At 71.4% G+C, this 115343-nt stretch carries 87 protein-coding genes and 3 pseudogenes (1 of these 90 running past the window's edge); 54 read left to right on the top strand and 36 right to left on the bottom strand.

Annotated elements, in window-relative coordinates; genetic code table 11:
* Both ACLJQE_RS23795 and ACLJQE_RS23800 read left to right on the top strand, forming a co-directional pair.
* The coding region (locus tag ACLJQE_RS23795) for a cellulose binding domain-containing protein (RefSeq protein ID WP_410641764.1) at positions 1–137 on the top strand (137 nt) is incomplete at its 5' end.
* Positions 138–277: 140 nt separating this feature from the next.
* Positions 278–1846, top strand: coding sequence for a flavin-containing monooxygenase (locus ACLJQE_RS23800; protein WP_410641538.1), 1569 nt, complete (start codon positions 278–280; stop codon positions 1844–1846).
* Between the two features lie 241 nt (positions 1847–2087).
* On the opposite strand, the gene ACLJQE_RS23805 is transcribed toward ACLJQE_RS23800, so the two are convergent.
* From ACLJQE_RS23805 to ACLJQE_RS23830, 6 genes are all read right to left on the bottom strand, one after another.
* Complete coding sequence (locus ACLJQE_RS23805) at positions 2088–2939, bottom strand: dimethylarginine dimethylaminohydrolase family protein (RefSeq protein WP_410641539.1); 852 nt, start codon at positions 2937–2939, stop codon at positions 2088–2090.
* Positions 2940–3087: 148 nt separating this feature from the next.
* A complete protein-coding gene (locus tag ACLJQE_RS23810) occupies positions 3088–3234 on the bottom strand; it encodes a hypothetical protein (RefSeq protein WP_410641540.1) in 147 nt (48 codons plus the stop codon).
* Between the two features lie 147 nt (positions 3235–3381).
* A complete protein-coding gene (locus tag ACLJQE_RS23815) occupies positions 3382–4029 on the bottom strand; it encodes a hypothetical protein (RefSeq protein ID WP_410641541.1) in 648 nt (215 codons plus the stop codon).
* 424 nt (positions 4030–4453) lie between these two features.
* Positions 4454–5782: a helix-turn-helix domain-containing protein gene (locus ACLJQE_RS23820; RefSeq protein ID WP_410641542.1), complete on the bottom strand. Its 1329-nt coding sequence runs from the start codon at positions 5780–5782 to the stop codon at positions 4454–4456.
* 361 nt (positions 5783–6143) lie between these two features.
* Positions 6144–7373, bottom strand: coding sequence for an MFS transporter (locus ACLJQE_RS23825; protein WP_410641543.1), 1230 nt, complete (start codon positions 7371–7373; stop codon positions 6144–6146).
* 234 nt (positions 7374–7607) lie between these two features.
* Complete coding sequence (locus ACLJQE_RS23830) at positions 7608–7904, bottom strand: putative quinol monooxygenase (RefSeq protein WP_410641544.1); 297 nt, start codon at positions 7902–7904, stop codon at positions 7608–7610.
* A gap of 181 nt (positions 7905–8085) precedes the next feature.
* Between ACLJQE_RS23830 and ACLJQE_RS23835 the strand changes: the two genes are divergently transcribed.
* From ACLJQE_RS23835 to ACLJQE_RS23895, 13 genes are all read left to right on the top strand, one after another.
* Positions 8086–9471, top strand: coding sequence for an AlkA N-terminal domain-containing protein (locus ACLJQE_RS23835; RefSeq protein WP_410641545.1), 1386 nt, complete (start codon positions 8086–8088; stop codon positions 9469–9471).
* Between the two features lie 32 nt (positions 9472–9503).
* The gene (locus ACLJQE_RS23840) at positions 9504–10334 is read left to right on the top strand and encodes an isocitrate lyase/phosphoenolpyruvate mutase family protein (RefSeq protein ID WP_410641546.1); all 831 of its coding nucleotides are present in this window, start codon (positions 9504–9506) and stop codon (positions 10332–10334) included.
* Between the two features lie 331 nt (positions 10335–10665).
* A complete protein-coding gene (locus ACLJQE_RS23845; protein ID WP_410641547.1) occupies positions 10666–11862 on the top strand; it encodes an acyl-CoA dehydrogenase family protein in 1197 nt (398 codons plus the stop codon).
* A 39-nt stretch (positions 11863–11901) separates the two neighbouring features.
* Positions 11902–13566, top strand: coding sequence for an ABC transporter substrate-binding protein (locus ACLJQE_RS23850; RefSeq protein ID WP_410641548.1), 1665 nt, complete (start codon positions 11902–11904; stop codon positions 13564–13566).
* Positions 13567–13629: 63 nt separating this feature from the next.
* Positions 13630–14952 carry a SidA/IucD/PvdA family monooxygenase gene (locus tag ACLJQE_RS23855; protein ID WP_410641549.1) on the top strand — a complete coding sequence of 441 codons (1323 nt, stop codon included), beginning with the start codon at positions 13630–13632 and terminating at the stop codon, positions 14950–14952.
* The gene (locus ACLJQE_RS23860; RefSeq protein ID WP_410641550.1) at positions 14949–15320 is read left to right on the top strand and encodes a cupin domain-containing protein; all 372 of its coding nucleotides are present in this window, start codon (positions 14949–14951) and stop codon (positions 15318–15320) included. Before ACLJQE_RS23855 ends, ACLJQE_RS23860 begins: the two co-directional genes overlap by 4 nt.
* On the top strand, positions 15317–16855 hold the full coding sequence (locus ACLJQE_RS23865) for a class I tRNA ligase family protein (protein ID WP_410641551.1): 1539 nt from the start codon (positions 15317–15319) through the stop codon (positions 16853–16855). The genes ACLJQE_RS23860 and ACLJQE_RS23865 overlap by 4 nt, the downstream gene beginning before the upstream one ends.
* A gap of 122 nt (positions 16856–16977) precedes the next feature.
* Entirely contained in the window at positions 16978–18255 is a 1278-nt protein-coding gene (locus ACLJQE_RS23870) for an NAD(P)/FAD-dependent oxidoreductase (protein WP_410641552.1), read from the top strand.
* 40 nt (positions 18256–18295) lie between these two features.
* A complete protein-coding gene (locus ACLJQE_RS23875) occupies positions 18296–19597 on the top strand; it encodes an ATP-grasp domain-containing protein (RefSeq protein WP_410641553.1) in 1302 nt (433 codons plus the stop codon).
* Complete coding sequence (locus tag ACLJQE_RS23880; protein WP_410641554.1) at positions 19594–19932, top strand: hypothetical protein; 339 nt, start codon at positions 19594–19596, stop codon at positions 19930–19932. The genes ACLJQE_RS23875 and ACLJQE_RS23880 overlap by 4 nt, the downstream gene beginning before the upstream one ends.
* Positions 19929–21284 (top strand): FAD-binding oxidoreductase, encoded by a 1356-nt coding sequence (locus ACLJQE_RS23885; RefSeq protein ID WP_410641555.1) that lies wholly within the window; start codon positions 19929–19931, stop codon positions 21282–21284. The genes ACLJQE_RS23880 and ACLJQE_RS23885 overlap by 4 nt, the downstream gene beginning before the upstream one ends.
* 18 nt (positions 21285–21302) lie before the next feature.
* A complete protein-coding gene (locus ACLJQE_RS23890; protein WP_410641556.1) occupies positions 21303–21833 on the top strand; it encodes a flavin reductase family protein in 531 nt (176 codons plus the stop codon).
* A 32-nt stretch (positions 21834–21865) separates the two neighbouring features.
* Positions 21866–22918: a radical SAM protein gene (locus ACLJQE_RS23895; RefSeq protein ID WP_410641557.1), complete on the top strand. Its 1053-nt coding sequence runs from the start codon at positions 21866–21868 to the stop codon at positions 22916–22918.
* A 114-nt stretch (positions 22919–23032) separates the two neighbouring features.
* Here the strand turns inward: ACLJQE_RS23895 and ACLJQE_RS23900 are convergent, their stop codons facing one another.
* The 3 genes from ACLJQE_RS23900 to ACLJQE_RS23910 all read right to left on the bottom strand — a co-directional run bounded on the left by ACLJQE_RS23900 (position 23033) and on the right by ACLJQE_RS23910 (position 26228).
* Positions 23033–24193 carry a trypsin-like serine peptidase gene (locus tag ACLJQE_RS23900; RefSeq protein ID WP_410641558.1) on the bottom strand — a complete coding sequence of 387 codons (1161 nt, stop codon included), beginning with the start codon at positions 24191–24193 and terminating at the stop codon, positions 23033–23035.
* A gap of 289 nt (positions 24194–24482) precedes the next feature.
* Positions 24483–25079, bottom strand: a complete 597-nt coding sequence (locus ACLJQE_RS23905; RefSeq protein WP_410641559.1) for a hypothetical protein — start codon at positions 25077–25079, stop codon at positions 24483–24485.
* A gap of 144 nt (positions 25080–25223) precedes the next feature.
* On the bottom strand, positions 25224–26228 hold the full coding sequence (locus ACLJQE_RS23910) for a hypothetical protein (RefSeq protein ID WP_410641560.1): 1005 nt from the start codon (positions 26226–26228) through the stop codon (positions 25224–25226).
* Between the two features lie 413 nt (positions 26229–26641).
* On the opposite strand from ACLJQE_RS23910, the gene ACLJQE_RS23915 reads away from it, so the two are divergent.
* The 15 genes and pseudogenes from ACLJQE_RS23915 to ACLJQE_RS23985 all read left to right on the top strand — a co-directional run bounded on the left by ACLJQE_RS23915 (position 26642) and on the right by ACLJQE_RS23985 (position 50874).
* A complete protein-coding gene (locus ACLJQE_RS23915) occupies positions 26642–27880 on the top strand; it encodes an MFS transporter (protein WP_410641561.1) in 1239 nt (412 codons plus the stop codon).
* Positions 27877–30774 carry a type I polyketide synthase gene (locus ACLJQE_RS23920; RefSeq protein WP_410641562.1) on the top strand — a complete coding sequence of 966 codons (2898 nt, stop codon included), beginning with the start codon at positions 27877–27879 and terminating at the stop codon, positions 30772–30774. Before ACLJQE_RS23915 ends, ACLJQE_RS23920 begins: the two co-directional genes overlap by 4 nt.
* On the top strand, positions 30771–35702 hold the full coding sequence (locus ACLJQE_RS23925; RefSeq protein ID WP_410641563.1) for an amino acid adenylation domain-containing protein: 4932 nt from the start codon (positions 30771–30773) through the stop codon (positions 35700–35702). Before ACLJQE_RS23920 ends, ACLJQE_RS23925 begins: the two co-directional genes overlap by 4 nt.
* Before the next feature lie 13 nt (positions 35703–35715).
* Positions 35716–36738 (top strand): MupA/Atu3671 family FMN-dependent luciferase-like monooxygenase, encoded by a 1023-nt coding sequence (locus tag ACLJQE_RS23930; RefSeq protein ID WP_410641564.1) that lies wholly within the window; start codon positions 35716–35718, stop codon positions 36736–36738.
* A gap of 20 nt (positions 36739–36758) precedes the next feature.
* Positions 36759–36962, top strand: a complete 204-nt coding sequence (locus ACLJQE_RS23935; protein ID WP_410641565.1) for an MbtH family protein — start codon at positions 36759–36761, stop codon at positions 36960–36962.
* Complete coding sequence (locus ACLJQE_RS23940) at positions 36959–40756, top strand: amino acid adenylation domain-containing protein (protein ID WP_410641566.1); 3798 nt, start codon at positions 36959–36961, stop codon at positions 40754–40756. The genes ACLJQE_RS23935 and ACLJQE_RS23940 overlap by 4 nt, the downstream gene beginning before the upstream one ends.
* Before the next feature lie 48 nt (positions 40757–40804).
* Complete coding sequence (locus ACLJQE_RS23945) at positions 40805–41002, top strand: carbonic anhydrase (RefSeq protein ID WP_410641567.1); 198 nt, start codon at positions 40805–40807, stop codon at positions 41000–41002.
* Positions 40999–41046, top strand: a pseudogene (locus ACLJQE_RS23950) (hypothetical protein); the annotation flags it as partial. The gene ACLJQE_RS23945 and the pseudogene ACLJQE_RS23950, both read left to right, overlap by 4 nt.
* A gap of 327 nt (positions 41047–41373) precedes the next feature.
* Positions 41374–42819, top strand: coding sequence for an alpha/beta hydrolase (locus ACLJQE_RS23955; RefSeq protein WP_410641765.1), 1446 nt, complete (start codon positions 41374–41376; stop codon positions 42817–42819).
* 223 nt (positions 42820–43042) lie between these two features.
* The gene (locus ACLJQE_RS23960; RefSeq protein WP_410641568.1) at positions 43043–43855 is read left to right on the top strand and encodes a FadR/GntR family transcriptional regulator; all 813 of its coding nucleotides are present in this window, start codon (positions 43043–43045) and stop codon (positions 43853–43855) included.
* 256 nt (positions 43856–44111) lie between these two features.
* Positions 44112–45200: an enolase C-terminal domain-like protein gene (locus ACLJQE_RS23965; protein ID WP_410641569.1), complete on the top strand. Its 1089-nt coding sequence runs from the start codon at positions 44112–44114 to the stop codon at positions 45198–45200.
* Positions 45201–45306: 106 nt separating this feature from the next.
* The gene (locus ACLJQE_RS23970) at positions 45307–46608 is read left to right on the top strand and encodes an ABC transporter substrate-binding protein (RefSeq protein ID WP_410641570.1); all 1302 of its coding nucleotides are present in this window, start codon (positions 45307–45309) and stop codon (positions 46606–46608) included.
* Between the two features lie 3 nt (positions 46609–46611).
* Complete coding sequence (locus ACLJQE_RS23975; RefSeq protein WP_410641571.1) at positions 46612–47559, top strand: carbohydrate ABC transporter permease; 948 nt, start codon at positions 46612–46614, stop codon at positions 47557–47559.
* Positions 47556–48476, top strand: coding sequence for a carbohydrate ABC transporter permease (locus ACLJQE_RS23980; RefSeq protein WP_410641572.1), 921 nt, complete (start codon positions 47556–47558; stop codon positions 48474–48476). The genes ACLJQE_RS23975 and ACLJQE_RS23980 overlap by 4 nt, the downstream gene beginning before the upstream one ends.
* Positions 48477–48525: 49 nt before the next feature.
* Entirely contained in the window at positions 48526–50874 is a 2349-nt protein-coding gene (locus ACLJQE_RS23985) for a right-handed parallel beta-helix repeat-containing protein (RefSeq protein ID WP_410641573.1), read from the top strand.
* A 135-nt stretch (positions 50875–51009) separates the two neighbouring features.
* On the opposite strand, the gene ACLJQE_RS23990 is transcribed toward ACLJQE_RS23985, so the two are convergent.
* A complete protein-coding gene (locus ACLJQE_RS23990; protein ID WP_410641574.1) occupies positions 51010–51444 on the bottom strand; it encodes a hypothetical protein in 435 nt (144 codons plus the stop codon).
* Positions 51445–51604: 160 nt separating this feature from the next.
* Between ACLJQE_RS23990 and ACLJQE_RS23995 the strand changes: the two are divergent.
* The 3 genes and pseudogenes from ACLJQE_RS23995 to ACLJQE_RS24005 form a co-directional block, all read left to right on the top strand.
* Positions 51605–51874 (top strand): annotated as a pseudogene (locus tag ACLJQE_RS23995) (helix-turn-helix domain-containing protein); the annotation flags it as partial.
* A gap of 118 nt (positions 51875–51992) precedes the next feature.
* Complete coding sequence (locus tag ACLJQE_RS24000; RefSeq protein ID WP_410641575.1) at positions 51993–52979, top strand: hypothetical protein; 987 nt, start codon at positions 51993–51995, stop codon at positions 52977–52979.
* 265 nt (positions 52980–53244) lie between these two features.
* Positions 53245–54813, top strand: a complete 1569-nt coding sequence (locus tag ACLJQE_RS24005) for an alkaline phosphatase D family protein (protein WP_410641576.1) — start codon at positions 53245–53247, stop codon at positions 54811–54813.
* 50 nt (positions 54814–54863) lie between these two features.
* Here ACLJQE_RS24005 and ACLJQE_RS24010 read toward each other — a convergent pair whose 3' ends face one another.
* The 4 genes from ACLJQE_RS24010 to ACLJQE_RS24025 form a co-directional block, all read right to left on the bottom strand.
* Positions 54864–56189: an amidohydrolase family protein gene (locus tag ACLJQE_RS24010; protein ID WP_410641577.1), complete on the bottom strand. Its 1326-nt coding sequence runs from the start codon at positions 56187–56189 to the stop codon at positions 54864–54866.
* Positions 56190–56252: 63 nt separating this feature from the next.
* Complete coding sequence (locus tag ACLJQE_RS24015; protein WP_410641578.1) at positions 56253–59132, bottom strand: glycosyl hydrolase family 95 catalytic domain-containing protein; 2880 nt, start codon at positions 59130–59132, stop codon at positions 56253–56255.
* A gap of 254 nt (positions 59133–59386) precedes the next feature.
* Positions 59387–61789 carry a glycosyl hydrolase family 95 catalytic domain-containing protein gene (locus tag ACLJQE_RS24020; RefSeq protein WP_410641579.1) on the bottom strand — a complete coding sequence of 801 codons (2403 nt, stop codon included), beginning with the start codon at positions 61787–61789 and terminating at the stop codon, positions 59387–59389.
* Positions 61790–62149: 360 nt separating this feature from the next.
* Positions 62150–63172 (bottom strand): alpha/beta fold hydrolase, encoded by a 1023-nt coding sequence (locus ACLJQE_RS24025; RefSeq protein ID WP_410641580.1) that lies wholly within the window; start codon positions 63170–63172, stop codon positions 62150–62152.
* A 339-nt stretch (positions 63173–63511) separates the two neighbouring features.
* Between ACLJQE_RS24025 and ACLJQE_RS24030 the strand changes: the two genes are divergently transcribed.
* The gene (locus ACLJQE_RS24030) at positions 63512–65116 is read left to right on the top strand and encodes a carboxylesterase/lipase family protein (RefSeq protein ID WP_410641581.1); all 1605 of its coding nucleotides are present in this window, start codon (positions 63512–63514) and stop codon (positions 65114–65116) included.
* A 57-nt stretch (positions 65117–65173) separates the two neighbouring features.
* On the opposite strand, the gene ACLJQE_RS24035 is transcribed toward ACLJQE_RS24030, so the two are convergent.
* From ACLJQE_RS24035 to ACLJQE_RS24050, 4 genes are all read right to left on the bottom strand, one after another.
* Positions 65174–68137 carry a glycosyl hydrolase 115 family protein gene (locus ACLJQE_RS24035; RefSeq protein WP_410641582.1) on the bottom strand — a complete coding sequence of 988 codons (2964 nt, stop codon included), beginning with the start codon at positions 68135–68137 and terminating at the stop codon, positions 65174–65176.
* Positions 68138–68214: 77 nt separating this feature from the next.
* Positions 68215–68565 carry a ricin-type beta-trefoil lectin domain protein gene (locus tag ACLJQE_RS24040; protein ID WP_410641583.1) on the bottom strand — a complete coding sequence of 117 codons (351 nt, stop codon included), beginning with the start codon at positions 68563–68565 and terminating at the stop codon, positions 68215–68217.
* 43 nt (positions 68566–68608) lie between these two features.
* Complete coding sequence (locus ACLJQE_RS24045; protein ID WP_410641584.1) at positions 68609–70048, bottom strand: cellulase family glycosylhydrolase; 1440 nt, start codon at positions 70046–70048, stop codon at positions 68609–68611.
* A gap of 77 nt (positions 70049–70125) precedes the next feature.
* Entirely contained in the window at positions 70126–71004 is an 879-nt protein-coding gene (locus tag ACLJQE_RS24050; RefSeq protein ID WP_410641585.1) for an alpha/beta hydrolase family protein, read from the bottom strand.
* 521 nt (positions 71005–71525) lie between these two features.
* On the opposite strand from ACLJQE_RS24050, the gene ACLJQE_RS24055 reads away from it, so the two are divergent.
* A complete protein-coding gene (locus ACLJQE_RS24055; RefSeq protein WP_410641586.1) occupies positions 71526–72590 on the top strand; it encodes a family 43 glycosylhydrolase in 1065 nt (354 codons plus the stop codon).
* 63 nt (positions 72591–72653) lie between these two features.
* Here the strand turns inward: ACLJQE_RS24055 and ACLJQE_RS24060 are convergent, their stop codons facing one another.
* On the bottom strand, positions 72654–73394 hold the full coding sequence (locus ACLJQE_RS24060) for a hypothetical protein (protein ID WP_410641587.1): 741 nt from the start codon (positions 73392–73394) through the stop codon (positions 72654–72656).
* Positions 73395–73628: 234 nt separating this feature from the next.
* Here ACLJQE_RS24060 and ACLJQE_RS24065 point away from each other — a divergent pair, with 234 nt between their 5' ends.
* Positions 73629–76424 carry a beta-galactosidase gene (locus ACLJQE_RS24065; RefSeq protein ID WP_410641588.1) on the top strand — a complete coding sequence of 932 codons (2796 nt, stop codon included), beginning with the start codon at positions 73629–73631 and terminating at the stop codon, positions 76422–76424.
* 88 nt (positions 76425–76512) lie between these two features.
* Here ACLJQE_RS24065 and ACLJQE_RS24070 read toward each other — a convergent pair whose 3' ends face one another.
* Positions 76513–77652, bottom strand: a complete 1140-nt coding sequence (locus tag ACLJQE_RS24070) for an ABC transporter substrate-binding protein (RefSeq protein WP_410641589.1) — start codon at positions 77650–77652, stop codon at positions 76513–76515.
* Positions 77653–77910: 258 nt separating this feature from the next.
* Here ACLJQE_RS24070 and ACLJQE_RS24075 point away from each other — a divergent pair, with 258 nt between their 5' ends.
* Positions 77911–78219 carry a hypothetical protein gene (locus tag ACLJQE_RS24075; RefSeq protein ID WP_410641590.1) on the top strand — a complete coding sequence of 103 codons (309 nt, stop codon included), beginning with the start codon at positions 77911–77913 and terminating at the stop codon, positions 78217–78219.
* Entirely contained in the window at positions 78216–79526 is a 1311-nt protein-coding gene (locus ACLJQE_RS24080; RefSeq protein ID WP_410641591.1) for a DUF4474 domain-containing protein, read from the top strand. Before ACLJQE_RS24075 ends, ACLJQE_RS24080 begins: the two co-directional genes overlap by 4 nt.
* 3 nt (positions 79527–79529) lie before the next feature.
* Here ACLJQE_RS24080 and ACLJQE_RS24085 read toward each other — a convergent pair whose 3' ends face one another.
* Positions 79530–79799 (bottom strand): hypothetical protein, encoded by a 270-nt coding sequence (locus ACLJQE_RS24085; RefSeq protein WP_410641592.1) that lies wholly within the window; start codon positions 79797–79799, stop codon positions 79530–79532.
* 171 nt (positions 79800–79970) lie between these two features.
* Between ACLJQE_RS24085 and ACLJQE_RS24090 the strand changes: the two genes are divergently transcribed.
* Positions 79971–80165, top strand: coding sequence for a hypothetical protein (locus ACLJQE_RS24090; protein WP_410641593.1), 195 nt, complete (start codon positions 79971–79973; stop codon positions 80163–80165).
* 175 nt (positions 80166–80340) lie between these two features.
* Here the strand turns inward: ACLJQE_RS24090 and ACLJQE_RS24095 are convergent, their stop codons facing one another.
* Genes ACLJQE_RS24095 through ACLJQE_RS24110 form a run of 4 tightly spaced genes read right to left on the bottom strand, consistent with a single transcriptional unit; the run spans position 80341 to position 86589 of the window.
* Positions 80341–82122 (bottom strand): ABC transporter ATP-binding protein, encoded by a 1782-nt coding sequence (locus ACLJQE_RS24095; RefSeq protein ID WP_410641594.1) that lies wholly within the window; start codon positions 82120–82122, stop codon positions 80341–80343.
* Entirely contained in the window at positions 82119–83888 is a 1770-nt protein-coding gene (locus tag ACLJQE_RS24100; protein ID WP_410641595.1) for an ABC transporter ATP-binding protein, read from the bottom strand. The genes ACLJQE_RS24095 and ACLJQE_RS24100 overlap by 4 nt, the downstream gene beginning before the upstream one ends.
* Positions 83885–85258: an MFS transporter gene (locus tag ACLJQE_RS24105; RefSeq protein ID WP_410641596.1), complete on the bottom strand. Its 1374-nt coding sequence runs from the start codon at positions 85256–85258 to the stop codon at positions 83885–83887. The genes ACLJQE_RS24100 and ACLJQE_RS24105 overlap by 4 nt, the downstream gene beginning before the upstream one ends.
* A gap of 41 nt (positions 85259–85299) precedes the next feature.
* Positions 85300–86589 (bottom strand): MFS transporter, encoded by a 1290-nt coding sequence (locus ACLJQE_RS24110; protein ID WP_410641597.1) that lies wholly within the window; start codon positions 86587–86589, stop codon positions 85300–85302.
* A gap of 150 nt (positions 86590–86739) precedes the next feature.
* Between ACLJQE_RS24110 and ACLJQE_RS24115 the strand changes: the two genes are divergently transcribed.
* Complete coding sequence (locus tag ACLJQE_RS24115) at positions 86740–87384, top strand: TetR/AcrR family transcriptional regulator (RefSeq protein ID WP_410641598.1); 645 nt, start codon at positions 86740–86742, stop codon at positions 87382–87384.
* Positions 87385–87694: 310 nt separating this feature from the next.
* Here ACLJQE_RS24115 and ACLJQE_RS24120 read toward each other — a convergent pair whose 3' ends face one another.
* From ACLJQE_RS24120 to ACLJQE_RS24130, 3 genes are all read right to left on the bottom strand, one after another.
* A complete protein-coding gene (locus ACLJQE_RS24120; RefSeq protein WP_410641766.1) occupies positions 87695–88879 on the bottom strand; it encodes a YbdK family carboxylate-amine ligase in 1185 nt (394 codons plus the stop codon).
* Positions 88880–89042: 163 nt separating this feature from the next.
* A complete protein-coding gene (locus ACLJQE_RS24125; RefSeq protein ID WP_410641599.1) occupies positions 89043–89303 on the bottom strand; it encodes a hypothetical protein in 261 nt (86 codons plus the stop codon).
* Between the two features lie 39 nt (positions 89304–89342).
* Complete coding sequence (locus ACLJQE_RS24130; RefSeq protein ID WP_410641600.1) at positions 89343–89576, bottom strand: hypothetical protein; 234 nt, start codon at positions 89574–89576, stop codon at positions 89343–89345.
* A gap of 367 nt (positions 89577–89943) precedes the next feature.
* Here ACLJQE_RS24130 and ACLJQE_RS24135 point away from each other — a divergent pair, with 367 nt between their 5' ends.
* From ACLJQE_RS24135 to ACLJQE_RS24145, 3 genes are all read left to right on the top strand, one after another.
* On the top strand, positions 89944–90276 hold the full coding sequence (locus ACLJQE_RS24135) for a hypothetical protein (protein WP_410641601.1): 333 nt from the start codon (positions 89944–89946) through the stop codon (positions 90274–90276).
* Positions 90277–90736: 460 nt separating this feature from the next.
* Positions 90737–91042 carry a hypothetical protein gene (locus ACLJQE_RS24140; RefSeq protein ID WP_410641602.1) on the top strand — a complete coding sequence of 102 codons (306 nt, stop codon included), beginning with the start codon at positions 90737–90739 and terminating at the stop codon, positions 91040–91042.
* A gap of 188 nt (positions 91043–91230) precedes the next feature.
* On the top strand, positions 91231–93852 hold the full coding sequence (locus ACLJQE_RS24145) for a LuxR C-terminal-related transcriptional regulator (RefSeq protein WP_410641603.1): 2622 nt from the start codon (positions 91231–91233) through the stop codon (positions 93850–93852).
* Position 93853: 1 nt separating this feature from the next.
* Here ACLJQE_RS24145 and ACLJQE_RS24150 read toward each other — a convergent pair whose 3' ends face one another.
* Complete coding sequence (locus ACLJQE_RS24150) at positions 93854–96481, bottom strand: helix-turn-helix transcriptional regulator (protein ID WP_410641604.1); 2628 nt, start codon at positions 96479–96481, stop codon at positions 93854–93856.
* Between the two features lie 434 nt (positions 96482–96915).
* On the opposite strand from ACLJQE_RS24150, the gene ACLJQE_RS24155 reads away from it, so the two are divergent.
* Both ACLJQE_RS24155 and ACLJQE_RS24160 read left to right on the top strand, forming a co-directional pair.
* Positions 96916–97551 carry a cation transporter gene (locus ACLJQE_RS24155; protein WP_410641605.1) on the top strand — a complete coding sequence of 212 codons (636 nt, stop codon included), beginning with the start codon at positions 96916–96918 and terminating at the stop codon, positions 97549–97551.
* Between the two features lie 206 nt (positions 97552–97757).
* Positions 97758–98783 carry an ion channel gene (locus ACLJQE_RS24160; RefSeq protein WP_410641606.1) on the top strand — a complete coding sequence of 342 codons (1026 nt, stop codon included), beginning with the start codon at positions 97758–97760 and terminating at the stop codon, positions 98781–98783.
* A 47-nt stretch (positions 98784–98830) separates the two neighbouring features.
* Here ACLJQE_RS24160 and ACLJQE_RS24165 read toward each other — a convergent pair whose 3' ends face one another.
* The 5 genes from ACLJQE_RS24165 to ACLJQE_RS24185 all read right to left on the bottom strand — a co-directional run bounded on the left by ACLJQE_RS24165 (position 98831) and on the right by ACLJQE_RS24185 (position 103799).
* A complete protein-coding gene (locus tag ACLJQE_RS24165) occupies positions 98831–100567 on the bottom strand; it encodes a BCCT family transporter (RefSeq protein WP_410641607.1) in 1737 nt (578 codons plus the stop codon).
* A gap of 201 nt (positions 100568–100768) precedes the next feature.
* Positions 100769–101503, bottom strand: coding sequence for an SDR family NAD(P)-dependent oxidoreductase (locus ACLJQE_RS24170; RefSeq protein WP_410641608.1), 735 nt, complete (start codon positions 101501–101503; stop codon positions 100769–100771).
* A 28-nt stretch (positions 101504–101531) separates the two neighbouring features.
* Positions 101532–102638, bottom strand: a complete 1107-nt coding sequence (locus tag ACLJQE_RS24175; protein ID WP_410641609.1) for an alanine racemase — start codon at positions 102636–102638, stop codon at positions 101532–101534.
* Between the two features lie 19 nt (positions 102639–102657).
* Entirely contained in the window at positions 102658–103122 is a 465-nt protein-coding gene (locus ACLJQE_RS24180) for a RidA family protein (protein ID WP_410641610.1), read from the bottom strand.
* The gene (locus tag ACLJQE_RS24185; protein WP_410641611.1) at positions 103119–103799 is read right to left on the bottom strand and encodes a haloacid dehalogenase type II; all 681 of its coding nucleotides are present in this window, start codon (positions 103797–103799) and stop codon (positions 103119–103121) included. The genes ACLJQE_RS24180 and ACLJQE_RS24185 overlap by 4 nt, the downstream gene beginning before the upstream one ends.
* Positions 103800–103937: 138 nt before the next feature.
* On the opposite strand from ACLJQE_RS24185, the gene ACLJQE_RS24190 reads away from it, so the two are divergent.
* Positions 103938–105101: an ROK family protein gene (locus ACLJQE_RS24190; protein WP_410641612.1), complete on the top strand. Its 1164-nt coding sequence runs from the start codon at positions 103938–103940 to the stop codon at positions 105099–105101.
* Between the two features lie 152 nt (positions 105102–105253).
* Here ACLJQE_RS24190 and ACLJQE_RS24195 read toward each other — a convergent pair whose 3' ends face one another.
* Entirely contained in the window at positions 105254–106144 is an 891-nt protein-coding gene (locus ACLJQE_RS24195; protein WP_410641613.1) for a transposase family protein, read from the bottom strand.
* 267 nt (positions 106145–106411) lie between these two features.
* Between ACLJQE_RS24195 and ACLJQE_RS24200 the strand changes: the two genes are divergently transcribed.
* The 4 genes from ACLJQE_RS24200 to ACLJQE_RS24215 all read left to right on the top strand — a co-directional run bounded on the left by ACLJQE_RS24200 (position 106412) and on the right by ACLJQE_RS24215 (position 111076).
* Positions 106412–107761, top strand: a complete 1350-nt coding sequence (locus ACLJQE_RS24200; RefSeq protein ID WP_410641614.1) for an aspartate aminotransferase family protein — start codon at positions 106412–106414, stop codon at positions 107759–107761.
* Between the two features lie 16 nt (positions 107762–107777).
* Positions 107778–108821: a phosphotransferase gene (locus ACLJQE_RS24205; protein ID WP_410641615.1), complete on the top strand. Its 1044-nt coding sequence runs from the start codon at positions 107778–107780 to the stop codon at positions 108819–108821.
* Positions 108822–108915: 94 nt separating this feature from the next.
* Positions 108916–110361, top strand: coding sequence for an NAD-dependent succinate-semialdehyde dehydrogenase (locus ACLJQE_RS24210; RefSeq protein WP_410641616.1), 1446 nt, complete (start codon positions 108916–108918; stop codon positions 110359–110361).
* Between the two features lie 46 nt (positions 110362–110407).
* Complete coding sequence (locus ACLJQE_RS24215; RefSeq protein ID WP_410641617.1) at positions 110408–111076, top strand: haloacid dehalogenase type II; 669 nt, start codon at positions 110408–110410, stop codon at positions 111074–111076.
* 36 nt (positions 111077–111112) lie between these two features.
* Here ACLJQE_RS24215 and ACLJQE_RS24220 read toward each other — a convergent pair whose 3' ends face one another.
* Positions 111113–111787 (bottom strand): GntR family transcriptional regulator, encoded by a 675-nt coding sequence (locus tag ACLJQE_RS24220; RefSeq protein WP_410641618.1) that lies wholly within the window; start codon positions 111785–111787, stop codon positions 111113–111115.
* A gap of 197 nt (positions 111788–111984) precedes the next feature.
* On the opposite strand from ACLJQE_RS24220, the gene ACLJQE_RS24225 reads away from it, so the two are divergent.
* From ACLJQE_RS24225 to ACLJQE_RS24240, 4 genes and pseudogenes are all read left to right on the top strand, one after another.
* Complete coding sequence (locus ACLJQE_RS24225) at positions 111985–112659, top strand: haloacid dehalogenase type II (protein WP_410641619.1); 675 nt, start codon at positions 111985–111987, stop codon at positions 112657–112659.
* A 5-nt stretch (positions 112660–112664) separates the two neighbouring features.
* On the top strand, positions 112665–113942 hold the full coding sequence (locus ACLJQE_RS24230; protein ID WP_410641620.1) for an NAD(P)/FAD-dependent oxidoreductase: 1278 nt from the start codon (positions 112665–112667) through the stop codon (positions 113940–113942).
* Positions 113939–114607: pseudogene (locus ACLJQE_RS24235) on the top strand (aldehyde dehydrogenase family protein); the annotation flags it as partial. The gene ACLJQE_RS24230 and the pseudogene ACLJQE_RS24235, both read left to right, overlap by 4 nt.
* Before the next feature lie 61 nt (positions 114608–114668).
* Positions 114669–115343: the 5' portion of an aldehyde dehydrogenase family protein gene (locus ACLJQE_RS24240; RefSeq protein WP_410641767.1), read on the top strand. It continues 6 nt past the right edge of the window; 675 of the gene's 681 nt are visible here — the first part of the coding sequence; the start codon lies at positions 114669–114671; its stop codon lies off the right edge, out of view.

Raw genomic sequence — 115343 nt, forward strand, 5'->3', positions numbered from 1 at the left:
TGAAGCAGAACGGCGCCGGCGTGGTCGCCACGGACGCGGGGTGGAACGGCTCGATCGCCGCGGGCGGCAGCACCACCTTCGGCTTCCAGGCCACCGGCGGGACAGCGCCACCGACGCTGACCTGCACGCCCACCTGAGCGCCACCGCCCACCGGATCTCCCCGCGCTACGTCTACGACCCGGCCGACGTGCCGCATCGGCACGATGACCTAGGTCGTCGTGCCGACGGCGCATCCTCATTGCGCGGTGGGTTGGCACAGGTGGCAGCTGCCGGGATGATGGGCGGATTGGATGCGCCGATCATCCCGGGGGAGTGGCAGCCTGTGCGAGCGTGTGTTGTCGGGGCGGGACCTGGGGGGATCGTCACCGCCAAGGTGTTGCTGGAGCACGGCTTCGACGTCACGGTCTTCGACAAGTACCAGCGGGTCGGCGGGATCTGGTCCCCGGGTGGCTGCTACGACGGGCTGGCCAACCAGTCCGCACGCCGCATCTTCGAGTTCGCGGACCTGCCCAACCGCCTGCACTTCGCCGGCGCCGTGGACACCCAGCGCTATCTGGAGGACTACGCCGAGACCTTCGGCGTGCTGGATCGCCTCCGGCCGGGCACCGAGGTGATCTCCATCCGGCCGGTGGACGGGCCCGGACGGGTGGGCGCCTCCGGGTGGTCGGTCGACTCCCGGGCCGCCGGGGACGAGGCGGCGCAGGTTCGTCGCGAAACGTTCGACTACGTCGTGGTCGCCAGCGGGGCCCATCATCACGTCCGGCTGCCCGACCTGCCCGGACGTGAGTTGTTCGGCGGAACCGTGCTGCACTCCAACGAGGTGCGGGCCGGGACGTTCGCCGGCCGGCGGGTGGTCGTCGTGGGCGGCGGCAAGTCCGCACTGGACCTGGTCACCCGCGCCGGGCGCGAGGCAGCCTCGGCCACGATCGTGCAGCGCAAGGTGAACTGGATGGTCCCCGAACGGTTCCTGCTCGGTCTGGTCGGCTACAAGTGGATCCTGTTCACCCGGTTCGGTGAGGCGCTGCTGCCTCGTTACCACGACCCGGCCTGCGTCCGCCCGATCGACCGCGTCAACGACCGGGGCAAGCGAGCCCTGTGGTGGCTCATCACCCGCGACACGCTGATCTCCACGGGGCTGCACCGGCTGCCGAAGGAGCTGCGGCCCGCTCACCCGCTCCCCTTCCACCTGGCACACGCCGGAGTGATGCCACGCGGCTACGCACGGGCCGTCCGTCGCGGCCTGATCGCCGCCAACGTCAGCGCTGTCGAGGCGTATACCGACCAGGGGCTGCGCCTGGCGACCGGCGAGGAAGTGGCGGCGGATGTCATCGTGTTCGCCACCGGGCACCACAAGATCTTCCCGTTCCTGGATCCGGACGTGCAGGTGCACGATCCCGCCGGGCGGATACGCCTCTACCGGGGCATCGTGCCACCCGGCGCCGACCGGCTGGGATTCGTCGGATTCCGGCAGGTCTTCAACAACATCATGGGCGTGGAACTCACCGCGCACTGGCTGGCCCGCCACTTCCGGTCGGCACTGCGCACCGCCCCGAGCGAGCAGGAGATGCAGCAGGGCGTCGACGCTCGCCTGACCTGGCAGGAGCGGGTGCTTCCGGGCTCCGGTGGCTACGACTTCGGCCCCTACGACATCCACTGCGCGGACGAACTCATGCACGACATGGGTCTACCGTCCCGCCGCGCCGGCAACCTGTTGGCCGAATACCTGCTTCCGGCCGGACTCGCACACCGCTACGCGGGCCTGACCGGCTCGAATTCCGCGACTCGACGACGGCGGACCCGCCGTCCGCGTGCCCGGTGGGCTGGTGGCCGGGTTGCGGGCCGGTGACTACCTGTTCATCCAGTTCGGCATCAACGACGGTGACCGGAACTGCCCGCGCCACGTCGGCCCGGCGCGCTACCAAAGCCTGCTCACCACCGTGGTCGACGCCGCCAGGCCACCCACGTTCCCGGCGAGTTGGCTGCTCCGGTCGGTGTGTTGGCCGCCGTGGACGGCAGGGCAGCAGCCCGGCGGCCGGGCCCGGCCGGACGCGCCTGGCGAGGACGGCTTCTCGCCAGGCGCGCGCGGGTCAGGCGGGGTTGTCCAACGTCAAAGCCGTGCAGCGGACGCCGCCGCCGCCCTTGCGGAGTTCCCGGGTTTCCAGCTCCACCACCGTCAAGCCCGTGGCTCGCAGGTCCGCGGCCAGCCGGGGCGCGCCGCTCGTCATCGTGACCGTGCGGCCGTCGCTGATCAGGTTCAGGGCGAAGGCCGCCGCTTCGGCCGGGGACACCTCGATCAGCTCCATGCCCAGCCCGCGCAGTCTGCGCAGGCTCGCGGTGTCGAGCGCCTCCGGGTTGTAGGCCAGCATCCGGCCCGGGTGGATCACCGCCACCGCCAGGTCGAGGTCGTACCAGCGGGGGCTCGTCGTGCGCAGGCCGACGATCTCGCAGCCGAGGTGGCGCGCGAGCGTGCGGAACGCCCGCGCGTCGGTGCGCCGGCCGTGGGCCGCGAGCAGCAGGTCTCCGCAGGCCAGGGCGTCGCCCTGGCCGCTGAACGCGTAGCGCGTCTCGGCGACCTCGAACCCGTGGTTTTCCAGCCAGGCCCGGTAGTGCGGCGTTTCCGCGGCCCGTTCGGGCGGCAGCGTGGCGAGCACGGCGCGGTCGCCGCGGACGACGGCCGCGTTGGCCGTGTACGTCATGTCGGGGCACGACGGGTCCGCGTCGACGAACTCCACCTTGCGCCCGGCCGCGAGGTGCGCCGCGACGATGTCGTCGTGTTCGGCGACGGCGGCCTCGAGGTCGGGCTGGACGCCGACGTGCATGTAGGGGTTGATTTCGTAGTCGATCCGGAAGTACCTCGCGGAACACATCAGCAACCGGCGGTGGGACACGGGGGATTCGCCGGCGGCGTACGGGGCCGCGATGGAGACGGTGCTGGTCATGGTCGCTCGTTTCGTCGGGTGGGCGGTACGGGTGTCGAAGCGGCCGGGGGCGGGGGAGCCCGGCCGGGCTTCGGCTGTACCGCCGGCCCACCGCGCCCGGACGTGCGACAGCGGACGTCCGGGGAGGCGGCGAAACGAGCGAGTTCGGTCAGCCCAGGCCGCGCAGGCGGAACAGCTCGATCGTCATGAGGTAGTCCGGCTGTGAGCGGGCCTCGTCGAGCCGCTGGGCGACGGTCGAGGCCGACGGGACCGGACGCATCGCCGCGGTCACGGCGCGCACCAACTTGGTGATCATTCCTACTCCGTTCCACCATTTCCCCGGCCGGGGCTCCGGTCCGGGAGTCATCAGGGTGCCCGGGAGCGTGGCCACGCGTCTGGCCAGATCCGGACAGCATCGCCGTCGTGGCGGCGGCAACGGGACGGGACACGGGTCGCACCCCGATCAGCGGTTGGCGTTCAGGAACCCGATGACGACGGCGCCCCACCAGCACAGCTGCGAGATCGCGGTCGCGAGGCCGCCGCGGAGGAGCAGCCGGGCCGGCACGGGTTCTTCGACGAAAGCCAGCTGCCTGCCCAGCCGCGCGACGTGCACGCCGTTGACGGTGAGAACGACCACGAGGCCGAGTTTCACCAGCGTGGCGGGGGAGCCGAGGTCCGGTTCGAGCAGCGCGCCGCTGCCGACCAGCCCGGTCAGGCCGGCCCAGACCAGCAGGTGCAGCCGGGAAGTGCTGCGGACGGCCTCGGCGAACGTCGTGCGGCGCAGCGCCCACAGGGCGAAGAAGTAGTCGGCGACGAGGACCGCGCCGAGGCCGAGAACCAGGGACGCGAGGTGCGCGAACAACGCGACGTCGTGCCACGCCGGGCTCAGGTGCACTCGCGCCGACAACCAGATCGCGACGATGAGGAGCATGATCGAAGCAGCCATGACGAGATAGGCCGGGTAGTGTCGGAAACCGTTCGGCTTCGTCACCACGAGCGACGGGTTGCCCCGCCGCGGCCGGACCGGAGTGCCGGACGGCCGGCCGTGCTCCGCGGCCTGGCCGGGCCGTTCGGGGACCGGGAGCCGTACGGGGATGCCGTTGTCGAGCATGTCCTGTCCTTCCAGAGAAAGGCTGCGAAGCGGGTTCGGCCGGAAACGGCACGGGAGGAAGTCCGGCCGGGGTCCGTGGAAAACCCATCCGGGTGCCCTGCTGATTACAGGCCATGGCGGACTTGGCTGGGAGCTTTGTCCGGAAAGGACAATCAATCGGCGGCCGGGACCGCGCGCGAGGAGACGCGGATCCGGTGAAAGGCGAAGCGGGAAAGGCGAAAGGCGGCCGTGTCGAAAGGCCGGCGCGCGACGCGGAAGGGCCGCGTCAAAAGCGGGAATGACGGCCAGGCGAACGCGGCGGAGCGGACGGCCGCGGCAGCGCGGCGGATCCCGGCAAGGCCGGGAGGTACGCCCCGGACGCGGACACGGGGCGGGAAGGCGGAACGGGACGGTGGCGTCGTTGCCGGGCCGTCCCGATGTCACGTCAGGCGGACACGGGCCCGGCCATCGCGGAGAAGTCGTGACCGTGGGGCTCGATGGTGCTGAGGACGAAGTCGCGCACCGGTGGGGGGAGCCCGTGGCCCTCGAGGTACGGGTCGGCGTGCGTGAGCAGACCGGCGTCGGCGATCTCTTCGGCCAGCTCGTCCTGGCCGGCCGGCAGGGCATCCCTCGTGCCCGCCGGTGCCCGGGCGAGTTCCCCCAGCAGGTCCCTGGCCTGCGGGCTGAGCGTGTTGTAGGCAGATTCCAGCGACTGCCGCAGGGACAGGTCGCCGAGGCACAGCCAGTCCACGGTGTTGCCGTTGAGCCGCCACTCTTCGACGACCCGCCGCAGGGTCAGACGTGGCCGCGAGGCGATCTTGCGGAGCGCGAGGTCGAGGGCGAGCGGCAGGTCACCGCACATCTCGGCGAGGCGGGCACAGTCCCGGTCGGCGGCGGCGGCGAGGTGGGGGAGTGCTTCGGTGATCATCGCGATCGAGTCGCCGCGCGAAAGCGGCGCCAGCCGCAGCCTGCTGACGTCCCGCAGCCCCAGCAAACGCTTGCGGCCGACCAGCAGGGTCGTGCTCGTGGTGGTCTCGGCGAGCAGCGGACGCACCTGCTGTTCGTCCTGGACGTTGTCCAGCAGGACCACGAGGCGGCGTTCGGCCAGCAGCGTGCGGTACAGGCCGGCGCGGTGGTCGAACGTGCCGGCCAGCTGGTCGTCGTCGACGCCGAGCGCGCGCAGGAAGCCGTCGAGGATGGCGCCGGCTCCGGGGACGGGCGGCGCCCCGCCGCCGTGGCGGAGGCCGCCGAGGTCGGCGTAGAGCTGCCCGTCCGTCATCTCGGCCGCGATCGAATGGGCGTAGTGCAACGCGAGGTCGCTCTTGCCGACCCCGGCCGGGCCGCTGATCACCCGCGGCATGTCGCCGGGTGACCGCAGCCACGCCAGCTCGGTCGTCCGCCCCGTGAACCCCCTCGGCCTCAGCGGTAGCTGTGCCGGGTACGGCGGCGCGCCCCCGCGCCGCTGGAACAGCGACGGCCGTCTTCTGCGCCCCCCGAACGGGGGCTGCGGATAGCCGCTGGTGGCGGCGTGCCACTGCCGCCGCCACGCCTCGTGGTCGCCGCCGCACGCGGCGACGAACGCGAGGGTCACCTGCAGGGACGGCATCCGGTTGCCGCTCGCCGCGCTGGAGAGCACCGACGAAGAGAACATCGCCGACCGGGCCATTTCCCGGTAGGTCGGGTTACCGGCTCGTGCGCGCAACTCGCGTAATTCGCGAGCGAACTGGGTGGCGGTGCCGCCGGACGAGTTGACCGGCTTTTCTGGTCTGCCCATATGGATCACTTCCCCTCACCTACTCAGCGTCGCTGACGGCGGCTGCGTTCTCTTCCGCTGAACGGCGGTCCTGTTAGCCCATTCGTGCACAGTTCCTGACGCTTTGTTGATCAATTGTGGGCGATTCTCACGTCATTAGGGTGAATTGCGGGAATGCTGGACGGCCGCCCGCGCGAGGCGGGCGGCCGTGGTGGTTCGGGATGCGAGGCCCCGGCAAGGGATCGCGGCGGCTTCCTTCGGCGGAAGTCCGTCTTCGGCGAAAGTCCGTGCTCTGCCGAGGTTTCCGTCGCGAATGACCCACCCGGGACGCCGGAGGTCCCCGATGGGTCGGTCGCGACGGCCGGTTCGCGGCCGGGACGGATCAGACGGCGGCGACGCGGGGCCGGCGAGCCGTCATGCCGAGCAGGGCGCACAACGCCGCCACCAGCCCCAAGCCGCCGCACAGCCACCAGACCCCGTTGCCCAGCGCGATCCACGCGGCGACGCCGAACAGCGGGCCCAGCGCCATCCCCAGGCCGAAAGTCGCCTGGTGGGCACTGATGTAGCGCGCCTTGACGGCCGAGGGGAAGGTCGAGGGGTAGGCGAACATCGTCGGTCCGTTGATCATGATCCCGAAGACGAACACCACGGTGCACGCGACCAGTGCGACGGCCGAGCCGCCGCTGATGCCGAAGCCGGCGACCCCGAGGCCCATCAGGACGGTCCCGGCCGTGGCGGCGACGTGGCCCGGCCAGCGGGTGACGTAGGAGGTGATCTTCAGCTCGCACAGGATGAGCACGGCCGACGCGGTCACGAGCACGACGCTGTAGAGGCCGGTCGGGTGGCCTTCGGCGTTGATCTTGAGCGGCAGCGCGACGGTGTACTGGACGTAGATGATCGACCCGATCAGCACCGAAGCCAGGAAGAACCAGAACCGCCCGTCGCGCAGCAGCGTCGAGTACGCGGCGCGGGTGCCGCTCCGGGACGGCGTCGCCGCCGTCTCGCGCTCGATCCGGCGGTCGGGCAGCAGCCGGATCGCCAGCACCGCGTAGAGCAGGGCGGTGGTCGCGTCGAACCACAGCAGGAGGTTCCAGTCGAGCAGGATCAGCCCCGCGGCGATCAGCGGGCTGAGCGCCGCACCGAGGTTCAGGGCGATCCGCATCATCGAAAAGCCCATGACCCGGTCGTCGTCGGACATCAGCTCGCTCAGCAGGACGGCCGCCGCGGGCCGGTAGCTCTGGGTCGCCAGGCCGGCCAGCAGCAGCGCGATGCTCAGCGGGACGAGCAGCCCGGGGCGGCCGAACAGCGGGACGACGGCCAGGATCGCGGCCGAGCCGAACATCGCGGTGACGATGGTGGCCCGCGGGCCGATGCGGTGGACCAGTTCCCCGCCGGCCAGGCCGCCGAGGATCGAGCCGATGCTGTAGGCGGCGAGGACCACGCCCGCCTGTCCGGCGGAGAAGCCGCGGAAGACCAGGTACAGCACCATGAACGTCTGGACGAACGCGCCGAGCTGGTTGACCAGCACACCACCGAGCAGGTAGCGGACCGGCGTCGGGGTCCGGCGCAGGACGGCCAGCACGCCGGTGGGTTTTTCGGTGATCGGGGTCACGGCCGAGCCTCCAGGTGGCTTGCGAAAGGGGAGCGCCGCACCGTGATCGGGGGTGCCGGCTTCCTCATTGCAGCGGCTTGGCCGGTTGACCGGCAGAGTTGTCTCCGCCGGAAAATCAATTCGGACGTGATTCGGACCGCGCACCATTCGGAGAGTGACGCGGTTGTCGCGGAATTCGGCTTACCCGCGCCCGGCCGGACGCAGTGGTTACTGCATCCGGCCGGTTTCCGCGAATCAGAGGCCGACGACCAGCTCGTGGTCGATTTCGACGAAATCGGTGATCAGGTCGGCGAACTGGCCGGCGATCAGCTTCTGGTAGGCGGCCGAGCCGGTGTGGGCGTCGTAGGCGGCCTGGTCGGCGAAGTGCTCGACGAACAGCAGGTAGTCCTGCTTGGCGGGGTCGCGGTACACGCGGAAGGACACGGTGCCGTCCTCCTGCCCGGGACCGAGCGGCGCGAACTCGTGCACGAGCTGCTCGGCCTCGGCCTGCTTGCCGGGCTTGAGGGGGATCGGGAACACCTTCGCCAGCATGGGAAAGCCTCTCTGTAGTGCGGTGCGCGGGCGGCGCGCCGCCGGTCGGGGATCACTCTGCCGGGGGACGGCGGTGGCGTCTGGTCAGATCCGGACACGATCGGGGGAGCCGCGTACGGCGGCGTGCGGCATGTCCGGATGTGGCTAGCGCCGGCCGCGCCGGATCGCCTACACCTGGACCATGACGACTTTTTCGGCTGTGGTCACGACGGGCATCTACTGCCGTCCCGGGTGCGGGGCGAAGCCGCTGGCCGAGAACGTGCGGACCTTCGAGCTGGCCGCCGAGGCGGAGGCGGCCGGGTTCCGGGCGTGCCTGCGCTGCCGTCCGTACCGGATCGCCGGCCCGGTCGGCGCCGACGCGCCGGAGCTCGTCTGCCGGGCGGTGCAGCTGATCATCGCCGGGGCGCTGGACACCGGAACCGAGGCGGCGCTCGGCGCGCGGCTGGCGGTGTCCCCGCGGCACCTGCGCCGGCTCTTCCACGACCACCTCGGCGTGACGCCGGACCAGCTCGCCCGCTCCCGGCGCGCGCACTTCGCCCGCCGCCTGCTCGACGACTCCGACCTGACCGTCGCCGACGTCGCGTTCGCCTCCGGGTTCGGCAGCCTCCGCCAGTTCAACCGGGACATGAAGCTCGTCTTCCGCGCTTCGCCGGTCGAGCTGCGCAACCGGCGCCGCCGGGCCGACCGGCTCGCCGCGGACGGCGGGCTGATGATGCGGCTGCCGTTCGCGCCGCCCCTGCACTGGGACGCGCTGAGCTCGTACCTGGCCGAGCGCGCGGTGCCGGGCGTGGAATCGGTGCGCGACGGCGCCTACCGGCGCACGATCAGCCTCGACGGCGAGGCCGGCGTCCTGGAGGTGCGGCTCGGTGGCGGCGACCACCTGCTGCTGACCGCGCACATGCCGTTCTGGGAAGGCCTCATCCACGTCGTCGACCGGGTCGGCCGGATGTTCGGCGTCGACGCCGACACCGCGCCCGCCGAGGCCGCGCTCGCCGGTGACCCGGTGCTGGGACCGCTGCTGCGCGCGCGACCCGGGCTGCGGGTGCCCGGTGCCTGGGGCGCCTTCGAGGTCGCGGTCGAAGCCGTGCTGAGCCAGCACAGCGCCCGGGCACGGGTCCGGCGGCAGCTGGCCGCGCTGGTCGCCGCGGCGGGCCGGCCGGTCCCCGGACTCGAGCACGGGCTGACCCACCTCTTCCCGTCGGCCGAAACCCTCGCGGGGACGGACCTGGTGGCCGCCGGGCTGCCGCCGGCCACCGCGGCGACGCTGCGCGGGTTCGCCGCCGCGGTGGCCGAGGACGGGACCCTGCTCGACGCCGGCGTGAACCTGGCCGACTTCACCGCCGCGCTGACCGCGTTGCCCGGCGTCGGGGGGAGCGCCGCCCAGCAGATCGCCCTGCGGCTGGGCCACGCCGACGCCTTCCCCGGCGCCGACCGGACGATCTGCACGACGCTGCTCGCGAACGACATCCTCGACGACAGCGTCCGGCTGGCCGACGGATGGCACCCGTGGCGCGCCTTCGCCGCGTCCCACCTGATCGCCGCCGGCGTACCCGCGCTGGCGGCCTGACCGGATACCCGAGGAGAACGAGGAGAATGTCCATGGACAGCGCCCAGCGAGGGCTCGCCGAACAGCTGCGTGCCCTGCACCACGACCGCACGCTGGTGCTGCCGAATGCCTGGGACGCCGCCAGCGCGGCCCTCATCGCACAGGCCGGCGCCCCGGCGATCGCCACCACCAGCGGCGGGGTCGCCTGGTCGGCGGGGAAGCCCGACGGCCACGGCCTCACGCGCGAAGAGATGGCCGAACTCGTCGCCCGGATCGTGCGCGTCGTCGACGTCCCGGTGACCGCCGACATCGAAGGCGGCTACGGCCCGTCCCCCGAGGACGTCGCGAAGACCGTGCACCTGATCGTCGAGGCCGGTGCCGTCGGGATCAACCTGGAGGACTCGACCGCCCCGGGCGGGCCCCTGTTCGACGTCCCGGCGCAGGCCGGGCGGGTCCGCGCGGCCCGCGAAGCGGCGGCGGCGGCCGGGCTGCCCGAGCTGTGGATCAACATCCGCACCGACGTCCACCTGTTCGGCATCGGCGAAGCCGAGGGCCGGTTCGACGACGTCCTGACCCGGGCCGTCGCCTACGCGGAAGCGGGCGCGGACAGCCTCTTCGTGCCGGGCCTGGTCGACCTGGAGACCCTCGCCACCCTGGTCAAGGAGAGCCCGCTGCCGGTCAACGTGATGGTGTGGCCGGGCGCCCCGACGGTCGCCGAGCTGGTGGCGGTCGGCGTCCGCCGCGTCAGCGTCGGCACGGCGATCGCCCAGTCCGCCTACGCCGTCGCGCGGCGGGCCGCGGTGGAGCTGCTGGAGCACGGCACCTACGGCGCGCTGGCGGACGGGCTCGACTTCGGCACGGTCAACAGCGCCGTCACCGGCTAGTGCCGCACGTCTGAGGTTGCCGAGCGCGGCTCGGCACAGTGCCCGAGGCGGCCTTCGGTGCGTGACACGCACCGAAGGCCGCCTCGGGTTTTTTCGTGGCGGACCGGACGGCTCGCCCGCCCGGCTGGCCGTACCCGGAGCCGCCCTCGCGCCGGTGGTGCGCGGACCCCCCCGGCGCGTTTGCGTTCGCAACGCTGTCTACTTCATTTTCCGTGCCATTGATTTTCCTTCCTGGCCAACGGTTTCCATCAATTAAATCGATGGCTTGAATCACTTCCACGCGGCCGGACCGACTCCGCGATCCGCGTGTAGACCCCGAGGAAGTGATGTGATGACCGTTGTCGAGCCGTTGCCGGTGCGCCCGCCCGGCACCGCCGCGGAGATCCTGGCCAGGGCCCACGCGCTGGCCCCCGTCCTCCGTGACCGCGCCGAAGAGATCGAGCGGGCCCGGCGGCTGCCCGCGGACGTCGTGGACCTCCTGCGTGACACCGGGGTCTTCCGGATGGGGTTCTCCCGCGACCGGGGCGGCCCCGAGCTCACCTCGGCCGAACAGACCGAGGTGATCGAAGCCCTCGCCTACGGTGACGCCGGCGCGGGGTGGTGCGCGATGATCGGGTCGGACACCGGCCTCTACGCGTCGTTCCTGGACCGCGCCGTCGCGGCCGAAATGTTCCCCAGCCTGGACATGGCGACCGCGGGGCTGCTGTTCCCCAATGGCCGCGCGGAGATCGTCCCCGGCGGCTACCGGCTCACCGGCCGCTGGCAGTTCGGCAGCGGCGTCACGCACGCCGACTGGGTGGTCTCCGGAGCCTTCCTCTACCGCGACGGCCGGCCCGAACCCGGCGCCGACGGGTCCCCGCACGAGTCGATCCTGCTCATGGTGCCGAAGGCCGACGTCGAGGTCATCGACACCTGGCACACCACCGGCCTGGCGGGCAGCGGCAGCTGCGACTACGCGATCACCGACGTGTTCGTGCCCGCCGAGCACACGCTGACCTTCGGGCGCGTCCGCGGCGGATCGGGCCCGCTGGCCCAGCCCGAGGTGCACATGCGGAACATGCCGGGCGTCGCGCTCGGCGTCGCCCGCGCGGCCCTCGACCACGCCACGGACGCCGCCGTCGCCGCCGGGCGGGAGGACGACTACCGCACGCAGACCACCCTGGCCGACTGCGAAGGCGACTTCGCCGCCACGCGGCAGGGCGTCTACGGCGCACTGCGCCGCCAGCACGAAGTCCTCGTCGCGGGCGGCACCCTCGACGACCTCACGCCGCGCGAGCGAGCCGCGCTGCCGCTGTCCCGCCGGCACGCGTTCCGCACCGCCCGCTCGATCGTCACCCGCCTCTACGACCTGGTGCAGACCACCGCGATCTACCGGCCGTCGCCGCTGGACCGCTGGCTGCGCGACACCACCACGATGTGCCAGCACATCGTGGCGCAGGACCGGATCCTGCAGACCGCCGGTGCCCACCTCCTCGGTGGCCGGCCCGCGTTCCCGCTGGCCCTCGGCATCACCTCGAGCCGGCGCTGACCCCCTCGGACCCACCCGTCCCACCGAAGGAAGACACCCATGAAAAAGCTCCGGGCCGCCGTGTGCGCGGCCGCCGTGCTGGCCGTGACGCTCAGCGCGTGCAGCACCCCGGGCGGCACCACCGCCCCGCCGTCGCCCGACGGCGCCGCCGCGCCCGCCGCGGCGAACATCGACCGTGACGCGGTGGTCAGCTACAGCGAGACCGAACCGTCGAACCCGCTCGTGCCGGGCAACACCACCGAGGTCGGCGGGATCAGCGTGCTGGGCACGCTGTTCCGCGGGCTGATCGAGTACGACGGCAAGACGGCCGCCCCGCGCAACGCCGTCGCCGACTCGATCGCCACCACCGACTCGAAGGTCTGGACCATCAAGCTCAAGCCGGGCTGGACGTTCCACGACGGCACGCCGGTCACCGCGAAGAGCTTTGTCGACGCGTGGAACTACACCGCCCATTCCCCCAACCTGATGGCCGGCGCCAGCTACTTCTCGCACGTCGAGGGCTTCGCCCAGGTCAACAACGCGACGGCGGACGGCAAGCAGCCGTCGAACCTGCCCGCGGCCAAGGAACTGCCGGGCCTGAAGGTGCTCGACGACCGCACGTTCACCGTGACGCTCGACGCGCCGTTCTCCGAGTTCGGCGTCCAGCTCGGCTACGCGGCCTTCTTCCCGCTGCCGGCGAGCTTCTTCGCCGACCGCAAGGCCTTCGAGGCACACCCCGTCGGCAACGGGCCGTTCGAGTTCGGGTCCTACACCGCGGGCAAGAACCTGCTCGTCAAGCGCTTCGACGGCTTCGCCGGCGCGCAGAAGCCGAACATCGGCGGCATCGAGTTCCGCTTCTACACCGACCTCGACCAGGCCTACGCGGACGTCGTCGCGAACAAGCTCGACTTCCTGTCGTTCACCCCGTGGACCTCGACCCAGGGCGGCAAGATCAAAAAGGACCTGCCCGAGGACCGGCGCAAGGCCTACACCTACCTCGGCTACCAGGCGATCGCGTTCCCGCTGTTCGACAAGCGCTACGCCAGCCCCGAGTTCCGCAAGGCGATCTCCATGGCCATCGACCGGAAGACGCTGATCCAGCAGGTCTTCAACGGCGGCCGCACCCCGGCCGACGGCCTGGTCGCCCCGAACGTCCAGGGCCACCTCGACAACCAGTGCGGCGAGCTGTGCACCTACCAGCCGCAGAAGGCCAAGCAGCTCTTCGACGCCTCCGGGTTCACCGGTGACATCGAGCTGACGTCCAACATCGACTCCGGGAACCAGGAGTGGATGGAGGTCATCTGCCGGCAGATCCAGGAGTCGCTGGGCCGCACCTGCAAGTTCACCCCGCAGACCACCCTCGGCGACTTCCGCAAGCAGCTCAACAACCGGACCGTCACGGGCATCTACCGCTCGGCGTGGGTCGCGGACTACCCGTCGATCGAGAACTTCCTCAACCCGCTGTTCCGCACCGGTGCGGCTTCGAACGTCGGGCAGTACTCGAACCCGAAGGTCGACGAGCTGCTCAAGCAGGCCGACGCCGCGCCGTCCCAGCAGCAGGGCCAGGCGCTTTACCAGCAGGCCGAAAAGCTCGTCCTGCAGGACATGCCGACCATCCCGATCTGGTGGCAGTCCGGCACCGCGGCCTGGGCGACCCGGCTGCACAACGTCCAGCCCACCCAGTTCCGCGAGCTCGACCTGTTCAGCGTGACCGTCAGCAAGTAGCTCCTCGTGCGGCGCGCCGCGATCCGGCGCGCCGCACCCCGAGAAGAGAAAGCGGAGACCGACATGACCGTCCACGAGGTGGATGTCCTGATGATCGGGGCCGGCCCGGCGAACCTCGCACTGGCCGTGGCCCTCGAGGAGTGCGGCAGGTCCGGGGTGGCCCGCGGCGCCATGATCCTGGAGCAGCACGAGGACGTGAAGTGGCAGCGCAACCTGATGCTGCCGTGGGCGCGCAGCCAGGTGTCCTACGTCAAGGACCTGGTGACCCTGCGCAACCCGCGCAGCCGGTTCTCGTTCCTCAACTTCATGCACGAGCGGGGTGAGCTCGACGAGTTCGTCAACCTCGGGACCTTCAACCCGTTCCGCTGGCAGGTCTCGGCCTACCTGCAGTGGGTGGCCGACTCGCTGGAGAACGTCCGGGTGCGCTACAACGCCCGCGCCGAGCGGGTCCTGCCCATCCACTCCGAGTCGGGCGAGGTGCTCGGCTTCACCGTCCCGCTGTCCGACGGCGACACCGTCCTGTGCCGCGACCTGGTCGTCGGCGGTGGCCGGGACGCCCACGTGCCCGAGGTCTTCCGCGGGCTGCCCACCGAGCGGGTGGTGCACAGCACCGAGTACAGCAGCCGCGTCGGCGCCGCCGCCGGGCTGGCCCGCCCGGGCAGGCCGCTGCGGCCGGTCGTGGTCGGCGGCGCGCAGAGCGCGGCGGAGATGTTCATGGCCCTGCACCAGCACGCGCCGGGCTCGTCGCCCACGATGCTGGTCCGCGCGATCGCGCTCAAGGACTACCAGACCAGCAAGTTCGTCAACGAGCTGTTCTACCCGTCGTTCGTGGACGAGTTCTTCACCATGGCCGACGACGTCCGCGAGAAGGTCCTGGCGGAGATGCACCTGACCAACTACGCCGGGCTCGCCGCACCGTTCCTCGAAGAGCTCTACACGATGATCTACCGGCAGAAGATGCTCGGCGAGCCGGTCTCCACGATCCGCGGCCTCACCGAGGTCGTCGGCGCCCGGACGGAGGCGCTGCGCGACGGCGGCGAGGAGGTCGTGCTCGACGTCCGCGACCTCAAGCGCGGCGGGGTCGAGCAGCTGCGCTGCGACGCGGTCTTCCTGGGCACCGGGTTCGACCCACGGATGCCGTCGATGGTCCGTGGCCTGGCCGACGCGATCGGCCTGGCGGGGATCACCGTCAACCGGCAGTACCGCGCCGACCTCGGCAAGGGCGCCCGCGGCGCCCTGTACCTGCAGGGCGTCAACGAGACCACGCACGGCATCTCCGACTCGCTGATCAGCGTGCTGGCCCAGCGGTCGGCCGAGATCGCCGGCGACATCGTCGACCGCCGCAAGTCCGGCAAGTCCGGCAAGTCCGTGGTGGTGGCGGCATGATCGACGTCCACCGCCTCGACCGGGAGCACCTGGAGCGCGCCTACGGGCTCGACTCGCAGCGCCTGCTGCCGTGGCCGGAGCTCAACGCGCCGTTCGAAGGCGCCTGGTGCGTCCTCCGGGCCGGCACCACGTCCACCCCGCACGCCCACCACGAGTACGAGATCTTCATCGCCGTGTCCGGCACCGCCACGCTGATCGTCGACGGCGAGCCGCACCCGTTCGCCGCCGGCGACGTCGTCCGGCTGCCACCCGGCTCGATGCACTGCGTCACCAACGACGGTGACGAGGACTTCGAGTACTACGGCGTCTGGTGGGACCCCGAGATGTCGGCCCAGTTCACGGCCCGGCACGAAGCGAGCACGTCATGAGCAACCGCACCGTGATCATCTCCCCGGCCCCCACGGCGAACGGGGACCTGCACCTCGGGCACATCGCCGGCCCGTTCCTGGCCGCCGACGTGCACACCCGCTACGCCCGGGCGCAAGGCCGGGAAGTGCTGCTGGGGACCGGGTTCCAGGACACCTCGACGTTCGTGGTCACGACCGCGCACCGGCGCGGCGTCACCCCGGAGCACCTGGTCGCCACGTCGGCCGCGCAGATCGAGGCCAGCCTCGCCGCGATGGGCATCGGCATCGACGGCTACACCGGCGACGACGACCGGTTCACCAAGTGGGTCGTCGACTTCATCGGCAGGCTGTACTCCGCGGGCAAGCTGGAACTGCGCACGATGAAGTTCCCGTACTCCGAGCGGACGGGGCAGTTCCTCATGGACGGCTTCGCCTCCGGAGGCTGTCCCGAATGCCTCGCCGAAGGCTGCGCGGGGCTCTGCGAGAGCTGCGGGCAGCTGGTGGCGGCGGGGGACCTGCTCGGCGTCCGGTCCACTTTGAACCCCGAGGATCCCGTGGTGCTGCGCGAAGCCGACGTGCTGGTGCTGCCGGTCGAGCGCTACCGCGACCGGTTGCGCGCGCACTTCGAGGCCCACGCCGGCGGCCTTCGCCCGCACATGGCGCAGGCGATGGCGCAGATGCTGGCGCGGCCGCTGCCGGACTTTCCGGTGACCTACCCGATTTCGTGGGGCATCAAGGTGCCCTTCCCGGAGGTCGCGGGGCAGACGGTCAACCCCAACGCCGAACCGATGGCGTGGAGCATGCACTGCTCGGCGCTGGCGGCCGAGGCGCGGAAGGGCGCGGAAGGGACCGAGGACGCCCTCTGGCTCGCCGGGGCCGGTTCGGAGATCGTGTACTTCCTCGGCTTCGACAACATCTACCCGTTCGCGATCGCCGGCCCGGCGATGCTGCTGGCGTTCGACGGCCACTACGAGCTGCCGACGCGGTACCTCACCAACGAGTTCTACGAGCTGGACAACCGGAAGTTCTCCACCAGCCGCGGCCACGTGGTGTGGAGCCGGGAGCTGGCCGCCCAGGTCCCGCGGGACCTGATCCGGTTCCACCTCGCCGCGACCAGCCCCGAGCACCAGCGGACCAGTTTCAGCCGGGACGCGCTGGCCCGGGTCACTTCCGCGCGGCTCGTCGAGCCGTGGAACCGGGTCGCCGACCAGGTGAACCGGTGGACCGGGCGGGGCCCGCTGCCGGTGTCGGAACGTTCGCGGCGCGGCGCGGCCCGGATGGCCGAGCGGTTCGCGGCGTCGTACGAGCTGCCCGGGTTCAGCCTGAACCGGGCGGCGGAAACGATCACCGACCAGCTGGCCCGGCTCGCCCGCCGGGAAGTGACCGGGGCCGACGCCGGGGACTTCTGCTTCGAGGTCGACCGGCTCCTGCGCGGTGCCGCGCCGATCCTCATCGACCTGGCGGCGCAGGTCCTCGGCGACGACACCGGAGCCGACGCGACGACGTTCACGCCGGCCTCGCTGCCCCGCCTGAGCCCGGCGGAGGCCGGGCGATGAGCGCCGGCACCCGGCCGGACGTGCGGGATGCGGCTGGGTCGTCCGGTGGGGTCGGGACGGTGCGTGCCGGTCTCCTGCCGGAGGGCGGGCGTGGTGCCGCGTTGCCGGAGGGAGGCCGGGCGATGAGCGTCGGCACTCGGCAGGACGTGCGGGATGCGGCTGGGTCGTCCGGTGGGGTCGGGACGGTGCGTGCCGGTCTCCTGCCGGAGGGCGGGCGTGGTGCCGCGTCGCCGGGCGGAGGTCCGGCGACGGGCACCGCCCTCCGGCCGGAGAACGTGCGCGGGCCGGCGTTGCCGGGCGGAGGCCGGGCGACGGGCGCCGGCACCCGGCCGGACGGCCTGCGGGTCGTGGTGGTCGGCGCCGGCATCACCGGCCTGCTCACCGCGATCCGGTGCGTGCAGGCCGGGCACCACGTGGTGCTGCTGGAACGCGGCCCGGTGCCGCACCCGGGCGCCACGTCGTTCGACCAGCACCGGGCCCTGCGGGCCCTCGTCGTCGGCGACCGGGTGGCCACGCGCCGGGCGGCGGAGCTCGACCGCCGCTGGCGGGAACTGGACGCCCTGCTGTGCGACCACCTGCCGGGTGCCGGGCTCTACCGGCGGGTCGGCGTGCTGCAGGCCCTGCCACCCGGGCGGGTGCCCGAGGCGGTGGCCACGGCCTCGGCCGCCGGCGTGCCGCTCCGGATCGTGCACCCGTCCGCCCATCCGCTCATCGGGTTCCCCCGTGGCAGCGGAGCGGTGCTCGAACCGCACGCCGGGACGCTGCTCGCCGACCGGGTGCTGAACGCGGCGGCCCGCTGGCTGCGGCACCACCCCGGCGCCGAGCTGCGGCCCGGCCGGGAGGCCGTCGGCGTCGACCCGGACCACGGCCGGGTCCGGCTGGCCGACGGCACGGCCGAGACCGGCGACGTCGTGCTCGTCGCCGCCGGGCCGTGGACGGGCGCGCTGGTCGACCGGCCGGTGGTGCTGCACCGCCAGACGATGGTGTACCTGCGCCCGCCCGCCTCGCTCGCCCACGCGTGGGCGGCGACGCCCACGGCGGGCGGGCTCGGCGCCGACGGGCGGGCGTGGCTGCTGCCGTCGGTGGCGGGCACCCTGCTCAAGATCAGCACGGACGCCGTGCGGCGTGAAGTGACCACCCTGTCCGGCCCCGACGACGACGCCGGGTGGGCCGCGCGCGTCCTCGACGCCGGCGTCGTGTCCGATGTGGACGGATACGACGTCGTGCGGGTGAAGCACTGCCACTACGCGACCGCGGACGGCGGCGAAACCGGCTTCGTCCGCGTCGGGCCCACCGTGTGGGCCCGGCCGGCCGGTGGCGGCGACGGCTTCCGCACGGCGCCGCTGGTCGCCGACGCGGTCGTCGCCGAACTCGCCGGCCAGGCCTTCGCCGTCGCCTGACCTTCCCGACCCCGACCATCCGACCGGAGGACTTCCCGAAATGACCTCGACCGAACCGGGTGCCCTGCTCGTCATCGGCAGCGGCCTCAAGCTCTACCGCGAATACCTCGTCCGCAGCGTGGCCGAGCGGGCCCGCGAAGCGGGGCTGCGGCTGGTGCTGATCAACAACCTCAAGCCGACCTGGCAGCACGAGTACTTCGACGACATCACCGTGGTCAACGTCTTCGACCACGCCCTGCTCGCCGAGACCGCCCGTGAGCTGGCGGCCCACTACACCGTCGCCGGGGTGCTGTGCTGGGACGAACCGCTGGTCATGCCGGCGGCCGAGCTGGCGGCCGAGTTCGGCGTGCCGGGCCTGAGCATCCCCGGCGTGCACGGCTGCCGCGACAAGCACAGCTGCCGGGTCCGGCTCACCGAAGCCGGTCTGCCGCAGCCCGGCTTCCACCTGGCCGCGGACCTCGGCGACGCCCGCGCGGCCGCGGCCCGCATCGGCTACCCGGTGATCGTCAAGCCCCGCGCGCTCGGCGCCAGCATGGGCGTTTCCCTCGCGCGGGACGAGAAGGAGCTCGAAGCCGCCTACCGCGTCGCCCACGAGGCCAGCCTCGTCGGCGACGAGCCCTACCGCGGCGGCGCGATCATCGAAGGGTTCGCCGACGGCCCCGAAATCAGCATCGACGGCGCCGTCCACAAGGGCGAGTACCTGCCGATGTTCGTCGCCCGCAAGAGCACCGGCCTGCCGCCGTTCTTCGAGGAGACCGGTCACCTCGTCGACTCCGCCGACCCCCTGCTGGCCGACGAAGAGCTGCTGAGCGTGCTGACCCGGGCCCACCGGGTGCTCGGCATCGAGGACGGGATCACCCACACCGAGGTCCGGCTGACCGCGCGCGGCCTGGTGATCATCGAAGTCAACGGCAGGCTCGGCGGGGACCTCATCCCGTTCCTCGGCAAGACCGCGACCGGGATCGACCCCGGCAGCGTGCTGTTCGACGTCGCCGTCGGGCAGCGCCCGGACGTCACCCCGACACGGTCCGGGGTCGCCGGCATCCGGTTCGGCTACCCGGACCACGACTGCGTCGTGCACTCGGTCGACGTGCCGTGGGAAGCTCCGGGCCTGGTCACCGCGTCCCCCATGGTCACGCCGGGGACCACGCTGCGGCTGCCGCCCGGCGGGTACATCGCCCGCCACTCCTTCGTCGTGTGCAAGGCGCCGGACCCGGAGACCTGCCTGGGCCGGCTGGCGCACGCTGCCTCGCTGGTCGAGATCGAGGCCGAGGACATCGAACCGCCGCCCGCCGGCAGCACCCTGTCGATGCCGGCCGGACTCCTGGACGTGGACGAATGAGCCTCTCCTACGACGGCCGCCGGTTCCGCGCGCTGGGCGGCGGCGACGGTGCGTATGCGGAATATCGCCAGCGCGGAAACCTGGTGTGGGCCGAGTTCGAAGGCGGGCACGTCGTCCGCGGCACGGTGACCGGCACCTGTGACGAGGGCGGCGTGCTGCGGCTGGCCTACACGATGGTCCTGGAAGGCGGCGAGGTGATCGCCGGGCACAGCACCAACACCCCGCAGTGGCACGGCGGGACCCTCGTGCTGCGCGAGGTCTGGGAGCGGTACGGCGAGCACGCCGCCACCGGCGTTTCCTACCTCGAAGAGGTGCCCGTGGCGGTGGCGTCATGACCGCGTGGGACGGCCTGCGCGGCCAGGTGGACGGCGAACTCCGGCTCCCCGGCGACCCCGGCTTCACCGAAGCCACGGCGCCGGTGAACCGGCGGTTCGCCGCCACCGGCGCCGCGGCGGTGCTCTCGGCCGCCCACGCCGTCGACGTCGCCCGCGCCGTCGAGTGGGCCCGGGCGGAATCGGTGCCCCTGGTGCCCCGCGGCGGCGGGCACAGCTACGCCGGTCACTCGGCGGGACCCGGCCTGGTGCTCGACTTGCGACGGCTGTCCGGGATCCGCGTCGAGGGCGACAGCGGGCGGGTCACCGTCGGCGGCGGGACGCCGATGAAGGCGCTCTACGCGGCATTGCGGCCGTGGGACCTGACCTTCCCCCTCGGCAACTCGGACACCGTCGGCATCGGCGGCCTGACCCTCGGCGGCGGCGTCACGACGATCTCCCGCGCGCACGGCCTCACGTGCGACGCGCTCGTCTCGACCGACGTCGTGCTCGCCGACGGGAGCGTCGTCACGGCCTCGGCGACGGAACACCCGGACCTGTTCTGGGCCTGTCGCGGCGGCGGAGGCGGCAACTTCGGCGTCAACACGAGCTTCACCTTCCAGGCGCGGCCGGCCCCGGCCGGGTCGACGTGCCTCGTGCTCTGGTCGTGGCCGCACGCGGCCGACGTCCTGGCCGCGATGCAGGAGATCATGCTGACGGCGCCGGAGGCGTTCTCCGCCCGGATCGGCATCGCCCGTTCCGCGGGAGAGGACGGCGTGGTCTCCGTGGTGGGGCACCACCTCGGCCCGGCCGAGGAGCTGCGCGAGCTGCTGGCCCCGGTCTTCGCCGTCGCGGCCCCCGACCGCGCCGACATCGAGGACCGGGACTTCTGGGCGGCGGCCCGGTACCTGCACCACTCCAGTGAGGGCGGGGCGTTCGCCGTCCGCACCCGGTGCACGCCGCACGCGATCGACGGCACCGGGCCGGCGGCGCTCGTCCGGGCCGTCGACAAGTGGCCGGGCAGCGGCAATCCCGACGGCGCCGGGGCCGCGCTGTTCGCCTGGGGCGGGGCGATCGGCCGCGTCCCGGTGGCGGACACCGCGTTCCCGCACCGGGACACCCGGTTCCTGCTCAGCCTCGACACGGCGTGGGCCGAGGACGACCCGCCCGAAGTCGTCCGGGCGAACCTCGAGTGGCTGCACGCCCTGCACGCCGAGACGGGGGAGTTCGCGCCGGACGCCTCCTACGTCAACTTCACCGATCCGGATCTCGACGACTGGCGCGGCGCCTACTACGGCCCGAACGCCGCCCGGCTCGCCGAGGTCAAGCGCCGGTACGACCCCGGCCGGTTCTTCCGTCCCGCCCAATCCGTGTGATCACCCGGGAGCAACCTCATGTCACCCGACCTGCGCGGCGCGATGCGCACCTTCGCGACCGGGGTGTGCGTCGCCACCACGTACCGCGACACCCCTGACGGTCGTTCGCACGACGCCGTGACCGTCAACTCGCTGGGGTCGATCTCCCTCGACCCGCCGCTCGTTTCGCTGGCGTTCCGGAAGGAGTCGGCGTTCCTCGCGGACCTCGTGGCGACCGGCCGCTGGGTGGTGTCGATCCTGCCGGCGGGCGCGCGCGAGCTCGCCCGCCGGCTCGCCGGGCCGCGCGCCTCGCGCGTCTCCGAAATTGCTCTCCTGGAAGCGAAACCGGGGGAGCGGACCGGGGCGCTCGTGCTCGACGGCGCGAGCTGGCTGGAGTGCGCCCTGGCCGACCGGTTCGACCTCGGCGACCACACGCTGGTCGTCGGGGAAGTCCTGGCCACCGGGCACGACCGGCACGCCCCGGCGCTGGTCTTCGTGCACGGCGGCTACCACACGGTCACCGATCCGCGGCACGTTTCCGGGCCGGGCCAGTGGGGAGAAGCGCTCTAGCCCGCCGTGCGCGGGTCGGGCACACTCGGCCGGTGAACGAAGACGCACTGCGCTGGAGCGCCCAGCGCGCGGACCGGGTCGACGCCGGGACGCTGCCGGGCCTGGCCCGGCTGACCGGGTTCGTGCGCAGCGTCCGGACGCCGGAGTTCCAGGGCGTCACCTTCCACGAGGTCCTCGCGAAGAGCGCGTTGAACCACGTGCCGGCGGACGCCCGCATGCTGCCCGGCGAGTACACGATCAACCCGTACCGCGGCTGCACGCACGCGTGCCAGTACTGCTTCGCCCGCAACACCCACACCCGGCTCGGCCTGAACATCGCCGGCGACTTCGACAACGAGATCATCGTCAAGACGAACATCGTCGAGGTGCTGCGCGGCGAGCTCGCCCGCAAGCGGAAACTGCCGCCGCGCGTGGCGTTCGGCACGAACACCGACGTCTACCAGCGCGCGGAGGGCCGGTACGCGCTGATGCCCGGGATCATCGACGCGCTGGCGGGCCACCGCGTCCCGTTCTCGATCCTGACGAAGGGCACGATGATCCGCCGCGACCTGGAGCGCCTGGTGAAGGCGAGCCGGGCGACGACGGTGCACCTGGGCGTTTCCCTGTCGATGCTGGACGAACAGCTCCAGCAGTCGGTGGAATTCGGCACGGCGACCACGACCGCGCGCCTCGCCACGGTCCGCGCGATCCGCGACGCGGGGCTCGGCTGCACCGTGTTCCTGTCCCCGATCCTCCCGCGCCTGACGGATTCGCCCGCCCAGCTGGAAGAACTGGTCGCGGCGGTGGCCTCGGCCGGGGCGACGAGCGTGCTGTACCACCCGCTGTACCTGTCGAGCGGGGTGAAGGACGTCTTCTTCGCCTGGCTGCGCCGGGCGCACCCGGAGCTGGTCGCGGACTACACGACGCTGTACTCGTCGGGCTCGGAGACGCTGCGCCCGTACCGCCACGAGATCGGGGCCCGGCTCCGCCCGCTGATCGCGAAGTACGGGTTCCCGGACCCGGACGAGACGATCGAGGACAAGTTCGCCCTCAACGGCCGGCGGGGCCTGCCACCGGAGGAACCCGCCCAGCCGACGCTCTTCTGAGCGTTCGGCGGCACTTGCCGAAGAACTCGCGGACGTCGCGTCGCGGCCCACTGACCCGGTGCCGGAGCGGGCGGCGCACCCGCTCACCCCGGCGATCGGCCACCCCGGCACGGCTCAGCCCCAGGAGCTGCGGCCCCAGGCGGCGGCCTGCGTGAAGCCCGCGCCCCCCGAGGCGCACGACAGCGTCTCCGTGCCGAAGACCGTCCCGTCGTGCTCGACGCCGTGGTGGACGCCGATCGCGTACGGCCCGTCGTCCCACATGCCCCACAGGGGCGCACCGGACACTCCGGACGCCTCGTCCGCGTCGCTCTCGACCTGGGTCGTGTCGTAGGTCGTGCCGTTGACGTTGATGTCGTCGCCATCGTCGTCGTCGCGTACGGCGATGGCGGACTCGTACGACATCGACGTCAGGCTGATGTCGTACGGGAAGCCCGCCATGGTCCAGTATTCGCCGTCTTCCCACGCGCTGTTGTAGCCCCGGTAGCCGAAGTAACCGACGCGGTCGCCGAGCGGATCCCACAGCTGGCAGACCTTGATGTCACTGCCCGAGTCGGAGTTCCACGAGTGGTAGCCCCGGACGTAGCTGACCACGCCGGCACCGAACACGGACTGGCCGTTCCAGCAGGCCGGGATGACCTTGATCGCCCACGCCGCCCCGTTCGTCGGCGGCCCCACGTGGCCGCTGGTCATCATCGTGCTCCGGCCGATCAGGTACCCGGTCGCCTCGCCGGCGCCCACCCAGCTCGCGCCCGCGGCCGGCTGGTAGCTGCTGTAGAGCTTGCAGACCGCCGTGTACGGGTAGGACGACGGGTACACCAGCGCCCGGGACTCGCCGTCGATGATCGTGCTGTGGGTTTCGGACAGGAGGGTCTTGCCGCCGCGGGAGGTGATACCCCGCCGCGTCGGGCCGAGCGACCTGGTCGTCTTCGGGGTGGTGCCCAAGGGGACGCCCTTCGGCCGGTAGGGCGCGCCCGACGGCGCGGCGCTCGGAGCCCGGCGCGGCGTGCGGTTCGCGCGCAGCTCCGGCGTACGGGTGTGGACCGTCTCCTCGTAGGCTTCGAGCCCGGGCAAGCCGTGCAGGAGAGGGCCGTCCGTGCGCAGCGTGAACGCGCCGCGATGGGCCGTGCTGCGCTCCAGTGCGACGTCGTGCTCCTCGCCGGACCACAACGTGGTGGCCGAATCGGTCACCAAGCCCCAGGGCCGGGTGTCCTCGCCTTCGCTCTCGGGCTCGAATTCGAGCAGCCGCGCCTGGCTCCACGGTGCTTGGTCGGTCATGGTCACTCCTCGTTGGTCCCGAACCGCGGAATGCGGTTCATGAACGGAAGAGTGCAGAATCCGCACCATGAATACCCACCGGCCGCGAATCTGCCCTTTGGGGCGACCGGCCCCGCAGGCGGCCTGACCGCGAACCGCCGCGCGGCCGGGATGGGCCGCATGACTCCGTTGCCGAATACGGCAACTTCGCCGAGGCGTACCCGGCCCGGCCGGCCTGCTGCCCTTTCCCGACCCTGCTCGGCACCTTCCCGAGCTTCCTGTTTTCGTCCTCGAGGCAGGCCGGGCGCCACTACTGCCGATGCGGCCCGTATCCCGGCGGCGGCGGTTGCTGAAACCCTTGCGGCGGAGGGAATCCCTGCTGCTGGAATCCCGGCTGTTGCTGGTACCCCTGCTGCTGCGGGAATCCTGGCTGCTGCTGGTACCCCTGCTGCTGGGGGAATCCCGGCTGCTGCTGGTACCCCTGCTCCTGCGGGAATCCTGGCTGCTGCGGGAAGCCCTGCGGCGGGTGTCCCGGCATCGGAGCGAAGCCGGCCTGCTGCCCTTGCACGGTCCGGGCCGCAGGGCCGGACCCTCGGCCGGCCCTGCGCCGAATCGCGACGACCAGCCGCCAACCGCACGCACCCGCGATCACTGTGCCGATCCCGAACGTGACCCACCGGCCGCCGCCATTGAAGGAGGCTGCGTCGTCGATGGCTTCCTGCCGTTTTTCTTCGTAGGTCTCACTGGACGTCTGGCCGTACCGGGTCTTGTCGCAGGTCTGCCCCGGTCGCATCTCTTCGCTGCCACACAGCACCTTGCTGCCGGGGTCCCCGGAGCCGAACAGGCCGAGCGCCATCAACCCCAGTCCGAACAGCAGACCGACAGACCACCAAACCACGCTTTTCACGAATCCCCCTAGGCCATACGGAGTAGCGAGGATATCAGACCACAAATCGAACTGTGACGCACGTACTTCCGATGTAACGGGTCTGGTCGAAGCCGTCCGGCAGGGCCTGGATCGCCGCGGCCGTGGCCGCCTTCCGGACTCCGGTCAGCGCGGCGGTCCCGCCACGAAGGGGGCCAGGTGGGCGCGGTAGCTGTCGTCGTCGGGCTCGGTGTAGGAGCGGTCCGACTGGATGCTTCCGGATTCCGGGACCAGGATCGACGGCGAGCACGCTGCGGAGGCCTGTTCGGGACCTTTGCCGTCGAGCCGGAACGACCCGACGTGGCGGGCCGTCTGTGCCTCGTAGACCTCCACCAGGTAGCGACCCTGGTAGGTCTCCCGGTGGTAGCCGCCCTCGTAGTCGCAGCTGTCGATCGCTTTCCCCTGCCCGATCAGGACGGCGCAGCCGACGAGCTGGACTGTGGCCGCGTCGGTGTCCGGGACCGGTCGGTAGCTGTCGAAGCCGTTCGTGGTGAACACCACCGCCGGGTGCGGGGCGGGGCCCTCGTAGGCCGCCGTTCGGCCGAAGGAGTGACCGCCCTGGCACATGCGCGCAAGCTGCTCGACGGTCCGCGGCCGCTCGCCCAGCAGGATGTGCGCCCCGATCGGAACCGCGGCGAACCAGGTCGCGACGGCCGTCGCGAGCACCGTGACGGTCAGGCCGGCGATGCGCCGGCCGGTCCAGGCACCGACCGGGGCGCCCCGGCGGATCGAGGTCCGCAGGTCGCCGGCGCAGCACACGCTGTCCGTCCGGAGGTTTCCGGCCTCGGCCCACGTCGCGGTCCGCACCGCTCCGCGCTGCCACCTGACCAAGCCGCCGTGTGCGACGCCGATCCAATGGCGGCCATCGAACACCGGACCGACGTGGACGACGAGGAAGGTGATCCCCGCGAGCGCGGACCACAGCAGCAGCGGCCATGGCCAGGTCGTGGAGTCCTCGTACCGCAGGATGGTCGTCACGATCCCGGCGGGAACGCTGCCGACGACGACCAGGAAGACCAGCACGCTCACCACGATGCCTGCGCGGTGCCCGCGGTGGATCCGGACGAGCGCACCCAGCCCCGCTGACTGCGCCGCTTCAGCGAGCTTCCGGCGTCGCTGTCGTGGTCCCATCCCCAACCCCCTCACTCGGCCCCTCATGATCGTAGGCCCGGCGCCGCGGGTGAACTGGCGGTCTGGTGAAATTCGCCGGCCCGTGGGCCGGCGATTCCGGGGCGATGCCGGTGTTCGACACCGACGAGGATCCCTATTATTCGGCTCCCGGGGTGAGGTCTCCTCGCTGCGAGCGTGGAAACCGATCGGCGGATCCCGAAACCGTGCCCCGTCGGCGGTACCGGACGCCCTTTGTCCCTTGTGGATGGAGGGCGTCCGTCACGCGCGGGCTTCGGTTCCACCGTCCGGCCGTCACCTGGACAGCCGATTCCGGAACAACCTCGATACTGCTTGAATCGTTTTCTGCCCGATTCGATTCGGAAAACGCCTGATCGCACCCGTGCAGGCCGAGGACGAAAAGCCGGGGGGTGAGCGTGGCCGGCATCGAGACGGATTCTTCTCCCGGCCGGTCGGCGTACCGGGATCTGTTCGCCGGGCCGGGGGTACGCGGGCTGTTCGCGCTCGGCGTGCTCGGCCGGGCCCCCACCGGGATGATCGTGCTGCTCGTCGTGCTCGTGCTGCAGGAGACCACCGGTGGCTACACCGTGGCGGGGCAGGTGAGCGGGGCGCTGGCCGCGGGACTGGGCGTGCTCACCCCGTTCCGGGCGCGCCTGGTCGACCGGCGGGGCGCCCGCTCGGTGCTGGTGTCCAGCGGCGTGTCCCACGCGCTGGCGCTGGCGTCGCTGTGGCCGCTCGCGGCCTCGGGGGCGCCGGTTTTCGTCCTGGTGCTGACGGGCTTGGTGATCGGGGCGACGATGCCGCCCACCGGAGTCGTGCTGCGGTCGGCGTGGAGCAGGCTGTTGCCCGACGAGCGCCGCAGGCGGGCGGCCTTCGCCGCGGAGTCGCTCGCGGTGCAGAGCACCCTGCTGGTCGGGCCGTTGCTGGTCTCCGCGCTGACGGTCACCGTCGGCGCGGGCGCGGGGCTGGTGTGCTGCGCCGCGCTGACCCTGATCAGCGCGCTGGCGCTGGGGTTCTCACCCCGGCTGACCGAGGTGATGCGGCCGGCGCCGGGCGCGGGGCCGGCGCACTGGGCCGGAGCGTTGCGCACGCGGGCGGTCTGGTTGTCGTTGCCGGGCGGGTTCGCCTTGTTCGCCGCGATCACCGCGCTGGAGATCGCCGCGACCGGGGAAGCCGTCGCGCACTCGGCCGCGTGGGCGGCCGGCTGGCTGATCGCCGGGTTCGCGGTCGGCGGGATCGGGGGCGGGCTGGCCTGGGGCTGGCGGCCCTGGCCGGGCCGGCTGTCCTGGCAGCTCGTGGTCATGCACGCCGTGTTCGCGGTGGTGGCGGCCGTCCTGGTGACCGATCTGCCGCTGCCGGCCGTGGCGGCGCTGCTGTTCGTGGCCGGCGTGGTGGCGCCGCCGGCGATGACCGCGCAGTTCAGCGTGCTCGACGCGGCCGTGCCCCGGGACGTGCTGACCGAGTCCTTCGGCTGGCTCAGCTCCCTGCGGCAGGCGGGCTCGGCGGTCGCCGCCGCGGTCGCCGGGGTGGCCATCGACGCGCTCGGCCCGCGCGGCGGCTGGCTGGTCGCCCTGGCCGCGGCACTGCTGGCCACGGTGGCCTCGGCCGGCCTGCGCTGGACGGAAACCACCGCTGGGGAAGGAACGCGTGGATGACCGGTCTCGAAGACGCGATCGCCATCGTCGGGTTCGCCGGGCGGTTCCCCGGTGCGGACTCGGTGGCCGAGTTCTGGGAAAACCTGAAGGCGGGCCGCAGCACGCTCACCCGGTTCGGTGACGACGAGCTGCTGGCCGCCGGAGTGCCGCCGGAGACCGTCGGAGACGAGCACTACGTCCCGGTCCGCGGCGTGCTCCGCGACGTCGAGGGCTTCGACGCGGAGCTCTTCGGCATGATGCCCCGCGACGCGGCGCTGACCGATCCGCAGCAGCGCTTGATGCTCGAATGCGCCCGCACCGCCCTGGAATCCGCGGGCTACCCGCCGGAGTCGTGCCCCGCGCGGGTCGGCGTCTACCTCGGGGCCACCACGAGCACGTACCTGCCGAACCACGTGCTGCCGTCCGGCATCGCGGCCCAGGTGGGCGAGGTGGCCGTGCGCCTGGCCACCGACAACGCGTTCCTGGCCACCCGGGTCGCCCACAAGCTCGACCTCCGCGGTCCGGCGATGACCGTGCAGACCGCGTGTTCCACCTCCCTCGTGGCGGTTCACCTGGCCGGGCAGGCGTTGCTGTGCGGCGAGGCCGAGCTCGCGCTCGCCGGCGGGGTGTCGATCACCGTGCCGCAGGTCGCCGGGCAGTGGCACACCCCGAACGGGATCATCTCGGCGAGCGGACGGCTGCGCAGCTTCGACGCCGGGGCCGACGGGACGGTCGGCGGCAACGGCGGCGCGGTCGTCCTGCTCAAGCTGGCCGAGGCGGCGCTGGCCGACGGCGACCCGGTCCACGCGCTGATCCTCGGCTCGGCGGTCAACAACGACGGAGGCGGGAAGCTGGGGTTCACCGCACCCGCCGCCGCCGGCCAGGCGGAGGTGATCACCCTGGCCCACCGGGTCGCCGGCGTGGACCCCGGTGACATCTCCTACGTCGAGGCCCACGCCACCGGCACCGAACTCGGCGACCCGGTGGAAGTGGCCGCGCTGACCGAGGCGTTCCGCCGCGGCACGGACCGGGCCGGTCACTGCGTACTGGGCTCGGTCAAGCCGAACATCGGTCACCTCGACGCCGCGGCCGGCGTGGCGGGCCTGCTCAAGGCCGTGCTCGCGCTGCGGGAGGAAGTCATCCCGCCGACCGCCGGGTTCGAGCGGGCCAACCCGCACATCCCGTTCGACGGCTCGCCGTTCCGCGTCACCGCCGCACCCACGGCGTGGCCCCGGGTGGCGGGCGCACCCCGCCGGTGCGGAGTCAGCTCGTTCGGCATCGGCGGCACCAACGCCCACGTCGTGCTGCAGGAGGCACCGGCGACGACGACCACCGGACAGGGGCAGGATGACCGGCGGCCGGTCGTGCTGCCGCTGTCCGCACGCACCGGCCGGGCGCTCGGCGCGCTCGCCAGGGCGACCACCGCCGCGTTGCCGCCACTGCCCGACGCCGCGTTCACCCTGCAGACCGGGCGCACGGAGTTCGGCCACCGGACGGCGGTGGTCGCCGGTCCCGGCGACACCGCGGCGGAGCTGCACGCCCGGCTGATCGGCGCCGCGCGGGCACCGCGGCGGGTGCGCGAAGTGGTGTTCCTGTTCCCCGGACAGGGCACGTTCCGGCCCGGCCTGCTCTCGGAGCTGGCCACCCACTCGGAGACGGTGCGCGCCCTGACCGAGCGCGGCAGCGCGGTCCTCGGGGAACCCGCCCTGACCGCCCTGCTCCGGGACGAAGCCGCGGCTGCCCCGCCCTGGCTCGGCCAGGTGGCGTTGTTCGTCACCGGGTACGCCCTCGCGCGGGTGCTGGCCGACGGCGGGATCCGGCCGACCGCCGTGCTCGGGCACAGCCTCGGCGAGTACACCGCCGCCTGCGTCGCGGGCGCGGCGTCCTTCGACGAGATGCTCGCGCTGGTCGCCCGGCGAGCCCGCGCGCTGACCGCCACCCCCGCCGGGGCGATGCTCGCGGTCGCCGCGTCCGAACGCCGGGTGCGTGCCCTGCTGGCCGGCCAGGTGTGGATCAGTGGCGTGCACGGCCCGGAGTCCGTGGTCGTGGCCGGGGCACCGGACGCGGTGCGCGCGCTGGCCGGACGGCTCGCCGCCGAAGCCGTTCACACGGTCGGCATCGAGGTCGAGCACGCCTACCACACCCCGCTGATCGCCCCGGCCCTCGCCGAACTGCGCGAAGCGGCCGACGCGGTCCGCTGGCGGCCACTGACCGTGCCCCTGTTCACCACCCTGACCGGGAAACCGCTGCCCGAGGGCACCGTGCCGGCCACCGAGCACTGGACCGGCCAGACCCGCGAGCCCGTCCGGCTCGCCGACGCCGTCGCGGGCGTGCTCGGCCTGCCGGAACCGGTGCTGCTCGAACTCGGCCCCGGCCAGGTGCTGACCGACGTGGCGCGCCGGCTGGGCGGCGCCGAGGAGGCCGCGGTCTTCCCGGTCGGCCGGAAGGCCCGCTCGGGCGTGCTCCGCGAGCGCGACCTGCTGGGCGTGGTCGCGGGGTACTGGACCGCCGGCGGCCGGGTCGACTGGGCGGCGTTCCGCACCGTCCCCGGGCGGCGGGTGCCGATGGCCACCTACCCCTTCCAGCGGGAGCGCCACTGGATCGAGCCGCGGCCCGCCCCGGCACCCGCCGCGCCGGGACCGGTTCCGGTACCGGCGGTCCCCGTGCGTGACCCGGACGAGGTCACGGCCGCCGTCCGGCAGATCTGGGTCGAGCTGATCGGCCACGACCGGTTCTCCCCGGCGGACAGCTTCCTGGACCTGGGCGGGAACTCGCTGACCGCGGTGCAGATGCTGACCCGGCTGCGAGACCGCTTCGGTGTCAAGGTGTCCCTGCACTCGCTGTTCGACCGGCCGACGGTGGCCGGGATCGCCGGGCTGGTGTCGGCGGGCCTCACCGGGGCGGCGGCGGAATGAACACCGCCGTCACCGTCGCCGCGCTCGTCGACGCGCAGGCGGCCCGGCGACCCGGCGAAGTCGCGGTGTCCTGCGGCGGCCGCCGGGTGACCTACGCCGAGCTGGACCGCGCGGCCGCCCGCGTCACGGGTGCGTTGCGCCGGCTCGGGGCCGGCCCGGACCAGTGCGTCGGCGTCTGCCTCGGCCGGTCGGCCGACGTGCCCGCCGTCCTGCTCGGGATCCTCCGCGCCGGAGCCGCGTACCTGCCGCTGGACCCGGCCTACCCGGCGGACCGGCTGCGGCTGATGATCGCGGACGCCCGGCCGCCGGTGGTGCTCACCACGGCGGCGACGCGTCCGGTGGTGCCCGCCCGGCCCGGAACGGCGGTGCTGACGCTGGACGAGCTCGGCACCGAACCCGCCGGTCCCGTCCCGGTGCCCGGCGACGCGCTGGCCTACGTCCTGTACACCTCGGGTTCCACCGGCCGGCCGCACGGCGTCGGCGTGCCCCACCGCGCGATCGTGAACCTCGTGCTCGGGGACTGCGCCCGGTTCGGCGCGGACGAGGTGTTCCTGCACGCCGCCCCGCTCGCCTTCGACGCCTCCACCTTCGAGATCTGGGGCGCGCTGGCCCACGGTGCCCGCCTGGCGATCGTGCCGGAAGGCCGGGCCGGGCCGGGCGAGCTCGCGGAAACCATCCGCGCGGAGGGCGTCACCACGGCGTGGCTGACGGCGAGCCTGTTCCACCTCATGGTGCGGGAACACCCGGCCGGTCTCCGCCCGCTGCGGCAGCTGCTGGCCGGCGGTGACGTGCTCTCGCCGTCCCTGGTGCGGCGAGCCGTCGCCGCGCTGCCGGAGGGGACGCTGGTGAACGCGTACGGGCCCACCGAGGCGACCACGTTCAGCACCTGCGGTCCGGTCGGCCGCGAGCCCGCGCCCGGCCCGGTCCCGATCGGCGGGCCGATCGCCGGGGTGCGGGCCTACGTCCTCGACGAAGCGCTCGGCCCCTGTCCGGCCGGGACCGCCGGCGAGCTGTACCTGTCCGGCGCGGGACTCGCCCGGGGCTACCACGGCGCCCCGGCGCTGACCGCCCGGCGGTTCCTGCCCGACCCGTTCGCCGGCCGGCCCGGAGCCCGCATGTTCCGCACCGGCGACCGGGTGCGGCAGCGCGCGGACGGCGCGTTCGAGTTCCTCGGCCGCCTCGACGACCAGGTGAAGGTCCGCGGCCACCGGGTCGACCCCGGTGCCGTCGCCGCGGCCCTGCGCACCCACCACGACGTCGACGAGGCGGTGGTGACCGCCGGCGCGGATCCGGCGGGGAACCACCGGCTGGCCGGGTACGTCACGCTCCGGCCCGGCGGCCGCGTCACCGGGCGCGCCATCCGGTGGTTCCTCACCCGCCGGCTCCCGGAGTTCGAGGTCCCCGCCACCGTCACGGTGCTCGACCGGCTGCCGATGACCGCGAACGGCAAGGTGGACCGGACCGCGCTGCCCGCGCCGGTGGCCGCGGCCACCGGCCGGGCACCCCGCACCCCCGCCGAAGAACGAGTCGCGGACACGCTCGCCGAGATCACCGGCACGCCGGTGGCCGGCGTGGACGACGGGTTCTTCGACCTCGGCGTCGATTCGGTGCAGCTGATGCGGCTGGCGGCCCGGCTCGGGGTCCCGGTCCGCACCGTGTTCGACGCCGGGACCTCGGCCGAGCTGGCCCGGCGGCTGCCGGACCGGCCCCGCTCCGGGCCGGCGATCCCGGCGGCCGGCCCGGGCCCCGCGCGGCTGTCCCCGGCGCAGGAACGCCTGTGGGTCCTGGACCAGCTGGGCGGCAGTGCCGGTTACGTGGTGCCGATGGTGTACCGGTTGCGCGGCCCGCTCGACACCGCGGCGCTCGCGTGGGCCTGCGCCGAGCTGGTGCGGCGCCACGAAGGGCTGCGCACGGTCTTTCCCGCCGTCGACGGCGTTCCGGAGCAGCGGGTGCTCGAGCCGCCGGACACCGTGCTCCGCACCGAACACCTCGGGGGACTGTCCGAAGCGGACCGGACGCGGCGGTGCGGGGAACTGGTCGACGAGGTGCTCACCACGGCGTTCGACCTGGCCGGAGGGCCGGTCTTCCGCGCGGTGCTGGTGGAACTGGCCCCGGACGAGCACGTCCTGGCCTGGGCGGCGCACCACATCGTGGTCGACGGCTGGTCGATGGGGGTGCTCCGGCGCGAGCTCGGCGAACTCCACCGCGCCCGGACCGAGGGGCGCCCGCCGGACCTGCCGCCGCTTCCGGTGCGGTACCGGGATTTCGCCGCCTGGGACCGGCGGCGCCTCGACCCGGCGCGCGCGGGGGAGCTGGCCGCGTTCTGGCGGGCCGAGCTGCGCGACGTGCCCGTGCTGGAACTGCCCGCGGACCGGGTGCGGCCCGCGGCGCTCAGCCGCCGCGGCGGCGCGGTCGAGGCCGAGCTGACGGCCGGCCGGGCCGCGGCGCTGCGCGGGATCGCCGCGGACCACGGCGTCACGGTGTTCCTGGTCGCGCTGGCCGCGTTCCAGGTGCTGCTGGCGCGGTACAGCGGGCAACGCGACTTCGCGGTCGGGGTCCCGGTCGCCGGCCGGGGCCGCCCGGAGCTCGACGGGCTGGTGGGGTTCTTCGTCAACACCGTGGTGTTCCGCGCGCGGCTCGACGGCGACCCGTCCTTCGGCGAGCTGCTGACGCGGACCGGGGACACCGCCGCGGCCGTGTTCGCCCACCAGGACCTGCCGTTCGAGCGGCTGGTGGACACCCTCGCGGTACCCCGCGGAACCGACCGGCACCCGCTGGTCCAGGTGTTCTTCGCCGGCCAGAACACCCCGGCCGGCGAACTGGACCTGCCGGGCGTCCGGCTCACGCGCCTCCGGCCGCCGGTCACCGGCAGCAAGTTCGACCTCGCCCTGTCCATCGAGGACACCGAAGGCACCAGAGACACCGAGGACACCTCGGGCGGCGGGCTGCGCGTCGAAGCCGAGTACAGCCTCGACCTGTTCACCCCCGAGACCGTCCACGGACTCGTGGAGCGTTACCTGGGACTGCTCGACGCGGTGACGCGGGAGCCGGACACGCCGATCTCGCGGCTCCCGCTGCCGGGGCCGGCGACCGCCGGGCGGGCCGGTCCGGTGGTGTCGCTGCCGGCGCGGGACGTCCCGGCGGCCGTCGCGCGGCAGGCGGCGATCAGGCCGGCGGCGGTTGCACTGTCGTGCCGGGGCGACCGCGTGACCTACCGCGAACTGGAGGAGCGGGCCGGGCACCTGGCCCGGCAGCTCGTCCGGCTCGGTGCCGGCCCGGAACGCCTGGTCGGCGTGTGCGCCGAACGCGGTCCGGAGCTCCCGGTGCTCCTCTTGGCGGTGCTGAAGACCGGCGCCGCGTACCTGCCGCTGGACCCGGGGCTGCCCGCGGCGAGGCTGGCCCGGCTCGTCGGCGACGCCGCTCCGGTGACCGTGGTGAGCACCCGGTCCACGGCGGACCGCCTCCCCGGTGCGGTGCTGTTCGAGGACCTGAGCGCCGCAGCGGCGCCGGACGTCTCCCTGCCCCGTGCCGGCCACCCGGACTCGCTGGCCTACGTCATGTACACGTCCGGCTCGACCGGGCGGCCCAAGGGCGTCGCGGTCACGCACCGGGGCGTGCTCCGCCTCGTCGCGGACCGGTCCTGGGCCACCCCCGGCCCGGCCGAGGTGCTGTTCCAGCTCTCCCCGCCCTCGTTCGACATCGCCACCCTGGAGATCTGGGGCGCGCTGGCGAACGGGGCCCGGCTGGCGGTGTTCCCGCCGGGTGCCGACCCCGTCGCGGACGCGGCCGCGGAGATCGAGCGGGCCGGGGTGACCACCCTGGTCCTGGCCACCCCGCTGTTCCACGAGATCGTCCACTCCGGACTCGAGCGGCTGCGCGGGGTGCGCCGGCTGATGGTGGGCGGCGACGTGCTCGCCGCCGCCGACGCCCGCCACGCCGCGGCCGCCCTGCCGGGCTGCCGGATCTTCAACGGCTACGGCCCGACCGAGGGCACCACACTGTCCACTGTGTACCCGGTCACGGCGGACGCGCCCGCGCCGGTGCCGATCGGGGCGCCGGTGGGCGGCAGCGCGGCGTACGTGCTCGACGACCGCTTCGCCCCGGTGCCGCCGGGGGTGCCCGGCGAGCTGTTCCTGGGCGGCCCCGCGCTCGCCCGGGGGTACCTGGGCGCGCCCGCGGCCACGGCGAAGAGGTTCGTGCCCGACCCGTTCGGCCCGCCGGGAGCGCGGCTGTACCGGACCGGGGACCGGGCGCGGTGGCGGCCCGGCGGCGCGCTGGAGTTCCTCGGCCGGGTCGACCACCAGGTGAAGATCCGGGGGTTCCGGGTGGAGCTCGAGGAGGTCGAAGCCGTGCTGCGCGAGCACGACCAGGTCCGGGACGCGGTGGTGACCCTGCTCGGCGACGACCCGGTCACCCGACGGCTGGTCGCGTCGGTGGTCGCCGACGCCGACGTGGACCTGCGCGGCCTGCTCGCCGCGCGGCTGCCCTCGTACATGGTGCCGTCCCGGATCTCCCGGGTGCCGGAACTGCCTCGCACGCCCGCGGGCAAGCCGGACCGCCGGGCCGTCGCGGCGCGGGAAGCCGCCGTGGCGGCCGGCCCTCCGCGGCCGGCGGGCCGGCCGCCGGACGCCGTCGAGAAGGTGGTGGCCGACGTGTGGGCCGGAGTGCTCGGCGGTGCGGCGCCCGGGACGGACGACAACTTCTTCGAAGCCGGCGGCAACTCGTTGCTGCTGACCAGGGTGCGCGCCCGGTTGCGGGAGGAGTCCGGCCGCGACGTGGCGCTCGTCGACCTCGTCCGCCACCCGACGATCGCCGCCCTGGCGCGCTTCCTGCGCGGCGAAGTGGCCTCGCCACCGGGCGCGCCCGAGCCGCCCGGGGCTCGGGCGCGGATGCGACGGCAGCGCGCGCTGCGCTCGGCCGGGGACTAGGGGGACGGGCACAGTGGACTTCAGCTTGTTCTACTTCGCCGACGACGCGAGCGCCGGCCGCGACCGGTACCGCCTGCTGCTCGAAGGGGCCCGGTTCGCCGACGAGCACGGCCTCGCCGCGGTGTGGACGCCGGAGCGGCATTTCGACTCCTTCGGCGGCGCCTACCCGAACCCGGCGGTGACCGGCGCGGCGCTCGCCGCGGTGACCGAACGCGTGGAGATCAGGGCGGGCAGCGTCGTCGCTCCGCTGCACCCCGCGGTCCGGATCGCCGAAGAGTGGTCGGTGGTGGACAACCTTTCCGGCGGCCGCGCCGGGATCGCGCTCGCGTCGGGCTGGCACGCGGCGGACTTCGCGATCCGGCCGGAGGCGTACGCGGACCGGCGGCAGAGCCTCGCCGAGACCGTCGAAACCGTGCGGCGGCTCTGGCGGCTGGAACACGTCGACCTGGTCGACGGCGCGGACCGGCCCGTCCGCGTCCGCATCTACCCGTCCCCGGTCCGGCCGGAGCTGCCGATGTGGCTGAGCACCGCCGGCAACGTGGCGAGCTTCGAGCTGGCCGGCCGGCTCGGCGTGGGGGTGCTGACCACCCTGATCGGGCACGACGTCCCGGAGCTGCGCGCCAAGATCGCCGCCTACCGGGCGAGTTTCGCGGCCGCGCAGCGGCACCCGGGCGGGCACGTCGTGGTCATGGCGCACACCTGCCTCGGGACCGACCGCACGTCGGTCCGGGAACTGGTGCGCACCCCGTTCACGGCCTACCTGGCGAAGTCGGCTTCCCTGGTGCTGCGCGGGATCGACCTCGAGCAGCTGGACGAAGGCGACCTGGCCTTCCTCGCCGCTCGCGCGTTCGAGCGCTACTTCGACAGCGCCGGCCTCTTCGGCACGGTGACCGACGGCCTGCGCACGGTGGCGGAGCTGGCCGACGCGGGCGTCGACGAGGTGGCGTGCCTGATCGACTTCCTCGGCGACACCGATGCCGCGCTGGCCGGGCTGCCGCACCTCGACCGGCTCCGCCTGGCCTGGCACGAGCGCTGAACCCGCGACGAAGGAGCGTCATGTCCGATCCGGCTGTCACCCACCAGGTGGTCCTCAACGACGAGGAGCAGTATTCGATCTGGCCCGTGCCGGTCCCGTTGCCCGACGGCTGGCGGCCGGAGGGCACTACCGGCTCCGAACAGGCGTGCCTGGACCGGATCGAGCAGGTCTGGACGGACATGCGCCCGCTCGGCCTGCGCCGGTGGATGGACGGCCGGCCGTGACGGGCACGCCGCTGTCGTTCGCCCAGCACCGGCTGTGGCTGCTCGACCGGCTGGACCCGGGCGGGCTGCAGTACCTCGTCCCGTGGGCGTGGCGGCTGACGGGCCCCTTGGACGCCGGCCTGCTGGCCACCGCGCTGCGGTGCGTGGTGGACCGGCACGAGATCCTGCGCACCCGGTTCGCCGACGCCGGGGGCACGCCGCTGCAGGTGGTGGAAGAGCACGTCGAGGTCGCCTTGCCGGTCGTCGAAACGTCGGCGTGGCGCGTCGACGAGCACGCCGCCGACCTGCTGGCGGAGCCGTTCGACCTGACCGCCGCCCCGCTCTGGCGGGCGGCCGTCCTGCGGCTGGCCCCCGACGAGCACGTGTTCGTCACCGTGTGGCACCACGCGGTGATCGACGCGTGGTCGGCGAGGGTCCTGCTGCGGGAGATGAGCGCCGCCTACCGGGCCGCTGCCGCCGGCACCGAGCCGGAGCTGCCGCCACTCGGGTTCCAGTACCGCGACTTCGCCGTGACGCAGCGGGACCGCCTGGCCGGGCCGCGGGCGGCCGGGCAGCTCGCCTACTGGCGGAAGACACTGGCCGGGCTGGCACCGCTCGACCTGCCCACGGACCGCCCGCGCGGGAGCAGGCGGGCCACCGCGGGCGCCGCGGTGCCGTTCGCGGTGCCGCGGCTGGTGGCCGAAGGACTGCTGGAGCTGGCTCGCGACCGGCGGGTGACGTTGTTCATGGTGCTGCTGGCCGCGTCCCAGGTGCTGCTCTCCCGTTACGCGGGCCAGGCCGACGTGGCCGTCGGAACCCCGCTGGCGAACCGGAACCACGCCGAGACCGAGCCGTTGATCGGGTTCTTCCTCAACACCCTCGTGCTGCGGGGCGACCTGTCCGGCGACCCGACGTTCGCCGAGCTGCTGCACCGCGTCCGCGAAACCACGCTCACCGCCTACGACAACGAGGACCTCCCCTTCGAGCAGCTGGTCGAGGACCTGCGCCCGGAGCGCGACCTGGCCAGGACACCGCTGTTCCAGGTGATGTTCCTGGTCAACAACGTGCGGGAGCTGGACTGGGACCTGCCGGGCATCCGGGCCGAGGAGCACCCGCTGCTGGCCGGCCAGGCCAAGTTCGACCTCACCCTGGCCTTCCGGGAGGGGGAGGACCGGCTCGACGGGTTCATCCGCTACAGCACCGCGCTGTTCGACGCCGACCGGATCGAGCGGATGGCGGGACACCTGCGGAACCTGCTGGCCGCGGTGGTGGTCGACGCGGACGTCTCGCTGTCGCGGCTGCCGATGCTCGGCGCCGCCGAACGCGACCGCCTGCTCGAAGAGTTCGCCGGGCCCGCACCGGGCGCACCGCCCGCCGAAGCCGTGCACGAACTGGTCGAGGCGCGCGCCGCGGAGCGGCCGGACACGGTCGCCGTCGCCGGGCCGGACGGGACGGAGGTGACGTACGGGGGCCTCAACGCCTGGGCGAACCGGCTGGCGCGGGGTCTCGTCGAGCGCGGCGCGGGGCCCGAGGTGGTCGTGGGCGTCCAGCTGGCGCCCTCGATCCCGGCCGTCGTGGCGTTGCTCGCGGTCCTCAAGTCCGGCGCGGCCTACGTCGCGCTCGATCCCGGGCTGCCGCCGACCCGGCGCGGGTACCTGCTGGAGGACTCCGGCGCCGCCCTGCTGATCGCCGAGCGGGCCGCGGCCGTGCCGGCGGGCTGGGACGGCCGCCTGGTCGAGTTCGGGACGTACGCCACCCGGCCCGCGGGCAACCCCGGCCGGCCCGTGCACCCCGACGGGCTCGCTTATGTCGCCTACACCTCGGGTTCGTCGGGCCGGCCCAAGGGCGTGCAGGCGACCCACCGCGGGGTCGCGACGCACCTGCGGTTCCTGCGCCGGGAGTACGGGCTGGGCCCGGACGACACCGCGATCACGCTCACCGGCCTGGGTTTCGACGCCTCGGTGCGCGAGATCTTCGGCGCCTTGACCGCCGGGGCCCGCCTGGTGGTGCCGCCGTCCCGGGAACCGGCCGAGGTGGTCCGGCTGCTCGGCACCGCCGGGGTCACCGTGCTGCCGAGTGTGGTGCCCTCACTGCTGTACGAGCTCGCCGCGGTGCCGGTCGCTCCCGGCGCGCTGGAAAACCTCCGGCTCGTCTTGTGCGCGGGCGAACGGCTGAGCGCCGACCGGCTGGCCGGGTGCGCGTGGCTGCGCGGCAAGGTCGTCAACCAGTTCGGGCCGACGGAGACGACGATGACCGCGACGCGGTCGCGGCTGCCCGAAGCCGACGGCCCCGCGTACCGGGTCGGCTCGCCCGCCGACGACGTCCGGGTGTACGTGGTGGACCCGGCGATGAACCCGTGCCCGGCCGGCGTTCCGGGCGAACTGCTGATCGGCGGCGCGGGCGTCACGCGGGGATACCGGGGCCGGCCGGCCGAGACCGCGGCGGCGTTCGTGCCCGACCCGTTCGGCTCGGGCACGCGGCTGTACCGCACCGGGGACCGGTGCCGGTGGTCCGCCGACGGCGTGCTGGAGTTCCTCGGCCGCCTGGACCACCAGGTCAAGATCCGCGGTGTCCGGGTGGAACCGGGTGAGGTCGAGGCGAGGCTGCTCGCGCACGCCGGGGTCGCCGCCGCCGTCGTGACGGCCGGGGAATCGGGGCTCGTCGCCCATGTCGTGCCCGGGGGCGAGCGGCCCGCGGTCGCGGAGCTGCGCGCATGGCTGGGCGAGACGCTGCCCCCGCAGTTCGTTCCCGGCCCGTTCGTGTTCCTGGACCGGCTTCCCCGCACCCCGAACGGCAAGGTGGACCGGGCCGCGTTGCCCGCGCCGGACCGGGCGCGTGCGGCGGACGCGGGTTTCGTCGCGCCGCGGTCGGTCACCGAGCAGCTGGTGGCCGACGTGTGGCGGCGGCTGCTGGCCGTCGACCGGATCGGCGTCTTCGACGACTTCTTCGACCTGGGCGGGCATTCGCTGCTGGCCGGCCGGATCGTGGCCGAGCTGGCCGACGCGGGGGTGCGGGTGCCCTTGCGGGCCTTGTTCGAGACGCCCACGGTCGCCGGCCTGGCGACGTGGGCCCGGCCCGAACCGGCCGCCCCTGGCCTCGTCGCGCTCAACTCCGCGGACTCGCGGACCAGGGTGTACTGCCTCCACGACGGTATCGGCGAGCTCATCGGGTACCGCGAGCTGGCCAAGGAGCTCGAGCCGAGCCACCAGCTGGTCGGCGTCGCGTGGGACCCCGCGGAGCCCGGGGACGCCGATCCGATCGGGTTCCTCGCCGACCGCCACGCCCGGCGGATCCGCGCGCACGGGCCGGGGCCGTACACGGTCTGCGGCTGGTCGCTGGGCGGGTTGCTCGCCTACGAAGTCGCCGCCCGGCTGCACCGGACGGGGAACCCGGTGTCGGCGGTGCTGATCGACACCCCGGTGCCCGTCCCGGCTTCCGCCGCGCAGCGCGAAGTGGACGAGCTGCTCGCCGACCTGCTGGCCTGGCGCGAGCGCGACGGCGAGCTCGACGAAGCGACCCGCGCGAAGCTCCGCGTCCTCGGGGTGGGCGGGCAGGCCGTGGCACCGGAGGTCCGCGCGTTGCTCGACCGGATGTCGCGGCTGCAGCAGGCCAAGCGCGGCTACCGCCCCGGCCCGGCGGGCTTCCGCCTCGTCGTGGTGCGCGCGGAGCGAAGCCCGTGGCCGGCCGAACACTTCGAGCGCTGGCACGATCCGGCCCCGGCGGCGGAGCTGCTCGATGTGCCGGGTGACCACCTTTCGGTGATCGGCGAAGAGGGTGCGCCGGTCATCGCGGCAAGGGTCTTCCGCGACGGCTGACGGGGAGCCCCCGCCGGTCCGGCGCGGGTCACCGGTGATCCACGCCGGGTGCGCGGCGCAAGCCGGGCGGCGCCGCTGCTGCGCGACACGGGCCTGGCCGACGGCCGGCGCCCCCGCACGCTGTTCGTCACCTGCGGCGATTCTCCCATCGTGCGCAATCCCATCACCACCAGCGGGCCCGGAGACCGCTTCGCCATCCGCAACATCGGGAACCTCGTCCACCCGGGCAGGCCGACCCGTCGATGAACGCGTCGATCGAGTTCGCGGTCGGCGTGCTCGGGGTGCCGGAGATCGTCGTCTGCGGTCATTCCTCCGGTGGCGCAATGAAAGCCGTCGCGGACGGAGCGCCGGAGGGCCGCTGGGGGACTGGCTGCGGCACGTCGGGCCGAGCACGCAGCGGCCGCCCTGCGCAACGTTCTGCAACAACTCGAGCACCCGCGGGATGCCGGGGCGGCGAGCGTGCCCCGGCTCGACGGGGAGGCGCACGCGTTCGTCGCCGCCGGGCAGTAGCCCGAACGGCGGTTCCCGGGTCCGGCCCGGCATGGAAACCTCCGGCGTCCACACGGCACACGGGAATGGGGCCCGCGTGCCGTCGCGCCGAAGGGGATGGCCAGTCCATGTCGCTTTCCAGACGCTTCCGGGTGCTCGTCGTGGCCGTGCTGGCCGCGGTCACCGGGTTTCCCGCCGTGCCGGCCGTCGCGTCGACGGCCGACACGGCACTCACGTGGCAGCCCTGCGCCGGGGTGCCCGAACCGGCCCAGGGCCTGCAGTGCACGACCATGAGCGCGCCGCTGGACTACGCGCGGCCGTCGGGGGCGAAGATCACGCTCGCGTTCTCCCGGCTGCCGTCCGCCGATCCGGCCAAGCGCCGCGGCGTGCTCCTGCTGAACCCGGGATCGCAGGGCGACTCCCAGCTCGCCCTGCCGCTGCAGTTGCTGGCCTTGGGCCTGCCGCAGGCCGTACGGGACGCCTACGACCTGATCGCCTTCGACCCGCGCGGGGCCGGGAACAGCACCCGGGTGACGTGCGACCTGCCCGTGACGTTCATGATCCCGCCCGCCTACGCCGTGACGGACGCGGGCGTCGACACCCAGGCCGCGGTGGCCCGCCAGAACGCCCAGGGCTGCGCGGCCGCGCCGTCGGCACCGCTGCTGCCGCACATCACCGTCCGGAACGTCGCGCGTGACCTCGACGGCATCCGGGCGGCCCTCGGCGAGCCGCGGATCTCCTTCCTCGGCTACTCGTTCGGGGCCTTCCTCGGCGCGACCTACGCGACGATGTACCCGAACCGCACCGATCGGGTGGTGCTGGACAGCTCGACCGGGCCGGGCGGCCTCGACTACACCTGGTCGCGCCGGTTCGCTTCGGGCTTCGAGAAGCACTTCCCCGACTTCGCCGCCTGGGTCGCCGCCCAGGACGCGACCTACGGCCTCGGCAGCACGCCGGAAGCCGTGAAGGCCAAGTACTTCGCGCTCGCCGCGAAGCTCGACCAGACGCCGATCGAGACCGTCGACGGCGCCACCTTCCGCTGGATCAACGAGGCCCTCACCCAGTCGGACGCGACCTTCCCGCTGCTCGCCCAGGTCTGGCAGCAGGCCGAGAACGGCACGATCGCGCGGCCGCCGCTGCCGCCCGGGTTCGACTTCTCCGGGCTGCTGGCGATCGTCTGCAACATGGACGGCTGGCCGAAGGACGTCGAGGTCTACCGGCACGCGGTGGCCGAGGACCGGGCCCGCTACCCGATGCTCGGCGCGGCCGCGGCGAACGTCTGGGCCTGCGCGTTCTGGCCGGCGCAGCGGACCGAACCGCAGGTGCGCATCACCGACCGCGGCCCGTCGAACATCCTCATGGTGCAGAACCTGCGCGACAACGGCACCGACTACCCGGGCGGCGTCGAGATGCGCGCGGCGCTGGGGCAGCGGGCCAAGCTGCTGACGATCGACCAGGGCGGGCACCGCGCCTACCTGTTCGGCACCAACGCCTGCGCGAACGCCGCGGTGGCCCGCTACCTCGCCGAAGGGGTGCGCCCGCCCGGGGACGCGTTCTGCGCGGCGAATAGCTGACCGGAGCTGCCTTCTTGCGGTGGCGTGCCGAGGGCGTGACCTCGGCACGCCACCCGGGGGTCCGCGGGACGACCGAGGGTTCGGCTCGGTCGCTCCGGCGGCCCGCAGGGGCAGCGAAGACCGTCGCCGGAGTGACCCGGGCGGGTTCGTCGCCGCGTGCGAGCCTTGTTCGGACAGCAGATCTTTCCGGGCGGCGATGATCCGGTGCTGGTCGGCGCCGACGATGTGGCGCGATGAGGGCGACCGTGTGATGAGTCATACTCGTCCGGTGGGTGCAACGGATCACGTCAAGGTCGAGACGTTCGAGCCGGAGGTGGACAGGGGGGCCGTCTACCGGCCGGGTTACACCCGGGCGGCAGAGCGGATCCTGCAGTTCATCGCCGAGCAGGGCTTCGGGCCGGGTGACCGGTTGCCCACCGAGGCGCGGTTCGCCGAGATCCTCGGCGTCAGCCGGACGATCACCCGGGATGCGCTGAAGACCCTCTCGGCCACCGGCCGGATCAGCACGCAGCGGGGGAGGGGCATCTTCGTCGCCGATCCGGCGGACGCGCCGGTGTCGCCGGTGGCCGCGTTCGTGCCGACTGACATCGCCCAGATCATGGACATGTTCGAGTTCCGAGGGGTGCAGGAGCGGGCTGCGGCCGGCCTGGCCGCGAAGCGGGCCACGCCGGGCGAGCTGGTTGCCATCGACGACGCCCTCGATGCGTATGCCCGGTCGCTGGAGGCCGGGGATCCGAGGGAGATGGCAGCCGCCGACGAGTCCTTCCACTTCGCCGTCGCCAGGGCTGCCCACAACACGTTCTTGCTCGACTCGATCGCGACCGTTCAGGGGCTGCAACGGCGGGTGGTGGCGGCGGCGTTCGGCGGGTTCAGCGGTGGTCCGGTGGCCACCGCTTTGGCGGAACACCGTCAGATCCTCGAGGCCGTCCGGCGCGGAGACGCCGAACAGGCAGGCATGGCGGCCCTGGCGCACGTCGAGCGCACCCGCCTGAGTTACGAGGCGGAGATCGATCGGCGAGTCTTCCGGTCGCACTGACCGCAAGCACGGGGCACGACAGGGAGATGGCTGTCGTTCTCGCCCTCCCGAGGCTGGTTCATCGGCTTCAAATGAAGCAGGTTAATAAGTCGCCCTGATCCCGCATTTGAGTGCGAGCGTCCGTCTTGTCGCTCGCCGAGGCCAAAATGGGGCCTACTCATTTCGATCAAGGGCTGCTATGTTGCACATCTCACAGCAGATGTACCCGCTTCATTGACCGCAGATGCGGTGCCGCCCCGCTCGGACCGGAGTTACCGTGCGCATCACCCACGTGGAAACCTTCTCCGCCGACGTCGCCGCTCCGGAGCCGCCCTTCCGGTGGCGTGACGGGTTGCGCGGCGGGGCCGGCGGACAGGTCGGCATCATCCGCATCGGCACCGACACGGGTGCGACCGGTGTGGCCACCGCGCACAAGCCGGGCTCCGCCGTCGTTCTGCGGGAGCTCGTCGACCGCGTGCTGCGCCCGGAGCTGGTCGGCGCCGACCCGTTGCAGCGCGAGTGGCTGTGGGAGCGCCTCTGGAACGTCGACCGCGGCGAGTACCTGCCTGTTCACCTGCTCGGCGTCGTCGACACGGCGTTGTGGGACCTGGCCGGGCGGGTGCACGGCGCCCCGTGCTGGCAGCTGCTCGGCGGCTACCGCACGCGCATCCCCGCGTACGCGTCGACCGTGACCTTCGATTCCGTCGAGGAGTACCTCGACGTCGCGGACCAGTGTCTGGCGCTCGGCTATTCGGCCATCAAGCTGCACGCCTGGGGCGATCGCGATCGCGATACCCGGCTGATCCAGGCGCTGCGGGCGCACGTCGGTCCGGACGTCCCGCTGATGTACGACGGCTCCGCGGCGTTCGACCTCGCGGACGCCGTGCACGTCGGCAACGCCCTGACCGAGTGTGGCTACCTCTGGTACGAGGAACCGATCCGGGAGTACAGCATCACGGCGTACCGGTGGCTCGCCGAGCGGGTCGGTGTGCCGCTGAACGTGGCCGAGACGATCCCCGGCGCGCACCTGAGCGCGGCCGACTTCCTTGCTGCCGGTTGCGCGACCTACGTCCGGACGAGTGCGGCCCTGCGCGGCGGGATGACCGGTGCGATGCGGATCGCCCACCTGGCGGACGCCTACCGGCTGCGGGCCGAGGTGCACGGCAACACCCAGTCGGCCCGGCACCTGTGCATGGCGATCCCCAACACCACCTACTACGAGTCCCTCGTGACCGCCAACCCCGTGCGCAAGGGATCGGGCGTCGAACCGGACGGCTCGGTCTTGGCGCCCCGCGACCACGGGATCGGCCTCGCACCCGGGCCGGCCTATCCCGCCGCGCTCGGGGAGTACGTATGCGTCCCATGACCGGCTGCCCGCAGCACCACGACGACATGACCATTCCTGGGAGGAATCCATGATCACCCCGTCGACCAGGACAGGCCCGCGTCGAGCCCGTGCGCTGGTGGCCGTGATGACGGCCGCATTGCTGGTCACCGCTTGCGCGAACGCCGACCCCAACCGGGCCGGCGCCCAGCGGGACGCCGCCGGCCCGTTCAGCCCGGGGCCGCAGGATCCGTCGAGCGAGATCACCGTGTGGGTGGACGCGACCCGGACCGCCGCGGTCGAGGCCTACCGCAAGGCTCACCCGGAGGCGAAGATCAAGGCGGTCACCTACAGCGGCGGCGCGAACGGAAGCACCGAGCTGCGGACCAAGGTCGAGCTGTTCGACCGTACCGGTGAAGGGTGGCCCGACGTCGTCTGGCCGAACGTCCAGGACCTCGCCTGGGCGACCACGGGAGCAACCCCGTTCGCCGCTCCCCTCGACACGCTGGTCGACCGGTCCGTGCTCGACGGGTACGTCAAGGGCGCGCTCGACCAGTGCACAGTGGACGGAAAGGTCCACTGCGTGCGCAACGACCTGGCCCAGAATGTGCTCTGGTACAACAAGAAGCTCATGGACCAGTTCGGCTACCAGGTCCCCGCGACCTGGGAGCAGTGGCAGCAGCTGGGCCTGCGGGTGAGCAAGGAGCACCCGGGATACCTGGTCGGCGAGGTGGGCAGCCCGACCACGCCGCACGTCTACTTCTGGGGCAGCCGGTGCCCGGCCGGCGTTCTCACCGGGGACAAGACGGTGACCGTCGACCTCCGGGACCCCACGTGCACGAGAATGGCGCAGCTGCTCGATCCGTTGCTGAGTGCCGGTGCGCTGGGCACCCGTAGCAAGTGGGACACCGGCTTCATCAAGGAGCAGGCCGCCAAGATCCTCATGATGCCGGGGCCCGCTTGGTACGGCCAGGCGTTGTTCAACGCCGGCTACCGCACCCCGCCGGGAGAAATCGCGGCCGCCGCGCCGCTGAAGTTCGCGGCGGACGCCGAGACCTGGACCGGTGCCGTCGGCGGGGGGATGTGGTTCGTCTCCGCACACAGTCGCAACCTCAAGGCCGCCGTCGACTTCGTCACCTGGGTCACCACCGACCCGGGGTACACGGCGACCGCCGCGACCTACCCCGCCTACGGCCCGGCGGCAGCCGGCTGGCTGGCGGCTCAGCGGGCGTCCGGCTACTACGCCAACGACATCGGCCCGGTCCTGCAACAGGCCGCCCCGCGGATCTGGACCAAGTGGGCGGTCAGCACGCTGTACAGCCAGGAGGCGATCTACGCCGCGACCGTGGTGCCGGCGCTCTCCGCCGGCAAGTCCGTCTCGTCGCAGCTGGACCTGTGGCAGCAGGCGATCGCCGACAAGGCCACCGCACTCGGCTACAAGGTCAACTGATCGATGGTGGCGACCGGAACTCCCCAGGCACGGGCCGGCGCGAGCCGGCCCGGTGTCCGGACGGCGAAGCCCCGCGGGCGGCGTGTCGGCAGCGGCGGCCGGGTCGGCTACCTCTTCGTGGCCGGCTACACGATTCTCCTGCTGCTGTTCGGCGTGGCGCCGGCGGCCTACGCCCTGTGGCTGTCGGTGACCAACTCCAGCGGGCAGTTGACGGGCCTGGGCAACTTCACCCGGGTGTTCGCCGACTACCGGTTCGGCTCGGCCTTCGCCCACATCGGGGTCTACCTGACCCTGTGGCTCGGCAGCCTGATGGTGCTGGTGGTGACCCTGGCCCTGCTGCTGCACGGCCGGCTGAAGCGGACGAGCGCGGTGGTCCGGTTCCTCTGCTACCTGCCGGGTGCGTTCGCCGGGGCGTCGAGCGTTCTGATCTGGCTGATCCTGCTCGACCCGGTCGCGAGTCCGGTCGGTCCGGTGCTGCGGGCCGTCGGCTGGAGCAGCGCGGCACAGGTCGTGGCGCCGGAGAACCTGCCGGCGATCTTCACGATCATCGCCTTCTGGACGGGCGCCGGCAGCTGGATCGTCATCATTCACGGCGCGCTCAACGGTATTCCGAACGAGGTCATCGAGGCGGCCCGGATCGACGGAGCCGGCGCGGTGCAGATCGCCCTTCGGATACAGCTCCCGATGTTGCGCAAGTGGATCGCGTACATGTTGATCCTCGCCTTCGCCGGCGGGGCCCAGCTGTTCGTCGAACCGCAGCTGGTGGGGACGGCGAGCTTCGGGCAGGTGCCCGACGACTGGTCGCCCAACCAGCTCAGCTACCAGTTCGCGTTCGTCGCTGCCGACTTCAACGGCGCGGCGGCCATCGCGGTCGTCCTGCTCGTGCTGAGCCTCGGCTGCGCCGCAGCCGCCGTGTTCAAGGCCGGGCTGTTCGAGAGGGACCACTCGTGACCAATCCGTCGTCGACCGCGAACCGGGCCCCCGCCGGCCGGAACCGGGCCGGCGCGGCGTCAGTGGCCGCCCGGGTCACCTGGGTGCTGGTGGTCGGCGTCTTCCTGTGCTTCTTCGTCGTGCCGATCGCCTGGATGCTGCTCGCCCCGACCCGAAGCGACGCGGGAATCGTGCACGGTGCTCCGTTGACCTTCGGCTCGCTGGACGACCTCGCGGCCAGCTGGCAGCACCTGTACGACTTCCAGTCGCACGCGATCGTCACCTGGGTGGGCAATTCGGCGCTGTATTCGTTCTCGGCGCTCGTCATCACGCTGGTCACCGCGGTGCCCGCCGGCTACGCGCTGGCCACAGCGCGCTTCCGGGGGAGGGTCGCGCTGTTGACGGTCACCCTGACGGTGATGCTGATGCCCAACGCCACCCTGGTGCTGCCGCTGTACCTCGAGATGGACGCGCTCGGCCTGACCGGTTCCCGGTTGAGCGTCATCCTGCCGCTCTCGTTCTTCCCGTTCGGGGTGTACCTGACCTACATCTACTACGCCACCACCATTTCCGGAAACCTGCTGGACGCGGCCCGCATGGACGGCGCGAACGAGTGGACGGTCTTCCGGCGGATCGCGCTGCCCCTGGCCCGGCCGGTGGTCGCTCTGGTCGCCTTCTTCAGCTTCGTGCACAGCTGGAACAACTTCTTCCTGCCGTTCGTGATGCTGCCCGACAGCGAGCAGTATCCCGCCCAGGTGGGGCTGAACACCTTGTTGACCGCCTCGCCGATGTTCAACTCCTCGAGCGGCATCTCGGAGATCCTCCGGCCCGAGCTGGCGCTGGCTGCGCTGCTCACCAGCATCCCGGTCCTGATCGTCTTTCTTTTCTCCCAGCGTGCACTGGTCTCCGGCATGACCGCCGGGGCGACGAAGGAGTAGCCGTGCGGATCGGACAAGCGACCGACCACCGAACAAGGAGCGGAACGCTATGAACACAAGCAGGCGAGCAGCCGTGGCGGCCGTCGCCGGAGCCGTGCTGGCTGCGGGCCTGGTGGCCGCCGGGCCGGCGCACGCGGCAGCAGCACCGTGCACCTTGTACGTCTCGGCGTCGGGCAGCGACGGCAATGCCGGAACCTCACCGGATCGCCCCTGGGCGACCCTGGAACGGGCGCGGGACCACATCCGGCTGCACGGGCTCAACAAGGACATGCGGGCCGACCTCGGCGTCTGTCTGCGCGGGGGCCGGTACACCCGGACGGCGACCTTCACCCTGACCGAGGCGGACTCGGGTTCCGGCGGGTTCAAGGTTGTCTACCGGGCGTTTCCGGGCGAGACTCCCGTCATCGACGGTGGTAAGGCCGTCAGGGGCTGGAGCCGGGTAGCCGGCCGGCCTTACTTCGTGGCCGACGTACCGGAGTCGGCGGGCTACGCCGACTACTTCCGGCAGCTCTACGTCGGCGGCCGGCGGGCCCAGCTGGCGATGGGCAAGGGCATCGTGGGCAACGGCTTCTTCGACGAGGCATCGATCCCCAACCCGCCGGCCAACCCGGAGCGGCCGACCCGCTCCTACGACGGCCTGGAGTTCCCGGCGGCCGGCGTCCCGGCGTACACCAACGTCCGCGACATCCGGCTGCTGCACATCGCGATCGGCTTCAAGATCGACTACTTCCCCGTCGTGGACATCAGCGCGAGCGGCGCCGGCAAGCGGGTGCGCCTGGCACAGCCGCACTTCCAGGTGCGGCTGAACCGCGACGACGGCTTCTCGCTGGACTACGACGACACGTTCTACGTGCTCAACGCGTTCGAGGAGCTGGATTCCCCCGGAGAGTGGTACCTGAACCGGGCGACGAACAAGGTGTACTACCACCCGCGGGCGGGAGAGGATGTCAACCAGGCCGGGGCGTACGTGCCGGTGGTGGAGACGCTGGTGAACGTGGCCGGGTCCAGCCCGTCCGCGAAGGCGAGCGCGATCGCGTTCGACGGCATCACGTTCGAGCACGGCAACTGGCTGCTGCCTCGCGACCGGTTCATCGGCGGCTCGCAGGCGGAGGCGCAGTACGCGGACGACCCCTTCAAGGACCCGAACCACGACGGCTACGGCGGCGAGGTGCCCGGTCAGATCAAGCTGGCCAACGCCAAAGGCATCGCCTTCACCAACAACACCGTGGGCAAGATGGGCAGCGGCGGGCTGCAGCTGCTGACCGGAGCCGAGGACGTCACCGTCACCGGCAACCTCTTCTACAACCTGACCGCCGCCGGGATCATCGCGGGCCGGTGGATGGACGTGCACGTCGACGGCGCCCGGCGCACCAGGAACGTGACGATCAGCAACAACGTCGTGACCGACACCGGTGACGACTTCTTCCCGGCGACCGGGATCAGCCTGATGAACACCTACAACGTGGCGGTCACCCACAACCTCGTCTACGACACCTCGTTCATGGGCTTCCACCAGCGCAAGGCGGAGGAGACCAGCCTCCTCGACGGGGTGGACGGGATCGGCAAGACGACGTTCAGCCACAACGAGGTGTACAACACCACGTCCAAGGTGTCCTGGGGGGTGCACGACTCGGGGGCCGTCTACTCGTTCGGGTCGTGGCCGGGCAGCGTGGTCAGCCACAACCACGTGCACCACCCGACGTCGACCGCGAACTACTACAGCGACAACCAGAGTCACCGGACCCGCTGGGACTACAACGTCGGGCTGGGCGGGCGGTTCGACTTCTCCCCGCGTTACCGCCGGCCCCTGTCGGTGTACGCGTCGCACAACTACACCGACTTCGCCGACAACTGGCTCAGCGGGGCCAGCTACGACGGCGACGGCCAACCGCACGTGGTGACCGGTGGTGCGTGGCCGGCCGAGGCGCGGACCATCATGAACCAGGCGGGCCTGGAACCGGAGTACGCCGCGCTGCGGAGGAAGGTGCCCGGGGAGAACCTGGCCGGCTATTCCACCGTGTCGCAGCGCAGTGCCTGGGACAGCGGCCTCGGCAAGCTTTGGGACGGCGTCACCGAGACCGGCGAGGCCGGCTCCAGCGTGAACGAGTCCTGGGTGCAGTTCGATCTCGGTGCCGACTACGAGCGGTTCGCCTTCACCATCCAGCAGGACAACTGCTGCACCTGGATGACCACCCACTGGAAGGTGCAGCGGTGGAGCGCCGGCCAGAACGCCTGGATCGACATCATGCCCTACCAGGCGATCAACACGGTGGCGCCGGTCGTCTACCGGCCGCCGGCCGATGTCGCCACCACCGGCATCCGGCTCTACGCGCGCAACAGCAACCAAAACGGAAGTGTCGGCGTGCAGGAGTTCAGCGCAACCGGCGTGCGGAAGTAGGACCTCGACAGCACGCGGCGGGCATGGCAGACCGGGCGGGTGCACGAGCCGTGTGCCTGCCCGGCCGCCATCGCCTCACCGCCGGCAGGCAGCACGGCCGGTGTCACGAACCACCTTGCCGGGCGCGTCCCCCGGTCAGCAGTTGAGGTTGTAGAACCAGGTCGGGTTGTACAGCCGGATCCACTCACCGGGGTTGTACGATTCGCCGCGGAAGAGAATCTTGCACTTGGTCGACCGGACGCAGTCGGTGTCCTTCCAGTAGGCGGTCGAGTCACCGCCGTCCTTGAGCGTCTTCCGGTGGTCGCCGGACACCTTGCAGCTCCAGTGGGACGAGGAGTCCCGTTCGATCTGCAGGCTCTTCCCGGTGCGGTTGTGCGCCTCCCCGCAGGCCGGCCAGGTGCAGCTGGTGCCCATCGTCTGCACCGGCGCGTTCGCGTCGGCGGGCACCACTTCCTCGACCACGATCACACCCGGCTCCGGCGCGGCCGGAGCCGCCTGTGCCGTTCCGGTGAACCCCAGCAGCACGGCGGCCGCGGCCGTGGCCACCACCGGCCCCACCCGTTTCGTCAACGACTGAAGTCGCATTGTGCTCCCCTCATCATCGCGACGCCCTGATCGGCCGCCGCCCGGAAGTACTGTCGCCGGGGCAGCCCGCCGATATCAAGATCTTCGCGTCCCGTCCGGGGGCGGGACGCCGTTCCGGGCTCTGAACTGCGCGTTCACCTCGTGAATGAGACGGCCTGGGTCATGCATCGGCCGCGGGGCTGTGGCGGGGGCAGGCGTTTCGTTGGCATTCGGCCGGGGAGGGGCGCACGTGGACGAGATCGCCGGGCTGCTGTCGGAGCTGAAGCAACGCAGCGGCCTCAGCTACGCCGAGCTCGGCAAGCGAACGTACGTCAGCAGGTCGAGCCTGCACCGGTACTGCACCGGGCGGAGTGCGCCACCGAACTACCAGTTGCTCGTCGCCATCGCCCAGGAGTGCGGCGCGACCGACGACGAGCTGGGTGAACTGCTGCTCAGGTGGCGCCGTCGCGAGGGCGGCGCCCGGCCGGCCGGGGAACAACCGGCGGCCCCCGCGGTCCGCGCGCGGGAACCCGGTCACGCCCGAACGCGGCTGGGTGGCGGTCGCGGTCGTGCTGCTCATGGTTTTCGTCGCGACCTCCGGCACCCCGGCCGGAACGGATGTCCCGCGGATCACCGCGCCGGCCTGGCAGGCGCAGCCGGTTCCGGTGCCACCGGAGCTGTTCGGCGTGACCATGAACAGCGCCACCGGCACCATGCCGGCGTTCCGGATGGGCAGTGTGCGCTTCTGGGACAGCCAGACCCGCTGGGCGAACCTGCAGCCGGCTCGCGACCGGTTCGACTGGGCCACCTTGGACCGGCTGGTGGACGGCGCGGAGAAAGCCGGGTTGCCCACGCTGTTCGTCCTGGGTGGCACACCGGGGTGGGCGGCACCGGGCTCGCCGAAGGGCGCCTACACCGACGGTTCGCGAACCGGCGCGCCCGAGAACCTCGCCGATTGGGATCGCTTCGTCCAGGCCCTCGCGTCCCGGTACCGGGGCAGGCTCCACGCCTACGAGCTGTGGGTGCAGGCCACGCATCACATGTACTACTCGGGGTCGGTCGAGCGGCTGGTGGAGATGACCGGGCGGGCGGCGAAGATCGTACGGTCGAACGATCCGGACGCCACGCTCGTCTGTCCCTCGATGGGACAGCTCTGGCAACCCCAAGCCCGGGAAATCCTGCGGCGGTTCGCCGAACTCGGCGGTTACCAGCACTGTGACGCCGCAGGCGTGAAGCTGTACCAGCGGGACGCGGCCGACCCGCCGGAAACGCTGGTGCCGCTGCTGCGCGAGATCGACGCGACGATGCACGCGGCCGGCGTTCACCCGCCGCTGTGGAACACGGGCACGGTCTACGACATCCCGCTGAGGGAGCCGTTGTCCCCGGCGCGCTCCACCGACTACGCGATCCGGTTCTACCTCGCCGGCCTCTACGGCAGGGAGTTCAACCTGCGGCGGATGTACTTCTACAACTGGGGTTCCAGCAAGCTTCCCCTGGTGCTGCAGGCCGAAGGAAGCCCGCCCCACGCCGGACAGGGTTGACGCACAGCCCTGCAGCGTGACCAGCGGTCGCACAGGTTCGGGTCGTCGACGACCCGGTGCGGGCTGGTGCTGTTCCACCTGCCGAGGAAGAACGGCTTCGGCACGGGTGCCGGCACCCGTGCCGGACGCAGTTACTCTTTGCTTCGAAGGGGAGTTCGCTACCTCATCTGGGTGTACACCGTCAGGTCATCGAAATGTCGCACTGTAGTCATCCCGCGAACTTAGCGTGTGCGGGCCGCAACGGTCTTTTCGGAAGAGGTGACACATGGCTGGTCCATTCGACGCCGCCGCGGGTCCGGCGCTGTCCCGCCGTCAGGTCCTGCTGGCCGGTACCGCCGTGCTCGGCGCCGCCGCGCTGTCCGGCATCCCCGCCGCGGCCGCCGAAGGCGCGGGGCACGCGCCGGTCCGGGCGCCCTTCACGCTGGGGGTCGCGTCGGGCGACCCGCTGCCCGGCGGCGTGGTGCTGTGGACCCGGCTGGCGCCCGAACCCCTGGCTGCCGACGGTGGCATGCCGGCCCGGCCGGTGCCCGTGAGCTGGCAGGTCGCCGAGGACGAGCGGTTCCACCGCGTGGTGGCGGCCGGTGCCGCGCCGGCACGCCCGGAGCAGGCGCATGCGGTCCACGTCGAGGTGTCCGGGCTGCGGCCGGGAGCCGAGTACTTCTACCGTTTCCGGACCGGCCGCGAGCTGAGCCCGGTGGGCCGGACCAAGACCGCGCCGCGGCCGGGCGCGCGGACCGACCGGTTCGCGTTCGCCTTCGCCAGCTGCCAGAACTACCCGGAGGGCTTCTACACGGCTTACCGGCACCTGGCCGAGGAGGATCTCGACCTCGTCGCGTTCCTCGGCGACTACATCTACGAAGGGGGCGCGCAGGGCACGATCGGCCGTGCGCACGCGCCGGCGGCCGAGGTCTGGACGCTCGCCGACTACCGCACCCGGCTCGCCCAGTACAAGAGCGACCCGGACCTGCAGGCGGCCCACGCGGCCTTCCCGTGGGCGGTCGTGTTCGACGACCACGAAGTGGAGAACAACTGGGCGGGCGACATCTCCCAGCCCGACACCGAACCCGACCAGGACCCGGCGGTGTTCCGGCAGCGCCGTGCGGCCGCGTTCCAGGCGTACTACGAGCACATGCCGTTGCGGCGCGCCCAGCGTCCGTCGGGCCCGGACATCCGGATCCACCGGCGGCTGACCTTCGGCGACCTGGCCGACGTGCACCTGCTCGACACCCGCCAGTTCCGCGACGACCAGGAGGTGACGCCGGAGGAGCGGCTCGACCCGGCCCGCACGATCCTCGGCTCCGCGCAGCGGGAATGGCTGCTGCGGAACCTGGCCGGCCGGACCGCGCGCTGGAACGTCCTGGCCCAGCAGGTGTTCTTCTCCGCCCGCGACTTCACCGCGGGCCCGGCGACGAGCTTCAGCGACGACGCGTGGGACAGCTACCCGGTCGAGCGCGACCTCGTCCGCGACCACCTGGCGAGGGCGAGCAACCCGGTGGTGATCACCGGTGACGTGCACGCGAGCTACGTCGCCGACATCAAGGCCGACTTCACGAACCCGGCTTCGGTGACCGTGGGCACCGAACTGGTGGGCACGTCGATCACCTCGGGTGGCGACGGCGTCGACCAGAACGCGGGCGATGCCGTGCAGTTGCGGGAGAACCCGCACATCAAGTTCGTCAACCGCAAGCGCGGTTACGTCCGCAACGTCGTAACCCGTACCGAGTGGACGGCCGACTACCGCGTCGTCGACTACGTTTCCCGGCCCGGGGCCCCGGTGACCACGCGCGCGAGCTTCGTCATCACCGACGGCGAAGCCGGCGCCACCCCGAGGTAGGGACCCGTGCCGGCCCGGCTCGATCGAGCCGTTCGACGGCGCGAGCGCTTTCAGGAGACCCGGCCGGCAGCCCAGACACGCGTGGCGGCAAGTTCGGCGTCGCGGATGAGTTCGGAGGTGTCGGCATACGCGAGCCGGCGGTCGGCGACCAGGAAAGCACCGTCGACCATGACGTGGGTGACGTCCCGGCCGCTGGCGTTGTAGACGAGGACACCGAATGGGTCGGCCAGCGGTGCCAGGTGCGGCTGGTCGATGTCGACGAGAATCAGGTCGGCCCGCTTGCCCGGCTCGAGTGATCCGACGCGGTCTGCCAGGCCGAGAGCATCGGCGCTTCCCGAGGTGGAAAGCCGCAGCGCTTCGCGGGCACTCAGAGCGAGATGGTCGTTGGTTTGTAGCCGCAGGCCTGAAATCCCGGCGCGCATCGCGTCCCAGGGATCCATGGTGACCCAGTCCGTGCCCCAGCCGACGCGGAGCCCGGCGGCATAAACCTCACTCATGGGACCGAGCATCCCGGACGACTTGATGACGTTTCCCGGGCAATGAGCGGCCGGTGTTTCAGTGCGCCGCAATATCTCGACGTCGCCGGTGTCGGCGTACAGCAGGTGGACGGCAACCGTCGACCGGCCGAGAACGCCGTTGTCTTCAAGGAACCGCACCGAGCTCTGGCCGTAACGGTCGCGTAGGTATTCGTGTTCCGACCGGCCCTGCGCGACGTGTGTGTGGATGCCGGCGCCTCTCTTCCTTGCCTCGGTGACAATTTCTCGATGCAGGCCCGGCGAACAGGTGTCGGCGGCGTGCGCGCCGAACCTGACCTCGATCCGGCCGTCGGCGGCGCCGTTCCACTTCTCGTACAGCTCGACGTTCTGGCCGAGCTTGCGCTCGCCTCTTTCCGGTGAATAATCTCGCCGGCCCTGCCCGATGCCGGGCAGGTCGACGTCGTAGGTCTTGTGGGCGATCTGCGCCCGGATGCCGGCTTCGGCCGCCGCGTGGGCCGTTTCGGCGGCGTGGTGGAACATGTCGTTCATCGTCGTGCAGCCGGACAGCAGCAATTCGGCGATCCCCAGTCGGCTGAGCACGTGGATGGCGTCGGCGTCCAGGTGTTTCTCCATCGGCATCGCGTAACCGTAGAAATTGTCGGGCCGGTCCTCCAGTTGCCCGCGGAAGATCGCGCCGGCGACGTGCGTGTGCGCGTTCACGATCCCGGGAAGCAGAACGTGTCGGGGAAACCGCCGGATCTCGTCCCCGATGACATCGCCCGCCGGACCCACTTCGACGATCTGGTTTCCCTCGATCGCCACCGCGCCGTTCCGGATGACGTCGAGTTTCGCGTCCATCGGCAACACCCAGCCGGCCTCCAGCACGAGTCGCTTCTCCATCGTGAATCCTTTTCGTTGCGGTACGTTGGATACGCCTCGCGTGAACGCCGGCTGCGGTCGGGGTCAGGCGTCGACGATCTGCCACTGCTGGTTGGTGCCGGTGTTGGCGGCCCACGCGATCACCCGGGCGCCGTCGTTCGCCGAGCCGCCTTCCACGTCCGCGCAGAGGCCGGTGCGGACGTTGACGAGCCGGTGGTAGCCGTCACCGGTGTCGGCGAGCTTCCACCACTGGTTGTCGGTGCCGGTGTCCTGCGCCTGGTCCAGCTGGGTGCCTTGGCCGGCGCCGGCCGGGCTGTCGAGCAGCCGGCCGCTGTTGCGGTTGACCAGACGGATCGATCCGTCCGGATTGGACAGACGCTGCCACTGCTGGTTGGCTCCGCCGGACCAGGTCCACTGGACGACCTTGACGCCGTCGGCGGTTCCGTTGCCGGTGACGTCGAGAACCTTGCCGCTGCGCCGGTTGACCACCCTGACGTACCCGCTTTGCGAGGGCGGGGACAGGGAGACGGTGATGTCGGTGCGCTGGTTGGCGGTCAGGGACACCACTCTTGCGTAGGTGCCGAGGGGCGAGGTGGTGACGGGCGCGGCTGTGGTCACCGACGTCATGCCCCGGCGGCTGATCAGCGTGACGTCCTGGTCGATGGCCGACGTGACGGACAGTGTGGCCGTGCGGGCGGACAGGTCCCAGCCGAGGCTGTGGACCCGGATACGGCCACGTGCTCGGACGCCGGTGATCGAGCCCTTGGCCAGTTGCCCGGGCAGGGCCGGGAGGATCTCCAGCACGCCGGGCCGGGAGTAGAGCAACGCCTCGGCCAGCACAGCGGGTATCGCGTGGGCGGCGTCGGCGTTGTAGGTCTCCAGGTTGGGGTTGTGCGATGTCATCAGCGACCGGTGGATCATGGTGTTGCCGATGATCTTGCGGAGGTTGGCGTAAACCTTCACGCCGTCCTTGAGCCGGGCGGCGGCCAGCGCCCGGTGCAGGCTCCCGTGGGCGGACAGATTTTCGTCGCCGCGGAGTTCCAGTGCCCGCAGCGCGGGTGCGATCAGCTCGGGGCGGGTCTCGGGGTTGATCTCGTGCAGCGGCCAGGCGCCGTACAGGTGGTGGACGTGCCGGTGGTTGTAGTTGTCGTTGAGGCTCGGCCAGGACCACTCCGCCAGGGCGTTGTCGCCGTTGATCCGGTATGCGGGCAGTTTCCCGAGCAGCGCCGTCCAGCGCTGGACGCCCTGGCCGCTGCCCTGTTCCACGCCGAGCGCGGTGGCCGCGGAGATGGCGGCCTGCAGCGCGTGCTTGCCGGCCATGATGTCGCCGGTGGCATTGACGGACAGGAGCACGCGGGTGTTGCCGGGCGCGTTCTCCATCGAGAAGGACGGGACGAACACGACCTTGCCGCTGGAGTCGGTCCGGGTCAGGAAGTCCTCGTAGAACAGCGCCAGTTCCATGAGCGCGGGGCCCAGCTTGTCCCGCAGGAACGCCTGGTCGCCGGTGACCTCCCAGTACTCGACGAGCGGGTAGAGCAACCAGTCGGCGCCGCCGGTCCAGGTCTGGCCGGGGAACCCGGCGTCGAAGTGGAGCATGTGGCCGTACTCGCCGTCGGTGCGGGACGGGGCGAGGAAGCCACGGGCGCCGTAGAGGTTCCGCGCGTTGGTCCGCCAGTGGGCGAGCTGGCCGAGGACGAGGGTGAAGTACCCCTGCATGGCCTCGGGCGTGTCCAGGATGTTGCCGCCGGCGACCTGGAGGTTGATGTTGGCGTCGGTGGTGAAGTCGTCGGCCCAGGCGCCGGTCCACGTGCCGGTCCAGATCCCCGTCAGCCGCGGCGGCAAGATCCCGCTGGAGCTGATGAAGAGGTATCGCCCCGAGTCGTAGAGCCGCTCGAGCAACGCGATGTCGATGACGCTCTTGTGGTTGTTCTGCCGGGTGAGCAGCTCGCTGATCGGCAGTCCCCGGTCGGCGGCGGAGACGCCGAGGTCGAGCCGGGAGCGGTCGTACCAGGCGGTGTGGATCGCGGTGTGCCGGGAAAGCAGTGCGGTGTAGTCGGTGCCGACCGCGGCCAGCGCCGCGTGCAGCGGCTGGGAGTCCCACGCGTTCGGCGTTTCGTACCGGTCGAGCTTGGTGAGCAACAGCAACCGCGACGCTCCGGACACGACAATGGTGGCTCCGCCGGCGGAGACGGTGCCGCCGGTCGGGACGACGCGGGTGACGCCTTCGTAGCCGAACGCGCCCTGCCCGGAAGGATAGGTGCCACGCAGGTTCAGGTAACCGGAACCGCCGCCGGCGGTGGCCCGGGTCGTGAAGCCCACGCTGCCGGGCACTCCGTCCAACGCTGTGTTCACGCCCAGGGTCGCGTCGATCGTCCGGCCGGGCGCCGGCGTCAGCTCGTGGACGATCACGCGGTCGGCGCGGGAGACGAACGCCCGGCGGGTCCACGTGCCGTGGCTGTCGGTCCAGCCGGTGGTGACCTCGCCGGTGCGGAAGTCGGTCACGCGGCCGTAGTCGTTGGTCGTGGTCATGGCGGGCGTCGCGATCCGGAGTTCGTACGCCGGGTGGTAGGTCTGGGTCCAGCGCAGCGACCAGCCGGCCGCGAAGTCCCGGTTCGCCCCGGCGTAGTCACCGGCGAGCGCCTTGTCCCGGACGCTCTGCAGGCGTCCCGAAATCACCGGCGGGGTAAGCGATCGGGAGCCGTTGGGCAGGACGAGGCGATGGTGGTTGAAGATCACCTTTTCCAGTACCGGCGCGCCGTACAACGTGGCGCCGTACTCACCGTTGCCGGTCAGGAAGCCGTCCGTCCAGGACGCGGCCGGGCCGGTGTCGTGGATGCCGCGCTCGGGCAGCGCGATCTGCGGCGGTACGGCCGCCGCCGCGCCGGACAGCAACCCCCGGGGCAGGGCGGCGGCCCCGGCGGTCAACGCGGCGGCGGTGAGGAAGCGCCTGCGATCCCAAGACATGTGATGGATTTTGGGCCCTTGGTCTCGTCGGTGTCCATACCCGGAGACGTCAGCGGGCCCAGATACCGCCGAAGAGCCCATATCCGACCGGCATGCGGGGGCAAGGAGTAAGAGGCATGGACCTCTCTGGTCGGAAAAGATATGACGTCTTGTGAGCCGGTCGCCGTCCGGGCCGACCGGATCGGCACAGCGACGCCGAGCTTCCTCAGGTCACGCCGGCCGGGGACGGCCGGGCCGTGGGCCGCGACCCGCGCTCACGTCACGGAAACCGCGACGTACTGGTGGTGCGCGGCCGCCCGGAACGTGATCGTCCGTCCGTCGAGCCGGTGGGGGACCACTGCGCCGCTGGCGGCGTCCACCAGGCGGAACCGGCGGGTGAACAGGTCGCTGCCGACTTTCAGTTCGCCGGAGTGACCCGGCCGCAAGGTGATCCGGGTCGGGGCGCCGCCTGCCCACTGCGTGTCGACGGTGACGTCACCGCGGGCCTTGAGCCCGTTCACCGCGCCGTCGGCCCAGGCCGCCGGCAGGGCGGGGAGCACGTCGATGACGTCGTTCTGGCTCTGCAGCAGCATTTCGGCCACGCCGGAGGTGGCGCCGAAGTTGCCGTCGATCTGGAACGGCGGGTGGGTGTCCCACAGGTTCGGCAGGGTGCTGTTCTTGAGCTGTTCTTCGAGCATCAGGTGGGCGTGGTCGCCGTCGAGCAGCCTGGCCCAGAAATTGATCTTCCAGGCCTTGCTCCAGCCGGTGCCACCGTCGCCGCGGGCGGTCAGCGAAACCTTGGCCGCGTCGGCCAGTTCCGGGTTGGTGCGCGCGGAGATCTGGTGTCCGGGGTGCAGGGCGAACAGGTGCGAGACGTGCCGGTGGGTGTTGTCCGGGTCGTCCCAGTCGGACTTCCACTCCTGCAGCTGGCCCCAGCTGCCGATCCGCAGGCCCGGGTCGAGCCTGGCCAGGATGTCGCCGGTGGAGCGGACCGCCGCGGTGTCGCCGAGGGTGCGGGCGGCCGCCCGGGTGTTGGTGAACAGGTCCCACACGATCTGCTGGGAGATCGACGCCCCGGCGGAGAACGGGCCCTGTTCGGGGGAGAAGCTCGGGGTCACCACGAGCTTGCCGTCGCGCGGGTCGGGCACGAGCTCGTCGGCCCAGAACTCGGTGAGTGACTTCATGATCGGGTACGCGCGCTCGCGCAGGAACTTCTCGTCCTTGGTGAACAGGTAGTGGTCGTAGTGGTGCTGGGCCAGCCAGGCGCCGGCTTCGGGCATCCAGAACGCGGTGGGCCAGTCGTGCAGCCCGGTGAAGCCGAAGGGGTTGGTCTCGTTGTTGACCACCCAGCCGCGGTTGCCGTAGATCTGCCGCGCGGTCACCTTGCCGGGGGCGACCAGCGAATCGACGTAGTCGAACAGGGGCGTGGTCGTCTCGCCGAGGTTGGTGATCTCGGCGGGCCAGTAGTTCATCTGCAGGTTGATGTTCACGTGGTAGTCGGCACTCCACGGCGGGGACGTGGAGTTGTTCCACACGCCCTGCAGGTTGGCGGGCAGCGAGCCGGCGCGCGATGAGCTGATCAGCAGGTAGCGGCCGTATTGGAAGTACAGGACTTCCAGCGCCTTGCGCCGGGCCGGAGCGAGGGTTCCGGTGCGGTACGCCGTGAGCACGTCGTCGGTCGGCAGATCCGGCATCTGCTGGCCGATGTTCAGCGAGACGCGGTCGAACAGCTTCGTGTAGTCGGCGAGGTGCCGGGCACGCAGGGCGGGGTACGGCTTGGCGGCGGCGGTGCCGACCCGCCGGGTGACCGCGGCGTGCGGGTCCGTGCCGCGGTAGGCGGGGTACGCCGGGGCGTAGTCCGTGCCCGCGGAGAGGACCAGGACCACCTCGTCCGCGCCGGCTACGGTGACCGTGCCGTCGGCGTTGTCGGTGCGGGTGCCGCCGACGGTGCGGACCTGCACCTGCGACTCGAACCGCAGCTTGTTGTCGGTCAGCCTGCCGGACAAGGTGATCCGGCCGTTCTCGGCGGTGGTCGTGTGCGAGCGGTTGTCCGGCGTGGTCACGGACACGGTGAAGCTCAGCTGCTTGCGCTTGCTCGCGGTGAACCGGCCGACGATGGCGTTGTCGGCTGCGGAGGCGAAGTATTCCCTCGTGAACGTCGTGCCGCTCGAGGTGTAGGCGACGCTCGCGGTCGCGTTCGCGATGTCGAGGCCGCGCCGGTAGCCGGTGACGTCGGCCGGGGCGTTCGGCTGCGAGATGCGCAGCTCGCCGAAGTTCTGGTAGGCCCCGAACCCGGTCTTGGGCTGGCCGAGGACCGAGGCGACCCACTCGGGATCGGCCTGGCCGTCGGCGGCGATCTTGTCCTGCACCTGCTTGATCGCGTCCGGCCGGGGCGAGGTCCAGTTGCCGGAGTTGTACCCGGCGACGCCCGGGCCGCCGGTCCACAGCGTCTTTTCGTTGAACTGCAGCTGTTCGTGCTGCACGCCGCCGAACACCGAGGCTCCCAGCGCGCCGCTGCCGATGGGCAGCGACCGGCTCTCCCAGTCGGTCGCCGGTTCGTCGTACCACAGGGTCAACGCCTTGTCCGCCGCCGCGAGGCCGGGCTCGGCGCCTCGGCCGCGGTGGTCAGCGTCGGCTCCCGCGGCGCTGACCAGGGCGAACGCCATCGCCACACTCACGGCTACGGCAGTCCGCCGTGGTGCTTGCCCTCGAACGCGCATGTCCGCCCCACCCGTGTTCTTCACTGGACGACAGGAAGATTCAGGTTAGAGATCCTATGTATTTATCGTCAAGGGGAACCAACTGGTCCGATCGGGGCTGAAGTAAGCGCATACATCATACCAATTTCGACAACGTTCGACTCGCTGGGCGACGGTCGCGGCTGCCGCTCGACGAGCGTTACTTCGCTGCGGTAGAAGGGGTCTTCCGGCCCGGGCAGCTGCCGGTCGAGGAAACGTCGCCCTGCCACTGATGCTCGCCGGGCTGCAGGCGGGCAGCACCGGGGTCGGTGCGGGCTTGGCTGGCGAGTGGACCGTGGTTCAACGGGGAGGGGCGTACTCGGCCTTGAGGAAGTGCACGAGGTGCTCGTTGACCTGGCGCGCGCGTTCCTGCTGCGTCCAGTGACCGCAGCCGGGCAGGATGGAGATCTCTCGCAGGCCCGGTACGTGCGCGCGCATATCGTCGATGCCGCCGAAGCGGTAGGCGGAGTCGAGGTCGCCGGTCACGAACAGCGCGGGCTGGGTGAGCCGCTTCGTACCCACCTCGGGCAGGTCCGCCCAGTCGAAGTCGAAGGCACGGTAACGCCAGATCGCCCCGCCGAAACCGGTCCGCCCGAACTCCCTGACGTAGTGGCCGAACTCGGCGGCACCGAGCCAGTCCGACCAGAGCGGCGGCGGGCCGGGGTCGGGCAGCGGATCGAGGAAACCGGAACCCTCCGGGGTGCCGGTGAGCCAGCGCGGCACGAGGTCCGGCGGCGCCTGGCCGGACAGGGCGTACAGCGTCATCCGGAGCGTGCGAGCCACATCCGCGTTCAGTTCGGCCTCCGCCACACCCGGTTCCTGGAAGTACAGCACGACGTTGAACTTTCCGGGGTTGCTCTCGCGGAACACCTGGGTCGGGGGCTTGGGGTAGCGTGCGGTGTAGCCCGCGCCCAGCGCGACCACCACCGGAAACCGTTCGGGGAGCAATTCGGCGCCCGCCCACGCCAAGCCGGTGCCCTGGTCGTGGCCGACGACTGCGGCGCTCGGCGCGCCGAGCGCGTCGAGCAGCCCGGTCAGGTCCGCGAGGTTGGTGCGCAGACTGTTGCTCTGGACACCGGCGGGCGCGTCCGTGCGGCCGTACCCACGCAGATCCGGGGCGACAGCGTGGAAACCGGCCGCGGCCAATGCGGGGAGCTGGTGCCGCCAGGAGTAACCGAGTTCGGGAAAGCCGTGCAGCAGCAGCACGGTGGGTCCCTTGCCCGCCTCTGAGAGGTACATGTCGATGCCGTTGGTCCGGACGGTCCGGTGCCGGATCACACCCCGGCCGGTGACCGCGGAACCCGGCTTTGCGTTGAGGGGCACTGCGGAACTCGCGGCGAGTGCCGCCACCGTCCCCGCGCCCGTTGCGAGCAACCGCCTCCTGCTGATCCGTGACATGCTCCGCCCCTCTCAATTCGCCTTCGTGCCCGAAGAATGCCCCGGCGAGGCGTCCCCGTGCATCCGCCGGGAAGCGCGGCGGACCACTGCGCCCCCGGACGTAGCTGAGGAGAGGTCGTCCATGCGTTGACGTACTTGAGGATACGACCGTCAGCAGATGCCCGGCGGCGGGCGCACCGGGATCGTGGACCTGACCACCCGGCACACCGACTGGGTGATCCGATCGCGGTCAAGCTGAACACCGCCGTCAACGGAGGAGTCCCGATGAAACGTCGTCTGGTGATCGTGCTCGCCCTGGTGCTCACCACGCTCACGCCCGTGGTCACGGCCGCGGCTGATCCACTCGGCCACGATCCCACGCTCGTGCGCACCGACGGTGGCTATGTCCGCGGCGAGACAGGCGACGGTGTCGTCCGCTTCTCGGGCATCCCGTACGCCAACCCGCCGGTCGGTGACCGGCGCTGGACGGCCCCCGTACCGCCGCGGCCGTGGACCGGGGTCCGGGACGCCACCACCCCGGCCGACAGGTGCCCCCAGGTCGGCCGCGACGAGGAGTTCAACCCGATCCTCGTGGGCAGCGAGAACTGCCTCTACCTCGACGTCGTCGCCCCGGCCCGCCCCAGCCGCCCCGGTCGCCTGCCGGTGGTCGTCTGGCTTCACGGCGGAAACCTCGGCTCCGGCGCGGCCTCCGAGTACGACGGCGCCCGCCTGGCCACCGGCGGCGACGTCGTCGTGGTCACCGTCAACTTCCGCCTCGGTGCGCTGGGCTTCCTCTCCTCGAACGCCCTCGACGCCGAGGGCACGGTCTCGGGCAACTACGGCCTGCTCGACCAAGCCGAAGCGCTGCGCTGGGTCCGCCGCAACGCCGCCGCGTTCGGCGGGCACCCGAACCTGGTGGTCCTGGCCGGTCAGTCCGCGGGCGCGCGCAGCGTCTGCACCCACCTGGCCTCACCCGGGTCGCGCGGGCTGTTCCAGCGGGCGATCGTGCAGAGCGGTGCGTGCGCCAACCCGGTGATGACCAAGGCGGTCGCCGATCGCAAGGGCGCCCAGGCCGTCGGCACGCTCGGTTGCGCCGACGCCGGTGCCCCGGGCGGCACCGCCGCCTGCCTGCGTGGCGTCTCGGTCGCGGATCTGCTGGTGAAGCTGGTCGATCCCGGCAGGCCGGTCACCGGCGAGCGCCGGGACGACCCGTGGGGACCGGTCGCCGGCACGCCGTACCTGCCGTGGCAGCCGATCGACGCCATCCGGCACGGATCCGCCGCCGGCGTACCTCTGCTGGTGGGCAGCACCCACGACGAGATGCGTGCGTTCGTGCTCGGCCGGTACCCCGATCTGACCGCAGACGGCTACGCCGCCATGATCCGCACCGCGTTCGGCGCCGACGCCGAAGCCGTGCTCGGGAAGTATCCCGCCGAGGCCTTCGCCCACCCCGCACTCGCGCTGGCCACGGTGCTCACCGATTGGGGCGGCGGGATCGGCAGTTGCCCGGTGCTCGCGACCGCCCGGACGGCCGCCCGGCACGCCCCGGTCTACGCCTACGAGCTCACCGAGAGCTCCGGGCAGTTCCTGGGCGACCTTCCCTACGGCGCCTACCACGGCTGGGACCTGCCGTTCCTGTTGGACACCTCGATCCCGCGCAGCCAGTATCCCGACCTGGACGACATGACGCCGCCGCAACGTCGGCTGAGCCGAGCCATGATCGCCTACTGGACCACCTTCGCCCACCGCGGCGACCCGAACACCCCGGGCTTGCCCACGTGGGCGCCGACCCACGCCACGTCGACGTCCGTGCTCGGCCTGGCCGCGGACGCGATCGCGCCGACGCCGTTCGCCACCGACCACCACTGCACGTTCTGGAACCGGATCTGACCCGCCACAACGATATCGACCCCGGGGTGTCACATGCGTCAATCTGCGTTGCGTCCATCACCGCCCGGGGTGGGGGTTGAAGACGGGGTGGAAGCTTTCCGGCGGGGCGAGGTAGGTGGCCGGCAGCCCGCCGGTGTCGATGACGATCTGGTCGACGGCGTTCGCCGGGTCGACCATCCACAGCTTGAGGACGTGTTCGCCCGGCCGGTCCACGGTGATGCTCGCGGTCAGTTTCTCGATGCCCTCGACGACGTTGCGCGACCACGCGTCGGTGGCGGAGGTGACTCCTGTTCCCTTGAGCAGGATCGGGTTGCCGGAATCGAGGCCGATGGCGAGCCGGCGGGTGCCGCGTTCGTCCAGGGACGGCAGCCGGTACACGGTGACCGGGAAGGTGCCGGCCGTGGTGAAGCGGACGTTGTACTGGAGTTCGGGAGCCAGGGTCCGGCTGTCGCCGTCGATGCGTGCCGCGGTGAACGGCGCGCCGATGACGGCGGCGCCGGAGCGGCCGAGGCCGGGAACCGGTTGCCAGGTCGCCCCGGACCGTGGCACCAGCCGGTCGTGGTGCTCGGCCTCGATCGACACGTAGCCGTGTGCCTCGACGAAACCGGTCGCCGTGGCCCGGCCCCGCGCGCCGTCGTTGGCGACCTGCAGCGGCACGGTCACCGTGGTGCCCGCGCCGGTGATGCGCACCTGCGGGCTGACGGCGCCGGGCGGGGCCGCGGCCCAGTCGACGCTGACCCAGATCCGCGCCTGGTCCGGGGTGGTCCCGGCGCTGGTGCTGATCCGCACCCAGGGGTGGCTGGGGGACGCCTGCCAGGACAGCGGGGCGAAACCGGTGTTGAAGATGTCGATGAACCGCCGGTTCCGGGTGTAGGAGGAGAACGTCAGGGGCCGGGTGACGCCGGTTTCGTTGCCCTCGGCGGCCACGCCGAGACCCACGGCGCCGGTCCGGGTGCGTCTGGTCACGGCGGGCACCCGCGGGGCCTTGGGGACGTTGGCCGGGTACGGGTTGATGATCTCCTTCCACTTGCCCCCGGCGATCGCGGTGTTGTAGCGGCGGGTCAGGGCTTCCTCGTCGGCCTGGGCCCGCTCGGCGAGGTCGGCGAAGACGTTCACGCCGGCCCCGCGGCCCTGCTTGACGGCGAGCGCGTTGCGGTCGGCGCACACGAACTTCAAGTTCATCAGGTACGCCCCGGTCAGCGGGTACAGCAGCAGCTCGAAAAAGGCGTCCTGGTAGGACGGCGGCAGCTGCCGGCCCACGGCCTCGGCGCGGCCGATCAGGCTGCGGTACGCCTGCATCCGCCGGTCCGCCTCGTCGCCGTGGTGGACGAGGGAGAAGACCCCGCTCTGGATGAACTCGGGCCGGCGGGCCGCGGCCAGCTCGTGGTAGCCCCGCCGGATCTCGGCGATCTCCTGGGCGTGCGCGGCGCCGAACTGGCGACCGGCCCACTCGGCCAGCCGGGGTTGCACGTCCTCCGCGCGCCACCGGTCGACGTCCCAGGCGAGCGCCATCGCGAACGACAGCCCGGCCTCCTGCGACTTCAGGTCGCCGACGTTGACGATCCAGGTGTGGCGGACCCCGTTGTCGTACGCCCGGCGCAGCTCCTGCCAGATCTTGGCCGGCGCCGTGGTGTCCAGCCACAGGTAGCTCTTCGGCGCTCCCCAGTAGGAAATGTGGTAGTACAGGCCGTTGCCGCCGGGCCGCTGCCGCTCGGCCGCCGTGGGCAGCTGCCGCATGTTGCCGTGGTTGTCGTCCGGCCAGATCAGCGTCACGTCGTCGGGCACCCGCACCCCGGCGTTGTAGAGGTCGAGCACCTCCTTGTACGGGATGAAGATCTGCGGCACGGCACCGGCCGCCGGGCCGACCTCCTCCGCCAGGATCCGGCGCTGCCGGGTGATGATGTCGTTCATCACCGCGACCCGCTCGGCCGTGGTCTTGGCGTTCTTGGTGACCAGGCCCGAATCGTGGATGCCGCGCATGCCCACGGTCCAGACGCTTTCGTACCGGGCGTTGGCTTTCACCCGGGCGCGCCAGTAGTCGAGGATCGTCTCCGGGTTGACCGTGTAGTCGTACGCCGGGAGGCTGCCGTCCGGGTTGCGGTGCGCCTCCGCCCACGGCTGCCACTCGTGCACGTTGTTGCGCAGCAACGCCTCCGGGTGGCTGGAGCCGACGACGATGCCGTACTCGTCGGCCAGGCGTGCGTTCTCGGGGTACTTGTTGAAGTGGTCCGATTCGGGGTGCATGGCCGGCCACAGGTAGTTCGCCTTGAGCCGCAGCATCAGCTCGAAGATCCGGGCGTAGGTGACCGGCCCGATGTGCTTGCCGGGCTCTTCCGTCCGGTACGCCCACTGCGACAGGTTGTCCTCGTCGTTGAGGAAGATGCCGCGGTACCGGATCGCCGGCTCACGCCGCTTCTCCGTCGCCGGCGGGAGGGTCACGGTGTCGCGGCGCGGCACCGGCACGTCGGCCCACCAGTACCACGGCGAGACGCCGAGGCGTTCGGACAGGTCGTAGCCGCCGTAGATGGTGCCGCGCCGGTCGCTGCCGGCGACGACCAGCGCGCGGTCGACCCCGGGGATCGGCGCGTCGACGACCTGGGTCACCGACGCCTCCCAGCGCCCGGCCACCTCGGAGACGTCGAGGCGGCCGGACGCGACGAGCTTGTCGATGACCGGGCTGCGGCCGATCGTGCCGATCAGCACCGCCGTGCGGGACAGCCCGGCAGTGCTGTTCGTCAGGGTGGGCCGCACGCCGCTGACCCGCTCGATGTCCGCCTGCAGGTCACGCGTCATCCGCCGGACGGCTCCGTCGTCGGCCGCGTCCACGAACACGTCGGCGGCGACGCCCCCGGCGACCAGGGGAAAGCCGTCGCCCGCGGCGGAGGCCGGCTCGGCGGCGAGCAAGCCTGCCGCGGTCGGCGTCAGCGGCAGCGCCCCCACCGCGGCCAGCCCCCGCAGGAACGACCGGCGGGAGTGCCCGGATGTGTACTCACTCGGAGGGCCCGGCGGCGTTGCGATCACGAAAGTCCCCTTGGGCTGCTTGGCTGCTTGGCTGCTTGGCGCGGACGGTCCACGGCATCTATTGGGGCAGGTGACGGTCAGTTCCGGGTCCACTTCTGGTTGCCGGCGCCGCTGCACGCCCGCAGTTCCACTCCGGTCCCGTTCGCGGTGCCCGCCCCGGTGACGCTCAGGCAGAGCCCGGATTCCCGGCCGGCGACGGTTCCGTCGGTGGTGAGGTTCCATTGCTGGTTGGCGCCGTTGTGGCAGTTCCAGATGTTCAGGAGGGTGCCGTTGGTGGTGGCCGCTCCGGGTACGTCGAGGCATCGGTTGGAGACGGCGCCACCAGGACGAGGAGGTGGTTTCCGGGTTGATGCCGAACCGGATCGTGTGGGCGCCCAGGTTCTGGAAGCCTTTGAGGATCGGGGTGGCCTTCGCGTAGGTGGTCGCATAGTTGTCTTCCCTCCACGGCAGGTGCCCTCTCGGGACGTACGGTTACGGTGTTCCGTCGGGGTTTTGGCTGAGCAGGTGGGCCTTGAAGCCCACGCCGACGCCGGGCTCGGGGGTGCCGTTCCAGTCCTTGATGAGCACGGCGCCGGTGCTGCAGCCCCACGGGTTCCAGGTCCACGCGAGGTAGCTCAGGGAGTGCGCGTCGGCCCAGTCCACCAACCGCTGCATGTAGTCGAAGCCGCAGTTGTCCTGGCCGAACTCGCCGAGCACGATCGGGACCTGCTGGGCGAGCGGGGCGATCTGGCTGTCCCAGCAGGATTCGGTGGCGCAGGCGTTGAAGCTGTAGGCGTGCCAGGACGCCGCGATGTTGTTCAGCGGATCGATCGGCTTGTGGATCAGCCACTCCCGCATGTCGTTGGCCCACTCCAGGCCGCCCAGCAGGAGGACGTTGGTCGCGCCGGTGTCCCGCACCGCGTCGACCAGGTCCTGCATTCCGGCGGTTTCGTAGGGAAGGCCGGTGCAGGTGCCCCCGTCCCGCCAGCACTGCCAGCCCAGGGTCTTGTCCCAGTCGCTGGCGATCTCCGGGTACGGCTCGTTGAACAGGTCGAAGACGACGGCGTTGTTGCCCTTGAACGCGGTGGCGACGCCGGCCCAGAACTGCGGGGCGTACCGTGCGTCCGGCATCGGTTTCTGGCACGTCGCGTGCTCGTCCTTGCAGTGCCAGTCCGGCCCGTTCGGGTAGGCGCCCCAGGTCCAGTGCAGGTCGAGGATCACGGTGATGCCGTTCGCCACCAGCCGATCCACGTAGTCCTTGACGTTCTGCTGGTAGGTGGCGCCGCCGGGGGAGCCGTTGATGCCCAGCCAGCACTCCTCGTTCAACGGGATCCGCACGGTGTGGATGTTCCAGGTCTTCATCGCGTCCACCGACGCCTGGTCCACCGGACCGTCCCACATGCCCTTGCCCTGCACGCAGGCGAACTCGCCGCCGGAGCGGCTCACGCCCAGCAGCCGGTACGGCGTGCCTTCCGCGGTGACGATCTTGTTGCCGGAGACACGCAGTGCCGGCGCGGCACCGTCGACCGGCGGAGTGGTTGTCGTGGTGGTGGTCGTCGTCGGGGCGGTGCCGGTGCACGCGGCGCCGTTGACGGCGAAGTCCGTCGGCTTGGCATTGGTGCCGCGGTAGGAGAAATTCGCGCCCGCGCTGACGCTGCCGCCCGCCGGGACGGTTTCGTTCCAGCTCAGGTTGGTCACGGTGACCCGCTTGCCCGACTGGGACCAGGTGCCGTTCCAGCCGTTCTGCAAGGTCTGGTTGCCGGCGTAGGTGTAGGTGAGGGACCAGCCGCTGACCGACGATGAACCGAGGTTGTCGATGGTCACCGTGGCGCCGAACCCACTGCCCCAGTCGTTGGCCGTGTAGCCGACCCGGCACGCGAAAGCGCCCGCCGCGCTCGCGTCACTCGCCCACGACCCGCCCGCTACCGCCATCAGTGTTGTGCACGCGATGGACCCCACGGCGGCCAACGCGGCGAGCGCGGGGCGGCGGTTTCTGACTCTTCCCGGCATCAGAGCTCTGCCTCCCAGGTGGTGCCGCTCGAGGAGGCATCGGTGCGGAGGCGGTCACGGGCGACGGTGTCGGCGTACAGGCCCCAGCGCATCCAGTCGACGATCGTGGTGCGGGTACGGGAGTCGCCGAAGTAGTTGCCGTGGTCCCCGCCGCGGAAGGTGAGGAACGCCTTGGGGCGCGGCAGTTCCTGGTAGGCCTGGCGGGCGGAGGAGTAGGGGCAGGTGTTGTCCCGGTCGCCGTGGACGAACAGGACCTTGGCCTTGACCGAAGCGGCCGGGTTGCCCATGTCCACACAGGCCAGGGGGATCGCGGCGGTGATCCGCGGGTCCGGTGCGATGGTGAGCAGGGAGTGCGTGGTCATGCCGCCCATCGAGTGGCCGTACGCGCCTACGCCTGCCGTGGTGTTGATGTGGCCTCGCAACGGGTCGTTGGCCGTGTTGAGCGCCAAGGTCCGGGTGATGACCTCGGAGACGTCCCGGCCGAGGTTGCCGTTGTAGGTGTCGCCGATGCCGGCGCTGCCGAAGTGCGGTCCTGGCACGATGAAGCCCGCCGCGGCCATGGGCCGGATGATCGCCAGTGCGCCCTGCGGGCTGCCGCCGAGGCCATGGGTGTACTCGCAGACGGGGAACACGCCGTCGGCGACGGGTGCGTTGGTGACGGGGTTGCCGCCGGGCGTGCCCTTGGCGGGGTAGTAGACGGAGGTGGTGATCCGGCGGTTGCCGCGCATCCAGTTGTACTGGCGGACGCCCACGGCGAACGTCGTGGCCGGCGCGCCCAGCGGGGTGACGGTGGCGAGTGCCGGTCCCGCGCCGAGCAGCCCGAGACCGAGGCCCGCCGCGCCGGCCGCGCCGGCACGCAGGAAGGAACGTCGTTGCATGGTCATGGATCGTCGGTCCTCTCGTGGTCTTCGGGACATCGCGCGCGGCGCCGGGGAAAGCGCTTACTGTCTCCAGGTGCGGGAAACCGAATGAGACCGAGAGCGTACGCAGGTGACTACGTTCGGTTCTGGTGATGATGGAACCGCAAGGCAGAGGCAGGCGCAAGACTCGCGGCGGGGATTTCTGTGATCGTGCACAGTCCCGGATTTGTTCAGCGAGGTCAGCCACAAACTGTCGAACGGTTCGAATCTGGCAGGGGTGGAGAAGATCCGGGCGCGCCCGAGGTGAAGAGCCGGTCGACTTGTCCCCGTGCTCCGGGACACCGGCGACGGATCCGCTCTTGAGCGGGCAAGTAGTGGCCTGTTAGCGTTCACATCGCTCAGGTCCCAGGTCGGCGTTGTCGGCTCCTCGCCTGCTTGGGCCCATCGGTGATGGGGAAGGCACTCGCTGCCCGCCGGCGCCGCACCGCCAGATGCTCGAGCGGGCGACGCCATTCGCACATCTTCCGGAAAGGAACCCGATGTTCGTGCAAAAAAGGGGCAAATCGGCGCGGCGGCTGCTCACCCTCGCCGTCGCGGCCGTGCTCGCGTCCGTCGTGGGTACCGCCGTCTCCGCCTCGCCGGCGCTCGCCGCGCCCGGTCCGTCGTTCACCAACCCCCTCGTGGGCGCGCCCAACAGCGCGGACCCTTCGATCGTGTACAGCGGCGGCAACTGGTACTACGTGGCCACGACGTGGTCCTCGAAGATCATCATGCGCAAGTCGTCCACCATGGCCGGCCTGAAGACCGCGGCGGAGCAGACGGTGTTCACCCTGACCGCCGGGCCCGGCTGCTGCACGATGTGGGCGCCGGACCTGCAGTGGATCAACAACCGGTGGTACCTGTACTTCTCGGCGGAGGCGTCGCCGGGCCAGGGTGAGCGCCGGACCGGCGTGCTGGAGAGCTCCGGCACGGACCCGATGGGGCCGTACACCTATCGGGGAATCCTCAACCTGGAGCCCAATAACGGGTGGGCGATCGACGGCAGCGTGGTCCGGTTCGAAGGCCGCGCGAACCACTTCGTCTACTCCGCGTTCCGCGGTGGGGAACAGGGGCTGTTCATCGCCCCGATGTCGTCGCCGACCCAGGTCTCCCGCAACGGCGTCCGGATCTCGTCCCCGACGCTGTCGTGGGAGCGGCAGGGCATGCCGGTCAACGAGGGACCTTACGCCGTCTACAACGCCGGAAAGACCTTCCTGACGTACTCGGCGAGCTTCTGCCAGACGCCTGACTACAAGCTCGGCATGCTGACCTGGACCGGTGGCGACCCGATGCTGCCCGGCTCGTGGACGAAGAAGTCCACGCCCATCTTCCAGCGCAGTGACGCCAACGGCGTCTACGGACCGGGCCACGCCTCCTTCGTCAGGTCGCCCGACAACACCGAAACCTGGGTCGTCTACCACGCGAACTCCTCGGCCGGCCAGGGCTGTGGCACCACCCGCACCACGCGGGCCCAGAAGATCGGCTGGAACTCGGACGGCTCACCGAACCTCGGTGTCCCGGTCCGGACCGGAACCTCGATCGCGGGTCCCTCCGGCGACTCGTAACGTCCTTTGCGGCACCAGGTGGGACGCCCGTGGCAAAGGGTGTCCCACCTGTTGCCGAACCGATCAGCGCGGGCCGATGCGACGGGTGCTCACGGTCAGGTCGTCGAGCCGGACGTCGTAGGAGGCGGGGGCCGGGTTGGGCTGGTAGAGCTGCCAGCCCAGCTTGAGGGTGGTGAAGTCCGGGAAGACGAAGTCGCCCGGTGCTCCGCCGTGTTGCTTCGTCGAGACGGTGAGGGCGGTCTGTTCGACGCCGTCCAGGTACACCGTGACACGGTTGTCGGTCGCGTCGAGGTGGAACTCGACGCAGCGCCAGCGCCCGGCGACGGCGGGGGCGGATGTCTGCCAGGCGGTCCAGTCACCGGTGGGGCCCAGGTCCGACCCCACGCCGAAGAAGTTCGCGCCGGAGCTCGGTACGTACTGGCCGCCGAGCGGGCGGACCAGGGTCGGGGAGCCGGAACCGGAGGCTTCGGCGACGGTCCAGTGGGCCCAGTCCGGGGCGGTGGGGAATTCCGCCACCCGAAGGCGCGCGCGAACCCAGAAACTGTTGCCGGGTGCGGCCAGTGCCGGGATCACGAGGAAGGCGCGGCCGTTGCCGGCGGTGCGGATGTGCAGTTCCCGGCCGTGTCCGGTCCGGCTCGGTTCGATGGTCAGGGTGCCGTCGGCGGCGTCGGTGGTCCAGCCGGGACCGTGGGCGACCTGGCCGAGAGGCAGGCGATCGAAGTTCTCCCGGAACAGGGTGCTGTCGTGCCCGGCTGCCGTGGCCGGTGACGCGGCAAGGGCCATCGCGGCGACGAACGCGGTCACTGCGGATCTTTTCAAGCGAATCACGCCTCCGTTCGGAACGGCCGCAATGCCGCAGTCGAACGAGATCGACGGCCGCAGTCGACATTGTCGATGGCCAAAGGAAAACAACTCGACCCTAAAGGGATTTATCGTGCGTGGTCAAGGCGTTGCGTGGACCGGTGACGCGGCCCTACCGTTCGGGGGAAGCACTTCGACCGGCCGGGCCCGGAAGCGCCTCGACGAGGAAAGGTACCCATGAGGATCTTCGTCGCTTTCCTGATGTTGCTGGGCCTGGTTGTCGCACCCGGTGCGACGCCGGGCGTGTCGACGGCCGCCGCGGGGGCGCACCACGTCGGCTACGACCGGTATTCGCTCACCGTCGACGGCCGGCGGGTCATGCTGTGGTCCGGGGAGTTCCACTACTTCCGGCTGCCCAGCCCGCAGCAGTGGCGCGACGTCCTGGAGAAGATCCGGGCGGCCGGGTTCACCGGCGTCTCGCTGTACTTCCACTGGGGATACCACTCGCCGTCGCCCGGGGTGTACGACTTCAGCGGGGTCCGGGACGTCGAGCGGCTGCTGAGGATGACCGAGGAGCTCGGTCTCTACGTGGTCGCGCGGCCCGGGCCGTACATCAACGCCGAGACCACCGGTGGCGGCTTCCCGGCCTGGCTCAAGACCGTCGACGGGCGCGCGCGGTCGAGCGACCCCGGCTACACCGCCGCCTACCGCGAATGGCTCAGCCGGATCAACCCGATCCTGGCGCGCCACCAGGTCACCCGCGGCGGCTCGGTGATCGCCTACAACGTGGAGAACGAGTACGCCGTCAACGTCGACCCGGCCTACATGGACCAGCTCCAGCAGAAGGCGAGGGCCGACGGGATCGACGTGCCGATCGTGCACAACAACTGCTGCAACGCCGACCTGGCGAACTGGTCGTCCGGGCAGGGTGCCGTCCAGATCCCCGGCGTCGACGACTACCCGCAGTCGTTCAACTGCCCCGACCCGGGTACCTGGGGCAGTTGGGGCGAGGGGGTCACGCGGCGGTTGCGCGAAGACGCCCCGGTCTACGCCGCCGAGTACCAGGCGGGCGCGATCGACCTCAACAACGTGGGCTACGAGAAGTGCCGCGAGCTGACCGGGCCGGACTACATGAAGGTCTACTACAAGTCGAACGTCATCGGCAGCGGCGCGACCATGTTCGGCTACTACATGCTCTACGGCGGCACGTCGTGGGGCTGGCTGCCGCAACCCAACGACGTCTACACGTCCTACGACTACGGCGCGGCGATCACCGAGCCGCGCGGGCTCACCACGAAGTACGACGAGTTCAAGCGCCAGGCCTACTTCATGACGACCGTGGCGCCGCTGACCAAGACCGACCCCGCCGCGGCGCCGACGCCCGCCGACACGGCCGTGTTCACCCAGGCACGGGCGAACCCGGACACCCGGACGCAGTTCGTCCTCGTCCGGCACGCGGACCGGCGCGCGGACACCGACCTGGCGACGACCCTGGACTGGTCGACTCCGGACGGCGACTACCGGGTGCCGGTCCGGGTCGGCGGGCGGGACGCCAAGATCCTGGTCGCCGGGTACGACCTCGGCCGGCAGCGGCTGGTGTATTCGACTTCCGAGATCCTGACGCACGTGGCCACCGGCGGCCGGGACGTCGCGGTGCTCTACGGGCGCGAAGGCGAGCAGGGGACGACGGTGCTGCGGTACGCGTCGGCGCCGTCCGTCCAGGTGCTCGAAGGCGACGTGCGCAGCTCGTTCGACGGCAAGGACCTGCGCCTCGACTACACCCACACCGGGCTGGCCAGGGTGCTCGTGTCCGGCGGCGGACGGCCGCCGGTGCTGCTCCTGCTCGGCACGGACGAGACGGCCGCCCGGTTCTGGCGGCTGGACACCGAGGCCGGGCCCGTGCTGGTCCGGGGAACGTCGGTGGCGCGCGAAGCCCGGCTGGCCGGTGACCGGCTGGTCCTGCGGGCGGACACGGACGCGCCGGGTGACGTGGAGGTCTTCGCCCCGGCGCGGCGCCTGGTCGTCGGCGGCCGGACCGTCGACACCCGGCGCACGCCGAGCGGCTCGTTGCTGGGCGCCCTGCCGGGACCGCGTGCGGTGACCCTGCCCGCGCTGGCGGACTGGCGCTACCGGGCCGAGCCGCCCGCCACCGGCGAGGAGGGCTGGACGGTCGCGGACAAGACCACGACCGCGAGCCCGATCAAGCCGAAGACGCTGCCGGTGCTCTACTCCGACGAGTACGGGTACCACTACGGCAACGTCTGGTACCGCGGCGACTTCGTCCCGGACGGGACCGAGAAGACGGTGTCGCTGAACGCCATCACCGGCAAGCGCGGAAGCTACCAGGTGTGGCTCGACGGCCGTTACCTCGGCTCCGCCGCAGGCGGTACGCAGGCCGATTCGGAAGCCCCGGTGAACCCCGACCCCGGGCGCGGCGACTTCCCGGTCCCGGAAGGGGCACTGGTGAAGGGCAAACCGGCCCGCCTGTCGGTGCTGGTGACCAACATGGGGCACAACGACGACTGGACGGCCGACGACACGCGCTTCAAGCAGCCGCGCGGGCTCTTCGGCGCGGTGGTCGGCGACGCGAAGATCTCCTGGAAGATCCGGGGCGCCGTCCCCGACGCCGAACGCGGTCCGCTGAACGCGGGCGGCCTCTACGGCGAGCGCCAGGGGTGGCACCTGCCGGGCGGGCACGGCCGGTGGGACCGGCCGCCGGCCACCACCGAGCCGGGGGTGTCCTGGTACCGGACCGGTTTCCGGCTGGACACGCCGAAGGACCAGGACGTCTCCGTGGCGCTCAGGTTCGGCGAGAGAGCCGGTGACTACCGGGTGTTCGTGTTCCTGAACGGGTGGAACATGGGGCAGTACGTCAGCGGTGGCCCGCAGCGCGACTTCGTGCTGCCGAACGGGATCCTGAAGCCGGCGAACACGGTGACCTTGGCGGTCGTCGCGGCCGAAGGCGGGCCGGGGAGCCCGGTGCCGGTGAGCTTGGTGCAGCTGGGGAACCACTGGACCGGTGCCGCCCGGTAGGCGGCACCGGCGCAGAGCCGGTCCGGAGGTTGCCGCACCGGGAGGCGTCAGGTCCGGTCGTGCGGGGCGGGGACGCTGACAGCGAGGGTCATGCTCCGGGGTGCAGGCCGGGCCAGCCGGGTGTCGGGTCGCCCTTGACCTCGCCGAAATACAGGGCGAAGGTCTGCTTCAGCCGCTCGACCTCGGCGCGGTCCTCCATGAACCGCGGGAATCCGTCCACATTGGCGTTCGGGTACTCCCAGATCGGCTTCAGGCCGGCGGGCGGGGCGACGTCCGTGCGGACCGACCAGCTGGTGGAGGTCTGGCGTTCGGTGGACAGCTGCCAGTTCAGGTACAGCTTGGCCGCGGTCGGGTTGGCGGCCTGCCTGAGGATCGCGATCCGCTGGCCCCACGCCATGAACGGGTGCCCGTCGGGCATTCCCATGCGGATCGGGCCGGTGCCGGCGGGGTTGCCGCCCGTGCCGATGCCGATGACCGCCGACTTGCTGGTGATCGCGGTGCCCGGCGAGAAGGAGCCGCGGGCGAACTGCGGTTGCTGGGCGGCGAGGCGCGCGATCCAGTCCCAGCCGTAGGTCCGGACGTAGCGGGAGTAGAGGTAGAGCACCGCGTCGTCGTCGTGCGGGTAGGACGAGGCGACGGCGCCTTTCCAGCGCGGGTCGACCAGGTCCAGCGGCGTCCGTGGCGGGTTGGTCCCGGCGGCTGCCACGTCGTACACGTAGCTGAAGGCGATGACCATGCCGGCGATCCAGGCGCCGTCCGGATCCCGGAACCTGTCGTACAGCTTGCCGAAGCCGGCGGGCTTGTAGTGCAGCAGCCGGCCCTCGCGCTTCCAGCGGGTGAAGTCCTGCAGCGTCTGCAGCTGCACGACGTCGGGGACCAGGGTGCCGGTCGCCAGCTGGTTGTCCACGCGGACGTTGTGGTACTTGCTGTAGTCCACGATCAGCTGGAGGTCGATCTCCGGGAACCGCCGGCGGAAGGCCGTTCGCGCGCCCGCGCCGCTGCCGGAGTCGGCGAGGTCGCCACCCGCGTAGACCACGAGCTTGCCGCCCTCGGCGAGAGCGTCCCGGTACAGCTCGTCGAGGGTCCTGGTCTCCTCGGGGCCGGAGCCGCGCGACGAGCCGGTGGGAGCGGCTGCGGCCGCGGAGGCGGTGGCACCGAGCGCAGTGAGGCCGAGCGCGGCACCCGCTCCGGCGGCGAGGAAGCTCCGCCGGCTGGGAAGACTGGTCACTGGGCAACCCTTTCTGGTCGTGGACAGGGAAGGGAGCGTCGATCCGCCGGAACGGCGACAGCGAGCGTTATCTGACGCAACAGTACCTGCGCTGTCAGATATCTGCAGAGTCAACGATCGCGATGTGACTCTCGTGTCGTTCGCCTCGGGTCACCGTCGGCACCGAGCAGGCGAAACCACGCGTCTCGCATGCGACATGGTGTTACATTGCTGACAGGGAGTGTCACTCGCCGAGGGTGGCCGAGGGGAGGAGATCCGGTGGGTTTCGAGGTCGACGTCGCGGACATCGGCAACGCGGCGGCCAAGCTCGGCGGAGGGAAGCCGCCGACGCTTTCCGCGGGAGGGTCGCCGAACGTCGGGAGCACGGCGCGGGCCGGTGGGTTCGCCGGTGACTACGAGGTCTGGCTGGCGACTCGGAAGGACGACCTGGACGCCGCCCAGCAACAGGTCGAGAGTTTGGTCAAAAGCATCCAAACCGCCGTGAAGAGCTACCACGGCACCGATTCCGAAGCCCGTGACGCCTTCCTGAAAGCCCTGGACGGCAGCTTCGAATCGATCGACCGGTGAGCGTTTTCGACAAGATCCACGCGCTCGCCGACCAGGTGGAGAAGGGCAGCCCCACCGAGCTGGACGACCGCGCCCGGGCCTGCCGGGCCACCAAGGAAATGCTTGAGGACACCAAGGCTCTGCTGGAGAACGTGCGCGTCCAGCTGAGTGAGGGCTGGCGCGGCGGAGCCGGCGAAGCGGCGCTGAACTCGCTGGACGCGTTCAAGAAGAACCGCGACGACCAGGCCCAGGACCTCGAGGAGTCGGCCAAGTCGTTCGAGACGATCCGCGACGCGCTGGCGAAGGCCCAGCAGGATGCCCGGAGCAAGCGCGCGGACGCCCAGGCCCTCCAGAAGAAGCTCGACCACGAGTGGCACGGCTTCGGGATCCGCCCGGTCGACCTCGCCGCCACCTGGGCGAGGGACAAGGTCCTCAAGGCCGAGGCCCTGGTCCTGCTGGCCGACCTGGAGCGGGTGACCACCACCTACGACGCGATCCTGCTCATCGAGGGCCAGAAACTCCGGTTCAAGACCGGCCAGGTGTGGGAGCTCGCGGGCTCCGAGAAGCGGAACAACGCCGAGATCGCCGCGATCATGCTCCGCGAGCTGCCCGGCCTCGCCGCGCTGGTGGCGAAGAACCCGGAGCTGAGGGACGCCCTCGTGCACGGCGAGTGGGACAAGCTCATGCGCAACCCCGAGGTCGCGCAGAAGATCTACGACTACCTCGGCTTCAAGTACAACGAGGAAGGCGACTTCTACACCACCGGCGAGCATTCGGCGCAGAGCTACTTCGGGTGGCGCGACCTCTACGACAAGTTCGGGCCGTACCTCGGGATGCACCTCGACGAAACCGGCGCCGACGGCGACAACATGGAGTTCACCGACCCCAAGACGGGGAAGACGTACCGGCTGGAGCTGTGGAAGGGCAGCTACGGGGCCGGCGACGCGTTCGGTGGCGAGGTCGGGTTCTACACCAGTGACTCGCCGAACAACGACGGGCACTTCAACGCCGCCCAGGGTGACGACCAGATCAAGGTGACCCAGACGATCTACGACAAGGGAACCGGCGAGGTCTACTTCACCAACGACGGCCAGGGCGCGGACGGCACCGACAAGAAGCACTTCTGGAACCTGGCGATCCGCACCGACCCGGACGTGCAGCCCGAACAGCTGGGCCAGCGCGCCACGATCGAGGTGCGGGACGCCGACATGCGCGACCGGATGTACGACGAGATGACCCGGTGGGCCGCCGCGCACCCTGAAGAGCACCTGACCGTCACGAAGGGTTCCGACCACCCGCCCACCCTCAGCTACGACTGGCGGAAGTGACCCCTACCTCGAGGTGACCGGCCTGAACTCGTACGGCCCGTCGTCGTCCTCGTCGCGGCGGCGGGCGGGGGCGGGCTTCCCGGTCAGGCCGGCGAACACCCGGTCGACGTCGACCAAGGCCGCGACCTCGTCGGCGACGTGCCGGCCGTGCCGGTCTTCGATGTCTTCCAGGCCCGCGCGCAACGCCGTGGTGGCGGCGCTCCTGGCCCGGTCCCGCAACGCGCTTGCCAGCTCCTCCGGCGTTTCGCCGGAACCCCGCCTCGAGTCGGTCATGCCCCCAGCCTAGGCGGACCGGACCGGGTTCCGGCCCGTTTTGCGCAGGCCGCCGAGGAGCTCGCCGATGCGGTGAGGCGGGTCAGGCCGTCGTCATCGCCGCCTCCCGGGCGGTGAACGCCTCGCGGCCGGGTTCGCCCACGACCGTGCGGGGCACCTCCGCCAGCATGGATGGCGAACGAGGAAAAGCTTCGCGACTATCCGGAGCCGGCGACCGCCAACCTGCACAGGACCCGGCGGCAGCTGCGCGAACTGGCCGGCCGCGCGCAGGAGCCGATCGCCGTCGTCGGCATGAGGGCACCGCCGCACCCCGGCGATGTTGCGGGCGGGCGGCGGCGGCGGCGGGCCGGGCGCACCTCACGGTGAGCGTGGAACCGGACCTGTACGTGGACGAACTCCCGTGCTGCGACCAGAGCACGGCACACGAGCTGGCGCACACGGGCCTGGTGGCACCGGCGCCGCCGGGGACCCGCGTCCGAGCTGAGCTGACGGACGCGGGCCGGAGGGCACTGGCCGCTCGATGAGCGGGACGTGATCGTGGTCAGGAGGCCGGTGGGACCGCGTCGTTGTGTTGGCGGGCCAGCAGCCGCCGGTATCCGGCCGCGTTCGCGACGAGCTCGTCGTGCGTTCCTTCGGCGATGACGGTGCCGTCGTCGAGCAGGGCGACGCGGTCGGCGCGGCGGATGGTGGACAGCCGGTGGGCGATCACGAGGGTGGTCCGGGATCCGTGCGTGGCTTCCAGGCTCTCGTGCAGGGCACGTTCGCTTTCCGTGTCCAAATTGGACACTGCCTCGTCGAGGACGAGCACGGGGGCCTGCGTCAGCAGTGCCCGTGCGACGGCGATGCGCTGGCGCTGCCCGCCGGACAGGGCCGCGCCGCGTTCGCCGCAGCGGGTGTCGTAGCCATCCGGTAGTGCGTGGATGAAGTCGTGCGCGCCGGTGAGCCGTGCGACGTGGTGGACCTCGGTGTCGGTGGCGTCGGGCCGGCCGAGGCGGATGTTGTTGGCGATCGTGTCGTCGAACAGGAAGATGTCTTGCGGGACAAGGGAAACGGTCCGGCGTAGGTCCTCGGTTGCCAGGTCGCGCACGTCGGCGCCGCCGATGCGGACCGTCCCCGTCGTGGTGTCCCAGAAGCGCAGCAGGAGGTGTGCGCACGTCGTCTTCCCCGCGCCGGAGCGCCCGACCAGCGCGACGGTCTCACCGGGCTCGATCCGCAGGGACACGCCGCGGAGCACGTCGCCGGACTGGCCGGGGTAGCCGAAGCGGACATCGTCGAACTCGACGGTGGGCACTGCGGACTGAACCCGGTCCGGTGCGGCGGGCTCCTCGACGTGGGCGGGATAACCGACGATGGTGAGCACGCGGGCCGCCGCGGCCCGCACATCGCCCAGGGTGCGGGCGGTGGCCGAGACGGTGGCGATCGGCGCCAGCGCGGAGGTGCCCAGCACGATCACCACCGGCAGCCACTGCGGGGCCAGGCCACCCGCGCCGACCTGGGTGCCGGCGACGGTGGCCAGGACGAGCAGCCCGAGGCCGAGCAGCAGTTCGGTGGTGACCAGTTCGGCCCCGGCGCGGCGTGCGTAGCGGCGGTGCGCGGCAGCGAGTGCATCGCCGCGGGCGAGCACACGCTCGGCGTAGTCGCGCCCGCGGCGGGCCAGGGCGAGTTCCCGGAGGCCCTGGATGACATCCATCGTCTCGCCGGCCACTTCTCCGCCGGCCGCACGCATTGACCGGCCTTGCTCGCCGGCGCGACGCGCGAGCACGGCGGGTACGGCGGCGACCAGGACCATCAGCACGGCCAGCACCAGCGCACACAGTGGGTCGAGCACGGCGACGGCCACCAGCGTGGCGAGTGAGACGGCGGTCGCGCCGAGGTAGTCGCCGGCGGTGTGCGCGAAGAACAGTTCGGTGGCCGAGACGTCGTTCTTGGCGATGTCGGCGAGTTCGCCGGTGCGGCGGCCCAGCAGCCGGCCCGGGGTGGCGCGGGCGATGCCGTCGACGATGCGCACCCGCAACTCCTTGAGCAGCCGATAGGCCCAGCCGTGGCCGACGCTGGCCTGCCACCACTGGGCGAGGCCGGCCGCGGCGACGACACCGGCCACGGCGATGACGATCCCCGTCCCGAGCGCGCCGCCGGCTCCGTGGTGTCCGGTCACGAGGGTGCCGAACAGGTACGCGGTGAGGGCGGGCAGGGCGACGATGGTGGCGTAGTAGACCAGGCCCGAGCAGATGACGAGCCCGAACACGACTCGCCGGGATGCCATGTAGGGCACGAGCCGCCACAGTGGCCGGTCGATGGTCTCGGTAGCGGTTCGCGTGGTCACAGGGTCGCTCCGGAGCGGACGAGGCGGTGGTAGGTCCCGCCGTTGTTCAGCAAGGTTTCGTGGGTACCGCGTTCGACGACCGTGCCGTGGTCGAGGACGACGATCTCGTCGGCGTCGCGCACCGTCGCCAGCCGGTGCGCCACGATCAGCACGGCCTTCTCGCGAGTGAGCCGGGCGATGGTGTCGTGCACGCTCTGCTCGGTGCGGCCGTCCAGCGCCGCGGTCGCCTCGTCGAGGATCAGCACGGCCGGGTCGGCCAGCAGTGCCCTGGCGATCGCGACTCGTTGCCGTTGACCTCCGGACAGGGTGGCGCCGCGTTCGGAGACCGGGGTGTCGAAGCCGGCCGGCATGGTGGCGATGTCGGCGGCCAGGCCGGCGGCGGCCGCGGCGGCCTCGACCTCGTCGAGTGGCGCGTCGGGGCGGGCCAGCGCGATGTTCTCCCGCAGCGTCCCGGGGAACAGGTGGGTGTCCTGGCTGACCACCGCGACGTGCTGCCACCAGTGCTCCTGCGGCAGGTCACGCAGGTCTGTGCCGTCCACCCCACCGCCGTCCACCCCACCGCCGTCCACGCCACCGCCGTGCACCACGATCCGGCCGGAAGTCGGGTCGACCAGCCGCAGCACCAGCGACACCAGGGTGCTCTTGCCCGAGCCGGAGGGCCCGACCAGTCCGACCGTGCGTCCGGGCCGCAGTTCGAGGCTCACGTTCGAGAGGGCGTTCTCGTCACGGCCGGGGTAGCGGAACGACACCTGCTCCAGTGCGATCCTCGATGGCGCGGTCGTCAGCGTTCCGGTGTGCGTCGATCCGGTTGCCGAGGGGCGCTCGGCCAGGAAGGCGTCCAGCTTGGCCGCGGTGAGCGGGGCGGTCAGGCTCGCGTGCCGGTACTTGGCCGCCTCCTCGATCGGGACGAAGGCGACCAGCGTGATCAGGACGACCGTCACGGCGGGCACCGCGGAGATCCGTCCGTCCGCGGCGAGGACGCCGATGCGCACCACCACCGCCGCACCGGCGCCGGCGATCGCCCACCGCACGACCAGCATCTGGGTGAACAACGCGGTCAGTACCCGCATGCTCGCCACCCGCACCCGCTCAGCCTGGGCCGCCAGCCGGTCGCGCACCCGGTCCGTCGCACCGAATGCTTTGGCGGTGGGCATGCCCTGCACGGCTTCGACGAATCCGGCGTCCATCGCCGCGAGATCGGCGAAGACCGTGTCGTGCCCCTTCCGGCCGATGCGGTTCCACAGTGGACCGGCGGTCTGCGCGATGACGACTGCGAGTGCGATCAGCGCTCCGCTGAGCGGGTCGACGATCCCGATCGCCACCACGGCGAGCAACGGGCCGATCCAGGACAACAGCCGGGCCGGACCACCGCGCGCGACGGCCGTCTCCAAAGCCGAAGCTGCTTCCACCAGGGTCGCGGCGACTCTTCCGCTGGAGCGGGTGGCCACGTAGGCGGGCCCCAGGGACAGCAGGTGTTCCAGCACCAGGCGCCGCACGTCGACGGTCACCCGATGTCCCGCCGCCTGAGCGATCGACTCGCCCACCCACAGCAGAACCGCTCGCAGCAGCACCATTCCCGCGGCCGGCCACAACCCCCACAGCGCCGTCTCCCAGGACCGGCTCGTCAGCGGGGCCGTGATCAACACCGCCAGCGCACCGGCTTGGACCAAGCGGGTCAGCACCACCCCGATCCCCACCGCCACCACGCCGGCCAGCCGGGGGAGTGCGGTGCGGACGGCGAATCCCAGCACGCCCGATTCGCTCACTTCGCCACCCCCGCCCCGGCGCTGATCGGTTGTGTCGTGCGTGGCATCAGCGCCAGCAGTGCCGTGGCGGCCAGCACGCCGAGGCCGGCGACGAGCATCGCGGTGTGCATCCCGCTGGTGAACTGCGCGGGCGTGCCGGAGGTGAGGTGCGCGGCCAGCACGGCGCCGAGCAAGGCGATACCGAGCGAGGTGCCGGCCATCCGCGCGGTGCTGACGGTGGCCGAGGCGATCCCGGAACGCTGCCGGGGCACCAGGGCGAGCACCCCGGCCGCGGCGGGGGTGATGGCCAGGCCCTGGCCGATCCCGTTGATCAGCAGCAGTACCCCCAGCACCGGGTAGGGCTGGTCGGGAGTGAGCGTCATCAGCCCGAGCAGGCTCGCGCCGGTGATGCCGTAGCCGATCAGCATCGGCAGCCGGGGGCCACGGGCGGCGGTGAGGCTGCCGGCCAGTTTGGCGGCCGGGATGACGGCCAGGGTCATCGGCGTGAGCAGAAGCCCGGTGGCCAGCGGCGAGTGGTGCTGGACCTGTTGCAGGAACAGGGAAAGCAGGACAAAGGCGCCGTTGGCGCCGAACCCGAGCAGGACCGAGGCCGCGTTGAGGATGGCGAAACGGGCGTCGCGGAACAGGCCGATCGGCAGCATGGGGCGGGCCGTCCGCCGCTCGACCCGGATGAACGCGGCGATCGCGAGGACGGCCAGTGCGAAGGCGGTGAGCGTGACCGGTCCGGTCCAGCCGTGCGTGCCGACGCCGATGATCGCGTAGGACAGCAGGCCGAGTGCGGCGATGCCGAGGAGCTGCCCAGCGGGGTCGAGTGCGGCGTGCTCGGGGTCGGAGGATTCGGGAATGCGGCGAACACCCAGCCACCCGGCTGCCAGGCCGATGGGGAGGTTGACCAGGAAGATGGCCGGCCAGCCGAAGCCGCGGATGAGCAGCCCGCCCAGGATGGGGCCGGCGAGCACGGCGAGGCTGGCGACCATGCCCCAGTAGCCGAGGAGGCGGGCGCGGCGCCGGGGGTCGGGCTCGATCTGGCCCAGCAGCGAGAGGGCACCGGGTACGACCAGCGCGGCGCCGATCCCTTGCAGCGCACGTCCGGCGATCATCGCGGCCAGGGTGCCGGCCAGTGCGCACAGCAGCGAGCCGGCGAGGAAGATGGCGAGCCCGGTCAGGAAGCACCGTTTGCGGCCATAGCGATCGCCCAGCGACCCGCCGGACAGCGTCAGCGCGCCCAGGCAGACGGTGAAGGCGTTCACGATCCATTGCACCCCGGCGGTGCCGGTGTGCAGGTCCACCTGCAGTGCAGGCAAGGCGACGGCGACGATCGTGCTGTCCAGCAACGCCGTGAACGTGCCGGCGAACACGGCCACGAGCACAGCGCTTCGTCCTCGCGGCCGTACTGGTGACGCGACGTCGGTCATGCGAACTCCCTGGGTGTGTCGAGCGGATCGGACGAGAGGTGGTGGCCGCGCAGCCAGTGAGCGGTGATCCAGGTGCCGGCGGCCGCGAGCAGTACCGAGACCCCGATCAGCGGCGGAAAGCCGGCGGCTCCGGCCACGGCCAGCCCCGCCGAGCTCATCGCGAGCCGCAGGACCCCGAGCACGGAGATCTGCAGCGTGAAGTCCGTGGCCGCGGTGGCAGGGCGGGCCAGGTCCATCGACACGGTGTAGACGCACACCCCCATCCCGCTGTAAGCCGCGGTAACAGCCAGCACGGCCCCCGCGTCCAGCACCGCCGTGGACCCGCCCAGCGACAGGGGCAGCAACAGCGCCAAGGCGAACACCCAGAACACGCCGACGGCGAGCGCGGCCCGGCGCCGGCCCAGCCGGGTGACCAGAGCGCCGACGCCGAGCCCGGCCGCGAGTCCCACCAGGCCGGACAACGTGCCCTGCACCAGCGCGATCCGGTCCAGCGACCAGCCCGCGGCCAGCAGCATCGGCACCTGCACCGCGGTGGCCACGTACCCGCCGATCGCGAACACCGGCACGACCAGCAGCGTCCACGTGCGCACCCGGCGCTGCCGGAACAACGTCACCACCTCGGCGAACGGCAGCCCCCGCCGGGCCGGGTGCCCGTCAGCCGGTTCGGTCGTGCACAGCAGCACCCCGAACGGCACGAGGAACAGGGCCGCGAGCACGCCGATCGTCACGCTCCAGCCCGCGTGCGAGTACAGCAGCAGTGCGCCACCGGAGCCGAGCACGATCGACACACCGGCCATCCCGGTCTGGATACCGTTGCCCAGGCCCCGGTCCCGCGGGGGCAGCAGCCGCACCGCCAGCCCGTTCATCGCCGTGTCGTGCACCGCCGACACCGCCAGCCCCACGGCCATGAGCGCCAGCACCACGGGCAGATCCCCGACCGGATCCAGCGGGACCAGCGTGAGCCACACCAGCACGAGCACGAGCTGGGTGAGCACCAGCCAGCCGCGGTAGTGGCCGAGCGACCCGAACCGCACGCGATCGACGAGCGGTCCCACGAGGAACCGGCCCGCATACAGCAGTCCCAGCAGGTTGATCAACGCCAGCTGCCCGAGGCGCACCCCACCCTGCAACAGGATCGTGTTCAACGCCCCGAAGAAGAACGAGTAACCGATATCGGCCACCAGGTACAGCGCGGCGATCGCGGTGAACCGCCGCCGTCGCGACAACGCCGGTGGCCCGGCACCGGTCACCGCCGGCGGCGGTGATCCCTCGACACGCTCGACCATCGGCATCCTTCTGTCGACTGACTGACCGCCAGTCACATTAATGAACATGATTGTCGATGGCAAGCCGCTTGGCGGCGGCTCCGCCGGAACGGTCACAATGAGCGTGGTCAGCCGCCTGGTGGCGGCAGCACGAGGAGGAAGGACGATCGCGTGAGGCAGCGCACGGAGGCACCGGAACGACGCCGCGGCGACCTGCTGGACGCCGCGCTGCAGATCGTGCTCGACAAAGGGGTCGCCGGGCTGACCGTGGACGAGGTGACCGTCCGCGCCGAGGTGGCCAAGGGCACCTTCTACCTGTACTTCCGCTCCAAGGAACAGCTCCTGGGCGCGTTGCAGGACCGGTTCGTCGACGACCTCGCCGCCCGGCAGCAGGCCGAACTCGACCGGCTCCCGGCCGGCGACTGGATGGGCCGGCTGCTGCACTGGATGGAATCCAGCATCCGCGGCTACCTCGCCCACGCCGACCTGCACGACGCGCTGTTCCACCACCCCCGCAGCGCGGACGCCGCCGGCCGGCCGAGCGCCGGGCACGGCCAGGCAGCCGACCCCGCGATCAACCAGCACGCAGCCGCACTCGCGGACCTCCTCGAAGCCGGCAGCGCAGCCGGCGCCTTCGCCCTGACCGACTTCCACGCCGCCGCGATCCTGCTGTACAACACCATGCACGGCACCGCGGACTACCTGGTGGAGCGGGCCGGCCGCCACGAGACGACCGACCCCGCCACAGACCTCGTCCGGACGGTGATCGCCGAAAGCCTGAACCTCTGCCGCCGCTACGTCGAGCCCGCGGGCTGAGTGCGGGCGGTGCTCACCGACGACGGTCGCCGATTGTCCACACTCGACATGGTCGGTACACAGTGGACTCCACCGGCCGGTCCGGACGCCGCCGTCCGCTCTCCGTGACGCGGCAGGACGCCGGGATGCCGGCGAGCTCGCCGCCTTGATCAGCCGCGAGAGCGAGGAGTTCATGCGCGCTCGCAGGTGATGCCGAAAGCCGGCTGAGGGAGCGGGCAGCCTGGCGGCCGTCATCGCCGGCACCCCGCCGCGCCTTGGCCGCGCCGCCGGTCAGCGGTCGGCCGCAGGCGGGCAGAGGGAGGTGGCCGGCTCAGCCGCCGTGGACGTCGGCCGGTCGTTGCCTGGACGGTGGCCCGGAGCCGCCCGGCCCGGTTGTCCCGGTGAGGGTCGCCGATGCCAGCTTCGCCACGAGCGCGGCCGGTGCGCCGTCCTCCGTGAACAACGCGCGTTGACGCGCCGCGCCGGTTTCCCCGGCCTGTACCGCGGCGAGCTGCCGGTTGATCGTCGCGACGTCCCCGTTGGCCTGCAAGGCCGGCCGGACGTACTCCAGGAGCCGGTCGACGAGCACGTGCTGCGGGAGAACCTGCCCGGTGAAGGGGTCGATGCCGTGGCCGGGGTAGCCGCCGCGAGCCGCGGCGGTGAGCGATGCGGCGACCAGGGCGGTCCGGACCGGCCGGGGCGCGACGCCGGCCCGGGCCTCCGCGAGGATCGTGACCACGAGGGCGCGGATCAGCCCGGCGAGCAGCACCGCGTCTTCGGCGGTCAAGCCGACGTCGGCGACCCGGATCTCGACCGTCGGGTACTTCGGCGAGAGCCTGGCGTAGTAGTAGACGCCGTTGGCGTCCGATGCCTCACCACGGCGTACCGCGGCGTCGACGCTCGCGGCGTAGGCGGTCGCGTCCGGCCAGTCCAGCGGCGGTTTCGCGGTCGGCCAACGCGACCACAGCGGGTACCGCCCGCTGGCCCAGCCGGAATCCTCGTCGTGGGCGAGCGGCGAGTTGGCGCTGATGGCGAGGAGGGGAGCGAGCCAGGGGCGCAGGCCGGCCAGGACCCGGACGCCGAGTCCGGGGGACGGGATGCCGACGTGCACGTGGCAGGCGCACGTGCCGGCTTCCGCGAGGAGGGCGGGGTACCGGGCGGCCAGCGTGCGGTACCGCGGTTCGGCGGTGACGCCGGGCAGGCCCGGCAGGTCGCCGCACGGGGGCGTCCCGGACGCCAGCACCAGGCAGCCGGCGTGGCCGGCCGCGTCCGCCACGAGCCGGCGCAACCCGAGCAGGTCCGCCCGGATTCCGTCGAGGCCGGTGTGGATCGCGGTGGCGGTTTCGATCTGGAACCGCAGGAACTCCGGCATCACGGCGGGTTCGCCGTCGAGCAGCTCCAGCACCCGGGGCGCGGCGAGCGACACGCCACCGGTCGCCGGGTCCGCGAGGACGAATTCCTCCTCTACGCCGAGCGTGAGGTCGTTCCTTTCCGGCAGGGAAAGTCGCACGTGCACGGTCAAGCTCCGTCCCTCGTCCGGATCGCCAGTCTCACCGGCTCGCCCGCACCCGAGTAGGGCCTCAGGTCACCATCGCGGAACCTTCGGCCTTTCCGCGGGCCGCGCCGGCCCCCGGTCGCCCGCGGCCCGTCTGGGCATCGCCACCGCAGACTCCGCATGATCAGTGCGGGCCGAGGCGATGGGTGCTCACGGTCGGGTCGTCGAGCCGGACGTCGCGGGAGGACGGGTCCGGGTGGGGCTGCCGGCTCAGCTTGAGGGTGGTGACGCCCGGGAAGAGAAAGCCGCCCGGTGCTCCGCCGATCCCGCGGTCGCGCGGCAGCGGCCGGCCTGCCGAAGCCGGACTTCGTGCAGAGCCGGCGGCGCCGGAGTTCCCCGGCACCGGCGACGTGCGCGCCGACCTGATCACCCAGCGGCGGACCATCCCGGACCCTCCCGGCTGACTCCGGCCCGCGGTGCGGAACTAGCGCAGGGCCAGAAGGTCCGAGAGGGACATGTCCGGCCGCGTCTCACCCTTGGGTGGTGCGTTTTCGCCCTTCGCGTTGAAGAAGCCGCCGAAGACCGCCATGCACCACATCTGGGGGTCGCCGCAGAGGGGAGTCGAAACCGCCCAGCATGACACGACGTTTTCGGCGGTGGCGAAGTTCAGCGCCGTCATGTCGGTGCTGCGGGAGGCGGCCAGTTCGATCTGGTTCATCACATCGTCCCTTTCTGTGGAATCAGTGAGCAGTGTCAGTCTAGTAAAATGACGCTGACCGGAGTCTCCGAAATCCGAGAAAGTTTTGGCGGCCGTTGCCGTGTGCTGCCATCAGCCTCGATGTGGCCGCTGACCTGCGGAAACCTGGTTGCTGAGGGATTCCCTTCGCGAGTGTCGTGAAGGGTTCTTGGTTGTGCTGCGCGCCGATATCCTTGCCGCAGCCGGCGGGGCGTTCGTGGGGGATTCCCTCTTCGGTTGTGTCAGCGTGTCGATGTGATGCGCACTCCGTTCACTATCGTTGCGTGCTGCCCGGGTGAATCCTTGAGCGAGGGTTCGAGATGTCCGGAAACGAGGAACGAGGAGTTCAGTGAACACTGTCGAAGTTGCGGCGAACAAGCAGATCGCCGCCGATGGTGGCGTGCTTTCGGCGCTCCACCTGGCCGATCGGCTCTTTCCGGTGGGCTGCTTCGCCGCGGAGCATGCCGCGCTGACCGTCGCGCTCGCGGGTGTCAAAGCCGCACGCGCGGCGACCGACCGCGCGGCGGAAGCCAATTTCGCCAACCAGGCTCACAACGTGCTCGGAATCGTCGCCGCCGCCGCCCACGGTGGCAAGTACGTCGACGAGCAGCCGGTCAGCCTGCGGTTGCACGGTGGCAATCTGTCCGCCACCGCGCTGGCGACCCTCCGTGTCGGTTGCTGATCGAGCTCCGAGGAAGAGTTCGAAATGAACCGTATTGGCGCGCGTACGCGCTCTTCAGCGCGGCGAAGCAGGTGCGCGGCGTCGGATAGCCGCCGTTCCGGGTGATCTCGCAGTTCGCCGGGATGCGTGCCCGCGCGGGCATGGCCATGTCCTCGATTCCGCGCGGGCACGCGCATTCATGCGGTTTGCGCCCTCGAGTTCTCCGGCGGTGCCCGACGAGACGGGACACGTTTCCCGATGAGGGATTCCCTTCGCGGCACTTGGGCGCGGTTGCCTCGTCGTGGCATGCATCCATAGCCTGGCTTCAGTAATCAAGCTGACATCGAATACGACGTTGCCGGTGTGGCAGACCTGGAACCGCTGGATTACTTCACGTTGCAGCACGTTCGTTCGGAGGCACCGCCGGATCGGGGAGGACTGTCCGTTGCGGACATCCTTGTCAAGAGATAGGAGTACTTCAATGACACGTAAGCTCACCGAGAAGAACTGGTTCAACCGGGGCCTGGGCGTCACGGTGGCGGCAGGCGCCATGCTGGCGATCACCGCCCTGCCGGCAGCCGCGGCGACCACCACCACTGCCCGGCCGGCGGCTGGCGGGACAACCGCGACGTCGTGGGGAGCGACTCAGCAGGAAGCCATTGAGAACGCATTCGAGTTTTGCGTCGTCACCCTTCACGGGACGAGCAAGCTCACCGTTCCCATCGTGACCACTCTTCAGCCGGACAAGCGGTGGAAGGCTACCGTTTCGTGCATTTACGAGCTTTGACCATAGGGCAGGGAAGCACGGCAACCCTGATGGGGCGGCTGAGGGCGCCTTCCGCGGCCCAGCCCGGCAAGGTCGCCTTCGGCCGCCTCCCTCCGGGACCACCCGATCGGGTGGATCTTCGGTGTGGGGTCCACTGCGGACGACCGCGAGCGGGGCGCTCCCGAGCCGGTTGTGTCCACAATGCGACCATGCACGCCGACCGCATACCCGCCGTCTGCCAGGAGATCGTTCGCGAGATCGTCGACCGGCGGCTCGGGAAGCCCCTGGTGCTCGTCTGCGGCCCCAGCGTCGATCTCGGCGGCATGGTCGAGGAATTGCTCGGGTTTTGCCGGAAGGCGGGAGGCGACGACGACACGCAAGTTGTCGCACTTTCCTCCGCCGAGCTGGTCGCCGGTGTCCACATCCCGAAACGCGGTGCGTCCGGCGATGCCGGAACGACGATCCTGCTCGTCAACGACGCGCACCGGATGCGGCCTGAAGTCCTGGGCACCTTCGCGGAAGCCGTGGGCCGGCTGGCCGGTACCAGCCTGCGGTGCGTGTGCGTCGTCCCGCTGCCGGTACCGCGCCCGGTGCGCGCCCGGTTCGGTGCCGCGTTCGCCCGGCTGCAGGAAGAAGGCCTTGTCCGGCAGGTGATCCTGCGTCCGCTCCGGCGGTCCCGGATGGCGGAACACGTCATGGAGGTGATCCAGGCTCGCCCGGACCCGGATCTGGTGACCCGGCTGTGGGAGCTGACCCGCGGCTGGCCGGGCGCGGTCGCCGTCTCCCTGACTCTCATGAGGGAGCAGGGCTTGATCCGGACGGTCGACCGGCACGCCTACCTCGACGGGTACCGGAACCCCGTGCCGGCGACCCGGCACGCGCTCGTGCAGGCGCTGCACGACATGGAGGAACCGGTGTGGGGCGTGGCCAAGGCCATCGCGGTGCTGGGCCCGATGGGCGAGGCCGCGCCCGGCCTGGCGGCACGAACCATGGACCTCCGCGAAGACGGCGTACGAGCCGCCCTCTTCGTTCTGGAGCAAGAGGGCGTGCTGCAGTACCTGCCGGCGACCTCGGCGTGGCGGTTCCGGATCCCGCTGGTCGCGGCCACGCTCAGGACCGTGGTGGGCCCCTACGAGCGGCGTCGGCTGGCACGGACCGCGGTGCTCGCGCTGTGGTCCGGAACCGCCCGCTGCGACGATCCCCACTACCTGCCCGACCGCCTCGCCGAGGCCGGCCGGATGGTCGACCCCGAACGAGCCGCCACCGAGCTCCTGGCCGCCGCGAAGCGGTCTTCGGACGGCGAGGTGGCCGAAGACCGCGCAATCTCCTGGCTGCTTGCTGCCGCGAAGCTCACCGCCGACCGGGCGCAGCGCACCGCGATCCTGCACGCGCACACGCGAGCTTGCTTGGCCGCCGGGCGCGCGGATCTTGCCCTGGAATCCTCGGACACCCTCCTCCGCGGCCACGACGACGAGCTGCCCGCCGGCACGCTGCCCGGCATCTGCCTGATCCACCAGGTCGCTCTCTACCAGGCGAACCACGTTGAAACGCTGGAGAAAGTCGCCCGTGGTGAGTGGTGGCCGTGGCCGGGGACGCGGCTGGAGCGCGCCGTCTGCCGCGCCCACGCGTTGTCCCTGCTGAACCGCTGGAAGGAGGCATCCGAACTGCTCGAGCAGGTCAGGAGGGACGAGGAAGCCGGCTCGGTGGCCGGCTACGTCGGGTACATCTCTCCGATCACGTCGCTGTGGCTCGGCCGGGCGGAGGAATTCGGCGGGGACGTCGAGGCTCTCCCGCGCCGTCACGCAGCAGGTGACAACACGGTCGGGCAGATCGCCTGCCACACGAGTGCGCTCCTGGCTCTCGGCGAGCATCGGCAGGCGGAACAGCTCCTGTCCGGCACGCACCAGCCGCCCGAACTGCTGGGGCTGGCCGCGCAAGCAATCCGGCTTGCCCACCAGGGCCGGGCGAGGGAAGCTTTGGAGCTCACGCGCAAGGCCATCGCCCACAACGCACCCCACGGCTGTGATGCCTACCAGACCGTCATGACCTTCACCGCCGCGACGCTGCAGCTGTACCGTGGGCACCTCACCCGGGCAAGGGAGCTGGTCACGGCTGCGCGCTCGCGCCGGCCGTCGCTTTCCCACGTGCTGGTACTTCCCGAGGCCGAGTACACCGCGTTGACGGACGATCCGGTCCAGGCCCAGGCTCTCCTCCTCGATGCGCTGGCCGAGGCCACCGACGCGGGCATCGTCGCCCTCACCGACAACCTCTGGACCGCCCTGGCCGACCTCGCGGTGCGCACCGGCGCGATCGACCCCCTGCCGACCTACCTGCAGCACCTGGACGAGGTCGCCGCACAGATGGGGACCGGACAAGCCGAGGTGCACCGGTTGTCACTCCAGGCGCTGGTGCACGGGGACCGTGCCGCCGCGGACGCCGCACAGCAGCTCTTGCGGCGCCGGGCCCAACCGCTGGAACAGGCCGCAGGGTTCGAACGGCTGGTGCGGTACGGCGTCGCCGAACCGCAGCTGCTCGCCGAGAGCTACACCCTCTTCGGGGACCTGGGCGCGTTGATGAGCCGCGCACGGCTTCGGACGTTGATGCAGGAACACGGAGTCAGGGTGCCCGGAAGGCAGGCGACCCTCGTGGAGAACCACCACCTGCTCGCTCTGCTGGTGACCGAGGGACTGAGCAACAAGCAGATCGCGACCGCCCTGCACACGAGCGACAAGAGTGTGGAAGGCCGGTTGTCGAGGCTGTTCTCCTACACCGGCTGCCGGTCCCGGGTCGAACTCGCCACCGCAATGCTCACCGGCAAGCTGGACTTTTGAGTCAAGCGACGGCGTGGGCAATCCGGCCTTCGTGGCTGGCCCTCGCCAGGTCGACCCGTGACCGGCACCCGGTCTTCGCGAACAGCCGCGAGAGCTGGCTCTCCGCGGCTTTCTCGCTCACTCCGAGCGCCCCGCCGATCTGGCGGTTGGTGAGGCCTTGCCGCACGAGCGCGATGAGGCGCCTCTCGCCGGCGGTGAACGTCTCGCCACCCACGCGACTTCGCGGTGCGGCGACACCTCGGTCGTCGAGCCAGCGCATGACGTTCAGGTGCATCCGGTCGCCACCGAGTTTCTTCGCGATCCCATAGGCCTCGTGGAACCACGGTTCCGCGTCTTCGGCGGTGAATCCGGCGATCAGGCACGCGCGCTTGAGGTCGATGAGCGGGCCGGTGTTCCGGACGAGCGCCACAGCGCGTACGGCGCTGTCGTGGTCGTGGCCGGCCAGCGCCCGCGTCATGAGCTCGGAGATGTCCAGCCCGGTACCGCCGTACCTGGCCCGCCACCACCGGATCTCGGTGTGCAGGGTGTGCAGCCGCACGCCGTCCTGCGCGCTTTGTTCGAGGTAGACCAGGCGGTTGAGGAACCAGTGGACTCCCACCCGGCCGATGCCCCCGGCCGTTTTCTTGATCTCCTCGTACGCCGCCCACCCGCGAGCGCGCGCCTGATCGTAGTCCCCGGACCGGTACAGGTCGCCGACTTCGGCCCAGGCACGCAGTGCCGGGTAGGGGCATTCCGCCCCGCCGATTCCGGCTATTTCGCGGGCTGACGCAGATTCTCCCAGCCACGAAAGAACTTCCGCGGTGAGCAGCCGCGCGACGCGGTGCAGGGCCGTCCGAGTCGAACCGGCGAGCTCGAGCTGCCGCGCGAGTGAGGGGATCCGAGACCAGCTGTCGCCGAGGTAGCCGTGTCGCAAGCGGGTGTACAAAGCGATCGGCCCGCACACGGGTTCGCCGTACTCGGCGCCGAGCGCGAGCTTGAACAGCGCGACCACATCGAGATCTTCGCCCGTGGCCGCGACGGGCGACAGGGTGCCGTGTTCGACATCGAGCGGGCATCCGGTGCGGAAGGGTGAAAAGGCGGCGACCAGCTCTTCGCCCGGCACCGGGAGCCCCGCGAACCAGCGTTCGGTGACGGTCAAGGGGCCCCGGCAGGCCGGATCCGCGGACAGGGCGTCGGCGACGACGGCCGGCACCGGCTGTCCCGTGTGGATGGCCGCCAGCGCGGCGGAGGCCGCGAGTGCGTAGCACGGCCGGTCCACCCCCTCGGCAACGGATTCTGCCACGACCTCCCGCAACGACCGGTAATCTCCGGCGTGGACCAGCAGGTGCAGCACCGCATGCAGGACTCTGTCGCGTTCGGCTCCGGGCAGCAGGTGGCGGAGTGCCGCCCGGTACCAGCGTGCGGACAAGGCCGGGTCGGCGCGCATCACGCGGTCCGCGGCCGTGATCAGCGTGGTCGCCGAACCGGGGGACGGTGGCAGCGCGGCGCCGGCCAGCGAAGCGTGCTCTGCGGCCACCCGCTCCGATGGGGGAGGGTGCTCACCGGCGTTCAGCTGCCGGGCGATCGCGGCGTGCAGTGCCGCCACCGGCTTCGGGCCGAGGTCTTCCAGTACCGCGGTGGCCAGCGCGGGACCGGAGACGGTGAGCACGCCGTCGGCGTCGCTGAGGAGTGCTCCGGCGGCGACCATGCCGTCCACCGCCTCGCCGCACCGGTCGAGGTCGGTGTTCGTGGCTTCCGCGAACGTGACGAGATCATCCATCTCGTACCGGGCGGCTCCCGCGACAACCGCAACTAGTTGCCGGCCCACATCACCGAATCGCGCGACGTGTTCCAGCAGTTCATGTCCTGGCGGCAGGGCGATCGGAGCGGCCGGGTCCGCGAGGCAGAGACGGCCGAGCACCGCGGCGAACCGGTTCTGCTCCCGCAATGTCCCGAATGTTCGGATCACCGTGGCCGGGGTGCAGACCGCCGGTCCGAGCGCGACCCGCAGCACGCCGGCCACGGACTCGTCGACCGGCTCCGTGGCGGCCGTCGCCAGCAGGCTGCCGATGTCCTCGTCGGTCAGCGGAAGCAGGTCGAACAGCCGGTTCGCGGTGCCGAGGAGCGGAGCCGGGGCGGGCGCATCGCGGTCCTCGTGGCAAGTGGCCACCACTGTGCAGCCGGCCTGTACGGCGGCGGTCAGCAGGCCGGGGTCACGCAGCAGATGGGCGTCGTCGACCAGCAGGGCGGCGCGTCCGGTCGCCCGCAGGGCGGAGAACAACCGGGCCAGCTCCGCGGCCAAGGCGGCATGAGCCGGCGAAGCGGTGTAGGCGTGCGGGACGCACAATCGGCCGACGGCAGCCATCGACCGAGTCACCCGCGGGTCCGCGATTCGCGGAAGAACCTTCCGGAAACCGTCGACGACCGCCCAGGCTCCGAACTCGTCCCACTTCGGGCCGTCCTCGACGCGCTGAACCGGGACGACGCAGATCCCGCGGTCGTGCCAGATTCGGCGAATATCGCCCAGAAGGGTGGTTTTCCCCGCTCCCCTTCTGCCGCGGAAGACGACGAGCGCGGCGTCTCCGGCAACCGCGTCGGCCGCTTCGAAGGCGCGCCGCAACCCGACCCCGGCAGCCTGTTCTCCGCCCACCGGAACCTCCTCTCGGCACGGCATTCTCAAGCGTGGTATGGACTTTGCCGACTAAGTCCACAATGTACCCCGGGTAACGGGAACGCCCGAATGGCCGGGCTCTGGCGGCGGTACGGCTGTCGCACCCCGGATGGGCACGTTGCCGCAGCTCCGACGCCCGCCGATCCCGGTCGCGAGCGTCGTGGTGCCCGCGCGGCCGGGCGAAGGGTTCCGAACCCCGCGGAATCGGGCCTGCCGGAACGCGGACCCGCGGGCCCGAGCCCGCTCGATCACTTCCGGACGCCTGGACGGCATGTGTGTGCCGGTTTCGATCAGGGTTTCACGGACCACCGAGGCGAATCCATTGACGTCTGGTCGTCGACCACCACCACTATGATCAAGTCAACCCCCGCCGGCATCCTCCTGAGCCGGCGGCAGGATCTTGAGGAGTGGCCGTGGGACAGCCCAGGGCGAGGCCCGATGTGAGCGGCGATGCCGCGCGACGGGCCTTGGCGCTGCAGTACGTCACGATCGGCTACAACGTGGTCGAAGGCGTCATCGCCATCAGCGCCGGTCTGGCCGCGGCCTCGGTGGCACTGGTCGGCTTCGGGATCGACTCGGGTGTCGAGGTCGTTTCCGCGCTGCTGATCGCGGTCCGGCTTCGAGCCGCGATACGGACCGGCGTTGTCGACGAACGCAAGGAGCGTCGCGCTCTGCGGTTCGTCGCGCTCACGTTCTTCGCTTTGGGGGCCGTCATTTTCGCCGAGAGCGTTCGCGAAATCGTCATCGGAGCCAAGCCCGAGAAATCGTTGATCGGTATCGTTCTGACGGGGGTCTCCATGGTGACCATGCCCTTTCTCGCCGCCGTCAAACGCCGAACCGGACTGGCGATGAACTCGCGGATCATCGTTGCGGACGCGGCCGAAACCCGGCTCTGCGTCTGGCTGAGCGTGACCACGTTCCTCGGCCTGGTGGCTTATGCAGTGCTCGGCTGGACCTGGCTGGACGCGGCGGCAGGGCTGGTCATCGCGCTCTTCGCCGTCCACGAAGGGCGTCGCGCCTGGTCCGGCGAGCTGACGTGTGACGCGTGACCACAACCCGGGAACCCCTGTCGCGGCAATGCCGGAACTGATGGGTGATCTCGGTTGCCCACTCGCCGGTGAGCCCGGTCACGCCGTCACGGTCCGGTAAAGACGGTTGTGTCCGATGTGGGGATATGGTCCGCTGACCCGAATCTCGGTACCCGGACGACTCGCGGCGGGTGCACGCGTGGTCGCAGTGGGTGAAGGGAGCCGGGTTGTTCTTCTTCCTGTCGCGGCTGCTGGCCCGCTGGATGCTCGATCGCGGTTGGCTGCTGCCGGTCGTCGTCGTGGTCTTCGTGTTCGTGACGAGCTGGCCGCTCATGGTGCTGGCCGAACCGGCCGGCAGTGAGCTGGTCGAGCCGGGCAACTACTGGTGGTACTTCGTGGTGACGGCCGCGACCGTCGGGTACGGCGACTTTTCGCCGGGGACCACCGCCGGGCACGTCGTCGGTGGCTATGTCATCGTGGGCGGGATCGCCACGCTCACCTCGGTGTTCACCAGACTCGCTTCGACGCTGGAGCAGGCGAAGGGACGACGCATGCAGGGCGTGAACACAGTGGCGAAGACCGGGCACACCGTCCTGGTCGGCTACACCCCCGGGCGCACCGAGCGGATCGTGGCGCAGCTGCTCGCCGACGACGTGCGCGCGCTCGTCCTGTGCGCCGGGGACGAAGTGCCGGTCCACCCCATGCCCGCGCAGCCGGTGGACTTCGTGCGGGGCGAGCTGACCGCCGCGGACGTGCTGGCTCGCGCCGGCCTGGCCCGGGCGGCGACGGTGCTCGTCGACGTCGGGGACGACAACGAGGCGCTGGCGGTCGCCGTGACGGTCGGCCACGCCGGCCCGGCGGCGCACATCGTGGTCACGTTGCGGGACATGGAACGGGCCGACCTGGTGCGCTACGTGGACTCGCGGATCAGGTGCGTCCCCTGGCACACGCCGCGGATGGTCACCGAGGAGATCACTTCTCCCGGCATCGCGGAGGTCTACACCGAGCTGATGACCGCGGGCGGGGCGGGCACGTACTCCGTCGTCTTGCCGGACTCGCTGGGTGGGCTGTCCGTGGAACGGTGCGGGATCGCGCTGGGCCGGGCCCACGGGGCCACGATCCTCGCCGTGCGGACCGGCGACGCGCTGGTCGTGAACCCCGCCTGGGACGGCGAGCTGCCGGCGGGGGCGACCCTCTACTACGTCAGTCCACGACGGCTGACGGCCGGAGACGTCGCCGACGCGTTGCGCTGAGCCGGTTCCGGTGGCGGTCCCGGGTGCAGGGGCCGCCACCGGGCCGGTCAGGAGCGGGGCTTGTGGCCGAGCCGGCGACGGCGTCCGGCGCTGCGTTCGTCGTGCAGTTCCTTCAGCGACCGCATCATCGCGTCCTCCTGCTGCATCAGCGGGTCGTCGCGCAGGTCCTTCCAGACCGACACGCACAGCCCGACCATCACGAACAGGAACGGCACCGCGATGAGGATCGTGAGGTTCTGCAGGCCGGTCAGCGCCTCGTTCCCGCCGACCAGCAGCATGACCGCCGCGACGGCGCCCATCAGCACCCCCCAGAAGATCACCACGCTCTTCTTGGGGTGCACGCTGCCGCGCTGGGACAGCGTGCCCATCACCACCGAGGCGGCGTCCGCGCCGGAGACGAAGAAGATCGACACCAGCAGCATCACCAGGATCGCGATCGGCACGAACCACGGCAGGGTTTCCAGCAGCTCGAACGTCGCCGACTGCGCGCTGCCCGCGCTCGCGATGTCCGTGCCGGCACGCTGCCTGCTGATCGCCGCGCCGCCGAAGATCGCGAACCACAGCAGGCTCACGATGCTCGGGATGGCGATGACGCCGAAGATGAACTGGCGGATGGTGCGGCCGCGCGAGATGCGGGCGATGAACATGCCGACGAACGGCGTCCACGAGATCCACCACGCCCAGTAGAAGACCGTCCAGCCGCCGAGCCAGGTCTGCATCTGCTCGCCGCCGGTCATGCCGGTGCGGCCGGACATCTCGGCGAACTCGCGGAAGTAGTCCCCGATCGCGCCGGGCACGATGTTGAGGATCAGCACGGTCGGCCCGACCACCAGCACGAACACCGCGAGCACCGCGGCGAGTACCATGTTGATGTTGGACAGCCACTGGATGCCCTTGGCCACGCCGGACACGGCGGAGGCGATGAACGCGATGGTGAGGATCGCGATGATCGCCACCAGCAGGCCCTTGCCCGGGTCGTCGATCCAGCCGACGGCGCCCATGCCGCCGCCGACCTGCAGCGCGCCGAGGCCGAGCGAGGCGGCCGAACCGAACAGCGTGGCGAAGATCGCCATCACGTCGATCGCCTTGCCCAGCGGCCCTTCGGTGCGCCGGTTCCCGAGCAGCGGCGCGAACACCGAGCTGATCAGCTGGGTCCGGCCCTTGCGGAAGGTGCTGTAGGCGATGGCGAGGCCGACGACCGCGTAGATCGCCCACGGGTGCACGGTCCAGTGGAACAGCGTCGTCGCCATCGCGGTGTGGACGGCTTCGTCGGAGTTCGGCGCCGCGGTTCCCGGTGGCGGGCTGGCGAGGTGGGACACCGGTTCGTAGACACCGAAGAACATCAGCCCGATGCCCATCCCGGCGCTGAACATCATCGCGATCCACGACGACGTCCGGAACTCCGGCAGTTCCTTGTCCTGGCCCAGCGGGATCCGGCCGTACCGGCTGATGGCCAGGCACACCGCGAAGAGGACGAACCCGCTCGCGGTGAGCACGAAAGCCCAGCCGCCGTAAGGGATCACGGCGTCGTTCAGCACGGTCGAGGCGACGTCGGCGAGGCTCGCCGGGGCGAGGACACCCCAGCCGATGATGGCGAGCGCGAGCGCGGCCGCGACCCCGAACACGACGCGGTCGGTGGCGGCCGGCCGGTCGGCCGCGACATCGAGGGGCACGTGCTCGTCGGGCGGGTGCCCGGGACCGGTGGTGTCCGGTGCGTTGGCGACGTCCGTCGCGGCGGACGCCACCCCCTCTTCTTCCGCTTGCCTGCCGTCCTGCGAAGTCATGGTTCAACACGCGCCACCGGCGCGTGATCTCCTTCCGCCCGAGTTGAGCCGTTTGCCCTACCCGCGCACCCTAACCACAAACGGCAGCCGCGGCAGAAAATGCGGACATCCGGGTTTGAAGCGGCGGAGGCGGTGGTGACCTGCGAATACGCGCGACCGGGCGGGCACCGGCGGGGGAACGTGGCGAGCACAACACCGTGTTCAGAAGGCGGTGTAGCCGCCGTCGACCGGGAGAACCGCCCCGGTGATGTAGGACGACTCCGGGGACGCGAGGAAGAGGATCGCGTCGGCGATCTCTTCGGGGTCGGCGAGGCGGCGAAGGGGGATCTGGTCTTCGCGTTGGCGGCGGTAGGCCTCGGGGTCGGGCCTGCGCCGGAACGCCGCTTCGATGACCGGGGTGGCGGTGAGGCCCGGCGCGACGACGTTGACGCGGATGTTGCGCGGGGCCCATTCGATCGCCGCGCCCTTGGCGAGCATGACCAGGCCGCCCTTGGCGGCGGAGTACAGCACCTCTTCGGGTTTGCCGACGGTGCCGAGGCGGGAGCCGACGCAGACGAACGAGCCGCCCGCGGGCGGCATCAGCGGGGCGAAGTGCTTCATCACCAGGAACGCGCTGAGCAGGTTGCTGTGGAGGACGTTCTTCGCGTCGTCGTGGGTCATCTCGGTGAGCGGGCCGCTGACCTGCAGGCCGTGGTTGAGGACGACGACGTTCACGGTGCCGAAGGACTCGGCGGCCAGCCGGGCCAGCTCTTCGACGAAGGCCTCGTCGTTGAGGTCTCCGGGGACGTACCGGTCGCCGGGCTCGGCGGTGCCGAGCCGCTCCCGGCGGCCGGTGAGCAGGAGCCGGGCGCCCTCGCGGCGGAAGTGCGCGCAGGCCGCCGCTCCGATTCCGCTGCCGGCACCGGTCACGAGGGCGGTGACGTTCTCGAGTCGCATGTCGGGTCTTCCTTCGGAGCTGGGCCGGTCAGTTGAGGAATCCGCGGGCGTCGACCGGCCACCGCCGGAGTGCCGTACCCGTGCTGTCGGTGACGATCAGCTCCTCGAAGTTGATGACCACCGGGCAGACGTGGTTCGGCACCACCGGAACCACGGTGCCGACTCCCAGCCGGTCGGCGCCGGCGGGCAGCGCGAGGAACCCGTGGTATTCGTTGAGTTTGGCCAGCACGGCGTCCGTTCCGGCGACGGCGCCGTAGCCGAGTTCAGGGCTGCCTTCGCGGCCGAGGGCTTTGGTGCCCGTGTCGAGGATGACCTGGCCGGGGACCCGGTCGCTGACGACGGTGGCCGCGACGAACAGCGCGATCTGGTCGTCCGTGCAGGCGCCGAGCCTGCTGTTGTTCAAGTCGCCGAAGACGTACTCGCCGGGACGGATTTCGGTGATCACGCCGCCGGCGGAGAAGGCGACGGTGGGGGTGGAGCCGGCGCTGACCACTTCGGCGGTGATCCCCGCCGCGCGGAAACCGCGGACCGCGGTGGTGAGCGCGGCCTCCTGATCCTGGGCGGCGCACTCCCGGGCGGCCCGGCCGGAGCTGCCGTGACCCGGGTAGGTGAAGACACCCGCCGGCACGAGGCCGCGCTTGCGGGCGGCGCGCGCGAGGTCGCCCGCGAGCTCGGGAGGCGCTCCGGAGCGACGGGCGCCGCAGTCGACCTCGACCACGACCTGCAGCCGGTCGGGTTCGTCTCCCATCGCGTCGGCGAGGGCGTCGATCGCGGCGACGTTGTCGACGCCGATCCGCAGCCGGGTGGTCCCGGCGAGCCTGCGGATCCGCGGTCCCTTCGTGCCCGAGGGCCAGACGGGGTAGGCGAGGAAGATGTCGTCGAACCCGGCCGCGGCGAAGACCTCGGCCTCACCGACGTTGCCGGCGGTGAGGCCGACCGCCCCGGCTTCGACCTGGCGCCGGCCGATCTCCACGCACTTGTGCGTTTTGACGTGCGGCCGGACGTCGAGGTCGTGCCGGACGGCGAAGTCCTGCATGCGGTCGATGTTGTCCTGCATGACATCGGCCAGCACGATCGGTGCGGGAGTGTCGATCCGCGCCAGAAGACCGTCGAGTGCTCGGTGGAGCCGGTTCACGCTGCGCTCCTCGTGGTGCTCATACCGCGGTGCAGATCAGCTGGATCTCGACCGGACTGCGGCGCGGCAACCCGGCGACCCCGATCGCGGTGCGCGCGTGCCGCCCGTTCTCGCCCAGCACCTGGACGAAGAGCTCGCTGGCCGCGTCGGCGACCCGCGACTGCTCTCCGAGCTCCGGCGTGCTGGCCACGAAGACCAGCATCTGCACGATCCGGACCCGCTCCAGGTCGCCCACGGCGTCCGCGGCGACGGCGAGCGCGTTGAGCGCGGCCTGACGCGCGAGGCTCCGCGCTGCCGGCACGTCGACGTCCAGGCCGACGACGCCCTGGCCGAGGAGCTCACCGTCCCGATAGGGCAGCTGGCCCGAGATGTGGATGCCGGCGCCCACCGTCCGGTGGTTCACGTAGTTCGAGTCCCGGCCGGGACGGGGGAGTTCCAGGCCGAGGGCGCGGAGCCGCTCCGAAGCCGAACCGGCGCCGGTCACGGGTGCGGCAGGCCGAACAGCACGGGCAGGTCGGCGATGTCGGTGATCCGCTCGTAGCCGAGCCAGTGCTCGTCCTGCTCGAAGCCGCGGTCGACGTACACCTTGTGCTCGATGCCCATGACGGCCGCCGGGCGCAGGTCGTACTTCGGGCTCGCGGAGACGTGCACGATCTCGCCGGGGGTGACGCCGAGCTTGTCCAAAGTGTATTCGAACGCGGCGAGCCGTGGCTTGTAGACGCCCATCTGCTCGGCCGTGATCACGACCTCGAACGGGGCCTGGAGGTTCTCCACGAGACGGGACGCGTGGGCGTTGTCGGTGTTCGTCACGATCACCAGCGGAACCGCCTCCGCCAGGCGGGTCAGTGCTTCGGTGACACCGGGGTAGGGGCCCCAGCCCGGAATCTCGTCGTACACCGCACGGGCGTCGCTTTCCCGGTACTCCAGGCCGAACCGCCGCATGGTCCGTTCCATGGAGCAGGCGACGATCCGGTGGAACGGCTTCCACTCGCCCATGCACTCGTCGATCCGGTAGGCGTTGCCGGTCCGCAGGAAGGCGTCGGCGATCTCCGGCGGGAGGCGGTCGCCCAGCACCCGGCGGATCGCGTCGTTGATGCGGAACTGGATCAGCGTCCCGTTCATGTCGAACGTGACGAACTTCGGCTTGCTGTCGAAGGCCACGAGCTCTCCCGGTGATCAGAAGGGTGGGTCGGAGCGGCTGAGCCATGAGTGTCGGCGCTGAATCGTCAACTGTCAACAGTTAACCGAACTGTCCGCGGGGATCTGCTTGCCGGTCGTTCGGGTCGCTATGGTCGTGAGGTGCCGAGCAACCCCACACCGCGTGACTACAACAAGGCTTCGGTGCTCGAGGTGGTCCTTTCCCGGGCGCCGTTGACCCGCAACGAGGTCATCGAACTCACCGGCCTGAGCAAGGCCACGGTGTCGCGGGCGGTGGAAGAACTCCGTGCGGACGGGTTCGTCGCCGACGGTGGGGTCGACGCCGTCGCCGGCCGGGGCAGGCGGTCGACCTACCTGGACGTGCCCGACACGACCGGGCACGTGGCCGGGGTCAGTTTCGGCGTGCTGACCACCGGTGTCCTGGTCGCCGATCTGCGGGGCCGCGAGGTGCACCACGTGGTCGTCCCGACCCCGAACCACGAGGAGGTCGGCGACGCCGCCGAGTGGCTGGCCGGCCTGATCGGGGAGACCGCCGCGGCCGCGCGGGGGCCCCTGCGCCAGATCGTCGTCGCGGTGCCCGGCCGGGTCCGCGACGGCACGGAGATCTTCAGCCCGGCGCGGTCGATGAAGATCTTCACGGGCTCCGGCCTCCATCGCACCATCGCGGAGCTGGTCGACGCTCCGGTGCTGCTCGACAGTGACGCCAACGCGTCCTTGCTGGGCATCCTGGCCGAGGACACCGGCATCGGGAACGCCGCGCTCTTCAACGTCAGCAGTGTGCTGAACTTCGCCGCCTGCACCGGCCACGAACTCGTCCGCGGGCGCACGCCGGCTTTCGGCGGGATCGGTGTCCTCTGTGCCGGAGCCGGCCAGGAGACCCTCGACGGGCTGATGAGCGCACGAGGGCTCCTCAGGTTCGCCCGCGGCCGGGGACTCGATCTGACGCGCGTCGAGGAACTCTGGCGAGGGCGGCGGGACGACGAAGCGCGCGCCGAGGTGCTGGACGCGTTCACCACGGCGATCGTGACCGCCGTCGGCGCCGTCGCCGTGACGCTGGACCCGGAAACGGTCTACTTCGCGGGCCGGTTGTGCCCGCTCGTCGAGGAGGTTCTTCCCGAGGTGCGCAGCCGCCTCGACCGGATCCTCCCGGCGGCGCCCGAGGTCAAGACCGTGACGCAGGTCGTCGGTCTGTCCACGGCACGCGGAGCGGTGTTCGCCTGCCTGACGCTGGCCCAGGACCGGCTGCGGGACGCGGTGCTCGGGGCGCGCGGCCGGCGCGCGGAACAGTCCACGCCGGCCTTCTGACCGCCCCGCGACCCCAGCGCCCCAATGTGGCCTTCGGTGCGTTGAACGCACCCAAGGCGGCCTTCGGTGCGTTCAACGCAACCAAGGCCACATTGGGGTTGTTTCATCGTGGTTGTGGCTGGTGGGGGTGGGTTGACATGGTTTGGTAGTGGTTAGGCCGGGGTTGGGTGGGCGGTGTCGCGGATGTTTTGTTCGTGTTGGGTGAGCACGAGCAGAGCTCGCAGCAATGTGGTGGCGTGGCGGGTGTGGAGGCGGAGTTTGTCCAGGATTCGCCAGTGTTTGAGGGCGGCGAAGCCGCCTTCGACCGCGCAGCGCATCGCCGAGAACGCTGTGTTGGCCTGCTTCTGTGCTTTGGTCAGTGGCCGGCGGGCTTCGGCTTTGTAGGGGGTGAGCACGATCTGCTCGCATGGCCCGGCACAGACGTTGCAGGCGGATGTTTCGCGGACGTCTTTGTGCCAGCCGTGGAAGCCCTTGTCCCCGGCCGGGGTCAGGCCGTGGTCGTGCAGGTGCTGGCGGATGCGTAGCCGGCGGGCGGCGGTGATGTCGGCGGTCTTGCCCGGCAACGCCGCCGACACGTGGAGCAGCCGGCCGTGTTCGTCGGTCAGGGCGAGCACGACCAGGCCGTGGTGTTTGTGTTTGCCGTTGTAGTTGGCGCGGTTGGCGCGGCCGGTGCGGCGGCGGGTCCGGATCAGGGTGCCGTCCACCAGTACCACCGCCTCGCCTCGCGCGGCCAGGCGCCGCAGCACCCGGTTCAGGCGGGTGGCGCGGGCGGCGAGCAGGGTGATGGCTTCCAGCACCCACCGTCGCACCGTGGATGCGGAGACGCCCATGCCGGCTCCGAGGTGAGCCAGACGTGGGTCATGACGCAACACCGCCAGCACCACCAGTGCCTGGTCGGCGGGGCCGGCTTTGCGCCAGCGGGAACGCAGCTGACGGCGATGGGCCCGGATCAGCCCGGCCAGCATCTGCAGGGTCGGCTGCGACAGCGGAAGGACAACCTGGTAGGAAATGGGCTCGAAGCCCTCGGCGGGTTGTTGACTCACATCTCGATCTTGCCGAGGGCTTCACCTATTTCCACGTCACCACGCTGGTCCCGCCCACACTTCCGACCACACCAACCCAACCAACCCCGCCACACCACCCCCACCAGCCACAACCACGATGAAACAACCCCATTGGGGCGCTGGGGCCGCTCGGGTTGGCAGGTCATCCAGCCGGTTAAAAGTTTCAGGTTGGAACTGGAACGAAACGTGGTACGGTCGGTCCGTCAGCGCGCCACGCCGACCGAGCGAGACTGAAGGTGACCGCCGATGACTTCGACGTTGGGCCGGGCAATCGCCGGCTACCCCAACCGGTTCGACCCGGGGGTGCTGAGCGAGCTCCCGGAAGCCCTCCGGGAGACCATCCGCCGCCGCGGCGAGGTGCTCGGTCCCGGCTACACGCTCATCTACCGGGAGCCGGTCGAGTTCGTCTCCGGACACGGGGCGCACCTGATCGACCGCGACGGCCACGACTACCTGGACGCGTACAACAACGTTCCCTGCGTCGGCCACGCCCACCCGCACGTGGCCGAAGCGGTCTCCCGCCAGGTGGCGACGGTCAACACCAACACGCGCTACGTCGAGGAGTCCCTGGTCGCCTACGCCGAGCGGTTGCTCGCGACCTTCCCCGACGGACTGAGCAGGCTGAGTCTCGCCTGCAGTGGTTCGGAAGCCAACGATCTCGCGGTGCGGGTGGCGAAGTTCCACACCGGCGGTGCGGGAATCATCGTGACCCGGTGGGCCTACCACGGCATCACCAGCGAGGTCGCGAGCTTCTCGCCCTCGCTGGGCGTGGGTTCGCCGCTGGGGCCGAACGTCCGCCTCATCGATCCGCCCGACCCGCGGCTCGCCCCGCCCGGGGTTGCGCTCGCGGAGCACATGCGTGGTCAGGTCCGCGGCGCGATCGACGACCTCGAGCGCCACGGGTTCCGGCTCGCGGCCCTGATCACCGACGGCGCGTACTCCAGTGACGGGATCTTCACCGATCCGGCCGGCTACCTGAAGGACGTGGTCGAAGAGGTCCACGCGGCCGGTGGTGTCTACATCGCGGACGAGGTGCAGGCGGGGTTCGCCCGGCTCGGGGAGACGATGTGGGGCTTCAGCCGCCACGGCGTGCTGCCGGACATCGTCACCATGGGCAAGCCGATGGGCAACGGGATGCCGATCTCCGGCGTCGTGTTCCGCCCCGGGGTCTCGGACGAATTCGGGCGGAACGTCCGCTACTTCAACACCTTCGGCGGCAGCTCGATCCCGGTGGCCGCCGGGGCCGCGGTGCTGGACGTCTTCGAGGAGGAGAACGTCCGGCAGCGTGTCCTCGAAAACGGCACGGCGCTCCGGAAGGGGCTCGAAGAGATCACGAAGGACTCCGCGCACGTCGCCGAGGTCCGGGGGAGCGGCCTGTACGTCGGTGTGGAGATCGTCGAAGACCGGCAGGCGAGCGAGCCCGATCGCGCGCGTGCCGAGGACGTCATCAACGACCTGCGCGATCGCCGGGTCCTCATCAGTGGCACGGGCCAGGCCGCCAACGTCCTGAAGATCCGTCCTCCGCTGGCGTTCACCGCCGCGGACGTGACCCGGTTCCTGGAGACCTTCGCCGAGGTCGCGAAGGTCCGGCTGTAGCGGCCGGCCCGGAGGAATGATCGTGGCCACGTCACCGGATGCGAGCTTCGCTCGGCGGCTCTTCGAGGAGAGCGGCCTGGCATCGTCGCACGAGCCCGTGGACGAGGCGCTCGTGAGCGCCCTCGTCGCGAAGCACTACCACGTCGGGGGAGACCTCGAGCGGCTGGCGACGGAGAAGGACGACACGTTCCGGCTCAGGACCGGCTCGGGGGACTACCTCGTGAAGGTGTCCCCGCCGGACGAGCCGGAGTCCGTTGTCGCGCTCCAGACCGCCGCGATGCGCTTTCTCGAGGACGTTGCCGGGGAGCTGCCGGTCCAACGGGTGAAGCTGACGGTGGCCGGGGACGACAACGTGGTTCTCGTGGCGCGCGACGGCAGGACCCGCGTTCTCCGGGTGCTCGGCTTCGTGGACGGCGAAGTCCTGGCGCGGACGAACGCGGAACCGGATCAGCTCGCCCGTGCGGGTGAGGTGCTGGGCCGGGTCGACCTCGCGCTCGCGGCGTTCAGCCACCCCGCGGACCGGCGCGCGCTGGTGTGGGACATCCGCCACTTCCACCGGCTGGCCGGACTCGCCGAGCACACGCCGGACCCCGGGCACGCCCGGCTGGCCGGGGAGGTCTTCCGCCTCTTCGACGCCGCTGTCGTCCCGCACCTGGACCACCTCGAAACGCAGGTGATCCACGGGGACTTCAGTCCCCACAACGTCGTCGTCGACCCGGCGCGCGAGGACTTCGTGGTGGGCGTGATCGACTTCGGCGACACGGTGCGCAGTGCCGTGGTCTTCGACCCCGCGGTACCGATGGCGAACCTGCTCGGCCGGACACCCCACGACCCCTGGCGGGAGGCACGCGCCTTCGCCGCCGGCTACACCCGCGTGCGCCCGCTCGGGGACCGGGAACTCCCGGTCCTCCCGGTGGCCGCCCTCGCCCGGCTCACCCTGCGCGCCCTGATCACCGACTGGCGCGCGCAGCGGGCACCACGTCGGCGTGCCTACGCGCTCCGCCACGCCAAGGACGACTGGACCAACGTGGAGCGCGCACTCGCGGCTGGCCGGGAGTGACCCGGCGACCGCTAAGTGTCAACTGTTGACAGTTGACGATAATCGTCGACAATCAACTCAGCTTCCGACTCGCCCTTTCGAACGGAGATCGCCCATGAACGTCGCCGGCCACGTTCCCAAGCAGCTCTTCATCGCCGGTGCCTGGCAGGACGCGGAGGCGGGGCGCACGCTGTCCGTCGACGACCCGGCGACCGGGAAGGAGCTCGCCCGGGTCGCCGACGCCTCGCCCGCCGACGCCGAGCGGGCGGCCGACGCCGCGGCCGCCGCCCAGCCCGGCTGGGCCGCGACCCCACCCCGCGTACGAGGCGAGATCCTGCGGCGTGCCTACGAGATCATCGTCGCCCGCACCGAAGAGCTCGCCCTGCTGATGACGCTGGAAATGGGCAAGCCGCTGGAGCAGGCCCGCGGGGAAGTCGCCTACGCCGCCGAGTTCTTCCGCTGGTTCTCGGAAGAGGCGGTGCGGATCGACGGCGGGTTTTCCACGGCCCCGGACGGCGGAAACCGCATCCTCGTCCTGCGCCAGCCGGTGGGTCCCTGCCTGCTGATCACGCCGTGGAACTTCCCGCTGGCCATGGGCACCCGCAAGATCGGCCCGGCGGTGGCGGCGGGCTGCACCATGGTGCTCAAGCCGGCGCCGCAGACCCCGCTGTCCACGTTGGCCCTCGCCGCGATCCTGGCCGAGGCCGGGCTGCCCGGCGGTGTCCTCAACGTCGTCCCGACCTCGGACGCGGCCGGCGTCGTCGAGCCGCTGCTGCGCGGCGGGCAGATCCGCAAGCTCTCCTTCACCGGCTCCACCCAGGTCGGCCGGATCCTGCTCGCCCAGTGCGCCGGCACGGTGGTCCGCACGTCGATGGAACTGGGCGGCAACGCCGCGGTCCTGGTCTTCGACGACGCCGACCTCGACGTCGCGGTGGAAGGCACGATGCTCGCGAAGATGCGCAACATGGGGGAGGCGTGCACCGCCGCCAACCGCATCTTCGTCCACCGCTCGGTCGCCGGGGAGTTCGCGTCACGGGTGGCCGCCCGGATGGCCGCGCTCACCGTCGGGCCGGGCACCGAGCCCGGCGTGGACGTCGGGCCGCTGATCGACGACGCGGGCCGGCGCAAGGTCGACAGCCTCGTGCGCGACGCCGTGGCGCACGGCGCCGAGGTGCTCACCGGCGGCGAACTGCCGGCCGGGCCGGGCTGTTTCTACCCGCCGACCGTGCTGACGGGTGTTTCCGGCGACGCCGCCCTGATGCAGACGGAGATCTTCGGCCCGGTCGCCGCGATCACGGAGTTCGACACCGAAGAGGAAGCCCTCGCCGCCGCCAACGACACCGAGTGGGGCCTGGTCGGCTACGTGTTCACCCGGTCGCTGGACCGGGCGCTGCGGGTCAGCGAGCGCTTGGAGACCGGCATGGTCGGTCTCAACACCGGCCTGGTGTCCAACCCGGCGGCGCCCTTCGGTGGCGTCAAGCAGTCCGGCCTCGGCCGGGAAGGCGGCCGCACCGGGATCGACGGGTTCCTCGAGGAAAAGTACGTCGCCATCCCCTTCTGACCCCGCACGGCCCGGCGTCCGGCCGGGCCACGAAAGGAAGATCGCCATGATCGAGTTCGAGCCGAAGTACATCACGTTCGACATGCACGGCACGTTGATCCGGTGGCACATCGTGGACATGACCCGCAAGCTGCTGGCCGGCGTCGTCCCGGCGGAGCGGATGGACGAGTTCGTCGACAGCTTCCGCGGGCAGCGCCTCGACGAGGTCCTGGGCCCGTGGAAGCCCTTCCCCGACGTCATCCACGACTCGCTGCGCAAGACCCTGGAGCGGTTCAAGCTGCCGTACCGGAAGGCCGACAGCCAGGCGATCGTGGACGCGCTCCCGACGTGGGGGCCCTACCCCGAGGTGCCCGAGGCGCTGCGGACGCTGGCCTCCCGCTACCCGCTGGTCATCCTGAGCAACGCGGCCGACAACCAGGTGATGAGCAACGTCGAGAAGCTCGGCGCCCCGTTCCACGCGGTCTACACGGCCGAGCAGGCCCAGGCCTACAAGCCCCGCTACCAGGCGTTCGAGTACATGCTGGGCCAGCTCGGCTGCGGGCCGCAGGAGATCCTGCACGTCTCCGCCAGCCCGCGCTACGACCTGATGGCCGCGAACGACCTGGGCATCACGCACAAGGTTCACGTCAACCGCGGGTTCGAGCCCAGCACCCCGGGTTACGGCTACTACGAGGTCAACCTGCTCTCCCAGGTGCCCCCGTTGCTCGGCCTCTGACCGGCCGATCGGCAACGCGCGTCCGGCCGGAGGCGGCTACGGCCGGACGCGCGCGGTGTTTTCCGTGAGCGTCTGCAGGTAGTGGAGGTCGAGGGCGCGGGCGAACGCCGTCTCGTCCCGGGCCGCGAGCGCGTCGACGATGGCCTGGTGCTCCTGCAGGAGCGAGTCTTCGGAGGGGTACCAGCGTTCGAGCCGGTTGATCGACAGCGACGACTCGGCGATCAGCGTGGAGTACGCGCGCTGGATCCGCGAGTTGCCGGACGCGGCCACCAGGGTGCTGTGGAAGCGCAGGTCGAGTTCGACGACTTCGCGCCACCTGCCGGATCGCTCGGCCGGGCCGATCTCGTCGACGATCGCCTGCAGTTCCCGCACGGTTCGTTCGAGGACGCCGTCGTCGGCGGCCAGCACCTTCGTCCCGCAGCGGGCTTCCAGCGTCTGGCGGGCCTCGTAGATCTCGGCGATGTCCTCGGACGTGATGTCGGTGACGAAGACGCCGCGGTTGGGGATGCGGACCAGGAGCCCTTCCTGGACCAGCCGCTGCAGTGCCTCGCGCACCGGACCGCGTGACACGCCCAGCTGCTTGGCGATCTCCGACTCGGACAGGGCCTGGGCGGGCTGCAGGGCGCCGCCGAGGATGTTGTTCCTGATCTGGGCGGCGATCGTGCCCGACACCGACTGGTAGTCGATGGCCTGCAGGTTCAGGTTGTTCATCCGGTTCCCCCTGGGTGAGACCCACTGTGTTGTGAGACCGCTGTGGTCGTTCGTTCACTGAAGACTGTTGACGATACACGAGCGGTCACACAACGTTCACAGCAAACTGTTGACAGTTTACAGTGACCCGGCTTACTGTCGCCTCCTGCCGGACACCTCCGCTTCACCTGGAAAGGGCCACCGTGACCGCCTCAGGTTTGATCGACCCAGCCTTCCGGCCGAAGTACGTCTCGTTCGACTGCTACGGCACGCTCATCGACTTCCAGATCACCCCGGTCACCCGGGAACTGGTCGGCGACCTGCTGACCCCCGCGCAGTTCGACCGGTTCGTGGTCGATTTCCGGGCGCTGCGGTACGACCAGGTCTGCGGCGAGTACTACGCGTACAAGCAGGTCCTGCACGACTCCTTCGCCCGCACGTGCAAGAAGTGGGGCCTCGCGGTCGCCGAAGACGCCGGGCAGCGCTTCTCGGACGCGGTGCTGTCGTGGGGGCCGCACGCCGACGTCCCCGGCCCGCTGAAGAAGCTGGGGGAGCACTACCCGCTGGTGATCCTGTCCAACGCCGACACCAGCTACCTGGACGTCAGCGTCCCGAAGCTCGGGGCCGGGTTCCACGCCGTGTACACCGCCGAGCAGGCCGGCTTCTACAAGCCCCGCTACGCCGCGTTCGAGTACATGGTGGACCAGCTGAACGCGCGGCCGGAGGAGTTCCTGCACGTCTCCTCGCACACCCGGTACGACCTGATGCCCGCCTACGACCTCGGCTTCACGAACACCGTGCTGCTCGACCGCGGCTACGACCCGCCGGCCCCGGTGTACGGCTACACGAAGGTCGATTCGCTCGAAGAACTCAACGACCTGCTGGGGCTCTGAGCGCCATGAAACTGACTTCCTACTGGCAGGACACCGCCGTGCCCGGCGGCGACCACCGGCGCACGCCGATTCCCGAGCGGGTCGACGTCGCGGTCGTCGGCGGCGGCCTCACCGGGACCTCGGCGGCCGTGGAGCTGCGCAAGCTCGGCGCGTCGGTCGCGGTGCTGGAGCAGCACACCATCGGCTGGGGTGCGTCGGGCCGCAACGGCGGCATGGCCACCACCGGACTGGCGATCGGCTTCGGCGCCGCCGTCAAACGGTACGGCGCCGACCGCGCGGTCTCGATGTTCCGCACCTACAACGACGCGATCGACAGCATCGAGAAGCTGGTCGCCGAGCACGGGATCGACTGCCACTTCGAGCGGTCGGGCAAGCTCACCCTCGCCTACCGCCCGGCGCACTTCCAGGCGATGCTGAAGACCCGGAAGGCCCTCGCGGACCTCGCCGGCCACGAGGTCGTCACCGTGCCCAAGGCGGAGCTCCACCGGGAACTCGGCTCCGACTTCTACCACGGCGCCACCGTCGACCCGCTCGCCGCGGGCCTGCACGTCGGCAAGTTCGTGCACGGCCTCGCGAAGACCGCGGACGGGCTCGGCGCGACGATCTGCGAGAACGCCGAAGTGACCGCGCTGGACCGCGACCCGGGCGGCGGGCACGTCCTCCAGACGACCCGCGGCCGCCTGCACGCGGACCAGGTCCTGATCGCGACCAGCGGGTACACCGGGAAGGTGACGCCGTGGCTGCGGCGGCGGGTGATCCCGGTCGGCAGTTTCATCATCGTCACCGAGCCGCTCGGCCAGGACGTCGTGGACCGGATCCTGCCGAACCGGCGGCAGGCGTCGGACAGCAAGAACCTCATCTACTACTTCCGGATCACCCCCGACAACCGGCTGCTCTTCGGCGGCCGCGCCCGGTTCGCCATGTCGAGCCCCGACTCCGACGTCCGGAGCGGGCAGATCCTCGTCAAGGCGATGACCGAGGTGTTCCCCTACCTCGCGGGCACCCGCGTCGACTACACCTGGGGTGGCCTGGTCGACCTGTCGATGGACCAGCTCGTGCACGCGGGCGAACGCGACGGCGTGCACTACTCGGTCGGCTACAGCGGGCACGGCGTGCAGATGGCCACGTACATGGGCCAGAAGATGGCCCGCTTCATGTCCGGTGACGCCGAAGCCAACATCTGGGGCGACGCCCGGTTCCCGCCCGTGCCGGGGCACTTCGGCCGCCCCTGGTTCCTGCCGCTGATCGGCGGCGGGGCCCGGGTGCTGGACGCGATCTCATGACCGCCACGGCCGCGGTGACCGCGTCGTTCGGCTTGCCGGGCGGGGCGCTGATCGCGGGCGGGTGGCAGACGACCGGGCTCACCTCGCCGGTGTCCGACCCGCACGACGGCGCGCCCGTCGGCTGGGTCGCGCGCAACGACGCGGCCGACGTCGACGCCGCCGTCCGCGCCGCGGCCCGCGCGGTTGCCGAACCGTGGCCGCTGTGGCAGCGGCGGGAGGCCCTGGACGAGGCCGCCCGGCTCGTGCGGGACGAGGCCGCCTGGCTGGCCGGGATCATCCACACCGAAGGCAGCAAGACCATCGTCGAGGCCGAACAGGAAGTGCGGCGCTGCGCCGAAACCCTGCGCCTGTCGGCGGCGGCGACCGGAGTCCTGCGCGGCGAGGTGCTCGAGTTCGCCGACAGCGACCGGGGCGCGGGCAAGCGCGGCTGGTTCGTCCGCGAACCCCTCGGCGTCGTCGCGGCGATCACCCCGTTCAACGACCCGCTCAACCTCGTCGCCCACAAGCTCGGCCCGGCGTTGCTGGCCGGCAACGCGGTCGTGGTGAAACCCGCGGAAGCCACCCCGCACTCGGCGCTGGCCCTGGTGGCCGTCCTCCTGCGGGCCGGGGTGCCGGCGACCCGGATCGCGGTCGTGTGCGGAGACGGGGAAACCGGGCACGCGCTCGTCACCCATCCAGGGGGTCGCCGCGGTTTCGTTCACCGGCGGCGCGGCCGCGGCCGCGCGGATCGCCGCCGCGGCCGGGCCGAAGAAGCTCCTGATGGAGCTGGGCGGCAACAACCCGGTGATCGTGTGCGGCACCGCCGGCCTCGACGCCGCCGCCGACGCGATCGTGCGGGGCGCGTTCGGCTGCGCGGGGCAGAACTGCCTTTCCGTGCAACGGGTTTACGCCGAAGAATCGATCCACGATGGACTGCTGGCGCGGATCACGGCCGGCGCCCGCGCGCTGAAGGTCGGCCCCAAGACCGACCGGACGACCGACGTCGGCCCGATGATCAGCGAAGCCGAAGCCGCCCGGGTCGAAGCGTGGGTCGGCGCGGCACTCGCCGGGGGCGCGCGGGCGCACACCGGCGCCCGGCGCGACGGCGCGTACTACCACCCGACCGTCCTCACCGACGTGCCGCCGGACGCCGACGTCCTGGTGCGCGAGGTGTTCGGGCCGGTGGTGACCGTCGTGCCGGTCGAGTCCGCCGCGGCCGCGGTCGCGGCGGCGAACAGCGCACAGGCGATGCAGGCCGGTGTCTTCACCGGGGTGCTCGACGAAGCACTGTCCACAGCGGACCGGCTGCACGCCGGTGCCGTGGTCGTCAACGGCACGAGCGACGTACGGATCGATTCGATGCCGTTCGGGGGTTCAAGGGTTCGGGGATCGGGCGCGAAGGCGTCCGGTTCGCGGTGGCGG

Origin of the sequence: Amycolatopsis sp. lyj-346, assembly GCF_046548975.1 — a bacterium.
Taxonomy (GTDB): domain Bacteria; phylum Actinomycetota; class Actinomycetes; order Mycobacteriales; family Pseudonocardiaceae; genus Amycolatopsis.

What these genes read in the sequence shown, in the direction of transcription:
- ACLJQE_RS23800 (WP_410641538.1), top strand. Translation starts at nt 278, where the DNA reads ATGGGCGGATTGGATGCGCCGATCATCCCGGGGGAGTGGCAGCCTGTG.
- ACLJQE_RS23805 (WP_410641539.1), bottom strand. Translation starts at nt 2,939, where the DNA reads ATGACCAGCACCGTCTCCATCGCGGCCCCGTACGCCGCCGGCGAATCC.
- ACLJQE_RS23810 (WP_410641540.1), bottom strand. Translation starts at nt 3,234, where the DNA reads ATGATCACCAAGTTGGTGCGCGCCGTGACCGCGGCGATGCGTCCGGTC.
- ACLJQE_RS23815 (WP_410641541.1), bottom strand. Translation starts at nt 4,029, where the DNA reads ATGCTCGACAACGGCATCCCCGTACGGCTCCCGGTCCCCGAACGGCCC.
- ACLJQE_RS23820 (WP_410641542.1), bottom strand. Translation starts at nt 5,782, where the DNA reads ATGGGCAGACCAGAAAAGCCGGTCAACTCGTCCGGCGGCACCGCCACC.
- ACLJQE_RS23830 (WP_410641544.1), bottom strand. Translation starts at nt 7,904, where the DNA reads ATGCTGGCGAAGGTGTTCCCGATCCCCCTCAAGCCCGGCAAGCAGGCC.
- ACLJQE_RS23835 (WP_410641545.1), top strand. Translation starts at nt 8,086, where the DNA reads ATGACGACTTTTTCGGCTGTGGTCACGACGGGCATCTACTGCCGTCCC.
- ACLJQE_RS23840 (WP_410641546.1), top strand. Translation starts at nt 9,504, where the DNA reads ATGGACAGCGCCCAGCGAGGGCTCGCCGAACAGCTGCGTGCCCTGCAC.
- ACLJQE_RS23845 (WP_410641547.1), top strand. Translation starts at nt 10,666, where the DNA reads ATGACCGTTGTCGAGCCGTTGCCGGTGCGCCCGCCCGGCACCGCCGCG.
- ACLJQE_RS23850 (WP_410641548.1), top strand. Translation starts at nt 11,902, where the DNA reads ATGAAAAAGCTCCGGGCCGCCGTGTGCGCGGCCGCCGTGCTGGCCGTG.
- ACLJQE_RS23855 (WP_410641549.1), top strand. Translation starts at nt 13,630, where the DNA reads ATGACCGTCCACGAGGTGGATGTCCTGATGATCGGGGCCGGCCCGGCG.
- ACLJQE_RS23860 (WP_410641550.1), top strand. Translation starts at nt 14,949, where the DNA reads ATGATCGACGTCCACCGCCTCGACCGGGAGCACCTGGAGCGCGCCTAC.
- ACLJQE_RS23865 (WP_410641551.1), top strand. Translation starts at nt 15,317, where the DNA reads ATGAGCAACCGCACCGTGATCATCTCCCCGGCCCCCACGGCGAACGGG.
- ACLJQE_RS23870 (WP_410641552.1), top strand. Translation starts at nt 16,978, where the DNA reads ATGAGCGTCGGCACTCGGCAGGACGTGCGGGATGCGGCTGGGTCGTCC.
- ACLJQE_RS23875 (WP_410641553.1), top strand. Translation starts at nt 18,296, where the DNA reads ATGACCTCGACCGAACCGGGTGCCCTGCTCGTCATCGGCAGCGGCCTC.
- ACLJQE_RS23880 (WP_410641554.1), top strand. Translation starts at nt 19,594, where the DNA reads ATGAGCCTCTCCTACGACGGCCGCCGGTTCCGCGCGCTGGGCGGCGGC.
- ACLJQE_RS23885 (WP_410641555.1), top strand. Translation starts at nt 19,929, where the DNA reads ATGACCGCGTGGGACGGCCTGCGCGGCCAGGTGGACGGCGAACTCCGG.
- ACLJQE_RS23890 (WP_410641556.1), top strand. Translation starts at nt 21,303, where the DNA reads ATGTCACCCGACCTGCGCGGCGCGATGCGCACCTTCGCGACCGGGGTG.
- ACLJQE_RS23900 (WP_410641558.1), bottom strand. Translation starts at nt 24,193, where the DNA reads ATGACCGACCAAGCACCGTGGAGCCAGGCGCGGCTGCTCGAATTCGAG.
- ACLJQE_RS23910 (WP_410641560.1), bottom strand. Translation starts at nt 26,228, where the DNA reads ATGGGACCACGACAGCGACGCCGGAAGCTCGCTGAAGCGGCGCAGTCA.
- ACLJQE_RS23920 (WP_410641562.1), top strand. Translation starts at nt 27,877, where the DNA reads ATGACCGGTCTCGAAGACGCGATCGCCATCGTCGGGTTCGCCGGGCGG.
- ACLJQE_RS23925 (WP_410641563.1), top strand. Translation starts at nt 30,771, where the DNA reads ATGAACACCGCCGTCACCGTCGCCGCGCTCGTCGACGCGCAGGCGGCC.
- ACLJQE_RS23935 (WP_410641565.1), top strand. Translation starts at nt 36,759, where the DNA reads ATGTCCGATCCGGCTGTCACCCACCAGGTGGTCCTCAACGACGAGGAG.
- ACLJQE_RS23955 (WP_410641765.1), top strand. Translation starts at nt 41,374, where the DNA reads ATGTCGCTTTCCAGACGCTTCCGGGTGCTCGTCGTGGCCGTGCTGGCC.
- ACLJQE_RS23960 (WP_410641568.1), top strand. Translation starts at nt 43,043, where the DNA reads ATGTGGCGCGATGAGGGCGACCGTGTGATGAGTCATACTCGTCCGGTG.
- ACLJQE_RS23970 (WP_410641570.1), top strand. Translation starts at nt 45,307, where the DNA reads ATGACGGCCGCATTGCTGGTCACCGCTTGCGCGAACGCCGACCCCAAC.
- ACLJQE_RS23975 (WP_410641571.1), top strand. Translation starts at nt 46,612, where the DNA reads ATGGTGGCGACCGGAACTCCCCAGGCACGGGCCGGCGCGAGCCGGCCC.
- ACLJQE_RS23985 (WP_410641573.1), top strand. Translation starts at nt 48,526, where the DNA reads ATGAACACAAGCAGGCGAGCAGCCGTGGCGGCCGTCGCCGGAGCCGTG.
- ACLJQE_RS24005 (WP_410641576.1), top strand. Translation starts at nt 53,245, where the DNA reads ATGGCTGGTCCATTCGACGCCGCCGCGGGTCCGGCGCTGTCCCGCCGT.
- ACLJQE_RS24010 (WP_410641577.1), bottom strand. Translation starts at nt 56,189, where the DNA reads ATGGAGAAGCGACTCGTGCTGGAGGCCGGCTGGGTGTTGCCGATGGAC.
- ACLJQE_RS24015 (WP_410641578.1), bottom strand. Translation starts at nt 59,132, where the DNA reads ATGTCTTGGGATCGCAGGCGCTTCCTCACCGCCGCCGCGTTGACCGCC.
- ACLJQE_RS24030 (WP_410641581.1), top strand. Translation starts at nt 63,512, where the DNA reads ATGAAACGTCGTCTGGTGATCGTGCTCGCCCTGGTGCTCACCACGCTC.
- ACLJQE_RS24040 (WP_410641583.1), bottom strand. Translation starts at nt 68,565, where the DNA reads ATGCGACCACCTACGCGAAGGCCACCCCGATCCTCAAAGGCTTCCAGA.
- ACLJQE_RS24045 (WP_410641584.1), bottom strand. Translation starts at nt 70,048, where the DNA reads ATGGCGGTAGCGGGCGGGTCGTGGGCGAGTGACGCGAGCGCGGCGGGC.
- ACLJQE_RS24050 (WP_410641585.1), bottom strand. Translation starts at nt 71,004, where the DNA reads ATGCAACGACGTTCCTTCCTGCGTGCCGGCGCGGCCGGCGCGGCGGGC.
- ACLJQE_RS24055 (WP_410641586.1), top strand. Translation starts at nt 71,526, where the DNA reads ATGTTCGTGCAAAAAAGGGGCAAATCGGCGCGGCGGCTGCTCACCCTC.
- ACLJQE_RS24065 (WP_410641588.1), top strand. Translation starts at nt 73,629, where the DNA reads ATGAGGATCTTCGTCGCTTTCCTGATGTTGCTGGGCCTGGTTGTCGCA.
- ACLJQE_RS24085 (WP_410641592.1), bottom strand. Translation starts at nt 79,799, where the DNA reads ATGACCGACTCGAGGCGGGGTTCCGGCGAAACGCCGGAGGAGCTGGCA.
- ACLJQE_RS24090 (WP_410641593.1), top strand. Translation starts at nt 79,971, where the DNA reads ATGGCGAACGAGGAAAAGCTTCGCGACTATCCGGAGCCGGCGACCGCC.
- ACLJQE_RS24110 (WP_410641597.1), bottom strand. Translation starts at nt 86,589, where the DNA reads ATGGTCGAGCGTGTCGAGGGATCACCGCCGCCGGCGGTGACCGGTGCC.
- ACLJQE_RS24125 (WP_410641599.1), bottom strand. Translation starts at nt 89,303, where the DNA reads ATGGTCCGCCGCTGGGTGATCAGGTCGGCGCGCACGTCGCCGGTGCCG.
- ACLJQE_RS24130 (WP_410641600.1), bottom strand. Translation starts at nt 89,576, where the DNA reads ATGAACCAGATCGAACTGGCCGCCTCCCGCAGCACCGACATGACGGCG.
- ACLJQE_RS24140 (WP_410641602.1), top strand. Translation starts at nt 90,737, where the DNA reads ATGACACGTAAGCTCACCGAGAAGAACTGGTTCAACCGGGGCCTGGGC.
- ACLJQE_RS24145 (WP_410641603.1), top strand. Translation starts at nt 91,231, where the DNA reads ATGCACGCCGACCGCATACCCGCCGTCTGCCAGGAGATCGTTCGCGAG.
- ACLJQE_RS24165 (WP_410641607.1), bottom strand. Translation starts at nt 100,567, where the DNA reads ATGACTTCGCAGGACGGCAGGCAAGCGGAAGAAGAGGGGGTGGCGTCC.
- ACLJQE_RS24170 (WP_410641608.1), bottom strand. Translation starts at nt 101,503, where the DNA reads ATGCGACTCGAGAACGTCACCGCCCTCGTGACCGGTGCCGGCAGCGGA.
- ACLJQE_RS24200 (WP_410641614.1), top strand. Translation starts at nt 106,412, where the DNA reads ATGACTTCGACGTTGGGCCGGGCAATCGCCGGCTACCCCAACCGGTTC.
- ACLJQE_RS24205 (WP_410641615.1), top strand. Translation starts at nt 107,778, where the DNA reads ATGATCGTGGCCACGTCACCGGATGCGAGCTTCGCTCGGCGGCTCTTC.
- ACLJQE_RS24210 (WP_410641616.1), top strand. Translation starts at nt 108,916, where the DNA reads ATGAACGTCGCCGGCCACGTTCCCAAGCAGCTCTTCATCGCCGGTGCC.
- ACLJQE_RS24215 (WP_410641617.1), top strand. Translation starts at nt 110,408, where the DNA reads ATGATCGAGTTCGAGCCGAAGTACATCACGTTCGACATGCACGGCACG.
- ACLJQE_RS24220 (WP_410641618.1), bottom strand. Translation starts at nt 111,787, where the DNA reads ATGAACAACCTGAACCTGCAGGCCATCGACTACCAGTCGGTGTCGGGC.
- ACLJQE_RS24230 (WP_410641620.1), top strand. Translation starts at nt 112,665, where the DNA reads ATGAAACTGACTTCCTACTGGCAGGACACCGCCGTGCCCGGCGGCGAC.